Genomic DNA, 111,206 nt, shown 5'->3' with positions numbered 1-111,206 from the left:
CAGCCGATGGTCGAGTCGGCCTCGGTGGCCCTCGGACTCCGGCTGACCCGGCCGTGGCTGTGGGACCGCCTCGACAGTGCCGTACAGGACCGGACCGAGGACTGGCTGCGCGGCGCCCTGCGCCATGTGCCCGCCCCCAACAACTGGTACCTCTTTCCGTACACCGTGGCCGGGTTCCTGGAATCCGTGGGCCGCGGCGACGCCGAGACGGCCAGGGCCCGCAGCCGGGCGCTCGACCTCCTGGAGGGCTGGTACGCGGGCCAGGGCTGGTACGCCGACGGGGAAGGCCGTGCCTTCGACCACTACAACGGCTGGGCGCTGCACCTGTATCCGGTGCTCGACCGCCACCTGGACGCCTCGCCGGACCGGGCGGACGGCGCTGCCCGGCCGGCCCCGCACGGTGACCGCCTGCACGCCCACCTGGACGGCTTCTCCCTCCTCTTCGGTGCGGACGGGGCGCCGATGCACTTCGGGCGTTCCCTCACCTACCGCTTCGCCGCCGCGTCCGCCATCGGCCTCGGAGCCGTCACCGGGCACACCCCGCTCACCCCCGGCACCTCGCGCCGCCTGATCAGCGGATCGCTGCGCTACTTCCTCGACCGGGGCGCCGTCGGCGCCGACGGCCTGCTGGGCCTCGGATGGCACGGCCCGCACGGGGCGACCCTGCAGAACTATTCCGGGCCGGCCTCGCCGTACTGGGCCTCCAAGGCCTTCGTCTGCCTGCTCGCCCCGCAGACGCACCCGTTGTGGACGGCGACGGAGGAACCCGCGCCCAGCGAGGGACCCGACCAGGTGCTCGCCCTGTCCGCGCCCGGGCTGCTGATCCAGACCACCCGCGCCGACGGGATCGTACGGCTGCACAACCACGGGAGCGACCACGTCGGGCCGGACCAGCCGGAAGCGGCCCGCGACGAGGACCCGCTCTACTCCCGCCAGGCCTACTCCACCCGCAGCGGCCCCACCGCGGGCGCCAACACCCCGGACAACCACCTCGCCGTGGCCGTGGCAGGCGTCCGCAGTGTCCGGCGGCGCATCCATCCGCTGGGCACCGGACAGGGCAACGGCTGGGGCTGGGCCGCGTCCTGGCACAGGCCGGTCTTCCCGGGAGGCGCGCCCACGGTCCCCGGCCTGCGGGTGGAGAGCGTGACCTTCGTCCGTGGCCGGCACGAACTGCGCGTGCACCGGGTGCACGGAGCTCCGTACGGAGCCCGCGTGGAACAGACGGGCTGGGCCACGGGGCCCGAGGAGCCACTGCGCTCGGAGCTCCACCCGGTGCACGGCTGGGAAGCGCGGGAGGAGGCGAGGGCGCCGGCCGGTACCGCCTTCACCAGGTGGGCGAGCGTGCCCCGCCTGACGGCCGGGGCCGAGCGCACGGGCCCGTACGCGGCGCTGGTCGCCCTCACCGGCACGGGCGAGCCGGATCCGCCGCCGATCGCCGGGGCGCTCACCCGGGTGACGGCGGACGAAGGTTCCATCGAGGTGCGTTGGGCGGACGACGGATCCCTGACCCGCATCGCCTTCGAGCCCCTCCGCGTGGAGCACCTGCCACCGGCCACCGGATAGCGGCCGCGGGCCCCGTACGTCTCCTGCCGGCTGTGTCAGTGGTCCTGGATGCGCCGGAACGGCCGGTCGGCCTCCAGCTCGAACGCGATCTCCAGCAGCTTGCGCTCACCCCCGGGACGGGCGGCGAACATGACGCCGACGGGCAGTCCGTCCGGGGTCGCGCTCGCGGCGGGCACCGAGATCGACGGAGTACCGACGACGTTGTCGACCGGCGTGAAGGCCACGTACGCGAGGATCCGCTCGATCAGCTTCGCGTAGGGAACCGTCGGGCTGAGGTGGCCGATCGGCGGCGTGGTGTGGGCGAGCACCGGCGACATCACGAGGTCGAGCCCGCGGAAGGACGCCGCGTAGGCCTCCCGCGTGCGCTTCAGCCGCCGCAGGACCCCGGGAGTGCGCCGCCAGTTCCGCAGGTACTCCTCGCGCAGGCCCTGGCTGAGGCCGTCCATGCGGTGCCGGTCGAAGTCCGCGCCGAGGGTCCGGCCCGTCACGCCGAGGAGGAAGGACAGCATCCCCCAGTACGTGAGGAAGTCGTCGGTGAAACTCGGATCCATCCCCAACTCCACCGGCTCCACGGTGTGTCCGAGCTTTCCGAGCCTCTCCACGGTCTCCGTGACCGCCGCCCGGGTGGAGGCGTCGGAGTGCACACCGTTCGGCGAGTCCAGCACGAACCCGATGCGCAGCCGGCGCGCCGAGGGGCCTTCGACCAGGCCGACGGGCGGGAGACCGGGGCTCCGCCGGTACGTTTCCGCAGCGGCGAGGAAAGCGGCGGCGTCCCGCACGGAACGGGTCACGACTCCGTCGGAGATGATGTCGAGCGGCAGTTGGCGACCCAGGGCACTGGGCACGACGCGGCCACGGGACGGCTTGAGGCCGACGAGTCCACAGCAGGCCGCGGGTATGCGGATCGAGCCGCCGCCGTCATTGGCGTGCGCGATCGGCACGGCGCCGGCGGCGACCAGCGCCGCGCTGCCGCCCGACGAACCGCCCGCCGAGTAGTCCGTGTGCCAGGGGTTGCGCACCGGCTCCGCGCCGTCGTACTCGGTGGTCGGGCTGAACCCGAACTCGGGCAGCCGGGTCTTGCCCAGCACCGTGACGCCGCTGCTCAGGAGCTGCCGGGTGAACGGCGCGTGCCGCCGGGCGGCCCGCGGCCGGAAGGCGGCGCTGCCGTGGCCCGTGGGCAGCCCCCGGAAGTCGGTGTTGTCCTTGACGAAGGTCGGCACCCCGGCGAAGGCGCCGCCCGCCCCGGCGGCGTGCGCGGTGCCCTCGACGTGCACCTGGACCGCGCCGAGCCGTACGTCGACCGCCCGCACCCGCTCCACGGCGTCCCGGGCGGCCTCCGCGGGGGAGACCTCGCCCCGCCGGATCGCCGCGGCGAGACCGACGGCGTCGTGCTCTCCCAGCGCGTCGTCCCGGAACGCGTGTACGAGGGTCCGTTCGTCGAAAGTCGTCACCGCTGCCTCAGCCTCCGCCGTGTGGATGGTCGCCCGCCATCATTGCCTACCGGCAGGTAACACGCGAGGATTTCGGCGGCCGTTCGCTGCCGCCCCTCCCTCGGCAGGGCCTCCGGACGGTTTGCTCAGAAGTCGGACAGGAGACCATCTCGCCGGTCGCCGGCCGGACCGGCGTCGGACGGAGCGGCGGGAAGATGCCCGTCAGGGGCACCCGGTCGATCGAGTGCTGTTCGATGCCCGCAGGAGATGCGGAGTCGTGCATGGGTGAGTCAACCGGGTCCATTTGGGCTCCTGTACGCGGGGGCTTGCATGAATCCGTCGGCGTGCCTGGCGTTCCAGGGGCGATCGGGTGCGCTCACAGGAGGGACTGACGAAAATGTCAGTCAATGCTTGGAGCGGGCTGATCTGACGAGCACTTCGAGGAGGGCGGGTGGGGCTGATGCCGGAGGGCGAGGTGGGGCGGGCGTCGGGCGGGGTGGGGCGGGCGTCGGCACACCGGCGGGCGTGCGGCGCGGCGTCATTTATGCTTCAAGGCGGCCGCGGGGTGGTGGCTCGTCGCTGTCCGCGACACCCAGGGGGCCGGTCGGTCCGGCCCGTCGGGGAGGGATTCCTGCGTCCGGGGCTTCGGCCCGGACAGGGACCGCATGACGCTGATCATGAAGATCACGACGATCATGGGGAATCGAGCGACCGCCGACCCGCGTCTCAGTGGGGTGGGGCGCCCGGCCCGCGCGCCCGCGAACAGAAGACCCCCAGGGAGAAGTGAGGTATGTCAGTGATCTGCGTCGGAGGCATGATCGGAATCGGCAAGACGAGTGTCGCCGAGCTGCTCGCCAAGGAGCTGGGCAGCGAAGTCTTCTACGAGAGCGTGGAAGACAATCCGATCCTCCCGCTCTTCTACACGGCGAGCCCCGAGGAGATCCAGGCGAAGCGCTACCCCTTCCTCCTGCAGCTCTACTTCCTCCAGACGCGGTTCGCCGCGATCAAGGAGGCGTACAAGCAGGGCGACAACGTCCTGGACCGGTCCATCTACGAGGACTGGTACTTCGCCAAGGTCAATCACGACCTCGGCCGGATCAGCTCCCTCGAGATGCGCGTGTACGAGGGACTGCTGGGCGAGATGATGCGCGAGATCGACGGCCTCCCGTACCGCAAGGCACCCGACCTCATGGTCTACCTCAAGGCGGACTTCGAGACGGTCCTGCACCGCATCGGCCTGCGCGGTCGCGATTTCGAGCAGGACGAGAGCCTCGTCGAGTACTACCGGACGCTGTGGTCCGGCTATGACGACTGGGTGCACAAGCACTACTCGGCCAGCGAGGTGCTCGTCATCGACATGAATCACACGGACGTGGTGCACAACCCCGAGGACGCGGCCCGCGTGGTGCGCGAGGTCAAGGAAGCCCTGGCCACGAGCCGGCTCCGGGCCTGAGGGCGGGACACCGGCGCCGGTGTTCGCACCCTTCCGGGTGCGCGGGGTCCGCAGGTCCTCCGCCCCCGGAAGGCTCGCCACGGAGCTCGCGCGTTCGGAGTGCCGGGCTTACGGTCGTCGTCATGGATACGACGGGCATACTCGACGAAGCGCTCCAGCGATTGCACGGTTCGGGCCCCGAGCGGCTCGGACGGCTGACCAACCACGCGCCGATGGCCGTCGAGGCCCTTTCCGCTCGCGGGCAGGCAGGCACGGTGCACCGCTGGCTCGATCTCTACGCCCGCAAACTGGAAGAGTTCCCGTCGCGCGTCGAGCCGGTCACGGCCACCAACTGGCGTGCCGCGCTCGGTGACCCGCGCCGCGCCGCCGACTGGATCGACCACTTCGAGCGCGAGATCGCCGACCGGCCCTGGCGCGATGTGCTGGCGCAGTGGTGGCCCCGGCTCCTCCCCGGCATGTACGGCGGCTCGACGCATCCGCTGATCCGGGTGGGCCACGCCGTGCGCACGCTCCTGGCCGGCGAAGGCACCGCACCACGCCTGGCCGAACTCGCCCACGGCCTCGGCTACTGGGCCGCCCGCCACCACCCCATCGCGGACCTCGCCCCACTACCGGGCACCGGCACCGGCGGCGCGGACGCAGCCCTCGACGCGGTACCACCCCTCACCGAACGGCACGGCACCTTCCCCGACCGCCTCGGCCGCGTCGCGAGCCTGCCGGTGTGGGCGGCCGCGGCCGCGGTCGCCGACCCCGACGAGGCGCGCCTGCGCCTCGTCGAGCTGGTGCGGGCCGCGACCCACCGCTACGCCACCCACGGCCACGGCGAGGAAATCCTGCTGGTCCACGCCGCCACGGCCCCCAACGCGGTCCTGCGCACCCTCCCCGCCCTCCCGCCCGCCCTGTGGGCGCCCAGTCTGCGAGCGGCCTGGACGGCCTCCGCGGCCGTGACCGCGATGTACGCCCCCGACACCCCGGTCGTCTACACCCCGCCGGGCACCTTCACCGCGGACGAGGTCTTCGAGCGGGCCCGGGCGCACGGAGACGAACACGTCATCAAACTGACCGACACGGCACTCGACGTCGGCGACGGGGCGGCCCTCGCGGCGGCGCTGCGCTCCGTAGAGCTGAACGAACCGCTGCGTTAGCCGGCCGCCACCGCGGACGCGTCAGCGGGGACGTGCATTCATCGCGGGACGGCGCCGGCTGCGGGCTCCGGACGGATCGGGTTGCTCCAGGCCCGGCCGCCGGCCGCATCCTCGACCGTGACCCGGAAGAAGCCGCCCCGGAACATCGCCAGCGGCAGGGTGCACTCGGTCAGGGCCTCGCCCTGGACGACCTGCGCCCCGGGTGCGCCTCCGGTGATCAGGATTTTGCGGGCAGGGGAACAGCGGACGGTGACGTGTTCGCCGGTCAGGCTGACATCGACCAGCTCGGGGCCGGTGGAGGAGTAGTGGTGCCCGGCCTTGAGCGCGGCCAGAAGCAGGTCCGGGTCGAGGGACTCGGCACGGACCTGGACCCAGGCGGAACGGCCCGGAGGGTCCTGAGGCTGGAGGTGTGCGTCGTCGGCCGCGTAGGCGTTCAGGCGGTGGCCACGGTTGAGGAGGACGTCGGTCAGGTGCCAGCTGTCTCCTCTGTCCTCACGCGCGGCGAGCGCGTTGTACACCTCGACCGCGTGCGCGGCGTCCAGGCTCTCGGCGTCCGCGATGCTCAGCAGGGAAGCGGCCGGGTGGGCCATGCCCACGAACGCGCCGGCGGCGCGTGCCCTGCGGGCCAGCCGGGGCCCGGTCTCCTTGGGCCCGGGCGGTGGGAACCCCAGGGGGAGCCCGACGGCGACGATGTGCCAGGACGAGCCGGTTTCGGTGCGGGGCGCGTGCAGCTCGGCTCCGAGCAGTGTGGTGAAGTCCTCCGTGCGCAGCGGGGTGGTGTCCGTCAGCGGGAAGCCGTACTCGGGGCGGAAGTGGTCGGTGACGGCCAAGAAGTCGTATCCGGCGTCCCGGTAGTACTGCGCCGTGGCCGCCGGGGACAGGGCGCCGTCGGAGCGGTCGGAGTGGGTGTGCAGGTTCCCACGCCAGAAGCGGCCGGGTCGGTCGAAGGGCAGGCTGTGCATCCAAATCCTCCTGGGAGCTGATCCGAGCTGATCCGAGCTGATCCGAGCTGATCCGAGCTGATCCGTGCGGAACCATGCGGAACCGAGCCGATCCGAGATCGTCCTACGTCCGTCGTCCTCGTGCGCGAGCGGCGACTGCGGAGCCGAGACAGGGGCGGATCCCCCCGGGGGCCGAGCAGACGCGGCGTACGGACCGTGTGAGCGCACGTACACTCGGCCCATGAGCCGCACACGACGCGTCACGGGGGAGTGCCTGCCGCAGGCCGCCCCCGGCGTGCGTGCGGCCACCTCGGGCCGGACGGGCATCACCCTCCGGACCGCCGCCGACGGCAAGGCCCCCACGGTCGGCCGCGGCGTCCTGCACGGCCACGGCTAGCGCCTTCCCATCGCGCCCGGGCCCTACCCCTCGCGCCGCACCATCCTCAGCGACGGGCCCTGCCCCGGCAGCCCGGCCCGGCCGACGCGTCGGGCCCGGCCCCGTCGCCTCCAGGGCGACGCATCGCCCTCTCCGTCCCCACCACCGCAGGTCCGACGCTCCGTCGGCTCTGCCGCCAGGCTAGGGCCGTGCGCCGGGCCGTAGTCGCCTCCGAAGGGACCACCGTGAAGTTGAGCGGGTTGCTGACCGGCCATGAACACCACGTCATCCAGGGCGACACCGAGTCGACGGGGATCACGGCGGGCACCACCTTCGACGTCGACCGGGTGGTGCCGGGCTCCCTCTTCATCGCGGTGCCCGGCCATCGGGGTGGCGGCCCCGAATCCATCGGTGCGGCGCTCGCGCGCGGGGCGGTGGGCGTGCTCGTCGACGAGGCGGGAGCCGCCGCCGTGCCCCCCGGGCGGGAGCTGCTGCCGGCGGTGTGCCTCGTACGGGTCTGCGACACCCGCAAAGCGGCCGCCGTGGTCTCCTCCCGCTACTTCGGCGAGCCGGGCCGGCACATGGACATGGTCGCGGTCACCGGGACCAACGGGAAGACCTCCATCTCCTACATGGTCGAGTCGCTCCTCAAGATCTCCGAGGGTGCATCGGTGGGAGTGATCGGGACGGCGGGCAGCCGGATCGGCGACGAGGTGATCCCGATGCCTCCCTCGGTGCTGACCACACCGGAATCGCCCGACCTGCAGTACCTCCTGGGCCGCATGCGGGACCAGGGCACCGGCAGCGTGGTGCTGGAGGCCACCTCGATGGCCCTGCAGACGTACCGGATGGACCGGACGTTCGTCGACGTCGGCGTCTTCACCAACCTGACCCAGGACCACCTCGACGACCACGGAACGATGGCCCACTACACGGACGCCAAGATGCGGCTGTTCCAGGGACTGTGCCGGCACGCGGTGGTCAACGTGGACGATGCCGTGGGAGCGAGGATCCGCGCGCTGATGCCCGGCGCCGTGACGACGTACGGCCTCGACGCGGAGGCCGACTTCCGGGCCACGGACCTGATCGCGGACGCCTCCGGCACGCGGTTCACGCTGCACCACGCCGGCGGTGAGTACAAGGCCGTGATGCCGGTCCCGGGCCGGTTCTCCGTGTCCAACGCGCTGGCGGCCCTGGCCGCCTGCCGGGTACTGGGGCACGACCTGGAGGGACTGGTCGCCGCGCTCGCCCAGATGCCGCCCGTACCGGGCCGGTTCGAGCGCTTCGTCACCCCGGCCGGCACCTCGGTGATCGTGGACTACGCGCACTCGCCCGACTCCCTCGACAAGGTCCTCACCGCCATCAGGGGCTTTGCCCAGGGCCGCGTCATCACGGTCTTCGGCTGCGGCGGTGACCGCGACACCACCAAGCGCGCCGAGATGGGCCGCATCGCCGGCACCCACTCCGACCTGTGCGTCCTGACCTCGGACAACCCCCGCACCGAGGACCCCGAGGCGATCCTGGACCAGATCGCACCCGGCATCGAGAGCACCGGGACACCGTACGAGCGCTCCGCCGACCGGCGCCGAGCCATCGCCTTCGCGCTGTCCGCCGCCCGGCCCGAAGACATCGTCCTGATCGCGGGAAAGGGCAGCGAACCGCACCAGATCGTGGGCGAAACCCTGCTCCCCTTCAGCGACATGGCGACCGTACGCGACCTCGCCTCCAGCCTGCTGGTTCACCGGCGCGGATCCGGGACCGGCTGACCTCCGTCCGCAGGTGATCGGCGTGCCTGCGGACCGACCGGCGACCGGGGGGGGGGCGACCAGGACGCCCGAAGAGGAGCCGCTTCCTTCGCAAGCGCAAGCGCAGACGCAGTTTCGCCGAGCCGTCGACGTCGTCGTAGATGATGAGGACCCGGGACACCTGGTCGGGGTCGTGTTCCGTGATCCGTCCTCCGGCATGCCGGAGGCGGAGCCTCGCACGACCGCAGGCCTCGCCGGGGACGATCCGCGCCTCCACCACGCGCCGCCGGTCCCAGGCCCAGTACGCGAGCTCCACGAGCAAGTGGGCCACAGCCGCACCGGCCACCCACCCGACAGCGGGTTCTCCCGACAGGGCCAGGCCGGACAAGCCGAGACAGCCGGCCGACACTGCCATGCGCCGCAGCCGTGGAACAGTCCGTGTGCTCCGGTCCGACGCGTCCCAGAGCAGATCCTCGCCGACTGCCATCTCGCCATCATGGGCCCCGGTCGTCCTCCTGAGCAGCCCCGGCCGGGGTTCCCGGGCGCGCCCTCAGCGCGCGGGGCGGTCGTACTCCCGCCGTGGGCAGGCAGGTTCGGCGTCGCGCCGACAGCGCGGAGCGCATCATCGCCGGACGCCCTCGCCGCACCACGCCACAACCCGCCTATTGGTCCAGACCTATTGACCGGCCGTGCCGTTCCTCCTACGATCCGGTCCGGCACAGCCCCACCTGTCCCCACCTCACCCACCAGCCGGGCGTCACGCCCCCACGCGTCGGTCATGCCCATGACGCTCGGCGGGAATGGAGCGCACCATGTTCCGTCGGAGATCACGTACTCCGCGCCTGACGGCCGGCACCGACCCTTCCGGGAACCGGGCCGGCCGCGCCAAGCACGGACCGACCGTCCTGAACCGCTCCCTCGCAGGGGTGAGCGCCGCCGCCGTCATCGGTGCCGGCCTCGCCGTGGCAGGCACCGTCAGTGCCGGAGCCGTCGCGGCCGGGGCCGAGGCGGCCCCCAACCTGGTGGTCAACCCCGGATTCGAGAACGGGCTCTCCTCGTGGACCTGTTCCGGAGGCTCCGGTGTCGTCGTCGGCAGTCCGGTCCGGGCCGGCGCCTCCGCGCTCAAGGCCACGCCGAGCGGCCAGGACAACGCCCAGTGCGTCCAGACCGTCAGCGTGCAGCCCAACTCCCAGTACACGCTGAGCGCTTACGTCCAGGGCAGCTACGTCTACCTGGGCGCCACCGGCACCGGGATCACCGGCACACCGTCCACCTGGACGCCGACCAGCCCTTCGTACGGCCAGCTCAGCGTGGGCTTCACCACGGGGCCGAGCACCACCTCGGTGACGGTCTACCTGCACGGCTGGTACGGGCAGCCCTCGTACTACGCGGACGACGTGTCGCTCACCGGCCCCGGCGGCAGCAGCCCCACACCGACCACCGCGCCCCCGACCACGACCCCGCCGACCACCCCGCCGCCGACGACCGCGCCCCCGACCACGGCGCCCCCGACCACCGCACCCCCGACGACCGCCCCGCCCGGCGAGACCTGCCCCACGAAGCCCAAGCCGGCGGGCAAGGTCCTGCAGGGCTACTGGGAGAACTGGGACGGTGCCGCGAACGGCGTCCACCCCGGCATGGGCTGGGTCCCCATCACGGACAGCCGGATCGCCGCGCACGGCTACAACGTCATCAACGCCGCCTTCCCGGTGATCCTCTCGGACGGCACCGTCCAGTGGCAGGACGGCATGGACGCCGGCGTCAAGGTCGCGACCCCCGCCGAGATGTGCCAGGCCAAGGCGGCCGGAGCGACGATCCTGATGTCGATAGGCGGCGCCACCGCAGGCATTGACCTGAGCTCGAGCACGGTCGCCGACAAGTTCGTGGCGACCGTCGTCCCGATCCTGAAGAAGTACAACTTCGACGGGATCGACATCGACATCGAGACCGGCCTGACCGGAAGCGGCAACATCAACACGCTGTCCGCCTCCCAGGCCAACCTGGTGCGCATCATCGACGGAGTCCTGGCCCAGATGCCCGCGGGCTTCGGCCTGACGATGGCTCCCGAAACCGCGTACGTCACCGGAGGAAGCGTCACCTACGGGTCGATCTGGGGCTCCTACCTGCCGATCATCAAGAAGTACGCGGACAACGGCCGGCTGTGGTGGCTGAACATGCAGTACTACAACGGCAGCATGTACGGCTGCTCCGGTGACTCCTACCAGGCCGGCACCGTCCAGGGCTTCACCGCCCAGACCACCTGCCTGAACAACGGCCTGACCATCCAGGGCACCACCATCAAGGTGCCGTACGACAAGCAGGTGCCCGGCCTGCCGGCCCAGCCCGGCGCGGGCGGCGGCTACATGACGCCGAGCCTGGTCAGCCAGTCGTGGAACGCCTTCGGTGGTTCGCTGAAGGGTCTCATGACGTGGTCGGTCAACTGGGACGGCTCGAAGGGCTGGAGCTTCGGTGACAACGTCAAGTCCTTCCAAGGCCGTTGATCACACGGCCTGACCTTCGCAGGGGGATGCGGGAATGACCGGGCAGGGCCCCGGGGGGAGCGCTCGGCGCCCCCGGGGCCCTGCTGTTCCGCAAGGGCTCAGGAGGCGGAGCGCAGGCGGGTGGCCGCGGATTCCGCTTCCCGTACGACGCGGTCGGCGTCGACGTCGACGAGACGGCCGTCGAGTTTGAGGGGACGGCCGTCGACGAAGACCGCGCGGACGTTCTCCGGGCGGCCGTTGAAGACGATCTGGTTGATCCAGTCGAATCGCGGCGCGAAGTTGAGGGCGGCGGGGTTGATCACGATGACGTCGGCGCGTTTGCCGGGGTTCAGGGATCCCACCGTGTCCGCCATGCCGATCGCCTCGGCGCCGCCGAGCGTGGCGAGGCGCAGGACGTCGTGCACCTGGGGGAACACCGAGGGATCCAGCGAGCGGGCGCGTTGGAGCCCGATGGCCGTCTTCATGAGGGCGAAGAAGTCCGAGGAGTCGTTGGTCCCGCCGTCCTGGCCGAGCCCGGACTTGACGCCGCGTCGGCCGAGGTCGGGCAGCCGCATGATCCCCGAGGCGAGGCGCATGTTGCTGAGCGGACAGTGCGCGACCCGTACGTCGTGCGCGGCGACCGCGGCGATCTCTTCGTCGGTGAGGTGGATCGCGTGGTTCATGAGCAGCCGCGGACCCAGCGCGCCGATGTCCGTGAGGGTGCCGATCGGGTCGTCCGCGTGCTGCTCGGAACGTTCCAGGACGTGGCTGTTGAGCATGACCCCGAGATCGCGGGCGATCTCCCAGTGCAGCTGGTTGAGGCCCCTGATGGCCCGTGCCGCGTGGGTGGCGACCTGTGCCGAGGCGAGGGGGAGCGGGTCGATGAGCTCCTTCTTCGTCCGGGTGATCAGCGAGGCGTCCCGCTCGGCCTGGAACATCGCGTAGGCGAAGCGCACGCCCGTGCCGGCCAGGGCCCGCACGTACTGGACCGTCGTGTCGTACGGGAGCGCGTCCACCCAGTCCACGAGCGTGGTCACGCCGGACTGCACGGAATCGAGGGCGCCGAGCCGGACGAAGCGGTACATGTCCGCGGGCGTGATCCGGGAGAACGTCGCCCGGTTGCAGTCGGCCAGCCATCCGAAGAGGTCGCGGTCCGCGCAGCCGCCCCGCATCGAGGACTGCCACAGGTGGGTGTGCACGTCGACGAACCCCGGCATCACCAGCTGACCGGCGGTATCGATCACCTGTGTGCCGGGCGGTGTGGGCAACCGTTTCCCCACGGCCGCGATGACACCGTCCCGCATGAGGACGTCCGCGTCCGGGACCGTCCCCAGGGGGCCGTCGCCGAGAGCCGGGTCCATGGTCAGCGCGAGTGCGGCGTTCCTGAGCACGACGGTCCGGCCCGGGGGTGTTCCCCCTTGCGGCCGGCTCCTCCCCGCGCCCAGGGCGAGCGGAGCGGCCGCGGCCAGGGCGAGGCCGCCCAGGAGGCGGCGACGGCTGGGCGCCGCTGCCTGCGGCGAAGGCGCACGTACTTCCGGTAAGGAGGTTGAGACGGGTTCGGGACACTCGCTGATCGGGTTCATGGCGTGTGGCCTCCCAACGAAACGAGGGCGGGATCGGCCTTGCCCCTGCTGACGGATGGTCAGATGAGCGGGGCGGGCTACCTGAATCGTCCATCGGGACGACGTCTTTCCGATAGAGGCGCGTCAACATTCTGTAGAAGTTGCATCTGCGACCCATCCCCGAGACCTCGGCCCGCCGCCGATCGCCACCACTCCAGCCGTCGGTGACTTGTCGATTATCGATATGGTCCGCTAGTCTCTGGCATATCGAAAATCGATAGGGGGGAACGCGGTGAACACGCGATTCACGAAGATCCTGGCCACACTCACCTTTGGGCTGGCCATTCTCTGGGGGCTCACTTTCATCGGCACGGCCGTCTTGCACCTGACCGACGACGGGGCGGTCTGCGTACAAACCGGCTTCTGGGCCAACGCCACACTCGAGGGCGGCCTGCCGGTCGGCCAAGGTGTGGACGCCTCCAGCAGCGCCGCGCGGCTCTGCCAGAACAGCCCCTCCGCGGCGCAGCGCGCCGCCGACCTCGGAAGCCGACTGCCCTGGATGCTGTTCGCCTCCTTCGCTCTGCTGCTCTTCTCCCGACTGCTGGATGCCGTGGTGTCCCAAGGGCCGTTCACCAACAAGGTGGCGCGACGGCTCACCGTTCTCGGCTGGTCCGTCACCGTGGGCACACCGCTGACGGGCTTCGTCGTAGGCTGGTCGGAGTCCTGGCTCGTCGACAGCATGGTGCCCATGGGAGGCTCCGGCCTGACGGTCTCCGATCCGCAGGTGCTCATCCTCCCCGGCATCGCCGCCGTTATCTTGGGGAAGATCATGCGTGAGGGCGTGCGTATGCGAGAGGACCTCGAAGGGACCATCTGATGCCCGAAGAGGAAATCCACGCGATCCGGATCCACCTCGACCGGGTCCTCGCCGAGCGGGGCATGACGCTCACCGAACTGTCCGCGCTCGTGGGCATCACCGTCGTCAACCTGTCCGTGCTCAAGAACGGACGGGCCAAGGCCATCCGCTTCTCCACCCTGTCCAGGATCTGCGACGTCCTCCAGTGCCAGCCGGGAGACCTGATCACCCACGACCCGGCCGAGCCGGCCTAGGTCGTGGGCGGTGACGTAGTGCGTGATCAGGGACGGAGAGGCACGAGCGATTCCGGGCCCGCCCGGAATCCGTACCTCTCCGTTCCCTTCCGGAGCCTCATCCGCAGGACACAGCTCGCACTCGTGGACGCCGAGGCGGACTCCGCGCCGCATCGGACACGACCGGCTGACGGAGGCGTTGATGGTGGAGCAGCGTCTACCGTCTACCGTCTGCTGTCGGCCCGACGGTTCGGGGTCACGTCAGGTGCCGGCCGAAGAACCGGACCCCGTCCTCCACCTCGAACCACGGGGTGCCGACGTGCCCGCCCGGATTGGCGTGCAGCGTCTTCTCCTTGCTGCCGAAGGAGTCGAACAGGTCCAGGGCCCGCTGCCGGGGGTTCCCCTCGTCGTCCCACTGCAGCAGCAACAGCAGCGGAACGGTGACTTGCCGGGCCTCCTCGCGCTGGGCGCGAGGCACGAAACCCCCGGCGAAGAAACCGGCGGCCGCGATGCGCGGCTCGACCACCGCAAGCCGGATGCCGACGGCGGTCCACCCCGAGTACCCGACCGGGCCGCCGATCTCGGGCAGCGCAAGGAGGGCGTCCAGAGTGGTCCGCCACTCCGGGACCGCCCTTTCGACCAGCGAGCCCACCAGGGTCTCGAAGATCTCGTCGACCGGCAGACCGGCCTGCATCGCCCGTCGGAGTTCGTCGCGAGCCTGCTCGTCGGCGGCGGAACGGGGCCGGTCACCACACCCGGCGGCATCGATGGTGGCCACGGCGTAGCCGGACGCCGCGGAGTGCCGGGCCCGGGCCACCAGGCGCGGCTGGCTCTTGGGCAGCCCGTTGTTGTGGGCCATCAGGATCAGCGGGGCCGGTGCGGCGGATTCGGGCGTCCACAGAGTGCCCGGGATCTCGCCGAGGGTGAATTCGCGCTCGAGAACGCCGTTGTCGAGACGCTGTTCGGAAGTGAAGTGCACGGTCGTGCCTTTCGGGAGTGCTCAGAGTGGCGCTCCCGGACGACCTATCGCCCGACCGTGACCCCGGAGGAGAGCACCCATGTCGATACTGCGTTCACGGGTACCACCTCCTCGTTCTCTCGCACGGCCTCCGGGAGGCTAGCAGCGGTCGCCCCGGCCCGCCAAAGCCTTTTCGCAGTGGCGCCATGGCCGCTTCCCGAGGCCGGACGAGCCCGGCGTGACCGGGAGCAGGCCGACCTCGGTGCGCGCGCTCGTGCGGGGCTGCCCCGGCCGAAGGACCCGCCGGCGAAGGCCCACCCGGGAAGGCGGCCGGGAGACCCCCGACGCGCCGGACCCGGCGTGCGCGGACACTGAGCGGCGGCATCACCGCTTGTGCGCCCTCCCGAGAGGGGCCGGGGCAAGAGTCCGAGTGTCAGTCGGCTTTGCCGAGAGTGCCGCGTGCCGCAAGACGGAAGTCCTTGACGGCTTGGTAGAGGGCTCGCTCCCGTTCGGCGGCAAGGGCGGTGTCTTCGGCCTTGCGGGCGGTGTTTCCCGCGCGGGCGTTCTCGGCCATCCGCCGCATGACCTGTGAGAGTGCGCTGGAGGCGTTGGCCACACGCTCCGCGACCACCGCGAGCGGTGCCGGCCCTTCGAGGATGACGACTTCGCCGGCGCGGTGGACCTCGCGGGCCAGGACGACGAAGCGGCCCGTCTTCTCGTCGATGTCGGAAAGGTCGGGCCGGTCGGAACGCAGCGCGTCGAGGACGGCGTCCATGGCGATGTCGCGGTCGTGGAGAGCGCTGAGGTAACCGGCGTACGCGGCGCGGCGATTCTGGCGCCTCCACTGGGCGTGCTGAGACCGCGCCTGAGCACGGCCGTTGACGATCGCGGCCCCGAGGGTCGTGGCGGAACCGACAGCGGCGCCCAACAGTGCGGCGAGTCCTGAGTCCATGGGCCCCAGTCTGCGGCTCTTGCCGTTCACCCGGTCCGTCGGGGCCCTCCTCGCCAGGAGCAGCAGCAGCCATACGGCTCCATGAGGCGTCAGCTCGCCGACGGTCCGACCGGCGTCGAGAACTCCTCAGGGTCGAGCCGGTGTCTCGGCACCCGCGTTTCAGGCCCTGTGTGAGCGGAGCGCCGCCCGGGCAGGTACTTTTGCTCGGGTGAGTCTCCTTGATGATGTGGCAGAGCGTGACGGCTGGCAGTGCTGGGTCTGTGACGAACCGGTCGACCCCCACGAGTCGGTGAACGACCCCCGGGGGCCCAGCGTCGACAGCCGGACCGCCGACCGGAAGGCCAAGGTCGCCGAGCGGCTCGCGCACCGCGGGTGCAACACCCGCAAGGGCGCGGTCAAGGTGGTCATCGCCTGGCCGGAGCGCCTGTACGTGGTCGAGCCCGCGCCGCTGATCACCGTTGCCGAGCGGCTGGAGCGCAAGGGCGGCCGCGAGATGGTGGGCCGCTGCCCGACCCGGAAGGACGCCCAGGAGACGGCGGACTGGCTGGTGGACCGCTTCTCCCGGCTGGTTCCGGGCCTGCCGGTGACCGCCGACATCCAGGCCGGCGGCGGCCAGTTCCTCGTCATCCTGTCCACCGGCCGCCGCTGACCGGGAGCACCCGGGGCGCACCCGCGTCGAGGTGGTGGTTCGGCGAAGACGGCGGCGGCGGAGTCATTGCGGTGTCACGTCCGGCGCCCGTCTTCGGTGCGGGACCAGCCGTGGTGGGGCCGTGCTCCGCAACCGTGGGAGGGCCGTCCGACGTCCCCCGGTGCGGGGGTGGTGCGGATGGAGGAGACGGGCCGGCGGGTGTGGCGCGTCGCGGTGGCATTGCCCGCGCTCTCCGCGGTTCTCGTGTACGGCTGGGCGCATGGGGCGCTCACGGCGCCCCATGGACCGTCCATGACGGTCACGGTGTCGGTCGGCGCGCTGCTCATCGCCGCCCTCGCGGGGGCCTACTTCCTGCTCGTCGACGGCACGGGCGCCTTCTTCGGTGCCCTCGCCCTGGCTCTGGGGCTGCTGCTGACCTCGACCGCCGCTGATCAGGCGACGGCGCGCGCCGAGACGGCCACCTGCACCGTGGCCGAAGTGCGCACCAAGGTGCAGGGTTCGTTCGGGGAGGGCGGTCCCGGACCCAAGACCGTCTACCAGCACGTGCTGCGCTGCCCGGGCGGCTACCCCTCGGAACTGAAGGACGACCGCGCCGCCGCCCCCGTCGGCGGTGAGGTCAAGGTCGCCTACGACCCCGAGCGCCGGGTCTCCCCGGCTCTGGAGGGCGAGAGCGCGCTGTGGAGCGCCGTCCTGCTCGCCCTGCTCGTCCTCGCCGCCGCCACCTTGCTGGCCACGACCGGTCCCGCCCGCGAGGAGCGGCGTACCTGAACCCCGCCCGACGGGGGTTCTGAGGGTGTGGTCACGGGCCCCCTCGAGGGGAGCCGGGTGGCGGGGAAGAGGCGGAAGTGTGCGTAAGGTCGGCACGGCCGCCGGAGCGATGGCCGTGGTGGTGACCTGTGGGAGGAACACGTGGGAAATGCCGAGCCCCAGCGGCGGTCGCACTCTGGTGCCGGGGGTCCTGGCGCGGCGGGAGCGGACGGTCTGCGTGAGCGGGGGTTCGCCCGCTACGGTGCCGAGCAGCTCGGCATCGTCCCGGACGGCTCCGATGCCGGGGACTTGGCCCGGATCCGTGAGGGCTTCGCGACTCTGCCGCCCGACCCGTACGCTCCCGGAACGAACCGGTTCCGCCGCTACTCCCACGCCGTGTACCTGCCGTGGAAGGACGAACTGTCCTGGATTCCCGGAACCCCCGACCCCGTCCACGGTACGGTCACCAATTTCTCCCAGGGCGAGGACGACCCCGAGCACCCGCGAAAGCTCCGTGTGCTCCCCGACATCCCCGAGGCGCTGCGCGGCAACGCCCTGCTGATGCGCCTCCTGCGCTGGGACATCGCGCAGGTCCTGTCCCTGAAGGACCTGACGAGACGGCCGCTGTGGGCTGGGGTCCACCTGATCAGGCTCGGCGTCGACGGCCCGGGCCAGGAGGCCGTCTCTTCCCCCGACTGCCTGCACCAGGACGGCGGTTCGGCCGCCACGTTCACTTTCGCCCACCTGATCAGCCGCACCAACGTCACAGGGGGGCAGAACGTCATCGCCACGCCGGGCAGTGCGGGCCTGCGGCCCGAGGACCCGTGGGCGGACATCCACACCGGTTTCACCCTCACCGACCCCCTGGACGGCTACGCCGTCCACGACCACAGGGTCAGCCACTACGTCGGCCCGGTTCGCGCGGGTTCCGACCCGGGACCGGGGGAGCGGTCCATCCTCATCGTCGGCCTCGCCCCGTACGTTCCCCAGCTGTGACACGGGAACCGCCGTCGTCAGCCGCGGGTCCAGCGGAAGTCGACCTCCGGGTGGCGCGGGGAGGGGCTGTTGAGCAGGGGGGACGGCCGGCCCTTCAGGAACCGGTCCAAGCACAGGCGGGTGTAGGTCCGGATCAGCTCCGTCGAGCGGGCAGGATCCAGGGTCCCGAGCAGTTCGGCGTACAGGTCGGCCGGCCAGGACTCCGCCAGTCCGCCGGGAACGGCGAAGTGCGGCAGATCGGTGTAGGTGAGGTGCCCCGTGCCGCGCGCCCGCAGCTGGCGGCCCCATCCGCGCTGGTGCTCGCGCCAGCGCCTCCAGGTGTCGTGGTCTTCCAGTGCGGTGAGCAGTAGGTACGGTCGATCCAGCCCCAGATCGGCCACCGGCGAGCCGAACAGGGCGCCGTCGAGATTGACCCCGGCGGTGAAGCGGTCGTCCACCCGGAGGAGTTCGGCGGCGGCGGCTCCGCCCATGGAATGCCCGACGACGCCGATCCTGCCGGCGTCCGCGCGGGGCCCCCGCCGCCGACGGGTCAAGGCCGTGGCCACGAACCGCAGGTCACCGACGCGCGCGCCTATCTCGAGGCGTTCCTGGCGGTCCCAGTCGTCCGACTCCTCGGGAAGCACGCTGTGGACGGCCCGACCGTCGGGGAACTCCACCACCGCCGCGTCGTAGGTGTGGTCGATGCCCGCGACCAGGTACCCGTACGAGGCGAGCTCCTCGGCCAGGGCGGTGCAATTGCTGCGGCCGCCCTTGCGCCCGTGTCCCAGCAGCACCAGCGGCAGCGCGCCCGGCACGGCCGGTGCGCCGGTCCGGGCGTGCGGACGTACGGCCCCCAGGGTGCCTGCCGTGAGGGGCAGGCCCGCCTCGAGGGCGGCGGCGACCCGGCTCGTGGTGTACGGGGCCCGGCGGCAGCCGGCGGTGGTGAGCGCGGGGTACCAGAGCTGCACCATGAGTTCGCGCGCCCTGCGGTCCGGCGCGAGGGGGTCGTCACGATCGTGGTCGACCAGGTGCAGGTCGATGGTGCCCACCGGCTGCCGGGCGGTGGGAGCGGGGAGATCGATGACCTGCCCGGCGGCCCGCGCGGGCACGGAGGGCAGGGTGACCGCCCCCGCGCTCAATCCGGCGAGAACCAGGAGGGACCGGCGCGAGACCATCAAACACTCCAAGACGATTACGTGCAGCGGGATGTGACGGAGGTTCACCCTAGAAGGTCTGGACCAATCTGCCTAGATGGTCCGGCCGCTACGCGTCATCGAGGTGGGCGCGCTGAGCCGGGGTCAGATCCAGCTCAACGGCGTCCAGGGCCTCGTCGAGCTGGGCGACGTTCGAGGCGCCCACGACGGGCAGGACGGGCAGGTCGCCACCCAGCAGCCAGGCGATGACCACCTGGTTGGCGGTCGCTCCGGTCTCGGCCGTCACGTCGCGCAGCGCGGCCAACTGGGCCACCGCGCCCGGATGATCGAAGGCGCTCGGGAGCGGCTTGGCGGGGTCCGTGTACGCGCCGGCCAGCAGCGAGGTGTAGGCGAGCAGCGTGACGCCGGGTTCGCTGCGGACGTAGTCGAGAAGCTCCGGCGTCGCGTGCTCGCAGGAACCGAAGGTCGCGCCGGGCCGGGGCCGGAGGTAGGTGTACTGCTGCTGTACGCAGCCGTATCCGGCCACCCCCTGCCGGCGGGCCAGCGCACGGGCCCGGTCGATGCGCCAGGTGACCTGGTTGCTGACGCCCAGGACGTCGACGGTGCCTTCGGCGACGAGTCCGCCGAACGCCGCGACCGTCTCGGCCAGCGCCGGCCGGCGGTCCTCCATGTGCGCGTACAGGACGTCGAGCCGGTCGGTGCCGAGCCGCTTGAGGCTCCCTTCGACGCCGGCCCGGACGGCCGCCGCCGACAGGCCCTCCGCGGTGCCCGGCCACTCACCGGGGCCGGTGGGACGGGCGCCGACCTTGCTGGCCAGCACGACCTCGTCCCGGTTGCCACGTGCGGCGAGCCAGCGTCCGATCACCAGCTCGCTCTCGTCGCCGTTCGCGCCGTCGAGCCAGAAGGAGTAGCAGTTGGCGGTGTCGATGAAGGTGCCGCCACGTTCGGTGAACCGGTCCAGCAGGCCGATCGCGCGCTGCTCGTCGATGCGGGTGCCAAACGGCAGGGTGCCGAGGCATAGCGCGCTCACCGTGGGGCCGGGGGTGCCGTCCGCGCGCAGGCCAAGGGTACGAAAACGCATGGGAGTTCCTCTGCGGAAGGGGGTGCGGCCGGGCCGTCGGCGTGGGAAGCCGGGAGCCGCGGAAGGAACGGTGCCACCTGGAGCGCGGTCCAGGTCAAACCACTCGGCGCCCCGCTGTCGCCGATGGCATGATCTCCGCATGAGCGCACCCACGACCGAGTACCTGACCCCGGCCGAGACGGTTGAGCGGTCGGGCTTCAGCCTGGACACCCTGCGGTACTACGAACGCATCGGCCTGCTGGGCGCCGTCCACCGCTCGCACACCGGCCACCGCCGCTTCACCCAGCACGATCTTCAGTGGCTGGCCGTGCTGCGCAGCCTGCGTGACACCGGGATGCCGATCGCCGAGATGCGTCGGTTCGCCGCCCTCGTCCGCGACGGTGACGGGACCTTCGCCGAGCGCCTGGCCCTGCTGGAACAGCACGACGCGCAGGTGGAGGACCGTATCGTCCACCTGCGGGGACAGCAGGCCCACGTCCGCGAGAAGATCGCCTTCTACCGCCGGGCATTGAACTGAGTCGTCCTCGTCCAGGTCGTCCAGGTCTACGGCGACGGGGAAATGGGGGAGATCACCGGCGCCGCGGCCCTGAACGTCTTCACGAAGGATCTCGCTGATCAGCTCTTGCGGGCCAGCGGTTGCCCGGCGAAGGCCACCCCTGCCAGGCCATGGGCCATGAGGTTGCGAATGTTGGCGTGATCGGCGTCGTTCGGCGTCGCCAGCACGCTGCGGTAGTGCTCACCGAAAGCCAGCAGCGCCTCTTGGTCGCTCAGCCCTTCCAGCAGGGCGAGTCCCAGCGTCTTGCAGGAACCTTCGTTCTCGCCCGCGGCATTTTCCAGGTCCCCGTTGCGGAACGCCTGGGGCTGATACGCGTAGTGCGCGGCGACGAAAGCCAAGGTGTCGGCGAACTCGTGCTCACCTGACGCAAGGCTTGCCCGCAGCGAGTTCAGATCAGTCATGTTGGTTCCCCTGGGTTGAACGGACGATCCGATTGCCGTCCGTGACCGGACGACATTACCCCCGGCTGCCCAGCCGGTAAGAATCGCGCCACGCGTCCGTTGAAACTGCGACAACCGGAAGACTTTCATCCGTGTGTCCGGGTTTGGCACCATGATCAAGTCCTGAATTCGCAGGACGATGATCCTGGGGGGATCCCGATGTCCCGCATGCACCTGCTCGCCGCGCCCGTGCTGGCCGCCGGCCTGGCATTCGTCGCCGCGCCGAGCGCGAGCGCTGCCACCACCGCCACCATCAGCAAGGCCGAGTACGACCTGATCAAGATCGGCACCACCACGGCCAAGATGCACAGCATCGCCGACAGCGGCGCCTGTAAGCTCAAGAGCCGTGACGACTCCGGCGGCGTTGCCTTCCGGCACTACGAGTGCAAGGGCAACAAGCCCTACAGCAGCGCTACGTTCGACTTCGTGAACGGCAAGCTGGAGATCAAGGGCCAGGTCTACCTCGACGGCCTGGAGTCCAACGGCAAGATGACCAAGACCAAGTACGGCAAGATCAAGGTCGGCAGCACGATCAGCCAGATGCACGAGATCGCCGGCAAGGGCACCTGCGTGCGCGTCGCCCAGTCGCAGTCCCGCACCGACACCATGGCGATCTACGACTGCGAGCAGAGCAGCACCTTCGGCGTCGCGAGCTTCTTCTTCGAGAACGGCAAGGTCACCTCGCGCAACCAGGCGGGCCTTCGCTGAAGCAGTGATGTGAGATGAGATGACGTGTGGGGGCGGTGGCGCCGCGGCGCCACCACCCCCTCACGCATTCCGAGGGGGCGCTCCAGAGCCGAATCCGCGTACGGACACGGTTGGCCGGACCACTTACCGCTGTCGCCCGGGCGTGGTAGATCTTGCGCTCGGCGACGAACAGGGGGCCCGGTCATGGACTGGCAGGTGATCCGGCTGCTGGCCTGCGCGGTGTGCGGCGCATGGGCGCTGCTGGGGTACGGATGGTCGCTGGCCGGGGCCACCCGTGGACAGCGTGCGGTTCGGGTGACCGGGCGGATCGTCGAGGTGCGGGCTCCCGCACACGGGGCCCCCGGCACGGCCGGGATACCCGTGGTCATCGCCTTTCCCGACACCGCCACAGGGCAGGAGCTCACCCTGGGGTACGAGGGTGAGCGCGGAATCCAGCTGGACACGGTATGGGTGGGCCGAGAGGTCGCGGTGCTCCACCCGCCCGGCGACCCGCACCGGTTCGAGGTCACCTACACGCTCGAGGACGGCCTGAGCGGGCGTGGCTGGCCGAACTTCGCGGTCTTCCTGCTGTACGCCGCGCTGGTCACCGACACCGCGATCCGCCACGGCTACCCGTGGGCACTGCTCGGCGCCGGCGGGCCGCTGACCGTCGCCATGGTGTCCGTCCTGCGCCACGACCTTGGTCTGGCGCGCCGGGAGGCCGCTCAGCTGGCCGAAGCCGTCAGCGTTCCGGGCCGTCTGATCGCCGTCACCAAGTCCGTCCATGACGACAACGAAGGGACCTGGACCAGCTACGCCTCGGTCATCGCCTTCACGACCCGTGAGGGAACGACCGTCACTGCCCGCCTCCCCACTCCGCCGAAGGACCCGGCCGCCGCGTACGGCCGGGAACTGGCGGTCCACTACGTGCCCGGCGACCCCGAGAAGTTCACCCTGGACGTTGCCGCCTCCCGCCTCTCCTCCGTCAAAGACATCGTCTTCGTCATCCTGGGCCTGCTCCTCGGTGCGGCGACGACCGTCGCGGGCGCCGTCCTGCTGTAGCAGCCCGGTCTTCACGGTCGTACCCGTGCGGAGCCCGGCGGCGGAGCTCAGCGGCCGAAGGTGTCGATCCCCTCCACGAGCCAGCGCCCGTCGCGGTCCACCAGGTCGAGGGCGAGCATCGCGCCCGCGTACACGCCTTGGTTCTGGGCGTTCTGCTTCTCGGTCCCCGCCGTGCTCACGCTGCTCTGGTCGGCGTAGACCAGGACCCGTGCCCGGTCGCCGTCGATCCGCTCGACCGCACTGTCCGTGACAGCAGTGGTGATCACCGACTTCTGCTTCTCGGCCTGGGCGAGGACGTCACCGAAGAGCGCCCGGTGCTGGGTGACGGCCTTGCCCGTGAGCAGGGTCTTCGTCGCGCTCTCGAAGGCGGCGGGCTTCGCGTGGTCGTAGGAGAAGAGGGAGGCGACGGCCTTGGCGGTCTGCCCCTTGATCTCGCTCGTACGGGCGAGGTCGGTGAGCGCGGTGTTCTCGCGCACGGGATCGTCCCGCAGCGCGGAGGCCCGGCTGTGGGCGAATCCGGCGAAGGCGCCGAGGAGGACGGTGAGCGCGCAGAGGATCAGGAGGGGGGTGAGGTACTTCCTTCCGCCCCCGTCCGTGCCGGTCACACCAGCCTCCTGGACCGACTCCGGAGCCCCCTGCCGTCGCGCGCCGGCGGTCGCGCGCTCCGCGGGGACCGGCTGGTTGCCGACGGCCTGACGGCGGCGCTGGCGGTTGATGAGGTGGCGGGTCGTCGACATCGTGCGTGTCCTCTCGGGTGCGGGCGGCTTTCGCGGTACGGCGGCCGGTCAGCCGGTCGCCGTGCCGCCCACGGGGGCCTGGCCCAGCGCGCTGAGCTTCCAGTGGCTCCCGGTGCGGGTCAGTTCACCGAGCATGCGGCTGTCCTTGTCGCTGCTCTTGTCGTCGGCCGCCTTGACCGTGATGCGCAGGGCGACCAGCACCCTGGCCCGCCCTGCCCGGTCGTCCAGCTCGGTCACGGCGCCCGACAGCACCCGGGCCGTCGTCACGGTCTTCGCCGCCTTGACCTGATTCGTGAACTCCGCTCTTCCTTGCACGAGTTGGTCGTGCAGCTCGCCGGTCGTGGACGACTCCCACAGGTCGAGCCCCTGGTCCACCTTGGCGTGGTCCAGGGTGTTGAGGTTCTGCACGGCCTGTTCCGCCGCCGTGAGCACCTGGTCGCGCTGGACGGCGTACGCGGCGGACTCGTCATGGCTTGCCCCGTACCAGTCCTGGGCCGCCCACGCGGCGAAGCCGCCCGTGAGGAGGGTGAGCACGAGGGCGGCGGCCAGGATCGGCCGGGTGCCCGTGCGGGCACGGACCGTGCGTGTCATGGGGCGCTCTTCTCTCCCGCTCATCTTTCAGCGGGCCTTGATGTCGACGATCTGCCACCGGTCACCGTGGAACCGCGCGGTGACGGTGAGCTGGGCCGCGGCCGAGGTGGTGGCACCCTCGTCCCGCCGTGAGGTCTGGTCGAGGAGGACCAGTAGCCGAGCGGTGTTCCCGTCCAGTTCGATCACTCCGGTGCGGACGGCCTGCGTGCTGAGGGTGATCTTCTGGGTCTCCAGGTTCGCGCGGAGCTGGGCGAACAGGTCGCCGTACTGCCTGGCGGCCCGCCCCGCGAGCACCGAGCGAGCCGATCTCTCGGTGGCGTCGGCGCCGGTGGGGGTGTAGGAGAAGATCCTGGCCAGGCCGTCACCGACTTCGCCGCTCACCCGGTCGGTCGCAGCGGTGTCGGTGAGGGCACGGTTCTGGGCGGAGGCGGTGGAGCGCAGGTGATGCGCGCCCTGGAAGAAGGCACTTCCGCCCAGGAGCAGGACGGCGACGGCCGCCGCGAAGGCCGCCTTCCGCCATCGGCCGCCCGTGCGTCCGGTCGCCTCCGCCTCGGTGTCGGCCGGTTCCGATGGGGCGCGGTCGGCCGGATCCTCCCCACCGGGGCCGGCCGCCACGCCTGCTGACCCCACCGCCGTGTCTTCTGCGACCGGGCCCTCCGGGCCCTCCGGCCCTCCTGCCACGTCCGCCACCTCCGGCGCCGGCGCCGGGGCCACCGAGTGTCTGTCCGTCGTTTTCCGCAGCAGCCGTGTCACTTCGCCTCGCTCTCCCCGGTAGCGGTACCGGAACCGGCGGCGTCCGCGCTCGCCACCGGAACGGCGCTCAGGGCCTTGACCTTCCACGTGGCGTCGCCCGTACGCTCCAGGACGGCTTCGAGCCGCTTGCGGTCACTCGTCGTCTTCGAGGTGCCCTGGGGCGTGACGTCGACGAGCAGCGTCGCGATGAGCTTCGCCGTACCCGCCCGGGTGTCCAGCGCGGTGACGGCCGCTTCGGTGACGGCCGCGCGAGCCGAGGCGCCCACCGCAGGCCGGGTGGCGCCCAGTTCGGTGTGCAGCGGCCCGGTGGAAGCCTCCTGCCACGCCTTGATCCCGGCCTCCGCGTGTTCACGCGTGGACGCGTCCAGGGTGTTGAGCACCGCGATGCGATCGCGGCCCTGGGCGAGGACGGCGTCCCGCTCCCGACTGAAGGCGAGCCCGTCGTCGGTACGGGCCCGCGCGTACGTCCAGGCGCCGGTCCCGCAGAAGGCGAGCGCCACGGCCAGTCCGGCGCCGGCCAGGACGCGTGCCCGCCTCACCGGCCGCTCCCGGCGCCGAGGCCGAGCAGCCCGGCCATGTCGGTGGGCCCGCCGTTCTGGCCCGGCAGTGCGAGCGCGCCGGGCAGGGCCGGCGCGCCCGGCGAGGCGGCGGACCCGGCGCTGCCCGAGGGCAGCGAACCGGGTTGGGCCGGGGTGGGGACGGGGCCGCCCTTCGGGGCGTTCGCGGAGCCGCGGACGTTCGTCCCGGACGAGGCCGGACTGGCGCAGGAGGCACCGGTGTTGAGGGCGGGTGCGGTGCCGAGGTCGAGGCCGTTGCGGTAGCGCGTACCGCCGTAGCCGGAAGTGCAGGGCAGGGGCTTGAAGAAGGTGACGGCCATGCCGAGGTTCATCCGTCCTCCGTCGACGGTGGTGGCGCCCGCGGAGACGGCCGCGGGGAACTTCACGAGGAGCTCCTCCGTGCCGCGCTGCCGGGTGACGGCGATTTCCGAGGTGGTGAGCAGGTTGGCGAGGACCACGCCGAGGCTGGGGTCGAGGTCGCGCAGGAGGCCGCTGATCTGGGTGGCCGCGCCCGGAGTGACGGAGAGCAGCCGCCGTACGTCGCCGTCGGATCCCTTGAGGGTGATGGCGAGTTCGCGTGCCCCGGTGGCGAAGTCGCGGATGGCCCGGCCCTCCTCGGCCTGGGTGCGCAGGACGACCTCTCCGTCCGATATGAGGCGGGTGGTCGCGGGCAGGGAGCGGTCGGCGGCCTGCACGAAGGCGCTGCCGCCGTCTATCAGGGCCTGGAGATCGTCGCCGTGCCCCTCGAACGCCTTGCCCAGTTCGTCGACGACCGTGCGCAGCGAGTCGAGCGGAACGGACCGGGTGAGGTCGTTCATGCTGGACAGGAGGTCGGTGACGGGCGCGGGGACCTCGGTGTCGGCCTGCTCGATGCGGGCCCCCTCCGCGAGGTAGGGGCCCTGGTCGCCGTCGGGCCGCAGATCGATGTACTGCTCGCCCACGGCGGAGAGCCCGGCGACGACGGCCTTCGCGTCGGCGGGGACGCGGGCGGCCGACTTCTTGATGCGCAGCCGGGCCACGACCCCGTCGGCGGTGAGGTCGATGGCGCCGACGCGCCCCACGGAGACGCCCCGGTAGGTGACGTCGGAGTGGGGGAACAGGCCACCGGTGCGGGCGAGGTGGACGTTGACGGTGTAGTAGTCGGCGACGCCCACGTAGCGGCCGAGGTCGGCGTAGTGGATGCCGAGGTAGCCGAGGACGAGGACGGCGATGACGAGGAACGCGAGGTTCTTCAGCCGTACGGCGAGGGTGATCACCGGGTCTTCCCTCCGTCCTTCGTTCCGGTGGCGGTGCCCGGTGCGCTCGGGGAGGATGCCGGCCCGGCCGGGCCGACGCTCTGGACGGGCGGCAGCGGCAGCGGGGACGGAGGCCTCGTGGCCCGGCCGCCGGACGCGCCCTCGCGGGCGGTGGCGCCGGGCTCGGTCGCCGGGGTGGGCGTCGGGCTCGGCGTGGTCTGCGGGACGAGCGGCGGGATGACCTGGGTGCCGGGTTCCGCGGCGATGTAGAGGTAGGTGTTGAGGTAGTCGCCCTTGATGCCCCGCATCACCTCGTCGGTGAAGGGGTACGTCAGCAGCGCCTGGAGCGAGTCGGGCAGGTCGGCGCCGGCGTCGGCGAGTGCCTTCAGGGTCGGCGCGAGGGCCTTGAGGTCGGCGACCATGTCATCCTTGCCGGCGTTGATGGTGGAGACGGCGACACCGGACAGCGTGTCGAGGGCGCGCAGCATGGTCAGGAGCGAACCCCGTTGGTTCTCCAGGGTCTTGAGGCCGGGGGAGAGGCTGGTGATGACCGTTCCCACGTCCTTCTTCCGCTCGGCGAGGGTCGCGGAGAGCCGGTTGACCCCGTCGAGCGCCTGCGTGATGTCGTCCCGGTGCGCGTCGAGGTTGGTCACGAGGGTATTGACCCGCTCCAGCATGGAGCGGACCTCGGGCTCACGTCCGCCGAGCGCGGAGTTCAGCTCCCTGGTGATGGTCTTCAGCTGGTTGACCCCGCCGCCGTTGAGCAGCAACGACAGGGCGCCGAAGACCTCCTCGGCCTCGGTGTTGCGGCTGGTGCGGGCGAGCGGGATCGTGCTGCCGTCGGCGAGACGCGCGCCGCCCGTGTCCTTGGCGGGTGCGGTGAGTTCGATGAACTTCTCGCCGAGCAGGCTCGACTGCTGCAGGCGGGCGCTCGCGTCGGCAGGCAGCCGGATGTCGCCGTTGATCTTCATGGTGACGCGCGCCGTCCAGTCTCCGGTTCCGAGGCGGATCTCGGTGACGCGGCCGACGGCGACGTCGTTGACCTTGACCGCGGACTGCGGGACGAGGCTGAGCACGTCCGCGAGTTCGGCGGTGACCGTGTACGGGTGGGAGCCGAGATCGGCGCCGCCGGGCAGTGGCAGGTCCTCGATGCCGTCGAAGCGGGGCAGGTCTCTGGGGAGCATGGTCACGGCGAGGACCAAGGCCACGCCCAGGGCGACGGCCCCGCCGATCCCGGCCCCGGCGGCCCTTCCGGTGAAGGGTGCGCGGCGCTTCACCGGTCCCCCTTCCCGCCGGTGGCCGAGGAGCCGCCGGCCACGGGCAGCGGGAGCAGCGGTCCGCCCATGCTGATCTCGTTGAGGTTGGCCCGGCCGTCGAGGGTGCGGGTGTTCTCGTTGTACGCACCCACCACGTTGTCCGCAGCGAGCGGGGCCGCGTCGAGAGCCTCGGCGAGGGAGGCGCGCTGATCGACGAGGGCCTGGGTGAGGGGGACGAGCCGGTCGACGTTCTGTTTCAGCTCGCCCCGGTTGTCCTGGATGAAGGTCTTCACCTGGGCGAGGGCCTTGCCGAGTTCGGTGAGGGCGCCCGCGAGGTCGTCCTTGTTGTCGGCGAAGAAGGTCACCACGTCGTCGAGGCGCTCCTGGGCGGTGCGGACGTCGCCGTCCTTGTCCTTGAGCATGGTGGTGAACGTCTGGAGCTGGCTGAGGGTGGTGAACAGGTCGTCGCTGCTGCCGTCGAGGGTCTTGGCCGCCTTGCCGAACTCCTGGATGGACGTCCCGATCGCGTCGCCGTTGCCCTGGAGGTTCTCGGCGCCGGTTTCGAGCAGGCCGGACAGGGCGCCGGTCGCGTTGGCGCCGTCGGGTCCGAGGGCCTTGCCGAGCTCGGTGATCGAGGCGTACAGCTGGTCGATCTCGACGGGGGTGCGGTTGCGGGACGCCGCGAGTAGGGCACCGTCGGCGAGGGCGGGGCCCGAACCGTACGCCGGAGTCAGCTGGACGTACCGGTCCGCGACGATGCTGGGGGCGACGATGACGGCACGTGCGTCGGCCGCGACGCGTACGCCCTCGTCGACGCGGAGACGGACGCGTACCCGGGTGCCTTCGGGGTGTACGGACTCGACCTCGCCGACGCGCACTCCGAGGATCCTCAGGTCGGATCCGGCGTAGACGCCGACGGCGCGGTCGAAGTAGGCGGTGACACGGGTGCCGTCGGACTCGAGGAAGCGTACGGCGACGAGGCCGCAGGCCGCGAGCACCACGAGGGCGAGCCCGATGACGAGGGGCCTTCTGGGTGTGGTCATCATGCACCGCCCCCCTTCGCCGGCGCCTTCTGCTGCGGCGGCCGGCATCCGGTCTTGGGCTGTGACGCCTCCGGCAGGTAGTTCCGGGGGACGACTCCGCACAGGTAGCTGTCGAACCAGTGGCCGCTGCCGAGGGTGTTGCCGACGAGCCGGTAGTACGGGCCGACGAGGGCGAGGGTCTTCTCCAGCTGGCTGCTGTTCTTCTCCAGGACCTTGGTGACGCGGCTGAGGGCCTTGAGGGTGGGGCCCAACTGGCGGTCGTTGTCGTCGACGATGCCGCTGAGCTGCGTTCCCAGGTCCCGGCTGCCCGTGAGCAGTGCGTGGATGGCGTCGCGCCGGTCCTTCAGCTCGCCGAGCAGTGAGCCGCCGTCCTCCAGGAGCGTCTCGAAGCTGGACTTCTTGCCCTCCAGCGTCTTGGTGAACGTCCGGCTCCCTTGCAGGAGTTGGGACAGCTGGGCGTCACGGCTGGAGACGGACCTGGACAGTTCCGACAGGCCGGTGGCGGCGCTGCGCACGTTCGGCGGCGAGTCCTTGAAGGTGTCGGAGATCGTCTCGAAGCTCTCGGCGAGCTTCTTGGTGTCGATGGCGTCGACCGTGCCGCTCAGGTCCTGGAACGCCTGTGTCACGTCGTACGGGGACGTGGTGCGCGTCAGTGGGATGCGGCTGCCGGGGTCCTGGCGGCCGGAGCCCAGCGGGTCGAGGGCCAGGTACTTGTCGCCGAGCAGCGTCTTGATGGCGATGGCGGCGGTGGAACGGTCGCCGACCCAGGCGTCACCGACCTCGAACGTCACCTTCACCTTGGGCCCGTCGAGGGCGACCCCGGTGACCGAGCCGACCTTGACCCCGGCGATGCGCACCTCGTCGCCGGTGCCGAGGCCGGCGGCCTCGGTGAAGTCGGCGCTGTAGGCGGTGCCCCCGCCGGCGAACGGCAGGCGGTCCACGTTGTAGGCGAGGACGGCGATCAGCGCGAGCGCGACGAGTCCGACGACGGCTACGGCGACGGGGTTGCGGGCCTTGACGGGGGTCCACCTGGGCGGGCGGCTCATCCGCGGCACCTCGATTCCGTGACGACGATGCCGGTCGGCGGCGTGGAGCCGTCGGAGGTGCTCACACCGCTCACGCGGGCCTCACAGAGGTAGAGGTTGAACCACGATCCGTACGAGGACAGCCGTGCCAGGGCGGTCATCTTGGCCGGTGTCCTGGTGAGGAAGTCCTCGATCTGCGGAGCGTGGTCGCCGAGGGTGTTCGAGAGGCGGCCCAGTTCGCCGATGCTCTGCTTCAGGGGGGCGCGCCCGTCCTCGAGGAGTCCCGCGGTCACGGTGGTCAGGTCGCCCATCGCCTGGACGGCCTTGCCGAGGGGTTTGCGGTCGTCGTTGAAGCCCGTGACGAGTTTCTGGAGGGTGACGACGAGGTCGCCGAAGGCGGCCTCGCGGGTGTTGAGCGTGTCCAGGACGACGTTCAGGTTGGTGACGACCTGGCCGATCACCCGGTCCTTGGCGGCGACGGTCTGCGTGAGCGAACCGATGTGCCGGATCAGGCTGTCGACCGTGCCGCCCTCGCCTTGGAGGACCTGGACGAGCGACCCGGCGAGGTCGTTGACGTCGCCCGGTGACAGGCCCTCGAAGAGCGGCTTGAACCCGTTGAAGAGCAGCGTCATGTCGAGCGCGGGTTTCGTTCGGTCCAGCGGGATGGTGGAGCCGGGCCGCAGGACGCCGTCCACGTCCCCACTGCCCCGGTCGAGGGCCACGTAGCGCTGACCGACCATGTTCAGGTACTTCACGGAGGCGGTCACCGAGCCGGGGAGCGTGCGGTCGTCGCGGATGCTGAAGCTGACCTGGGCGGTGCGCCGGTCGACGACCCGGACGTCCGTCACCTCCCCGACCTTCACGCCGGATATCCGAACGCTGTCCCCGTCGATGAGCCCGGTGACGTCGGTGAACAGAGCTTTGTACGAGCGCGTGCCGGAGCCCACGCCGGTGTTGGCGATGCTGAGCGCGAGCACGGTGGTGGCGAGGGCGGTGACCAGGACGAAGATCAAGGACTTGACCAGCGGGCCGGTCAGGGGGCGCCGTCGGGTGTGGGCGAGGTCGTTCGTCATTTGAGGATCACCTCCGTGCCGCGGTACGCGGGTCCGGCCAGCAGGCTGCTCCAGTCGGGCAGGTCGCCGGGCTGCTTCTCGGCCGCGGGGGCGAGGAGCTCGTTCAGGAACTCGTTCTCCTGCGGGGAGTTGGCGGGCCCGAGGTTCTGCTCGGCCGCCGCCGAGGCCCGCGCGGCGGGCGCCACCGGGACACCGAGGTAGGGCACGGGGTAACAGTGCGGACCGCCGCCCGCGGTGTACGAGGGGGTGTCGCGGCCGGGTACGTACGCGCCGCGTGAGGGCACGGTGACGACGTTGACGTGCAGGCCGGGCCGGTCGGTCCCCTTGCCGAGCGCCTTGTCCATGGCGGGCACGAACTCGGCGAGGGTGCGCAAGGTGCAGGGGAAGGACGAGGAGTACTCGGCGAGCAGCTCCAGGGTCGGCCTGCCGGTGGCGCTGAGCCGGATGATGTTGTCCTTGTTCTGGCGCAGGAAGGCCGTCAGGTCCTGGGCGGTGCGGGTGGTGGCCCCGAAGGTGCCGGCCAGCTCGTTCTCCTTCTCGGCGAGCGTGCCGCTGGTGATGGTGAAGTCGGTGAGCGCGCTGACGATGTCCGGGGCCACGTCCGCGTACAGGTTGCTCACCTTCACGAGTTCCCGGAGGTCGCGGTTGAGCGTGGGCAGTTCGGGGTTGAACTTCTCCAGGTGGGAGTCCAGTTGGGCGAGCGTGGCACCGAGCTTGTCGCCGCGTCCTTCGAGGGCGCGGGAGACCGCGGACAGGGTGGCGGAGAGCTTCTGCGGCTGGACGGCGGTGAGCATCGGAAGGACGTTGTCCAGGACCTGCTGGAGTTCCACGGCGTTGCTGGAGCGGTCCTCGGGGATGACGGCCCCGGCGTCGATGGGCTTCGCAGAGGGCGTCGGCGGCGGGACGAGCGCCACGAAGCGTTCGCCGAACAGGGTCGTCGGCAGCATCTGGGCGCGCACGTCGGAGGGGACGTCGGCGAGGGTGGCCGGATTCATGGCGAGGGTGAGGCGGGCACCCGAGTCGGTGGCGTCGATGGAGCGGACCTCGCCGATGACGACACCGCGCAGTTTGACCTCGGCGCCCGGGTGCATCTCGTTGCCGACGCTGCCCGTCTCGACGGTGATCGGGGTGCTGGCGGTGAACTGTTTGTCGTAGACGGCGATCGCCAGCCAGACCAGGAGCGCGGGTACCAGCAGGAAGACGACTCCGGCGAGCCGGCGACTCAGGGTCTCACCACGTGGGCTGCTCATCTCACCCCGCCACCTTCACGGTCGTGGTCGCGCCCCACAGGGCCAGCGACAGGAAGAAGTCGGTGACGCTGATGATCACGATGGCATTGCGCACGGACCGGCCCACCGCGACGCCGACTCCGGCCGGACCGCCGGAGGCGCGGAAGCCGTAGTAGCAGTGGGCGAGGATCACCATGACGCTGAAGATCAGCACCTTGAGGACCGACAGCAGGACGTCGGTGGGGGAGAGGAACAGGTTGAAGTAGTGGTCGTACGTCCCCCGGGACTGGCCGTTGAACAGGACGGTCACGTAGCGGGAGGCGACGTAGGAGGAGAGGAGGCCGATCGCGTAGAGCGGGATGATCGCGGCGACGCCCGCGATGATGCGGGTGGTGACCAGGTACGGGATCGAGCGGATGCCCATGCCCTCGAGGGCGTCGACCTCCTCGTTGATCCGCATCGCGCCGAGCTGGGCGGTGAAGCCGGCGCCGACGGTCGCGGAGAGGGCGAGCCCGGCGACCAGGGGCGCGATCTCGCGGGTGTTGAAGTAGGCGGAGACGAACCCGGTGAACGCGGCGGTGCCGATCTGATCGAGGGCCGCGTACCCCTGGAGGCCGACTACGGTGCCGGTGAACAGGGTCATCGCGATCATCACACCGATGGTGCCGCCGATCACACCGAGGCCGCCCGAACCGAAGGCCACCTCGGCCAGCAGCCGTTGGACCTCCTTGAGGTAGCGGCGCAGCGTGCGCGGGATCCAGGCCAGCGCCTTGACGTAGAACAGGAACTGGTCACCGGACCGGTCGAGCCAGACGAACGGGGAGGCCATCGGCCTCAGCCTCCCTTCGGCGGGACGATTTGGAGGTAGATGGCCGTCAGCACCATGTTCACGAAGAACAGCAGCATGAACGTGATGACGACGGACTGGTTGACGGCGTCGCCGACCCCCTTGGGGCCGCCGCGCGGGTTGAGGCCGCGGTAGGCGGCGACGATGCCCGCGATGAACCCGAAGACCAGGGCCTTGAACTCGCTGATGTAGAGGTCGGGCAGCTGGGCGAGCGCGGAGAAGCTGGACAGGTAGGCGCCCGGGGTGCCGCCCTGGAGGATGACGTTGAAGAAGTAGCCGCCGAGGGTGCCCACGACGGACACCAGGCCGTTGAGGAGCACGGCCACGCCCATCGTCGCCAGCACCCGCGGCACGACCAGGCGCTGGACGGGGGAGACGCCCATGACCTCCATCGCGTCGAGCTCCTCGCGGATCTTGCGGGAGCCGAGGTCGGCGCAGATGGCGGAGCCGCCGGCGCCGGCGATGAGCAGGGCGACGATGAGCGGGCTCGCCTGCTGGATGACGGCGAGGACGCTGGCGCCTCCGGTGAACGACTGCGCGCCCAGCTGCTGGGTGAGCGAACCGACCTGGAGGGCGATCACCGCGCCGAACGGGATGGAGACGAGTGCGGCGGGCAGGATCGTGATGCTGGCGATGAACCAGAACTGCTCGACGAACTCCCGGAACTGGAAGGGCCGTCGGAAGACGGACCGGCTCACCTCTGCCGCCAGGGCGAAGAGCCGGCCGGTCTGCCGCAGCGCGCCCGTGATCACGAGCCGCTCCCGGTGGCCGGAAGGCGCAGGGTCGGAGTCTGAGCCCCGGGGGCGTACGTGTCCTCGATGGCGGCGCGCGCGGCGGGCGGCAGTGTGTCGAGCAGGGCGAGTACGCGCTCGCGGCGCCTGAGGACCGCCCGGCGCCGCGGCAGTCCGGGCGAGGGCTCCAGCTGCGGGACGATGACCCGGGGCGTGGTGGGTGCGGGGCCGGGCGCGGCGGCCTCGGCGGCGAGCGTGGCCTCGTCCTTCTCCTCGGACATCCCGATGGGGCCTTCGCGCCGTCCCGCGAGGAACTGCGCCACGACGGGCTCGTCGCTGGTGAGCAGCACTTCGCGCGGGCCGAAGGTGACGAGCTTGCGCCGGAAGAGCATCCCCATGTTGTCGGGGACGGTCGCGGCGATGTCGAGGTTGTGGGTGACGATGAGCATCGTCGCGTCGATCTGCGCGTTCAGGTCGATCAGCAACTGCGAGAGGTTGGCGGTGCGGACGGGGTCGAGGCCGGAATCCGGCTCGTCGCACAACACGATCTGCGGGTCGAGCACGAGCGCGCGGGCCAGCCCCGCCCGCTTGCGCATACCGCCGCTGATCTCGCCGGGGAGCTTGCCTTCGGACCCGAGGAGTCCGACGACGTCGATGCGCTCCATGACGATCCGGCGGATCTCCGACTCCTTCTTCCGCGTGTGCTCGCGCAGGGGGAAGGCGATGTTGTCGAAGAGGGACATGGACCCGAAGAGAGCGCCGTCCTGGAACATGAGCCCGAAGAGTTTGCGGGCCTCGTAAATGTCGCGCTCGGGACTGTTCACCATGTCGACTCCGGCTACCAGGACGCGTCCCCGCTCCGGCTTCAGCAGACCGATGAGCGACTTGAGGAACACCGTCTTCCCGGTGCCGGAAGGGCCGAGCATGACGCTCACTTCCCCCGCGGGCAACGTCAGGGTCACGTCCTGCCAGATGTTCTGCTTGCCGAAGGACATGGTCAGACCCTCAACAGCTATTTCGATTCCCATACCACCTCCAGCAGGCGTGTGCCGCGAGTCCGTCTCGGGCCGCACGTTAAGTCGTTCACGATCACCGGGACAATAGGTGTGACACCGATTCGGCCCGGCGGCCCGGAATTTGTCACCGCGTGAACAAAGCCGGGTGCGCCCTTTGTGTCCGGAGAGACACAACGGGGCCCCGTAGGTCCGTGAGCCGGACCCGCGGGACCCCGCCGAGAAGGGGCCGGTCCTGCCGGGAGGCGGGGCCGGACCCGCCCGTCAGGACTCCTGCCTTCGGTGGCCGCCAACCAGGGGGCGAGCGTCGCACCCGGAACGCTACGGCCGGGTAACATCCGACGGCAATATGCAGGTTCCGGGTTTTTCGCGAGATCACCCGCGTCCGCGCACCGCTTGTCACGCGGATTACATATGCATGCGCTCACTTGTCATGCGGGAGAGCGTTTCCTTCGAATATCGCGATGCGAACCCTCTGCCGGGCGGAAAGATGTGGCAGTGCGGTGTGCGATCGACCGGAATTATCGACATTGCGCACCCGCGGGCTAATGCGACGCAGGCGACCGCTCACCCGGTGAACAGTTAATGCGGGCTCTTCAAAGAATCTTGAACTACGCCATTGTTCAGCCAAGTTTCCCGCAAGTAACGTCAGCGTCGCGGCCGAGGAACACCGAGCCGCGGGCCGTCTGTGTCTCCCCTATTGCACAGGCGCGGCCCACCTCTGCCGGTCAATCCCCAAGGAGAGTCCCAGAGTCATGAAGAAGAGCATCAGAAACTTCGCCGTCGTCACCGGTGCCGCCACCGCAGCGTTCCTCCTGGCGGCCGGCCCGGCATCGGCCGTGCCGTCCACCGTGTGGACCGTCAACCCGTCCCCCTCGACCTTCACGGCGACGAACAGCGGGAACATCGTCCTCAGCGTCAACGGCATCGCCATGACGTGTACGAAGTCGGGCGCCTCCGGCTCGATGGCCAGCGCCACCGGCAACCCTGCCACCGTCGGCTCGATCAGCGCCATCAACTTCGGTGCCACCGGCTTCCCCTGCACCAGTGTCCTGGGCAACGTGACCACCGTCGCGACCACCCCGTGGACCGTGGTGGCCCAGGACTACACCGCCGCGACCGGCGTCACCAAGGGGTACATCGGCAACGTCGACGCCAAGGTCACCGTCGGTGCCTGCGTCTTCCGCGTGACGGGCAAGGCGTCCGGCACCTACACCAACTCGACGGGCAAGCTCGCGGTCTCCAGTGTCAGCGGGGAGCTCAACGTCGTCTCGTCGACCAACTGCGGCAGCGCCGTACCGGTCGGCGCCAAGCCGATCTTCACCGGCGCCTACCTGGTCAAGAAGACCGGAACCACGGTCATCCCGACCATCGTCGGCTCCAACCCGTAAGGCGTGCGGGAGTGTCGCCGACACTCCCCGGGTCCGTGCGCCCGACCGGTGGGACCGGCCGGGCGTTCGCCGACCCACGACGCCGATCAGACGCGCCGGCCGGCCAAGCCGGTCGTCGGTGTTCCCGGACGATCCCCGAGCGGAGCCAGGCATGAGAGGCCACCGTCCCGCCCTGCGGACAACGCGCGTCCGCGCACGCGGTGCGGCGATCGCCGCCTTCGTGGCGCTCGCCCCCTTGATCCCATCGGCGGCCGCCGCGGTGGGCTCGCAGGAGATCACCGCACAACTGCCCTACGACTGCGCCCTGCCCTCGGGGCCGCAACGCGTCGCGGTGCGGGTCGCGGCCACCCTCCCCGACCGGGTTGCGGCCGGCGAGGCGATCCGTCCCACCGGGGTCACCACGACGGTCGAGCTCCCGGCCGGGGCCGTCGCCGACCTGACGGCCCTCAAGGCCGCCACGGTGGTGCCCGAGACCAGACTGGCCCTCGACGTCGCCCAGCGCGGGGCGAAGGTCGAGGCACTCTGGCGCGGCACCGGCCCCGCCCGGCCCGTCGCCGTTCCCGCCGAAGGCTCACTGACGCTCAGTACCACCGGCGACGCCCCGGCCGTGACGGCGGTCGTCAACGGCGACCTCACCCTCACGGCCACGGACCTGGGCGTCGACCTGGCCCTTGGTACGGCCGACGGCGCGCCCGCCACTCCCGCGTCCCTCTCCCTCACCTGCACCCTCGCGAAGGACGCGGACGGCCACGGCCTGCTGGCCACCGTGCCGGTGGGGCAGGCCACCACCACTCCCGCCCCGACCCCGGCCCCGAGCGGCACGCCCTCCCCGTCGCACCCCGCGGGCCCGGGATCCGGGCGTCCGGCGTCCCCCGCGTCCCCGACGTTCTCCGGTTCCCCGAAGGTGCCGTCGGCGCCCCGGACCCCCACGGAACGGGCGAAGGGACGGACGGGCACGGCGCCAAAGGTCGGCGACGTCGGCTCGTCGGCGGCCAGGCCTCCGGCGCCGGCCTGCGTCAAGAAGAACCCGACCGCCAAGTCCCTCAACGCGTACATCACGGGCTACGCCAACGTCCGCAAACTGAGCGGTGCCTCCCTGATTCCGGTGTCGTGCGTGCAGATCGAGCAGGGTGACCCGCAGATCGCCTTCCCGCCGGACGGGAGCCCGCCGCACCTGCTCCAGAAGTCGGAGGCCTATCTCGACTACCAGGGCCGCAAACAGACACCACCGTTCAAGTCCACCTTCCTGACCTTCGGTTTCACCCCGACGACGGCGACCATGGTCCTGGAACAGGCCGGGCCCATGAACGTGGCCTCGGACATCCTGCTCGTCTTCCCGGACAACCTCGCGGAGACGTACATACGGGCCCCTCTCGTCCTGCGCGTACTGGACGTCGAGGTCAACGGCACACGCCTGGACGTCGGCCCGTCGTGCCGCACGCACACCCCGCTCAGCTCTCCGGAGCCCGATCCGGCCACGTACCCGGGCCCGCACCTGGTGATGCTCGGGAAGGGGCAGCTCATCAACAGCACGGACGCCACCGGTTACCTCCTGACCTCCGGCGGGCCGCTGACCGGCGAGGTGACCATCCCCGCCTTCACGGGCTGCGGGGCGGGTGGCGAAGACCTGGACCGGCTGCTGACCGCCTCCATCTCCGGCCCCGGCAACCACATCAAGCAGATCCAGGGCCAGACCTGTGCGGTGACGGTCGAGGTACCGACCGATGGCCAGTGCACCGAGGACCGTCAGCCGTACGTGGTCCCCAAACCGGAGCGCTGACCCCTGCCACCGACCGTCCGGAGGTCCTGCGCACCCCCGGAATCCTGGCACCCCCGCACCACGACCCTGAACGTCCCCCGTCATCGAAAGGCACCGACATGCCACTCGTCTCCGCACGCACCCGGCTCGTCACCGTTTCGGCGCTGACCGCCTTCGGCGCGTTCGCTTCCCTCGGCACGGCGACCGCCGCCACGCCGGCCCTCAACGGCGCGTGGGGTCCCTTCACCCGCTGCCCCGTCGACTCGTCGGCGATGCTGGGGGCGGACGGCCTGGAGAAGACACCGCAGTGCGTCGTCTCCTACTCCACCAGCGGATCCATCAAACTCGGCAACACGACGGTCGTCACCGCCAACAGCAACCTCCAGATGGGCGTCGTCCAGAACTCCGACGGCACCAGCAGTGTCGTCGCGCCGGCCTCCGGGGCGATCATCGCCGACTCCGCGACAGTGCCCGGTGGCCTCCTCGGGCTGATGTGTCCGAGCAACATCCCGGGCATCACCGCCATCTGCAAGCAGCTCACGGACGGCAAGCTCAACAAGATCACCGCAACCCTGGAGTCGGTGGGCACCCCCACGAACTTCGACCAGATAGCGGGCGTCGTCACCGACCAGACGATCGTGAACATCCCCGTCCGCATCCACCTGGAGAACCCGTTCCTCGGCAGCAACTGCTACATCGGCACCAAGGACAACCCGATCGTCCTGAAACCGAAGAACCTCACCTACCCGGAGTTCGGCGTGGAACGGTTCAACGGTGACGGCAGCCCGAACGAGGAGGGTGACATGAGCCGCCTCAACCTCCTCGGCTCCACCCAGTACGACACGACCTTCGCCGTCCCCGGCGCCAGCGGCTGCGGCCTGGGTCTGTTCGGGCTGATCGACGCGGCGGTCAACCTCAAGACCGGTCTGCCGTCGGCGGCGGGCAAGAACAGCCTGACCCTCAACAACACCCAGACCTTCCTGGGCGGGCTCTACGCCCCGGGGACGGTGGCCCCCGACGCGGGCGCGCAGCTCGCCCGGAACTGGCACTCCGCCGTCAAGTAACAGTCACCGAGCGCCGATTCCCGGCCTATCTCACCCGCCCCGGCCCTCCCTCCTGCGCGGCTCGTGCTCAAGTGGTGTACAGCACAGGCAATTTGACTTAGCGTCAGCACCGCACAAAGGTACGCACCTTACGGACGCGCCCGAGCCCTCCAGTCAGACAGGGCACTGCCACGCCACGCCCCACCGGGCGCGCAGGAGAGCAAGGGGTCGGTCATGCCCTCAATCGCACCATCGCCGGACCTCGGTGAACCGCTCGATCCGCTCCCCAGAGAGTTCGCCGCCTTGATGAGGCCCGAGGTTCCGGGCCTCATCAAAGAGATCCGCGTCGAGGTCGAGCGCGCCTATCCGGTGTATGCACGTCTCCTCAACGGCCCCAACGCGGACGCCATCCGCCAGGGCGTGGAGCAGGCCCTGGCCACGTTCGTGGACCGTGTCGCGGACCCCGGCACGAGCTCGGTCCTGCGTGACGAGCTGCTGCGCAAGTTCGGCCGGGTCGAGGCGTACGAGGGCCGTGACCTCGACACCCTCCAGGGGGCCTACCGGCTCGGCGCGCGCATCGCGCTGCGCCGGGCCAAGACACTCGGCCGCCGGTACAACCTGTCGCCCTCTCTGATCCTCGCCTTCGCGGACGCGCTCTTCGCGTACGTCGACGAGCTGGAGGCGATCGCGCGCGAGGGGTACGCGGAGGTCCAGGCCCGTGCGGCCTCCGAGGTGTCGGCGTTACGTAGGCAACTGCTCCATCTCATCCTCGTCGGGTCGCCCCTGCCGCAGGCGACCATCGCCGAGCTGTGCGAGCAGGCGTCCTGGGAACTCCCCGCCCAGTGCACGCTGGTGGCCTTGCGCGCCCCGGCGCCCGACCACATGCGGACATGTCTCGACCGGGACGTCCTCGCCGACCTCGGCATGCCCCAGCCGCACCTGCTGATCCCCGGACCGCTCACCCCCGAGCGACTGGCGATGCTCGAGGCCGCCCTGTCGGGCGCCCCGGCCGTCATAGGCCTGACCGTGCCACCACCGCAGGCGGCCGACTCCATCCGGTGGGCCAGGCGGATACTGCAGCTCATCGACGACGGGATCGTGCCCGATCAACAGGTCGTGCACTGCGAAGACCACCTGACAACCCTGTGGCTCCTGTCCGACCCCGTGCTCGTCACCCACATCGCCGCCCGCGAACTGGCCCCGCTCAGCGGCCTCACCGGCTCCAGGCGCGGGCGCCTGGTCGAGACGCTGCGCGTCCACATCTCCACGCGGGGCCCCGCCGATCAGGTCGCGGAGTTGCTCGGAGTCCACGCGCAGACGGTCCGCTACCGCCTGCGCAACCTGGACGCACACCTGGGCGACCGCATCACCGACCCGGAGCACCGCTTCACGCTGGAGGCGGCCCTGCGCTCCCTCCACCTCCAGGGCAACGACTACGCGGAATAGTCCGGACACCCCTCCTCGGTCAGGCGCCGGGCGGTGTCAGGTCGAACCGGGCGATGACGTCGGGCAGCCAGGCGGGCTGTCCGAATTCGAGCCCGTACTTGGCGGCGAGCGCCGGCAACGCGTCCTGCGGCGGCGGCCCGTCGGCGAGCATTTCGGCCAGCTCGCGGAAGAAGTGCTCGAACCCGGCCGGGCTGATGATCTCGATCATGCGGGCCGGTACGGAGCCGGCGTTCCACATCGCGTGAAGCTCCCCGCGCGGCTTGGTGATGTAGCCGCCGGGGCCCAGAACGGTTTCGCGGTCGCCGGAGCGGAACCCGATCTCGCCCCCGGTCACGATCGAGTACTCGTCCTCCCTGGTGTGCAGGTGTGGCGGGACCAGTGCCCCGACCGGGAAGGGGTGCTCGACGACGGAGACCGCACCGCCGGTGTCGGCACCCCACAACTTGAAGGCGACCCCGATCGAGCCGAGGAAGGCCTCGGACCCCTCGCCGGGGCGGACGATGGTGAGCGGTGGGGCCAGCGGCTCTGTCATGGCGATCACTCCTCGACAGAATTTGGAGATACACTGGTGTTCCATTAAAAGGCTTCACCGCGGACCCCGGGATGTCAAGAGTTGAGCGAACAGGGCCGTTCACCGAAACCGCGTGGTTACGAGATGCGCAAGCGCGCCGAAGACGTGGGCCGGACGCGGCAGCGCATCATCGAGGCCGCCGTGCATCTCCACGGCACCGCGGGCCCGGCGTGGACGACCATCGCGGCGATCGCCGAGCGCTCCGGGGTCACTCGGCTGACCGTCTACCGGCATTTCCCGGATGAGACGGCGTTGTTCGAAGCGTGCTCGGGACACTGGCTGTCGCGGCAGAAGCTGCCCCGGCCCCAAGCATGGGGCGTGATCGAGAACCCCGTAGAGCGACTGACGGCCGGGCTGGCCGACCTCTACCGCTTCTATCGCGCGGGCGAGCCGATGCTGTCGCTGGTCATCCGCGACGAGCACGCCGTCCCCAAGCCGATCCGCGAGGCCCGGGAGGAGATGACCCGGCAGTACGTCGAGGTGCTGGCCGGCGCCTGGCCGGAGGCCGACGACCCGGTCCGGCGGGCGCTGATCGGCCATGCCGTGGCGTTCACCTCGTGGCGTTCCCTGTGCCGCGACCAAGGACTCGCGGACCGCAAGGCGGTCAAGGCCATGGTCACGCTGGTCGAAGCGGCCGGCACCGGGTTCTGAGGGGGCGGCCGCCCCACGGAGACCCGATCATGACCCACGGACGGGGCTACGCCGATGGCGGGTGGGCCCGCTCCCAGTCGTTGTGGAGGGCGGTCTCCGTCACCGCGAGTTGCCGCCCATTGCCATGCGGTCGGGAACATGGCAATGGGCGGTGGTCCTGCTTGCCTGCGGAACGGTGGTCAGCAGTGTCCGACGCGGATCTGGTTCACGATCTTGGTGGCTGACACGTAGCCGGTGACCATGATCGGGCGGCCGGTGTAGGGGCTGTAGCCCGCGCCTTGGACTCGGAACCAGCGGTTCGTGCCGTTGGACCACACACTGTCCACCCAGCAGTACATCGTGACGGGCGCACCGCTCCAGATTCCCCCGATGAGCTGGGAGTACGGTGTCGGCGCGGCGTAGGCGTTGGTCAGGCTGCCGGTCTTGGGCGCGGCAGCCTCCGCAGGCGAGGTCACTGCGACGGTCACCGCGACGCAGGCCGCGGCAACCGCGATCGCACGTCCTGCGCGCTTCCTTATCTGACCTATGGACATGGTTCAACTCCTTGCGAGGGCCAACGCGGACGGGTGGTCAGTGCCGCGGTCGACTGATTCTTCCGTTGACGAGCCCGTGGGCAAGGGGAGTCGACCCGGCGCGAAGATGCGCGAGGGGTGGTGTTACCGGCGTGCACGGCCGCACCCGGCCGCACGGACGACCGGACACGACAGGACACGACCGGGCCCCGGTGGCGCTGGTGCCGGGGCGGTGCTGAGGCGCGATCCAGAATTGTCGGAGTCCGGAGTCTGAGGATGTCGAGAAGCTGCCACCGGCTCCGACCCAGGGACATCAGCGGCCACGACCCGCCGCGCGAGAACGAAGGAGAAGCCGCCATGGCGATTCAGCGGATGGACAACGTCGGCATCGTCGTCGAGGACATGGACGCCGCCGTCGCGTTCTTCGTGGAACTCGGGATGGAGCTGGAGGGCAAAGCGGAGGTCGCGGGCCTTGTCGCCGACCAGTGCGCCGGCCTCGACGGCGTCCATTGTGACATCGCGATGCTCCGCACCCCCGACGGTCACAGCCGGCTCGAACTGGCGAAGTACCGCAGCCCTGCGGCGATCACCGCCGGGCCGCGCGACCGACCGCACAACATCCTGGGCACGCACCGCGTCATGTTCGCCGTCGACGACCTCGAGGACACCGTGGCCCGCCTGCGGCCGCACGGCGCCGAACTCGTCGGTGAGATCGCCCGGTTCGAGGACAGCTACCTGCTCTGCTACCTTCGCGGCCCGGCGGGCATCATCGTCGGACTGGCCGAGCAACTGCGCTGAGCAGGAGAGACGACACGGGCAGGAGAGACGACACCGGGCAGGAGAGACGAGACCGGGCAGGCGGACGCTCACGCGCTGATCTCAGTGGCGGTTCGCACATGCCGGCTGCCGGAATCGCCAAGGGCTCGGTTGGGTTCTTTCGGGGCGCACGATGCAGAACACCGGATGCGCCGCGGTGCGAGCCGCCTCTAGATCGAGGAGGTGAGCGGGGCCGCCCGGACCCGAACCCGCCCCGTGACCACAGCAGGAACGCAGCCCAGCAGGGTCAGGTATGCCCACCACTGCCAGGCCGCGCCGTCGAAGGTGTAGGCGAAGGCGGCCGGGGCGAGCGGCAGGATGGGGACGGGTGCCAGGTGCCACAGAATCCGGCCGCCGGGCCACCGCCGGGCCAGCGCTTCGCCGATCAAGGCAGTGGGAGCGGCGAACAGTACGGCTTGGAGCATCCCCAGGACGAGGCTGAGGAGGCCGAGCCACACCAGCGCGTACAGCCAGTCGCTGGGCTCGATGGGCAGCCCCTCGGTCAGCAGGGACAGCACGATCAGGACGATGCCGATGGCCGCATACTGGACTGTCGTCGCGTACCCCGCGATACACAGGGCCCGCCTGCCCGTCATCTTCCGCATCACTGCGCATTCCCTAGTTCGATCCCGGTTCCCGGGCGGTCTTGGAATTGAACGAGTTCAATCCACTGGCACAGTACACCCCCGCCGGGGCGGGGCGGCCGCGGGGAGAGACGGGCGGCCGGACGTGACCGGACCGGCCGATGACCCCAGCGGCGCGGCCAGGGTCGCCTCGGTTTCAGTCGACGGCCGGTGATGGTGCCGGTGCCGGTGTGAACTCCACGCGCAGGGACTTCGGCCCGCGGGTGAAGACGCCCTCGGCGGCCGGGTCGTACCCCGGGGCCGGCCGGACATCGGGCATCGCGTCGAGGAGCTGGTTGGCGGCGATCTCGACCTCTGCCCTGGCCAGCAGCGCACCCACGCAGAAGTGTCGTCCGAGCGCGAACGCCAGGTGGTCCGCTGCCGCGGAGAAGGCCGTGGTCGCCGCCAGGTCGTCGCGGAAGAGGTCGAAGCGGTCCGGGTCCCGGTAGCGCCCGGGGTCGCGGTTGGCCGCGCCGATGAGACAGGTGACGGTGGCGCCGGCCGGGATGGTGCCGCCGCTCACGGTGACGTCCACGGAGGTCTGCCGCATGATCATCTGGACCGGCGGGGTGTAGCGCAGGGTCTCCGCGAAGGCACGGTCGAGGAGTCCGCGGTCGCGCCGTACTGCGGCGAGCTGGTCGGGGTTGGCCAGGAGGTTCGCGAAGAGGCCGGCGATCGCCTTGTCCGTGGTCTCGGCGCCCGCCGTGAGGAGGAGGCTGCAGAACGCCTTGATGTCCTCGTCGCTCATGCTCACGCCGTCGACTTCGGCGGTGCAGAGCGTCGACAGCAGGTCGTCTCCGAGGTGTTCCCGCCGGTTCCTGATGACCGGCAGCATGTACGCGGCGAACTCGGCCTGGGCCCGCGTGCCCTCGGCCGCCTGCTCCGGGTCTCCGGACAGGTTGGCGGTGAACGCCACGAAGGCCCGGTACCAGTTGCCGAGGGCCGCCTGGCCGGACCGGTCCAGTCCGAACATGTCGGCGATGACCGAGATCGGGAAGTGCGAGGCGAACCCGCTCACCAAGTCGACGGATCCGGAGTCGCGGAACAGGTCGATCAGTTCACGGGCGTTGCGCTCGATGACCGGAACGACCTTGTCCCGGAGCTCGTTGCCGCGGAAGGCCGGGGCCACCAGGGCGCGTCGCGTGGCGTGTTCGCGACCGCTCATCTGGATCAGCGTCTTGCCGTGCACGGGCTCGGCCTGCCACGCGTAGTTGTCCGTGGTGAAGAGCGCTTCCTTGTCCTTGAAGGCCCTCTCGACGTCCTCGTAGCGCGATATGACCCAACTCTGCGTCCCTTCGTGCCAGAAGAGCGGCGCCTTCTCCCGCATGGCCCGATAGGCCGGGTACGGGTTCTCGGCGAACTCCCGAGAAAGGAGGTCCGGGACTTCGTGCGCGGCGGTCATGGAGTTCCCCCATCGGCTCGGCCTGGCGGCTGTCCTGAGGTGCCACGGTCACCGACGGTGCGGGACCGGTCGTGCTGCCACAACGCTCTGTGCGTACGCCTTCCAGGAAACCGCACGCCGTCCACCGACACCAGCCCCCGGCGTCACCGCCCGCGCACGGCCGGCATCGGTGCGTTGTGCCCCCGGCCCGTCATCGGTGGGAGCCGCTCGCGCTTCCGGACCACCTGCAGTCCGCCCCCCCCGTAGAGGTGGAAGAGGGCGAGCGAGCCGGTAGCGATCCAACAGAGCAGGACCCGCCCGGAGGCCCCGGACCTACCCCCCCCAGGGCCGATGCCCAGGACCGGGCGCGGACTTCGGCGGCCGGCGCGGGCTGCGCGCGCTGCGCGCAGGATGGGGTCCGGGCTTACTGCTCCCAGGGCGGCTTCCCCTCGAAGGCCAGGTGGTGTACGTCGAAGAGGACCGCGGCTTCGACGCCGAGTGCGGGGCCGCCCATCCGTGCCGCCCAGGTCAGGAACGGGCGGGGCTCGAAGCTCTGTTCGCCCAGCCCGCTGGTGTATTCGGCGTGGGCCGACAGTGAGGCGATGCCGCGCTCCAGGGGTTCCCCGGTGACGTCCACGGCATGCGTGGGGCGTTCTGGGCCGGCCATGCACACCAGGCGGACGCCGCCCCAGGGCTCGAGCCCCTCGTCGGCCAGTTCCGGGAAGATCCAGCGGTTGCCCGCGTCCCTCGCGGCGTCCAGGGCCGCGAGGCCGACCGCGCGGTGATCGGCCTGGTTGGTGACACCGGCGATCATCCGTACGGTGAACGCGCCTGTCACCACCACCTCGGGCCGGTGCCGGCGGATCGCGCGCACGATGTCGCGGCGCAGGTCGGGGCCGTACTCCACCACGCCGTCGCGATGGTCGAGGAACTCCACGGTGTCCACGCCGACCTCGCGGGCTCCGGCCCGCTCCTCGGCTTCGCGCAGCGGACCGGCCTCGGTGGGGTGCAGACGGTCGATGCCTGCTTCACCACGGGTGGCGAGCAGGTACGTCACCCGTTTGCCCTGAGCGGTCCAGCGCGCGATGGCCGAGGCCGCACCGTACTCGATGTCGTCCGGATGCGCCGCCACGGCCAGGCATCGCTCCCAGTCCTCCGGAAGCGGCGGCAGCTGGCTCTGCGGGCCGAACGGGCCCGTTTCATCTCGCGTCGTCATGTACCGATAGTGGCCCTCCGTCCTCCCCGATCCGCAGAGGCGCGCGTCTTCGCCGATCCTCCCGCGCTCACGGGACGGTGGTGCGCAGCGGCGAAAGGGGGTTCCGGTCGGCCGGATCGCCTCCGTCCCGATCGGGCGCGTCCGGGGCATCGGCCAGAGCGTCGCCGGCGGCGGGAACGACACGTTGCGTGGTGGTGAGGGAGACGATCTGCTCGTCGGCGACAGCCGTGCCGCCCTTCTGGACGCCGCTGGGACTGCCTCTGGAGGCGGCCACGACCGGATCTTTCCCGTCTCCCCCGTGGAGCCGGTCATTGCCGCACGGTGAAGAGGGAAGGGACCGGCTTGTCGGGGACAGCGAAACCGGTTTCGGTGGCGCGGCTGGCGACGGAGGCGCCGACCCCCTGCATGGTCAACTACCTGACCGAGCGGTGGCACTGGTCCTACGGGGACCGCTACTGGGCCATGACCACGGGGGCCGCCACCGCTCTCTACGGTCCGTGGCGCCGCGGCTGAGCGCGCCCAGGAGTGGGCCACCTTCCTTGACGTGGACGGAGCCCGGAGTCCTAGCGCCAGATGACCGCGTGCTCCGGGACGTCCCAGTAAGAGACGCGGCCGAGGATCTGACCGGCATTGTTGATCGTCAGTGCCAGGGAGTTCCTCAGGACCCGCCCCGGCGTCTCGTCGGGCAGGAGGGTGGCGTTCCCGGTGGCGTCCCAGATGGCGGCGCGCTGGTCGGAGGTTCCGACGGCCAGGCCCGGGTCATTGAGTGCGTGGACGGTGCGCCAGGAAGTGCCGGGGGCGGGCTTCATCACGACCATTCCGCCGCTGTTGTCCCACCGCACGGTCTCGATGCGGTCGCCGATCTTGGTGGAGCCGAGGACCACGTCGCGGTTGTTCAGCTCGTAGGCACCGCTGCCGTCGGACGCTCCCGTCATGACGCGGAAGACGCAGCAGCGCAATGCCCGGGCTGCCCGGTGGCCGCCCGCGACCGGGTCGTAGGTGTCGCCGGCGACCGTTCCGCGGTTGTTGATGTCCCGCGCGCTTGCGGGGGAGGGGAACTGGCTGGCGCCCAGGTACATGACCTTGCCGTTCGCGTCCCAGCGCACCGCGGACGTGTTGCTCGTGCCGGCGAAGCGGGCGGAACCGATGATCTCCCCGTTGTCGTTGACCCGGGTCGCGAGGCTGCCGACGGAGGAGAGCGGTTGCTCCAGGAAGGTCGGCTTGCCGTCGCGGTCCCAGCGGACGGCCCAGGTGGTGCTGTAGAGGGACGCCGTGCCGATCGCCACATGCTGGTTGTTGATGTCCTCGACGATGCTCTGCAGGTAGCCCTCGGGTTCCTGGAGACGCTTCGCCGTGCCGGAGGCGTCCCATGTCACGGCGTGCTGCTTGCCGTCGGGCGTATAGGCACTCCCGCCGATGATCCCGTCGTCGTTGACGGCCCTCGGCGACAGCCAGTCACCGCCGAGACCGCGGAGCGGGGTGACCGTACCGTCGGGCGCCCACCGGACCTGGACGAACTTCTCGCCCCGGGCGTCGCGGGCCGAACCGACGACGTGGCCGGCCTCGCTCAACAACTCGGCCGCCGTCGACGCGTAGCCTTCCGGCGGCTGCAGTTCGTACATCACCCGGCCGGCTGTGGCCGTGCCCTGCGCACTCTGTGCGGGCCCCATCGGCAGCATGGCCGCCACCGTCAGAGCCACCGTTGCCACGGTACGTAACATCAACTTCCCCTCCACAAGCGAACGGGGCGTAACACGGTGCCCGCCCCGGACTCATTCTGTGCCGGCGGCATGACCCCGCAAAGGACACCACTCCGACAATCGCCGGGCCGGCACGACGACCAAGACGTCCCCGCTCTCGACCTCTACGCGGCGACCGGGGCCACGGCGGAAGGCAACCGAGTGAGCCGCCCGGCTCATGGATGCAGTGGGCCGGCGACGCCGTGCACGGTTGCCGGCGAGACGTGGAGGCCCCCCCTCGGGTCGGCGAGCCGGCCGCCCCGCTCTGCCGGGAGCCGACGGATCACCGGGACCCCGGCGCCACCCGCAGACGAGGGTCGACGCACTTTTGCCGTGGAATTTGAACCACACCGGCTCTGACTACGTGAGTTGTTCGTGAATTTCGGACCGGCGGCCGGTATGGCTGCGGCATTGTCGTACACCAGTGCCGCCGGCCGGTGGCACCGGGCATCGCGGGACGGCCGACTGGAGGAGTGCCATGGGCGAGGACAGGCGCGAGACATGGACCACGGAAGAATTCGGTTCCTCCCACGCGGGCGCGGTCGGGGTGCTCCTGGCCGACGGCACCGTCCCTGATCCGGTCTACTTCGACAGCGCCTCAGGCCCGGGAGGGCAGTCCGTCTCACAGTGGTCCGTCTACGACGGCCGCTGGCCTCACACACCGCGGGCGGCGGCGCTGCGCGCGGTGTGTTCCTGTGGCTGGGCCGGCACCGCCCGCCGTCTGGACTGGGAGGCGATAGGCGACCAGGATCTCGACGACGGCGGGGAGGACCAGGCAGATGCCTGCCTCAAAGACTGGGCCGCGCATACGGATCAGGTGGAGGCGAGGGCCGTCCCCCTGCCGGAGACGGTCACCACTTTGCTGGAGAGCCTGGAAGAGGAGATCGGCAAGCTGACCAAGACCTCCCCGGTCGCCGCCGTGCGGGCGGCCCGCCGGCTGGAGGTCACGGCGGAGCGGGTCGGATACTGGGCCGCCCGCGGCACCGCCAACGACCTCGACACCGGTCGGGCCGCGACGGCCCTCGGGCTCGACGAGGACGCTGCGCGCAAGTTGATGGCCCGCTTCGGTCGCTGGAGCCCGTACCGCTGACCATGCCGTCTCCAGAAGAGGACGTCGGCCGGCACCGTCTCCTGGCACGACGGCCGGTCCACTCGCACGAAGAAGGCGGTACCGAAAACCAACTCGGCCGGACCGCGGCCAGGGCCACGCCCTGCCGGGAGGCTCCAGAGGGCATGGTGGAGGTCGACGCGGTGACCTTCGTCTTCGTTCCCGCCGAGGCCGGGAGCCGTGCCGAGTTCGGGCTTGTCGTGCAGGCCTCGCGCTTGCGATTATCGCAATTGCGATCCCGCCGACCGGGTGGGCCGCAATCACATGGGGGAACGTATGCGCGTCTCACGCCTGCTCGCCGCTGCTGTGCTCACCGCGCTCGCCGCCGGCATCGCCGTCCAGCTGGGCGAGTCCGCCGGTCAGGCCGACTCTCCGGCGCAGCTCGGCTATATCAACATCAACACCCAGGTGCTCCCTTCGCAGCAGCCGGCCTGAGCTCTCCACCGGCCGCCCGCTCGGCCTACCTCAGGTGCTGCGCGAGGGTCGGCGCATCCGCCCGGAGGGCGGCTGCGCCCCGTCCGGACGTGACGGCCGCGGGTGTCTTCGCTGCGGTACGGCGGGGCCCGTCCGGGCTCGACGCCGAGTTCGCCGAGCCGTCCGTTGGTGAGCGCCGGTGCTCGCCCCGCCCAGTTGAGGGCGACGCCGTGCAGGGGCGCGGCCGGCGTCCCCTGGAGCGCGGAGTGGACCGGCGCTGCAGCGTTCGGAGACGCGTCAGAAGTACAGGACCTCCGCGCCGGCGGCGCAGGTGCCGACGTGGATGCTGCCGTCGCCCCCGCGGTACAACAGGCATTCCTTGAGCTCGATACGACGCACGTTCCCCGCGAAGGTGTACTCGCCGATGCCCACGACCGCCTGGTTGCCGCTGGTGTTCCAGACTTCTTGGTCACGGGTGCCGCCGTCCGAGTACACCGCGTGGATCCTGAGCGCCGCGCCCTTGCCGTCGCTCGCCGTGTCCTTGAGCTCGCCGCTCAGGTGGACCCGGCCGTCGGCCGCCTTCCCGTAGTATCCGTGCGCCCAGGCGCCGCCGATGTCACCGCCGGTGCCGGTGACTTCGAAACCGGAGCCGGCCGAGGCCGGCCCCGCGATGAGCAGCAGCGCGGCCGGTACCGCGGCAAGGGTCAGGGCGGCCTTCGTCGTGATCTTCATCGTTCCTCCGTCGTCTGGTCCACGTCGCACGGGACGGCGAAAACGTAGCCCGGGTGGGGGAGCCTTCTCGGCCCACCGCGGGTTGATCTTCGAGCCCACCACGGGGGTAGCCGGTCTACCCCCTGCGGCGTACCCGGCCCCGGCGGCGACCGCCGCCTCCGCTCCTGCCCTCGCTGCCGACGCGCCGCCGGCTCTGGGTGTGCCGGCCTCGCGCAGGGGCAGGTGCGGCGATCTGTGAGCATTCCGGTTGCCGACATGTCTCCGCGCGACTGATCCTGGGGCTCCGGCAGGCAAGGAGGAACAGGATGGGGCTCATGCTCGCCCCCGGAGACGACGACGTGACCGGCCCCGACGTCTCTTGGTCCTACACCGGCTTCAACATGTTCCGGGAGTGGCTGGCTCTGACGGAGGGGTTCACTCTGGCGGAGATGAACGGATTCGGTGGCGACCGTACGTGGAGCAGCGTCTCCACCCCGCTGGCACCGCTCCTCGACCATCCGGACGACGAAGGCTCCATCGCGCACGCTCGATGCGCGGCGATGCTGCCCAGGCTGGAAGCGATCACCGACCAGCGGCAGCACGAGGTGGGGGACCCGGTTCTCGAGCGACGCGTCGACGACGTCCGCCAACTGGTCGCAGTCATCAGGTACTGCTTGGAGAAGGAAGTCGATCTGATCTTCTGCTGACCGTCACCGCAGGCTGTCTCTCGTTGAGTTCGGCCCTCGCGCGTGTCGCTGGGTCCACGAAGCGCACGTGGAAGGGATGGCAGTGCGCTTCCCAGGTCGCGGACAGGGCCCGGAGCGTGGACAGTCCGAAGCCGAAGCGTCCGGGCGGTCTGCCGAACGCGGTGGAAGCGGTAGGCCGGACGCGGCGAAGGAGGCGCCCGCTGCCTGCTGAACGTCAGCCCCGCGTGGTAGGCGCCTCGTCGGTAGCCGCCCTCAAGACAGCCCGGCAAGTGTCTTTCCCGGCCAGCAAGTTCGTACGACGCCGCGTACAACCAGGGCGCCGGCTGAGGTGTCACACCAAGTGATTACCGATGATCGCCTGGGAGAGGTCTTGAAGAGGTTCACCACAGCGACACTCGTCGCCACCACCGCCGTTCTCGGCACCCTGCTCGCACCGGGAACCGCGTACGCCGCGGATCCCGTCGGCACCATGAACGTCTATGCGAGTCCTGCCGGTATCGAGCTCATGTCCCTCGGCGCCATGCCCGACTTCGTCGCCCACCTTCGCAAGAAGGGCAGCGAGACCCGGGTCAAGACGGTCAAGGAATTCACACACAGCAGCGATTGCGACACCTCCTGCGCGGAGGACTTCTACCGGTCCGGTCCGTTGGTTCTCGCCGACCTCGGTTACTACACCGTGGACGTCGAGTACAAGGGCACCGAGGGCGAGCCGATCCTCCACAAGGACGTGGCGGAACTCGACTACCGCGCGCTCGCCAGGTTCGAGAACGCCGCCGTGCCGAAGGCGGTCTCCCTCGACAGCCTGAGCACCGCCGTCTCCGCCGACCTGGTCGCTCGCGATCCCCGCGACGGGAAGAGCACTCCGCTCGCCGGCAAGCAGGTGACCGTCGCCTTCGAGGGCCGGTCCAAGACGGTTTCCACCGACGCCGCCGGACATCTCTCGACGCCGGTGGACTTCACGGGTACGGAGAGCTCGGCCGGGATCAGCCTCCAGCACGACTCCACCGACAACGGCAAGGGCTGGGCGGCCGTCGCCCCCACGGTCGAGCGCCAGCAGGTGAAGATAGCCCTGGACGAAGGCTCCCGCTCGGTGACGGCCCCGTACGGCGATGACGTCACCATCGGTGGAACCATCACGCGAACCGCCAAGGACGGCACGCAGAAGCCGGTCGCCACGCCGATGAGGCTGACGATCCCCAACACCACGGTGTCCGGGTTCGCGAGCGATGCCACGGGTCGGTTCACCAAGACCCAGAGGGTCCTGAAGTCCTCGGCCTGGAAGGTCGCCGCCGCCTACCAGCAGCCGTGGCTCAACACCTCCACGACCGCCGACATCACTGCCAAGGTGACGGCGGGCACCGCCTTCACGAACGTCGCCATGAGCATCGACAAGTACCGGAACGTGTACGCGGGCGGAATCCTCGTCCAGCGCGCCACCTCGGCCGCGCCGGGCCCCGCCAAGGTGGAAGTCCAGTACTCGGCCGACGGCCGCACCGGCTGGTCCACCCGTAAGACCGTCGACACCGTCATCGGCCGGTACTTCACCATGCCCGCGCTGGAGAACGCCCCGGTCGACGGCTACTGGCGGCTGCGGTACGCGGGCACGCCCGACCTCGCAGGGTCGACGTCGGCGCGCTTCCGGCTGACCAAAACCGTGACCACCGTCGCGGAGTTCAACGCCAACCCCGAGCCGGTCCGCAAGGGCCAGTACCTCACGCTCACCGGCACGCTCAAGCAGCGGGCCGCGTCCGCCACGACCTGGCGGCCGTACGCGGCCCAGACCGTGCGCTTCTACTTCAAGCCCGCCGGGACCGGAACCTCCTACGGCTACGTGGGATCGACCACCACCGCCGCCGACGGCACCTTCGGCCGGAGGTTCACGGCCACGAAGGACGGCACCTGGCAGGCCCAGTTCTACGACAACGGCACCACCCACTTCGCCAGCAGGAGCCGCGAGGACTACGTCGACGTCACCGGCTGATGACGGTGAGGGCCCGGCTGCCGCGGCAGCCGGGCCCCCACCGTGCTCGCGGGGCTGCTCCTCGTCGCTGATGTCCACGTCTCCGCCGCCCGGCAAGTGCGGAGTCGGCTTCACCGTCGGCTTGTGCGTCGGTTGTGGTCGGTTGGTTGTGGCGCGGCCGGTTCTGGGGTGGTCAGTTCTGGCGGAAGCGGTGGATGGACGGGTCGTAGGCGGGGGCGGGGAAACGGTCGCCGGTGATCGCGTCGGGGACGGGGGTGCCGGGGGTGGTGGTCAGCGGAATCCAGCCCGCCCAGGATTCGACCTGGTCGTCCTTGGGTTCGTCCCGGGCGAATCCCTCGCGGACCTTCATCGAGAACTCCGTGATCGGCATGGTCAGGCAGGCGGTGTACCGGGCTTCCTCGACGTTGGGGCGGCGGGCGGCATACGGGCCGGACAGCCGGCCGGGGATGACGCTCTCCACGACGTCGGCGAGGGCGTCGGCGCGCTCCTGCTCGTCCTCGATCGGCGTGGCGGTGCCGAAGATCATGGCGGAGCGGTAGGCGGCCGAGTGATGGGAGGAAGCCCGGCCCAGAATCACCCCGTCGATCAGCGTCGCGGTCACGCACAGCGGTGCGCCCGAGGCGGCGGTGGTGATGAAACGGCCGAACGCGGAACCGTGCAGGAGCAGTTGATCACCCACCCGCATGTGCAGGGTGGGGATGACCACCGGGCCGAGATCGGTGTTGAAGCCGACATGGACGCCGAGGGCCTCGTCGAGGATCGCGTAGACCGCGTCCCGTTCGTAGGTGACCCGCTCGGGATACCGATTCGCAGTGGTGCGCGCAGTGGCCGACATTTCCGCAAATCTACGTGTTTGACGGTGATGGTTCCGGGTGAGACGCCGCTGAATTCCCCCAAAGGACCTAAAGCCCCCAAAGGGCCCAAGGTGCCGACGTCAAGGACGCACACGCGGCGCGGGAAGAGCCCGATGCCGGCCACCGCCGACTGCTTGATTGCTTACGGGAGCGACAGCTCACGAGACGCTAATTTGGGGCACCCCAAAGCAGAGGGGAGCCCGGTGGGCAAGGTGGTCATGTACGGCTCGGTGTCGGTGGACGGCTTCGTCGCGGACGAGAATGACCAGCCCGGACCACTGTTCGACTGGTTGTCCAGCGGCGATGTCCCGTTGGACGAGAGCGGCGAGCTGAAGGTGTCTCAGACGTCCTACGACTACACCCGGCCGTACTGGGACCAGATCGGAGTCACGATCGTCGGCCGCCACGTCTTCGACCTGACGGACGGCTGGGACGGGAAGCCTCCGGGCGGGATCGACCACATGGTCGTCGTGACGCACCGGCCGGAACCCGAGGGCTGGGACCCCGAGGCACCGTTTCGCTTCGTCGACGGCGTCGAGGCAGCCGTGGCCAGGGCGCAGGAGCTTGCGGGTGAGCGCGTGGTCGAGGTCGCCGCCGGCGACGTCGGTGGCCAGGTGCTTGCCGCGGGCCTGATCGACGAGGTGCGCATGGACGTCGTACCCGTCGTGTTCGGCGCCGGCAAGCGCTTCTTCGGGTCGGTGCGCGCGCAGCACCTGTTGGAGGATCCCGACGTGGTGATTCAGGGCGACAGGGTGCTTCACCTGCGCTACCGGGTGCGCCGTTGACCGACCGCGCCCGCGCCGCGGGGGACCGGAACTGGGTGCCGCGCGGTCGGGGAGCGGCGATTTCATGCCTGCTGCAAGTAATCAGATCCCTGCTGATGGTGATGGTGATGGTCATGGCGAGGTGTGGGTCCTCTCGGGTGTGCACCCTCCGAGAGGACACGCTTCCCTCCGTCGCCTAGGTGATGAGGGGCAGGAGGATGCCGGCCAGGGCGAGGCCGAGGGTCAGCGCGCAGAAGAAGACGAACGCACCCCGGTTGAAGGCGGTGGTCACCGGTGCGCCGCCCAACCGGGCGGCGCCGTAGCCGAGGACGCCGATGACCGCGCACAGCACGAGGAGCACCGTGAGGGCGAGGAGCAGTAGCAGGAGGGCGTGCGCGCTCACGCGGCACCTCCCCGAGGGCGGCTGTGGTGGGCCGGGTCGTTGGTGTGGGGCGGCTGCCCACTGCCGGCGGGCGGCTTACGGTCGAGCATGGTTTCCCTCCCTTGTGAGGACCGGGGCCCGTTGGGGGACAGGTGCGGAAGCCTGCCCGGCGGGCCTTGTCGGTGCCTCCAGTTCTACGGCGCAGGGAAAATATTCACCAAGCCGGTCAATGCTTTGACCTGCACTTTCGTGACTTTGTCGAATGTCATCACGCGAACGGTCAGCGCGGGCGAGGATTGTCCGGAGCCACGGAGGCTCGCGCGAGCAGGAGGACATTCGATGACTTTGACTCCGAAGCGCCGGCCCGGGCGGAAGCTGGTCGAGGACCCGGCCCGGATGGCGTACGGGTCACCGGAGGCCAACGAGCTCATCGCGCGGATCCACCAGATCGTCAACGAGTCCGGAGGCGCCCTGGCCGAGGCGGCCCAGAGGCGGGGCATGCCGAGGCAGTCCCTGGACCGTCTGCTGCACAAGGCACAACCCGACTGGCACGTGGTGGAGCTGGTCGTGAGGTACTGCATCGAGGAGGCGGGCGGCCAGGACCGGCACGGCTGGCTCAAGGAGGTCAACGGGCTCTGGGAGAAAGCACGGACCACCGCGCCCGCCACGATCACGGCCACGGCGCCGCCGGCGCCCGAGGGGCCCCTGGCCGGTCCCGGGCTCCTGGTTCCGCTGCTGGGCCTCGTCCTCGAAGGCCGGTACGAGCTGGTGGCGGAGCACCTGGCCGATGCCGGCCTGGTCGACGCATCAGGTGTGGGTGACGTACTGAAGGAGCTCGGGAGCCGCAGTCCGAGCGCGGTGGCCGCCGTGATCCAGGCGGCAGCCGCACAGGGGCGCCGGGACACGGCCGATACCTGGATGCAAGCCCTGGAAGACTGTGCGGAGGACGTCGCCGCCGCGGTACGACGTCATCTGCCGCCCGACCCTCCGATCGACGTGCCGGACGATGTGGAGGAGCCCGAGCCGGCCGTACCCGCGGTGAGCATCGAGGCCCTCGACCCGACGGCCTTCGAGGGCAAGCGCCTGGCACTGCTGGTCCGCCGCGGTGACGTGGCCCAAGCCGCCACGGACATCCTCGTCCGGGCCACGCCCGATCCGGACAATGACGGGGGACGGACCAACATCTTCAGCGGGATGAGCCTCGGGCATGACGGCGTCCACCTTTCCAACGCCGCCGACGGGGTCCTGGCCCTGCGTCAGAGCGACGCGGAGGACCTGCGCACGCTGGCGGCCGTCCTCGGGGCCCTCGTCCTGCGGGGCCACTCGGACCTCGCCGCCGTCGTCCTTCGGCGGCTCGCCGACGACGACACGGCCTTGGCCACCGACGTCCTGCAGGCCGTGCCCCGCTCCCAGGCACTCGCCGTCGTCCGTGCCTCCACCGCCGTGAGCTTCATGACCATCGGATTCGGGGCCACCGAGGCGCTGCTGGCGCGGTCGCCGGCGCCGGTCGCCGCCGAGTTCCTGCTCGCTGCCGCGCGTGACAGCCAGGGTGCGAAAGAGCCGGCCGACCTGCTGATGGGGCTGCCCCACCGTACCGAGGTCCTGCACCGCATGGCGGCGGGCGACCACCAACAGACCGCCCGCGTCCTCAACGCCGTGGCCGTGGACTGGAGCCTGACCGACCACAACACCCCGGAACACCGGATCACGGTGTCGTTCCTGCACGTTGCCCGCGCCGACAGCGCCGTCGCCGCCCGGGTCCTCCTCCAATTCCTGCGCTTCAACACCGGTAGCGCAGCCGACCTGCTGTACCTGATGGAGACCGCATCCGCCCAGGGTGATTCCACACGGGTGACGGCCCGGGCCCTCGCCGGCACGCTCGACCTCGCCCCTTCGGTGGCCGCCACGCTGATCGCCCGCATGGCCGGGCGGGAGGACTTTCCCATCCGGCTCCTGGAGCAAGTCACCGTGGAGAACCCGCCCCACGGAACCCTGCTCGCCACCCACATGATGGCCCAGGACCTCGCGTACTTCCGTTCCCGGATCCCCTCCATGATCCGCCAGCGGGCCACCACCCTCGCCGCGGAACTCCTGCAGCAACTCGCAGGCCAGGAACCGGAGGCCCCCTGGACCCTGATACGGCAGGCCCTCACGGCAGGAGCCACCGAAGCGGCCCTAGCCAACGCCGACGCCTACATCGCGACCCGGTGAACACGGCTACGGAGCCGCTCTGTTTCCCGCTTGGCATGCGGGGAGGAGCGGAGACGCGGACGAGCCGGGCCCCTCGCCGGCAACCGTGCCGTCAGGCCGCTTCGCCATCGAGCCGGAGCCCTGCGGCGCGCCCTTGTTCGCCACCGACGTCCCCGGGCCGGCGACGCCGCGCCGCGGTACGAACTCCACCTCTCAGCCGACCACGTCCGCGCCGTCCACCCCTCCTGATCCGGCCGAAGCCCTACGACCCCGAAGCCCTCCGGCCCCGGAGCGATCCACCCCCCCGGAGCGATCCCACCCCCGTGGCGCCCGTACGGACTCCCGCTCGGCCGTGTGGCACGGCTTGTGCGTGGTGGTGGGGCTACCGTCGATGTCATGACTGCTGATTCCCTGCGCTCCGTGACCGTGGAGCGAACCGGTCCGGGCATGTTCACTGCGACCAACTCCCGCGGTGACACGATCACCTTCGCCACCGGATCCGGTGGAGGCTTCACTCCTGTCGAGCTCTTCCTCGCCGCGATCGGTGGCTGCTCGGCGGCCGACGTGGACGTCGCCACCACCCGGCACGCCGAACCCACTCATTTCTCCGTCGCCGTCGAGGGACACAAGGCCGAGGATGCGGGCGGAAACCACATGACCGACCTCGAGGCGGCCTTCACCGTCCGCTTTCCCGGCGGCGAGGCCGGCGACCGGGCCCGAGCCATCCTGCCGCGCGCCGTAAGAACCTCCCACGACAAACTCTGCACCGTCAGCCGCACCGTGGAAGCCGGGACCCCTGTCATCGTAGGAGTCATCGACACGGACTGACCGACCGGGCCGCCCGCGTGTGCGCGACGACGGGTACGGCAAGGGATCCAACAACGTGTGCGACGAGAGCTGGAGTGACGTCCTCGACGCGATCGACAAGTCGAACGCTTCGACACGCGCAGCCCTCAATGCCCGGGCCGCAATCGGGACAGCTGACGCGCTCCCTGCTGAGCAGTTGCGACGGACCGGGAGTGTTGGCGCAGGCCGGCAGCGGCGGGGGCCCGAAGGACCTGGCCGCATTCCCGCCGGGGCGGTGTGTCAGACCACGGCCACGGCGAGCCGGTTCACGAGCAGTTCTACCCTCGGCGCGGCGTCTTCCGGCGGCAGCCGTCCCGCCCGGGTGAGGGTGGCCAGGCCGTGCAGGGAGGCCCAGAACGTCTCGGTGAAGAGTCCCGGGTGGACGCCGGCCCCGGCGACCTCGCCCAGGCTCTCCAGGAGCGCGGCGAAGGCGTCCTTCAAGGGCTCCGGGGTGTCCTCGTGTGCGAACGCGAGACCGCCGTCGAGCTGGAAGATGGCGTCGTAGACCGCCGGGTTGCGTGCGGCGAAGTCCAGGTAGGCGTGCGCGAGGGCGGCGACCCGCTCGCGCGGGCCGTCCGCGGCGGCGGTTGCGGCCCGCACCGCCGCGGCCAGCTCGGCGGCGCCCTCGAGGGCGACGGCGCCGATGATCTCCCGTTTGCCGCGGAAGTGGCTGTAGAGGACGGGCTGGCTGTATTCGATGCGCTCGGCGAGCCGGCGGGTGGTGACCGCGTCCCAGCCCTGCTGCTCGGCGAGTTCACGGGCCGTCGCCACGATGAGGCGCTCACGCTCCGCCCGTTCGCGCTGCTTGCGTTCCTGTACCGACATGATTCGATCCTAGCATCGCTAGACATGAGAGCGGCAGTAGTACTAGCGTTGCACCATCACCTAGCAACGCTAGATCTCAGGAGGTCGCCATGTTCAGCACACTCGCGGTCGTCACCACCGTGCTCGTCGGCGTGATGGTGGGGGTGGAGTTCGCCGTCGCCTTCGTCATGAGCCGGATCCTCAACGCACTCCCCGACGACAGCCGCCAGCTCGGCCATGCCCACGGGGGCCGGATGCTCGGTGCCCTGATGCCGGTCTGGTACATCGGCTCGCTCGTCCTCGTCGTGATCTGGGCCATCGCCGGATCGGACCAGGACGGCATCGGCCTCGTCGTCACCGCCGGCGGGCTGCTGATGCTCAGCGTGGTCATGTCGATCCTGCTGCTCGTCCCGATCAACAACCTGAACAAGACCTGGACCCCCGAGAACCGGCCCGCCGACTGGAAGGAGCAGCTGCACCGCTGGGAACGCTTCCACTACGTCCGCGTCGCCGTCATCATCGGTGCCTTCACCCTGCTCGTCTCCGCCCTCGTCTGAGCTCGCGGGCCGGCCCCGTACTGGCTCATCCAACTGACGAAGAATCACAAGACGAAGACTGACAAGGGGAAGAACCATGTCGCTGAAGAAGATCAACACCGTCCTGGCCGCCGTCTTCATCTTCTTCATCCTCTGGTTCGGGACGGGGTACGTCCTGAGCCCGGAGACGACGGCGGCGGGCTTCGGCCTGCCGAACCCGCCCTCCGGCGACGGCGGCGGTTTCCTCGTGGTCAAGGGAATCCGCGACGTCGTCCTGGCCCTGGTCCTGGGCATCCTGCTGGTGACGGGCCACCGCCGGGCGCTCGGCTGGGCGCTGCTCGTGGAAGCGCTCGCCGCGTACGGTGACATGACCACCGTGCTGGCCCACGGGGGCTCCGTGGCCACCGCGCTCGGCGTCCACTGCCTGACCGCGACACTGATGGTGGGCAGCGGTCTGCTGATCATGCGCGAGACCCGCAACGCCCCCGGCGCGGGCGCGGCCGCTGCGGCAACCAACGCCGCGCAGCCGGCTCCGCAGCTCGCGCCTCGGCCCGCCTGACGCCCGGACTTCACGTCAGCGGGCGGCGATGGCGCACACGCAGGTCATGATGAGGGCCACGGCCATCCCGGCCGCCGTCAGCGGGGCGGTCAGCGCGGGGTGGCGGTGGACGGCGTACCCGATGGTGCCTGCCAGGAGCAGCGTCACCAGGATCAGGAGCAGGAGTACGGCCAGGGCGATCGAGGACACGGGGTCTTCCTTTCGTCGGGTCATGCCGAGGCCGGCATGCGGTGGGCAGGTGCGCGGGGTGGGCTGGTGCGCGGTGGTCAGGTGTGCGGTCGGGTGGGGAAGTTGGCCGGTATCGGCTCTCTGTGACCGACCTTCGCGCCTAGGCTCGGTGTCCCCTCCTGGGAGCAGGTGGTTTCCCGGTGGGGAAGATTTCCGTGGGCTTCGGGGGAGCAGGAGCAGTCATGTCTGAGGGCGATGGCCGCAGTGGGGCAGGTTCCGGCGTGGAGGGGGCCGGGGAACCGGGCTCCGTGGCGGCGGCGCGGGCGCTGGGGGAGCAGCTGCGGCTGCTGCGGGAGAACGCGGGCTTGTCCCAGCGGGCGATGGTCGCCCTGCACGGGGGGAGCATCACCTCGGTTTCGCGGTACGAGAACGGGGACCGGCTGCCGCGCAGTGCCTACGTGGAGGCGCTGCTGGAGGAGGCGGACCGGCGCGGGCGGGCCCCGCTCACCACCGCCGTACGTGAGCTGGTGACGGCCCTGTACGAGCGGGCACTGGGCCCTGTGGGCGGGCGCAACAGCGAGCGGGCCGCGCTCTACGAACAGGAGCGGGCGCTGCGGGAGGTACAGGACCGGGAGGCCGAGACCGCCCGGCTGCTGGCCGAGCTGGCGGAGCCGGCCGACCAGGGGCAGGACCCGCAGGCCGGCACGGAAGCCTCGGACGGGGTGGACGCTCGGGCGGCGCAGCTGGAGCGGCTCAGTGGCCACCTGGCCGTACAGCGGCAGCGGATCCTGGGCGAGATCGACCGCCTCGTGGCCCGGCTTCCCGGCGAAGGCTCCGCTGAAGTCGTGCCCCACCCTGGGACGGGGCCGTTCCCCGAGCCTGTTCCCGGCCCTGGTGACGAGGCTGTTCCCCTCTGGAAACACCGCCTCCCGCTGGCCGGCCTGGCCGCCGTTCTGATCGCGGTGGCCGCGATCATCTGGGGAGCGGTACTGCTCCAGCGGGGAAATCCGGCCCCGGGACAAAGCCCGGTAGCCGACGCCGGACCCGGGCGCGAGAGCGCCACACCGACCCCGACCCCGACCCCTTCACCGAGCCCCACGCCCTCACCGACGCCCACGCCGATGTCTTCCCCCACGCCGCCCGCCCCGGCCTCCACCCCTCCCTCATCCGGCCCCGCACCCGTCCCGCCGCCGAGCTCCACCCCGCCCCCGGCGAGCGAACCCCCCGCCCCGACCGTGCCCGAGGCCGTACGCGTGCGCTGGCGCGGCACGCTGACCCTGGACGACGGCAGCAAAACCGGGATCCCGACGACGGGCTGGTTCCTGGATCCCGTCCCGCCCCAGCGGGCACCGCTGGGGGACCTCGGACTGTCCTGCCAACTCGGCTGCGATCCAGGACGCTACGTCGGCAACACGATCGTCGCCTTCAAGGGTCCCGGGACACCCGACCGCCAAAAATGCGTCGACCTCCTGAACACCAACCTCGGGCAACGCACCGCCGACGTCCCCGCAGGCCGCTCCGCCTGCTTCGGAACCGAAGCCGGCCGGGTCGGATACTTCACACCCGGCACAGGAAACGGCGGCCAGGTCAAACTTCAAACGACCGTGTGGGAACTACCCGACTGAACGATCGACTCCGAGTCGTCGACCGGCGCTCCCGGGGCAGAGTCCGAGCCGTGGGCGGCCTGGCGCGGCCCACGGGCCGGCCCGTACTGGACGCAGAACGTCACCGTCGACGCGTACCGGGCCATCGGCCGGGACGACGCTGCCGGAACCCTCCGGAGCTGGGCCGGCCAGCATGTCCGTTGCCCAGTTCCCTGGAGACGTTCTGGCGCGCGAGGTGCACCCCGCCCTCCGGCAGCCACCAGCCGCCACGAGCTCTCGGACCTCGGCCCCGAGGCGTTCGGCGCCGGCGGCCCCGCCCGGCCGGCGGTCGGTCCGGCCGGCTCGGCTCGAGCGCCGGAGGCACGTGGCGATGAAGACCCGGGCCGTGAGGTTCTCCTGTGACCCGGCCGCGGCGCTACCCGGAGTTCGGTGTTCCGCCTGGTCAACCGGGGGGTGGCCGTGCCAGGCGGGTTCGAGGCTGACCGTAGAGTGTGCCAGCCATGTGACATTCACATGGCCGAAATCGCTCCGGGGGGAACGAAATGCTCAACTCCGCGCGTCCGCGCGCACGGTTCAGATCCGCGAGGACCCTGCTGGTCCCCGCTCTGCTGGCGGCGCTGCTGACGCCCGCCATCCCGGCCGCGAACGCGTTCGCCGCGCCGCCGGCGGCCGCCGCGCCCATGAGCGTGGCGCCCGCGCCCGAGTCGAAGGCTGAACCGGTGCACCGCCCGGCGATCCCGGCGAGCTCCCCGAGCCCGGCCCGTGCGAACAAGGCCGCGGAGTCGGCGCCGCCGACCCCGGCGGGTTCGGCAGACGAGCCCTGCGCGCCGCTCGCGCTCGCGCCCCTCGGCGATCCGGGCAGCGCGGTCGGCAGCGCCACCATCGAGCCCCAGGGCACTGCCTGCTTCGAGGTCGTCGTGACGAAGCCGGGCATGCACCGGCTCCTCGCCTCCGACCAGTACGCCTACGCTTCGTTGACCTCCGGGACCTCCGGTGGGAGCCAGGTCGCGTGCGGGGACCCGAACGGCTCCTGGTGCGAGCTCGCGGCCGGTACGTACACGGTCTCCGTCTACAACAGCCACTGGGAGCCCATCACCAACCGGGTCGCCCTCGTCCCGCTGATGGACGCCCCCGGATGTCCGGCCGTCGCCGGCACCCGCTACGACTCGGCCCCGACCTCGGGGCTCTCCGCGGACCGCCTCGGCATCGTCTGCCACGCGTTCACCGCCGCTCCCGGCGAGCGGATCGCCGCCGACTTCCAGCTGGCCGAGTACGGAGACTTCACGTACTGGATCACGGACGGCACCGGCAAGCGCCTCTGCGAGAGTGCGAACTGCGTCCTGCCCGCAGGGGTGGGCGGCTACCGCGTCCTCGCCGAGATCCGGTGGCTGAGCGGAGGCTTCCCCGCCGCGTACAGCCTGAAGGTCCGGCGTCTGTCGAACCCCGAGGGCTGCGTGCCCGTGGCGATGACCTCGTACGGCTCCGCGCCCGCGCAGGCCGCCCCGCAGACCGGGTGCAGGACGTTCACCCCGACCGCGACCGGCCGCTACGACGCCGACGGCGTCGACGCGGAGGGCAGGGTCTCCGGCATCGCGGTGTACGCGGTGGACGGCTCCGCCGTCTGCACGGACGGGCGGGACTGCTCGCTCGCCGCCGGCGCCTCGTACACCCTCCGCACGGACATCGCCGTGCGGATCCTGTCCCGCACCGCAACGGCGGGCTGCGAGAACGGGGTCACGCTCGCGCGCGACCACAAGGGCACGTTCGCCGTCCCCGGCGAGGTCGACTGCCTGAACCTGCCGGTAACCCAAGGCGCCCACGTCGCCGTCCTGTCCGATGGTGCCGCGTCCATCAGCGTCGTCGACGCCAAGGGAGCCGCGTTCTGTGAGAACGGACTGACGGACGGCACCTGCGTCCTGGGCGGCACCGCTCCGTACCGTGCCCTCGTCTCCAAGCTCGACCCGGCGGGGGAGAGCGACGTCTACCGTCTCGTCGTCCACCGCACGGACGCGCCGAGCGCCTGCCGCACCTTCGTCCCCGGCGACTTCACGGGGAAGCCTGCGCGGATGAGCGTGAAGAACAGTGCGGAGGTCTTCGCCGACTGCCTGTCCATTGCGGCCAACGACCACTCCGCAGAAGAAATCCTCCAGATCCAGCGTGTCTCGGGCGACTCGCACGCGACGGTCAGCGTCCTGGACGCGAAGGGCAAGCCGGTTTGCTCCGTCAGCACGGCCTACGGCTCCTTCTACACCTGCCCCCTGACGGCCAAGGTCGCACACACCGTCCTCGTCCGGGGCCGGAACGTACCCGCCGAGTTCGCCCTGACCCGCCTCGACGTCACCGCCACCGCGCGCGGCTGTGTCCCGACCGCGGCCGCGGCGGTGGGCGGCCCGTCCACCGGCGGCGTACCGGCCAAGCCCGGCACCTTCCTGTGCCACCAGGTGACCACGGCCGACGCCGCGGACACCCTGCACCTGAACGCCCGGGACGCGCAGGGCACCGCCCACCTCATCGGGTACAAGGCGAACGGCGAAGTCGTCTGCGACTACTTCGCCGCGGGCTGCGCCGTCACCGGCTCCACCCGCTACCAGGTCCTCGTCCAGGTCCCGGAGGGCAAGACCGCGGCACCCGCCTACCGGCTGGACGCACTGCGCATCGGCACGGCGGCCGGCCCCGCCCCCGAGTGCGTCAAGGTCCCGAACGTCAGCTACGGGTTCGGGCCGCTGACCGCCACCCTGAGCGAGCAGAAGACGGCGATCTGCGCCGTGCTCCCCACGGCGACCGGCGACTATTTCGACCTGAGATTCACGCCCGCCGGGACCTTCGAGCAGTCACCGACGCCCTGGCTGTACGACCGGTCAGACCTGAAGAGCAATTGCATGCGGTCGTATTCCAGCGAGGGCCAGAACTACGCTTGTTCTCTCCCGACGGCCGCCCCTCCGAAGGCCTCCAGGCCCAGCACGTTCGTGATCGGTCTGCCGGAGAAGCCCGCGCAGGCCACCACCGCCGTGCGGATCGACGCGACGTGCCGCATGATCCCCTGCGGCCTCGACGAGCGGACCATCGGCACGGTGGGCCCGTCCACGGTCGGCCGGGGCAAGGTCACCATGACCGTCACGGGCAGCGCACTGCGTGAGGACACCGTGGTCGAGTTGAGCAACGGCAGCTTCCGTGCCCGCTCGACGACCGTCTCCGTCGCCCCCGACCGGCGCCGCATGACGGTCGCCCTGGACCTCACGAAGGCCCCGCTCGGCCCGCTGTCCGTGAGCGTGTTCGCGCACGGCATGGAGTACGGCAAGGGCTCGGTCACCGCCGTCGCCCCGATCCGCTCCACCGCCGCCCCCACCGTCACCGGCACCGCGGTCGTCGGTGGCACGGTGAAGGCGACGACCGGCTCCTGGTCGCCGGCCGCCGACTCCCACACCTACCGGTGGTACGCCGACGGAAAGTCGATCTCGGGCGCCACGGGCTCCTCGTACACCCTGCCGTCGACGCTCCAGGGCAAGCAGCTCACCGTGGTGGTGACCGCCCGCAAGGCCGGGCACCCGGAGGTGAAGGTCACCAGCACCGCCGTACTCGTCAAGGGAGCCGCACCCAAGGCGACGAAGGCCCCGTCCATCACGGGCACGGCCAAGGTCGGCAGCTTGCTGACCGCGAACCGCGGTACGTGGACCCCGACACCGACCTCGTACACCTACAAGTGGTACGCGGACGGCAAGCTCATCAGCGGTGCGACCCGCTCCACGTTCACCCCGACCAGCACGCAGCGCGGCAAGCGAATCAGCGTAAAGGTGACGGCCAACCGGACCGGTCACCTGTCCGGCACCGCGACCAGCGGCGCGACGGGGGCGGTCACCGGCTGACCCGCTCTGCTCGACGCAAAAGCCCCTGGGGCGGCCATCCAGCCACCCAGGGGCTTTTACGTCGGGACATTTGCCAACGTGCACCGTCGCCCGTGGATATCGCCATGGTCGCCCACCCCGTTCGTGGACCCGGCTCCCCTAAACGGAGGGGGAAGCGCGGACAAGGAACGTCTCCGTGCCGTGGCCGTCGTTGTTCCAGTTCAGGTGGAGGGCGGCCTGGCCGACCGCACGGCCCGCGCCGGCCTGGTAGCTCACCCTGCCGGTGGTGTAGGTGCCACTGCCCTTCTCCAGCCGGTCGTGCACGTCGTACGCGCGGCTGATGAGCCGCCGGCCCTTCGCGGTGCGCGCGATCCCCACGTCGATGCTCGCGCTGTCGAAGATGTACACCTGACGTGCGAGGACGCGCGGCGCTGTCCACTTCAGCGTGGCGTACGCGGTCACGGTCGACCCGCTCCTCTGAGCGCACACCGTCGTACGGAACGTCCAGTTGTCGGGCCAGGGCGTCGACTCCTGCGGCATGTCCAGCTCTCGTGAGGTGGTGACGCACTCGGTACGCCCGTCAGCCGGGGCCGCCGGCGCCGCCACCCCCACCAGGAGACAAGCGAGTGCAAGCGGCGCGGCCGCGACGGGAAGGATCCTGGGCATCGCTCGGAACTCCGGGGGAGCGGGGGGTGTGTGGACGCCTGTCCAACGACGCGGCCCAGCCTCGGGATACTCCGCCCCTGGGCGCGGCGTCGGCATCGAACCGAGCGGGCTCTTCGAACCTGACGGGGCAGCTTGTCTCGCCGAAGGCTGACTGCGCAGGTCAGGCCCTGCGGGTGAGACCGGTTGTTGTTATCGTCCAAGACGCTTTGTGTGCACAGCCGAGGAAGGGGCCGACACGTGTCCGCTCTTGAGTTTTACGCTCATGTCGCCACGCGCTGCGACGTGCTCGGAGCGGGGGTGGGCGCGCACCCCGACAGCTGGGAAGCCGTTGTGGGTACGGGCTTCCTCGATGTACTCGGTGGAGGGCTGCTACGACGGGACTACGGGCTCGTGGAGATCAACTTCGCGCCGGACCCGCAGGGCCGGATGTCCTGCTTCGGCTTCGGCATCAAGATCCAACGTCTCCTTCACGACCAGTCTCCGAGCACGGTACCGGCGCCGCTCTCACGGGACTACGGGGAGTTCGCGCCCAGGGTCCCGTTCGGAGCGCTGCAGGACGCGGTCCGGGCTCTGGGCCACACGGTCGAGCTCGACGACGTATCGCGTGACATGCACTGCTACCGGGTGGCCGAGTCGGCTGCCCGCATTCACGTCATCGTCGATCCCGGCCCCTACGGCTCGGGTGATCCCGATCCGGACGGCCATCAGGTCGGCGACGTATGGTCCATCGAAGTGTGGTGACCGCTCCCGGGAGCACCCACTGCTCTCGCCACCGGGCTCCGCCAGGACCAGTCGCTGATCCCACGCGGCCGGTGCAGGCCCGGCAACGGGTACTGCCCGGGCGTACGTTCCCACCGACCCGGCGATCGGGCGATCGGGCGGTCGGGCGCCGTCCGGGACTGCGACAGTAAGCCCACCGCTCGCGCACGTGGGCAGTTCGGTGTCCGGAGACCCGCGAGAATCATCCCGTGAGTACACCTACGCAGTCCCAACGGATCGTCGGACGCGGCGTCAGCACCCTTATCCCACAGAGCGCTACCGATCAGGCCATGGCCGCGCTCACCGGGCTGGAGACCGTGCCCGTCCACATCGGACTCCTCCAGGCGGCCGCCCTCCTGCTCGAGGACGCCGCACGAACGGCCACCGACGAGGCGGCCAAGGCCGCCATGGCCAAGACGGCGGGAATGCTGCGCTCCGCCATGTAGCCGGCGGCAGGGGCCATCCCCGCCCGCGCGGGGCAGCAGCATCCGGCGTCGACGGCCACCCGCAGCGGCTCGGTCGGCTCCTTCTGCGAGCATGTCCCCCATGGCTCGGATACGAGGCGGTCTCGGCGTGGGAAGCCGAGCACGGGGCTGTGCTCCCGCAGCCGTACCGGACCTTCGTCGCGGAGATCGCCACCGGATCCCAGATCGGACCGCGGGAGGACGGTGGCCTGCTGCCTCTGGGCCGGCTCACTCCAGGCTGGCCCTACCATGCCGACCGGAGTCCCGCGGCACCGTTCCCGCTCCAGGAGACCTGGGCCTGGGAAGGCGATCAATGGCTGGTGTGACTGACCGTTTCTGCACCTCGCTCGCCCCACCATGGGACAGCCCGGAGACCTCACCGGATCATGGGGGGCAGGGCAGTCCTCTGCCCGCGGAACCGCCTCAGTCGACGATCTCCGCATCGATGACATCGTCATCAGCACCCCCGATGGCCGCAAGGGGAGGTGGCGGCTGCCGCAGCTGGCCGAACCTTTCGGTTACCAGGAATCTGAAGAGGTCCATGGTCCTGTCATGCCGCTCACTGGTCTCGCCGGGTTTCAGGGCGGCGAGCAGAAGCAAGGCAAACACCCGGTCGCTGTCCTCCGGCCGGCCCGCCAACTGCTGCCTGACCAGCGAGATCAGGTCAAATGGCACGTCACCCGCCGCGCCCAGCGGCAAAGGCAGGTTGAGGAGGGATTCCTCCGTCACGTCAGTCAGTGCGGCCCTCTGCCACAGCGTGTCGAACCGCAGGAGCTGGTCTTCCGGCGTCGTGCTGCGTGCTCGAGTTCCGAGTATCTCGACCAGGGCGTCGATCGTGTCCCGCCTGGGCAAGGCAGGGCCGGCTAAAGCGGCGTGCAAGGTGCTGCGGGAAATCTTCTAGGCCTGCTTACGAACCTGCCGTCCGAGCTCATCGGTGGTGCTGCCATGGCCGCGGCCGGCTATGCCTAGATGCGCTGGTGCCGGCGACGGGGATCGAGCAACGAGGACAGCAATCGGCAAAGCTGACGGGCACCGGGTTCGGCAGCCGAGGCGCCGCCGAGAGCACAGCGGGAGGTCCGGTTGGTTTGGGGCGAAGGCTGCCCAGCCCCATCAGCATCCATCGGTGGCCCCAGGGCTCCTCTGTGCCGGCGCGCGGTCGGTCGCGGCGAACCACCCGTGCGTTCCCATCGTGCGACCGGTTTCGATGTCCGGCTGGTAGTGGTTGAAGTAGAGGAGCTGGAGAAGCCTCCCGCGGCTGTTCGTCCCGGTCTTGTCGAACACCTTCTTGAGGTGGTCCCTGACGGTGTGCGGGGATATCCCGAGCCGTTTGGTGATGTCGGTGTCGGACATCCCGTAGGTGACCAGCTGGGCGATCTGCCGTTCTCGCAGGGTGAGGCCGTACACGTCCATCATGATTCCGACGATGTGCCCGGGGCTGCTGGGCTGGATCATGACGGCGACACCGCCGTCCGCGTCCATGCGTACGGCGGTGACGGACAGCCACCGGCCGCTCCGGCTGCGCATGCGCAGGGAGGCATCGCCCGTCGTGCGGGCCATGCTGTGCGCGTGAAGTACGGGCTGCGGAAGCGGCGCGGCCGACTCGGCAGGGGCGCCGGCCAACTGCTCCAGCCACGCGTGCCCCGCCGGGGTGACCCTGTCGAGCTCGCCGCCGGGGTGAAACGTCAACAGGCCCGGCGCGGCCGGGAGCTCGGAGTCCGCGGCGGCGGCGTCGTGGCGCAGGTACGCGCCGCGCAGTGCCTCGGTGATGGACGGTGCGAGCGTCGACACCGTGGCGATCTCGCCGTCGCTGAACGGCGCCCGGTCGCCGCCGCGGTGCAGAACCAGCGCACCCCACACCGTACGGCCGCTGCGCAGAAGGACACGCATCTCATCGCCCATCCCGGCCGGGCGGTAGACGTCGCGGTAGCGGGAGCTGGTGTGCGGGCGCTGCCGGGTGGCCTGCCACAGGCCCGCCGCGATCCTGCCGGATTTCACCAGACCGGGGAACTGGTTGACGTCCTCTTCGCCGTACTCGATTTCCAGCAGCCGAGGCAGGTGGGCATGAGGCACGCCCCTGTGGTGAAATCCGCCGGTGTGCAGGAGCGTGGCCGGGTCGAGCGTCAGCCCGCACACACCGTCCGCTCGGACCGCCGCGGGAATGATGTCGCTCACTCGGGCAAAGAGCGTCATCGGGTCCGGTAACTCGCGGCACAGCCTCGCGATCCTCGCCTGGGCCCGGCGCAGCTCGACGCCGTTCGGTGGGGCTGGGGTCGATGGGGTCACCCGCGTCTGTTACCGCATCACGTCGACCGGCGAAACCCCCATTTCCAGGGATCGTCTGACTCCGGGAAGCGGCGTTAGCTTCGTTGGGTCACGACAGGTTGCGACCAACTGGCTTGAAGACAGGAACAGTTGACGCACCGCCATCGGGCGTATGGACGTATGGACGTACCCCGTGCACCGAGGAGCCTTGGTGCGCGTACGCAAGGTGGCAGTCCAGATGGTCGCGGCGACAACCTGCTCGCAGCCCCGCATCCACTCATCAGGAGGGACATCACCATGTCCGCACGCATCCGATTGGCCACCGCTGCCGCTGCCCTCTTTCTCGGATCGGTCGGCGCGTTGTTGCCCACCGCGGCTCAGGCGGCCCCTGCCGGGGGGTGTTGGAACAACGGCTGCAGCGGGCTGGACCCCGCCGCGTACTGCCAGGGTGATGCCGTTACCGTCGCCTCGGCCGCGATCGGGCCGGCGGTCCTGGAACTCCGTTACAGCGACTCCTGCGAGGCCATCTGGGCACGGATTTCGCAAGCGAAGTACGAGTACCCGGGTGACAACTCACCCGGGCACGCAAAGGTGATCCGCAACAGCGACGGTGCGTCCTACACCTGCTCCGTGCCCTTGGGCGGCACGTCCTGCTACACGCGGATGCTCGGCGATCACAACGTCACGAGCTACGCGTATGGTGACTTCGACCGGTCTCCGTACCAGTGGTCGGGTCGCACGGGATCCTACTGAGGCGTGGCAGCCGCACCTCCGCCTGTGGCCGTCGGTGCGGCTGCTGTGCCCTGTGCCCGCGGCGAGGAAGCCTTCGCCGCGGGCACAGGGCACGCGCCCAAGCGAAAGCCGCACGGGGGTACCCGATGCGCACGCCCGACCACACGTGAGCCCCGCCCACCTGTCAGACGAGACGGCAGGTGAACGGGGCTCTTTGCGGTTCGGGTTCATGTTCATGTTCAGCAGGCCGCGCAGGCTACATTTCGGGCCCTGCCGGTCTCCGCGTCAACGATCACGGTCACGCCCGCACCGTGCGGGCAGACTCGCCCGACGCGCTTCTTCGCTCACCGCATCCTCCTTGTGCATTCGTCACTGCCCAGTCCGGTTGGTGAGGGGCTCTTGCGACGCGGGCGGTGGTGTGAAGAGTGCCTGGACGGTCTCGGTGGCGAGGTCTCGCAGCCAGGCGTGGGCGCGGTCGTTGTCGTAGCGCTGGTGCCACAGCAGGTGCAGGGGTACGTCGGGCAGCGGGAGTGGCGGCGGCAGTGTGGCCAGGCCGAGTTGTTCCCGGGCCGTGCGGGTGACCGCGTCGGGGAGCGTGACGACCAGGTCGGTGTCGAGGGCGAGTTGCAGTGCGAAGGCTGCGGTGGGCCCGGCGGCGACGACGCGTCGGTCGAGGCCGCGTGCGGCCAGGGCGTCGTCGATCGGGTCGCGCAGGCTTCCGCGCCGCGAAACGGTGAGGTGTTCGGCGGCCGCGTAACGCTCCAGGCTCAGCGGGCCTTCGGTGAGCGGGTGGCCAGGACGGACGGCGACGACCAGCCGGTCCCTGCCGGCGAGGCGGTGGCGGATGTCGGGGAGCGTCGGGGCGCCGGAGCTCGATTCGAGGTCGACCTCACCCCGGCGCAGCTCGGCGTCGTCCGTCCCGGGTTCGGCGGACAGGCGCAGCCGGACGCCGGGGGCCTGATGGTGGACGGCCGTGGTCAGTGCGGTGCCGCATGCGGCGGTCAGGGCGTCGTGCCAGCGCACGGTGAACACCCGGTCCAGAGCCGCCAGGTCGAGTTCCTGTTGCGCGGACAGCAGCCGGTGGGCCTGCTGCACCAGGGCGTGGACCTCGGCGCGCATGGCCAGCGCGCGGGTGGTGGGGACCATGCTGCGGCCGGTACGGACCAGGATCTCGTCACCGGTGGCCTTGCGGATGCGGCCCAGGGAGCGGCTCATCGCCGGTGGCGTGACGTGGAGGCGTGCTGCCGCGCCGGCGACGCTTCCCTCTTCCAGCAGGGCATCCAGGGCCGTGAGCAGGTTCAAATCCAGTTGCATGGCAGTAACTCTACAAGTGCAAAGCATGCACTTGTTGTTAATGATCGGGCGGCCTACCTTCGAAGTGCGGGGGCGAGACAACCGCCCCGCCCAGACCGATTTCAGGGAGCCCACCATGAGCACAGCCATGCCTTTCGCCGCCGGTACGACGCTCCTGTCCGAAGTGACCGCCGCGGTGAAGACCGCCGGCGTCACACTGCGCGACCGCTACACCTCGCACCCCCGGGGCGTGAGTCTGGACGAGGTCGTCGGCGAGATCCACGCCAACGACGACGCGGTGCTGGACGTGCTGCGGGAACCCCTGCTGCGGGCCCGGCCGGGGTCGCAGTGGGCCGAGGACGAGCTGGCCGGGGGCGCGCTCCCGCCCGGCGAGTGGTGGGTCGTCGACCCCGCCGAGGGCAACATCAACCACGTCCACGGCCTGGACGACTGGGCCGTCACCGCCACCCTCGTCCGCGACAACCAGCCGGTACTCACCGTCGTCCACCTGCCGCTGACCGGCGACACCTACACCGCGGTCGCAGGCGGCGGTGCCCACCTCGACAACCTGCCCCTGAAGGTGTCCGCCAAGACCGACCTGGGCGCCGCACTCATCGGCACCGGCCAGGCCAAGCCCGGCGAGGACGAGCGCACCTTCCGGCGGATCGGTGACTCCGTCACCGCCATGCTCGTCAACGGCCTGGTCGTACGCGTGTCCGTACCCGCCACCATGCAGCTCATCCACGTCGCCGCCGGACGCATGGACGCGTTCTGGCAGTTCTCCGACGTCCGCTCCGGCCTGGTCGCCGGCGCCTTGCTGGTCTCCGAAGCCGGAGGCACCGTCACCGACCTGACGGGCGAACCCTGGAACACCGCCAGCCGCGACTTCCTGGCCGCCGCACCGGGCATCCACGCCGCCGCCCTCAAGGTCCTTGCTCCGATCGCCTGACCGGACGTACCGGCTCTCCCCGCCCCCCGCTCCCTACTCTCCGCTCAATACCGCAAGGAGCATCACCGCATGACCAACATCGGCATCCTGGGCGCCGGCCGCGTCGGCACCAACCTCGCCGGCAAGCTCTCCGCAGCCGGACACCACGTCACCCTCGGTAGCCAGAACCCCGAGGAAACCGCCACCCGCACCATCGGGCTCGCCCCACACGTCGCCTTCGCCGACCAGCGCACCACCGCCCGTACCGCGAACATCGTGATCAACGCGACGCCCGGCGACAGCTCCCTGGACCGCCTCACCGACCTGCGCACCGAACTCGCCGGCAAGATCCTCATCGACGTCTCCAACGCCACCCGCGACGCGCCTGACGGCCTGCCCGGCGACCTGTGCTACCCCGGCAGCAGCCTCGCCGAGAAGCTCCAGGCCGCGCTCCCCGACACCCATGTGGTCAAGACCCTCAACACCATGCTGTTCATGGTCATGACCGCCCCCGAAATCCTGACCACCCCACCGACCGCCTTTCTCTCGGGTGACGACCAGAACGCGAAGAAGACCGTCACCGGCCTGCTAGGGGACCTGGGGTGGACGCCCGACCTGATCGAGGACCTCGGCGACATCACCACGGCCCGCGCCACCGAGGCCATGATCCTGGTCGTGCCCCACGTCCTGCGCCGACACGGCTTCCAGCCCTTCGCCGTCTCCCTCGCCCGCTGACCCACCAAGACCGGGTTCGGTGCTCGACCTGCCCTACCTGCCTGACCTGCTCGACCTGCGCGATCTGGTCGTCGCTCGAACCTGCGACCCGACGGAGGCAACGGCCGTGACGACGACGTCGGTCACCTGGTGATTCACCGGTGTCGTCTTGCCGGACCGTCACGGTGTGGCATGGCCGCCGCCTCGGTCGAGATCCGCGAGGAACCGTCCTTGGCCGTCCAGGAATCCGTCCGCGAAGAGCGAGCGGGGCGAGAAGAGCGCAGTGAGCGTGATCTTGAGGTCCGACTGCTCGATGGACTGCTTGAGCAGTGAATGGGTCGCGTCCGGGTAGTGCTCGGCCGTCAATGCACCGCCTGCGTCCAGTACCTCGCGGTAGACGCGCTCCGTGTCGGCGGTGTCCACGTTGATGTCATGACCCGCGAGAGCCAGCAGCACCGGTACGCCGCGCAGGGCGCGAAGGTCCTGCGTGGCGTCCGCGGTGTGGTTCTTGGAGATGAAACCCCAGCGGTCGGCGGTCATGCCGTCCGCGTCGTCGTCCATGGCCTTGACGTACTCCTCGAACGTCGCATGGCGCTCCAGCAGCCGCCGTGTCGTGTCGCTCCTGGCGATCGCCGCGTTGGTACGGGCTGCTGACGCGCCGCCGGCGCGCAGTTCGGCGAGGAGGTTGTAGCGGCCCTGCCGGAGCCAGTTGATCGCGGGCGAGACGGCGATGACGAAGCTCACGGGCGTCTTGGCGGCGACCTTCGGCAGGACCCAGCCCGCCTGGCTGACGCCCCAGAGCCCGATCCGGTCGCCGTCGATGTCCGGGCGGGCGCGCGCCCACGCGATGGCGGCGGCCGTCTCGTCGGCCCGGTCGTCCATGGACTGGCCGAGCCAGTTCCCGGGCGAGCCCGCGACGCCGGGCTTGTCCCAGGAGAGGGAGGCGTAGCCGGCCTTGGCGTTCGCTTCCCACAGGGGCTTGTACCCGTCGTCATGGGTGGCGTCGACGGGGCCGTCGCCGTGGACGTACACGACCAGGCCGTGGCGCTTGCGGCCGTCCTTGGGGGTGGCCAGTACTGCGTTGAGGGTGTGGCCGCCGTGGCGGATCGACACCCGCTGCTCGTCCATGGCGTAGGAGTGCTGCCACAGCACCACGCCGACGAGGCCGGCGGCCGCGACCAGGCTCGTGACGAGTGACCACACGGCTATGCGGAGCCCGCGCCGTCGGGGCGGCTGGGTCTTGGGATGCATGGGATCTGACCGCCTCTGTTCGGGTGAGTCCTCTAAAACTATCATCACAAGCACGATCGTCTGAGAAGTGATAGTTTTAGGATCCGGATTGCAGCGGCAGGGGAGAAGAGGGCACGGCATGGGACTGGGACGGGGACTGGACACGACGGACAGCGGCACTGGACCGGTGATGACGGTCCGGCGGGGTCTTCCGGCCGGCGCCGAGCGGCGGGCGGCGGAGATGTACTGGGACGCCTTCGGCCGCAAACTCGGCCCCGCCCTGAACCCGCCGGACAAGGCGGTGCCCTTCATCGCCGCACACCTGAACGCCGATCGCGCGGTGTGCGCGCTCCTCGACGGGCAGCTCGTCGGCCTCGCCGGCTACCAGCTCGGCGGCCGTGCCCTCACCGGGGGATCGGCCTCCGCCGTCCTGCGGGCGTACGGACACCTGCGGGGGCTGCCCAGACTCCTGCTCCTCGCCCTGTTCGAACGCCACCCGGCCCCCGGACAGCTCGTCATGGACGGCATCGCCGTGGACCCGGGCATGCGCGGGCGCGGCGTCGGGAGCCTGCTCATCGAGGAAGTGGCCGCCCTCGCTGCGGAGCAGCACTGCCGGGAGATCAGACTGGACGTGATCGACACCAATCCGCGCGCCAGGGCCCTGTACGAGCGGCGCGGCTTCACGGCCGTGCGGACCGAGGACACGCCCTACCTGCGCGGGCTGCTGGGATTCGGCGCGGTGACCACCATGCGTCGCCCCGTCGGAACGAGAGGAGCGGAGGAACTGTGAGCGCCGAAGCGGACCACACGAACCACGCGGACGACACGGACGACACGGACCACGTCGAGGTCCCCACCCGCATGCTCGTCCACGCGCTGATCCGCGAGGACGGCACCGTCGGCGCGGACGAGCTCTACACCGTCGCCAACACCCTGGGCATGAGCGACCAGCAGGTGCGGCTGTGCGTCAAACGCCTCGTGTCCGAGGGCCGGTTCACCCACGAGGGCCGTGGCCGCAAGGCGCAGCTGCACGCGACCGCGGACACCACGCGCGCCCTGGCTCCCAACGCGGACTTCCTCCGGCACGCGTTCCAGCAGGACGACGGGCTCGCTCCCTGGGACGGCGTCTGGCACCTGGCTGCCTTCGCGGTGCCCGAGTCGGCGCGCACGTCCCGGGACGCCCTGCGCGAGACGCTCGTCCACCTCGGCGGCGCTCCGCTCCAGGGCGGACTGTACGTCTGCGCCAACGGCTGGGAACCGTACGTCGAAGAAGCGGCCCACCGCCTCGGCGCCCATGGTGCGCTCACCCTTCTCACCACGACCGACCTGCGCAAGGGCGACACCCGAGACCCGGTCGAACTCGCCCGCCGCCTGTGGCCCCTGCAAGAGATCGCCGACCGCTACCACCGCCTCGGCCGCATCGCCATGCCCCGCCTCGCCCGGCTCACCGGCCCTGCCGCACTCGCCCCGTCCGCACTCCTCACCATCGCGGTCGAGCTCGCCGCCGAACTCACCCGCGCCATGGAGCCCGACCCACTGTTGCCGCCCCAGCTCCTGCCCCAGCCCTGGCCCGGCACCCGGGCCCGGGAGCTCGTCGCCCGGTGCTGGGCGGCCCTGCACGAACGGGAAGGCGGCGAAGCCCACCCGGCCCTCTTCCGCCTCTACGCCGACATCACCCGGGAAGCCGCGGACCGGGCCGCGCGCTGAATGCGGGTGGCTTGGTGCACAAGGTTGGGTTCTGCGGTCGATGTCGGCGGCGAGGTGTGGCGGCCGGGGAGGTCGTCTCGCCGGACGGCTGGCCCTGTCGGGCAAGGCTTCGAGGAGCCTCAGCACCGTGCGTGCTGCGGCTGACGGCCACGCCGAAGACTCTCGCCATGCGGGCACCGGCTCGGCCGGCGTCGATCGCAGGCGCACGGTCCGCCGGCCGTACCGACGGGTCAAGCCCGGCAGCTGTTCCGCGAAGGTCCGCCGCCCGCACGAGATGACCGGGCAGAGGAACCGGCGGACACGTCGGTGTCCGCTGAGATGCGTCAGCGGACACCGGTGCGCGTGAGTACGCCTCCGTGTGGTTCAGGATGCCGCGGCGGCCCTCTGAATGCGGGGGACGAAGACCTGAGCCAGAGAATGGGCAGTGGCGGGGTCCAGGGAGCTGCCTTCCCCTTCCAGCGTCACCTCGGCGACGACCGTGCCCAGGCACACGATGAGGAAGAGGCCGTCCAGGCCGCCGACGTTGCGGTAGTAGGCGTGGCTCTCGGTACCGGGAACCGGGGGTACCTGCGCCTTGGTGTACTTGGCCGACCAATTGGCCTCCTTGCGGCAGGCCTCCTGGGCGGCCTTCTTGTCTGCGAAAGCCGTCATGTCGAAGTGGGCTTCCTCGCCGACTGCCTCGAAGTTCGCTTCGCCGCGCGCGATCCTGGCGCAGTACCAGTCGGCATCAGCACCGCAACTCTCGCCAGCTCCGGGCGCCTCTTCGATGTTCGCGCTTGCGTTTTGCGGCCTCCACCCGGCCATCGACGCCGGGTCGGGTAGCGCCTGTTTGAACTTCTCTTCGGTCTTGAAGACGGTGTCGAAGTCCGCCTTGCCGACTGCCGAGCCGGCCGAGCCTGATCCTGTTCCGGCACTGTTGCCGGAGGCCGGTTTCGGCGTCGCCGTATCGGAGCCGGCGCCTCCACAGCCGGTGGAGAGAACCGCCAGCGTTACCAGCACTGCCGCACTCGAACCTATGCGAAACCTCAAAACTGGCACTCCCCGTTGGTCGTTGCTCATCAGGCCACCGGTGCGGTGGTCTGCCGCTACATCGGATGATCTTGACACCCGTGCCCTCGGCCATCAACCACACGTACCCCCGGCGCAGCTCTCCGGGGACTCGGAAGGTCTGGCCGCACGACGGGGTCGCCGTTCGATTCCGTGGAGAGCGGGACCGGGTCCGTTCTGGGGACGCCGGTCGATCTGGACGAGCCTGGCATCGGACAGCGAACGCAGGCTGCTCCGAACTACCGGTTGCCCCCCGGCGAATGAGCTGCCGAGCCCAGTCATGCCGGTGGGCCGGGCCTCACGACCTCAGCACATCTTCCCGACCTTCAACGCTCGCGCCTGCTCTCCGCCGTTCTCCGGGCGGATTCGCTCGGCCAGGCAGTGCCGGTGGGAGATGATGGTGTGGGCTCCTGGACCGTCGATGCTGCGCGAGTCCAGGACGAGGGCGTCTCCACCTGGGCTCAACGTGATCCGTTCACCACAGAAGTCGCAGCTCCAGGTCAGCGACTCCACGTCCGCAGGCCGGATGGTGAGCCGCACTGATACCGGCGGATGCCAGCGGCGGATCTGCTCGATCACTGCATCGATGTGTGAACCGATGGGCGGAAAGAGAGCGAGTAGTTCGTCATGGCTGCTCGTGATCCGGGAGAACTGCTGGATCATGTCGATGGAGGCCGACAGACCGGCGTTCTCGTAACCAGCGATCTCAACGAGCACACCCCACGGGTGATGGCTGAGGACCCTGGCCCGCACCCTTTGACCAGGCATGAGCGCCATGCTCTCTGCCTCGAACCTTTCCATCAACTGCTTTCCCATCCGTAGCCCAGCGAGCCGCGCCTGGCGGAGCTCAGGCGCGCGCGTCGTCGTCGGCGGCGCCGATCACCGCGCTCAAGGCCCGCAAGGCCCGCAAGGCGTCATCGTAGGGGTGACGGTCGAAGTGGAAGCGACCGACTGCCGCACAGTCGCGGCTAGTACGGTGCGGTTGCTCGAAGGCGTCCCAGGTCACGAGGCCGGTTGTCACGGTGATGCGTGCGTTCGTGGACCGTCCGATGAAGCGGTCCTGCATCGGCCCGAACCGGAAGAACCCCCGGATGAGACCGCCGAAGGCATCGCCCGCGGGCTGCATCCCGGCCTCGGTCTCGAACCCGTCGATCAGCTCGGTGAGAAGTGCCCCGTCGCCCGCTCGCATCTCCATGGAACGGCGGGCGGCGAGGACGTTCGGTTGGTCAGTCCCGGCCGGACGCCGGTTGGTCAACTCGGCCACCCCTGTGAGGTGTGGGGATGTAGCCCTTCACGCCGCCGGGCAGTTGGGCGACGCACGCTGGTGAGCAGGCGCTGACCAGTAGAGGAAGCACGTCGGTGGCTACGCGCAGCGAGATCCACACCTGATGAAGTCCGCCCGGTGCGATCGGAAGGTCGCAGACGCTGCAGCCGTGAATGGCAGTGGCGCCCCAACGCAGGGGATCCAGGTTCTCCAGGTCGAGGTTCGCAACGGAGTCTCGGGGCGACTGAAGCCTTGGGAAGGGTGCTCGCAGCTTCTCGTTGCCAAACAGCGCGCGCGTGCTCACCGTGCTACGGGTCAGCTTCTGGCATCGGGTGATCTCGTAGGGGAGCCAGTGCAGCCGGTACGAGGTGTACGGAGTGAATTCTTCCAGGCTCGTCATGGCTCCGATCTCGGGCGGGATCCGGACCAGGTTGCTGCCGTAGAGCACGAGGTGCCTGACCGACGTCAGCGTGCCGATGCTTGGTGGCAGGGTGATGACCTGCCGCCGCTCTTCCGGGCTGAGCTCGATCAGGGGACGGAACTCTTCGCGCCCGTCGGCGGCTGCCTCGTCCACCAGCTCCAGCAGGTGCTGCCAACCCGGCGAAGAGGTGTCTTGCCGTTGGGTGTGAAATCCGACGCGGGCGCGCGGATGCGGCCTGGACTGGTCGAAGCACCAGCACACTTCCTGGCGAAGCCCCCGCTGCTCCGGGGCAGGGCCTGATGGGTCACCCCAGCGGTTCACCTTGTGCGCCTCGCCTTTTCCCGGTTCGTCATGGCACCAAGATACGGAGGCTGCCGTGCGCCCTTCCCAACGTTTGGCAGTCCTGGCTTCTCGTCGCAGAGGAAAGTGCGCGCCTCGGCCAGCAGTTCCGGATCACCGTCCGGGCCGGGTGCCGCCGCGCTCCGCCCGCGGCGGCCGAATACCTCCTCGGCGAAGATGCCGAGCAGGGTCAGCGAGAAGTACGCGTACGCCAAGGCCTCGTCGATGAGCTCCCGCGAACAGGGCCCACATCTGCCAGTACGCCCCCCCGCAGCGTATTGCCGGTACCCCGAACGGCCACCACCCGGCCTCGGCCTGACGCAGCGGCTCCGCCTCGAACGTCCGGTGCGCGTCCTCGCAGGGACGCGGCGCACGGTCCATGTTCGAGGGCCGGCGCATGGCCCGCCGCACCGCATCCGCCGTTACCTCGGGTCGCCGGTTGAGTCGACGCCCGACCCTCGGATCCGCCCGTGGCGGCCGGGCTTGCGGGCGGCGATGGCTAGGTGGTGGGGAGGAGGTCGGCGACGAGGGCGGCGAACTCCTCGGGGTCGAGGATGCGGATGCCGAGTTCTTCCGCCTTGGTGCGCTTGGAGCCGGCCTTCTCGCCCGCTACCAGGAGCGTGGTGCGCTTGGACACGGACGAAGACGCCTTTCCGCCGGCCCGCTCGATCAGTTCGTTCATCTCGTTCCGGGACAGCACCGCCAGGGGGCCGGTCATGGAGCCGGTCACCACGACGGCCTGGCCCGCCAGCGGGCCGCCCGCCGAGTCCTCGCCGCCGTCCGTGCCTTCGTTCGCGCCGGTTGCGGGCTGCTGCGGCTCGGTGACCTGCGTGCCGACCTGCTGAGCCTGGAGCTTGTCGAGGAGCGGGGCGAGTTCGACGAGTTCGGCCGCGATGACGCGGGCCTTCTCGGTGCCGATGCCGTCGACCCCGGCCAGCACGTCCGCGTCGGCAGCCCGGATCGCGGCCATCGACCCGAAGTGCGCGGCGATCCGGCGGGACATCGTACGCCCGGTGCCGCGGACACCGAGGGCACAGAACACGCGGCTCAATGCGGCCCCGCGGGCGGTCTCGATCGCGGCCAGGAGGTTGGCGGCGCTGGTCTCGCCCATCCGCTCCAGACCGAGGAGCTGCTCGCGGGTCAGCGTGAACAGATCGGCGACGTCCTTGACCAGACCGGCCTCCACCAGCTGGATCGCGCGCGTGCCGCCGAGACCCTCGATGTCGAGCTGGTCGCGGCCGGCCGCGTAGATCACCGAGGCCACGGCCTGACAGCTGCGGCCGCGCACGCACCGCCACCGCTGCTCGGAGGTGTCGATCGCGTCGCCACAGCGGGGGCACACCTCGGGGAAGACGATCGGGCTCTCTGCGCCGGTGCGCTGGTCGGCCAGCGGTGCCTCGACCCGGGGGATCACGTCGCCGGCGCGGTAGACGAACACCTGGTCACCGATCATGAGGCCGCGACGGGTGATGTCGGACGGATTGTGAAGCGTGGCGTAGGTGACCGTCACCCCGTCGATGACCACGGGCTCCAGGACGGCGCGCGGGGCGATGATCCCGGTCCGGCCGACGTTCCACTCCACCGCCAGCAGGCGCGTCACCTTGTGTTCGGCCGCCAGTTTCCGGGCCACCGCCCACCTCGGGGCGCGCGAGCCGTTGCCCGCTTGACGCTGGTCCTCGGCCGTGTCGGCCTTGACGACGACGCCGTCGATCCCGAACGGCAGGTCTGCGCGCAGGCCGGCGATCACGTCGATGCGTTCCTGGACCTGCTCCACGGTTTCGCATCGCATCGGGGCGGCGGCCGTGCCGGCGGCCGTGTTCGCGCCGAGCGCGGCCAGGTTCTCCAGCAGGGCGAGGTGGCCGAGGTCGTCCAGGCCGACCGCGCTGTAGGCGAAGAAGGTCAACTCGATCCGGTAGGGGCGGTCTTTGGCCCGCAGGGTGCCGGCCGCTCCGCTGCGCGGGTGCGCGAAGGGCGTGGCCTCGTGGGCGAGCCGGATCCGGTTGGCCTCCTCGAACTGCGCGGTCGTCAGCAGCACCTCGCCGCGCAGCTCGACGTCGATCGGCCGGGTGAGGAGCGGCGGCAGACCGAGGACGGCTTCGGCGGCGTGGGTGATGTCCTCGCCGGCCAGGCCGTCGCCGCGGGTGAGGACCTGAACGAGCTTGCCACCCCGGTACCGGGCGGCGATCGCGAGGCCGTCGAGCTTCGGCTCCACACACCATCCGGCCACAGGGTGCCCGAGACGCCGTTCCAGACCTGCGGCCCATTCGGTGAGCTCGTCGGCGTCGAAGACGTTGTCGAGGGAGAGCATCGGCACCGAGTGCGGCACGTCACCCTGCACCGCCCCGCCCGCCACCTTCCCGGTCGGCGACTGGGCGAGCACCTCGTCCGGGTGGGCCTCCTCGTAGGCCGCGATGGCGCGCAGCAGCCCGTCGTACTCGTCGTCACCGAGCGGGGTGGTCCCGTCTCCGTAGTACGCGGCCGAAGCCGTCACGGCGGCGGCCACGGCCTCCGTGTAGGCGGAAGGGGAAAGCAGGGCGTTGTTTTCGGTCATGTAGGCGATCATCCTGCCCGGCACTGACAATGCCGCCGAAGCTCGCCTTGCCACGGCAGACAGCCGACAGCCGGCAGCAGACAGCACGCAACCACCCCGCTCTGCGGCACAGCGGGGAAGGAGCAGGTCGGTGAGCTAATCTGCCCGCATGAGCGGACAGTTCACCGGATGGCCTGAGCAGGCCATGGACGTGTTGTGCCAGCTCCAGGGCGAACCGACCCACGCGACCCGCGAGCGCTGTCGCGCTGACCGCGAACAACTGGTCCGGCAGCCGATGATCGACCTGCTCAACGAGGTCGCGGACGCCGACTCCCGATACGAGGACTTCTCCGTCTGGCACTACCGCACCGACTCCTGGTGGTGGCAGAACCAGAGCGCGGTGATCCGGCTCGACCGCAAGATCGAGATCGGTCTCCGGTTCGCCCTGGACGGCCTGCGGATCCAAGGGGCCTGGTGGTACCCCGATCCCGGCCAGGTGGACAGGTTCCGCAAGGCCGTGGCCTCCGAAGGGAGCGGCCGAGAACTGTCCGCCATCGTGGAGGACGTGCGGAAGAAGGGTTACGACGTCTCCGGGGACGTGATGAAACGTCCTCCGCGCGGCTACCCGACGGACCACTCCCGTACGGACCTGCTGCGCCACCGTTCCCTGATCGCCGCCCGCCCCCTCGGCTGCGAGGAGTGGCTGCACACCTCCGAGGCGGTCGACCGGGTCCTCTCGGCCGCCGCCGACCTGGACCCCATGCTGATGTGGCTGGTCCGCCACCTGAAGCACACCTCCTGACATCACGAAGGCGCCGCGCCGGACGGGAGGAAGGTCATCCAAGGAGCAGCGGGGCGGCTACGCCGCGGCGATGCGAGGCGAGACGGCATGGGGAAAGGGTCCCTGGCGATCGGCAGGGCCCTTGGTGCTGTCGGTGGCCGGTCAGGGGCCCGAAGGTCAGGTGGTGGGGAGCGCGGCCGGGAAGCCGGCGGGGACGCGCACGATGTCGGCGTCCTGGTAGCCGCCCGCGTTCCACTCCGCGCCGGTGAGGCCGTGCTTGCGGCCACCGCTTCCCGCTCTCCGAAGTCGCCTCCGTGCGAACGGCGTTGGAGTCGCGCGGGGGCTATGGGCAAGGTCGGTGGGTCCCGTAGCGTCGGCGGTGCACAGGCCGATCAGCGTGACTGCGGGGGCAGACCATGAGGCGGACCGGGCACGCGATCGCAGCAGCACCAGCTGGACCGTCTTCCAACGCTGGGAGGAAGCATGAAGGCAGAGATGATCGCCGTGCTCGTGGCCGTCGTGGGTGTGGCCGGCACGCTCCTGGCCCCGATCACGACCGCCTGGGTCAGCGCGCGGACCCGGCTGCAGGAGTTCACCCTGCAGCAGCGGGCCGCCGAGATCACGCGCCAGGACGAGGAACGCAGGACGGAGATCGAGCGCCGGCGGACCACCTACATCGCCCTGAACTCCAGCACGCGGCTTTGGCGCATACGACTCCTCTTCCTGCTCGCTCCGGCTTGCTGACGCGTAACGCCGGAACCCCTATGACAGCCTCCTCATGACAGCCTCCTCATGACGGCCTCCTCATTCAGCACTGCCAAAGGAAAACCGCGTGAGTGCAGGGCTCGCAGGCGAAGGCGTACGCGCTGCCGCCGCCGCCGAAGTTCATCGACGTGCTGTGAGCGGGGCCTTCCTCAAGCTGAACGATCAAGGGCAGCCGGCGATCGCATGAGGGGCATGACGGAGTCTCGTCCCCCTGGAGCCACGCGGGCACTCCGCCGAGCTGCCCGAGTACGTCGGCCTTCGGCCGGCCCGACGTCTCGGCCCAAGCGTCGCGGGCTCGGCCGTAGTCCGCTTCCTTCCCCGGTTCCAGGGTGATCGAGCGGACCGTGCTGAGGGTCACCACGCCCTCGTCGACGTCCTCGCCGAGCGGGGGCGGTGGCAGCGGTCGAAGCCCCGCGGGCGGAAAGAGGAGTGCCCGGTTCCCACCGGAGCCCGGATCCCAGTCGTCACACATGCCGGGGTCGTTCTGGCAGGCGAACAGGGCGAGGATCCCGCGACCGGCGCCCATCTCCTGCGTCTCCTCCGCCTCCGTCCCCTCCCGAGCGATGCCGCCGACGCCGTCCAGGACCACCTGGGCCAGGAACTGCATCGGACCGGCACATGAAGAACAACAAGGCCACTCGGTCCCGGGAGGGGCCAGCGGTATGCCACCGGTCCGGGTGACCGGGGCATCCGGTGAGACCGGGCCTGCGTCGATCATCAGTGTCGTCATGAGACAGGACCCTAGGCGACCCCTACGACATCCCCACCTTCAGACGCCCGATGCCAATCGCCGCCGTCCAGACCAGGTCGGGTCACTGCCGGTAGCGGACCGGGGCCGGTCGTGATGAGGCGTGTGCGCGTGCGCGGGTCGTTGGGGTAGCGCGGAAAACGGCTCGACTGCGGTGCGCTCCACGCGCGAGGATCCGGGGCCACGCTCAGACCGCCGGAGGCCCCGTGGGATCGAGAGACGCCGACATCGACTTCACCTTCACGTGTCCGACCACCGTGCGCGCGGTCTTGGACGCCGTCACCGGGATGGGCTGGTCGGCGGAGGTCCCGGTCGGAAGCGTCACCTACATGATCAACGACGTGGATGACATGTACGAGTGGTACGGCAGTTCCCCCGGCGACATCGGCGAGGTGCTGGCACGGCTGGACGCGCCCGGGAACCTGCCGTACACCGTGGCCGTGAACCTCTACCACCCGGAGGCGGGGACCGGCGGGATGCTCATGTTCATGCCCGGCCGCACGGAAGCCTCGTTCTCGCCCACCATCGACCGCCGGCGCATCCCGGCGGCGCCGGAGTCCACCGACCTCGCCTGGTACCTGCACGCCCTCGTCCCCGCCCTCGTCACGGCAGGACTCGAAGGATACGAGGCCAAAGAGATACGGCACTGAGGAGCCGACGCAAACGCATCAGGCCGGCTGCGGCACAGGCGGCTCTCCCTCAGCCAAGGGACCGCCTCGCGGTGCCCAGCTCAACGATCGCCCGATGGCCCCTCACCGTCGTCCGTCCACGCCCACCTGCTCGGCGACGGACCCAGGGGCGGGCCGGAGTTGCCGTGGCAGGGGAAGGTCCGCCCCACGGGAGGTGGCTCGGAGAGGTCCTAAAAGATGTCCATGCGCCTGTGCCGCGCGAGATCCTCGACGATCTCACGGAGCCACGCACCACGGACCTCCGGCAATCGGACCAGGGTGTGCAGGAACGTTTTCCTGTCGGCGCGGAAGAGGTATCCAGGGCGCGGCGGAAGCGGTTCGTCGCGCAGGACGTCCTCCGGTACGCGGCCCGCCATGGGGACAGGGAGGTGAGGCGTGGGGAAGGCCAGCCAGAGCCACACCCCGAACTCCAACGGGACCGGGTATGCCGATGTGGCCGGACCAGCGGGCGTCCAGATCTGACCCGTCTGCGGATGGACCGGCACGAGGAGGATGCCGGCACCCGGGTCGGGGGCAGGCAGCCCGGGCCCGGCAAGGACGGCGTGCCGCTCCGGCAGCCCCGCGGGAAGCAGGGCGTCGAGGGCTCGTTGGAACACTTCCTCGGTCAGGCCTTTCGGGACCGTCACGGGATGTCCCTCGGAAGCCGCCAGGAGGTGGGCGAGCGCCCGGCCGGCAGCCGCCTCCCATCGCGGGCTCCATGACCAGTAGTGGCTCGACCCGCTCCATGGTCCTGCCCACGTGGCGATCGGCTCGAGCGGGGCCGTGCCTTCCGTTTGCTCCGTGAGTTCCTTCCAGGAGAGCGGTTCGGTGGTGGCGGTGCCCTCGACTGGCAGGCGATGCACGGCGTTGGGGGCCAGCCACACCGCCTGCCAGAGCGAACAGTCGTCGATCCTTGTCGCCACGAGCAGGCCACATGCCTCACAGGCCATGTTCGGGCCGTCGGCCCCGTCGATACCGCAGCAGGCACCCCCGCGCTGCTCGGGGATCAGCCGGGTTCCGCGGACGTCTCTCGGCGCGATGACGATCGCGCCCGGCGCCCCGCCGGACAGGGCGTGGACGCGGGCGTAGACACCGCGTGCGGCCGCTTCGTCCGGATCGACCTCTTCCCACTTGCGCCACGGTGGCCCCCAGGGCTCCGGCTCGACGGCGTAGCTCCCGGACTGCATGAGCACCGGGAGCTGAGCCCCGTTTCCGTACGTCTGATGGGCGTGAGCCGGAAGATGGACCCGGGACAGCGGGGCGGTCAACTCGGCACCGCACCCCGCGCACACGAAAACGAACAACGAACCTCCACCGTGGAACAGCGGCATCGTCGCATCTCGACTACTGGGCGGCCAAGGTGTTTTCGTCTGCTGCCGAGCGAGGCGCGGTGTCCCCGCCCTCGTGAAGGGAGGCCATCTCGCCGAGCGCCGGTACGGGTACGGGTACGGGCCGCAGAGAATCACCGGACCAGCGGACGGGTCCGTCCGTGAGCCACGAGCCGTCCCCGAGAGGCACCAGGTCGTAGGCGTGGGCCGCTTCCACGGGCATCACGCCGCTGATCGCGCCCGTGCGCACGTCGATCAGGTGGTGGCGGAACCACTCCTCCCCGTCCTCGGTCTCACCGCCGAGGGTGACCACAGCCGAGTCCCGGGTCAGGTAGCCGCCGCTCCATTCCACGAAGGTGTCCTCCGGGTCGTACCCGAAGGCCTCGACAGGGAGAGCGAAGAGGACGTCGCCGCTCGGGTGGTTGTGGAATGCGACGTCCGCCTGCCCGTGGTCGACGGTCATGAACTGCTCCCCGCCCGGCGCCAGGCCGATCAGGCAGCGGTCCGACCACGGGTACGGAACGAAGTCGACCTCACCGCAGGCCCCGGCCGTGCCGCGAAGCACGACCGAGCCGTCTTGGCCCTCACCGATGTCGAGGTAGATGCTGCCGTCCACGGGGTGCACGTGGTGGCCGGCGCCGTGCCCGACCGTCTCCAGCTCCAGGCGGGCGAGGACCGTCCCGCCATCGGCGTCGTACACGACCCACTGGTCTCCGCCCCCGCGTCCTGCCATCGCGTCAGGCCGGTAGGCCCACACCGTCCGGCCGTCCAAGGACAGCGCGCAGCCGGGCCGGTGGCCATGGCGTACGTCGGAGTGCGGCTCGAAGTCCGACGCCCACACCAGGTCACCGGTGCGCGTGAGGCAGACGACCCCGTTCGGCGTCGTGTACACGACTCGCTCCAGATCGGGCCGGACCACCGACTCCACGACCTCGTCGCCGGCCCGCGGCCGGAACACAGCCGCGGGCTCCAGCCTCCCGAACCTGTCGGAGTCCATCACGTAGGCAAGGATCTGCCCGTCACGGTGACGGGTTACGACCTTGAGAGGACGAGCAGGAATCATCTGCCGAGGCTAACGCCCGGCCCGGAGTCCTGACCGGAGGGGCCATCCTGCTGCGCTGTCCACGTTCGGCCCCCGCTCATGACGAAGACATCCCACGGGACGGGGTGGTGGATCGTGCGGGCCGCCTCCCTCAAGGAGGAGCCGGCGAGCCTTCCGGCAACGGACAAACCCGGAGCCCCACTGACATCCGCTCTGCGCATGAGTGGTCACCGCCGTATCGCTCCGGACCTCCCGCGGCCCTCGGCCCTCGGGCATCGGGTGACCTTCAGGCATCGGGTGACGGCAGCGGCCGGCCCTGGCCGTGCCGGACATGCCCCACCCATGAATCGGGGGCCTGAGCGGACCAGGCGACATCGATCTCAACACCGTGAAGTGTGCGGGTGAGATCGGCCAGCTGCCTGAATATCATGGCCTGAGCGTCCTCAACGGTCGCATCGGAGCGCACGGGCACTCTGCCGCATCCGCCGAGGCCGCCCGCTTCGTCGGCGATGAACGTGTAGCGCCACACGCCCTCTCCAACGGTCAGCAGGACGATCTCCTTCGGTATGCCCACGGTAGGGCTCTTCCTCTTCGTCTTGGGTCGTCTCACCACGGGGCCATCCAACCCGACGGCGGTGCGCGGCCAGGGACCTGGCCCCCGACGACAGCGCGCTGTTCGTGGCAGACGCCACGGGATGACCGCCTCCGTCGGAACGTACGTCGTCGACCTGGTCCAAGCACCCGTGAAAGGGTGAACGAATGCCGACGACCCGCAAGCCCCCGTACCACCTCCCCACCGCCCTCACACCGTGGTCGGACACCACCCAGGCTCACAGCGATCTCCTTGCGGCGAAGGCCCTTGTCTATGACCCCTGCGGGTTCACCTGCTCACAGCCGGTCCCTGAGGGCGAGAGTGCCGAGTACGCCGCCCACGAATTCACCCTGGACGGCCTCGCCATCCGATTCCGTGCCGCCAAGACGACCCCCACGAAGGTCGGCCAGTTCGTCACCGTCTGGAAGAGGTCCCCGGCCGGCCCCATCCAGCCCTACGCCGCCACGGATCCCGTCGACCTCTTCGTCATCAGCAGTCGCGACGATCACCACTTCGGCCAGTTCGTCTTTCCCATGGACGCGCTCCGCCGACACGGCGTCGTGTCGGAGAACGGCTCCGGCGGGAAAAGGGCCTTCCGCGTCTACCCACCTTGGGTGACCACCACCAACCGCCAGGCCGACCATGCACAGGCGTGGCAACTGGACTACTTCCTGTACTTGCGCCAGGACGAGCCCATCGAGTCCGCCCGGGCCAAGGAGCTCTACCACCCCTAGGACGCACAGCCGCGGCCCCGAGGCCGGGCCCCGGCCACTCACGATCGCCAGGTCGGCGAGGGGCAAGCCGTCGGCGGGGGCTGACTTCATCGGTGCGGCGATGGACCTCGGAGCTGTCTCCGGCCGCGTTCAGGATTTCTCCGCAGGCTCCCCGGTCATTCGCCAGGACACGCTCACGTCACCCGTCCACGTCTCGCGCCATGCTGTGCACTCGCAAGGCGTGACGCTCTGTCGTGAGTCACAAGAAGTGGAACCAGAGCCGTATCTCGCCTACGCAGACGCTCAGGTGTTCTCCATGTGCCGGCTGTTGTGCCAGGCCTTTCTGAGGGCTTCGAGTTCGCTGCGGGGGAAATGCTCGCCCCACTTGCCGCGATATCCGCTCACTCCGTACTTCTGCGCGACCCCGTCGAAGCAGCGGACGACAGCACGGACCGCACTGTCAATGTTTTGCAGGCTCGACCAGATTTCGATTCCGGCGTTGTCGTGCTTGCTGCCGTCGGCAAGTTCCAGCACACGAATCCACAGGTCGGTGCCCTCGCGGTAAAGGATCCAGCGGAACGCGGTGGGTTCCGCCTCGAACTGCACGCGCACCTCCGCTTCACCGGTGACGAGGCGGGCCATCGCCGTCAGCAGGTCCTCGGGTGCCGTGGAGATGGATGAGGCGGTGACCTCGGCCTCCGCCTGATGGTCGGTGATGGTGCAGTCGGCCCATCCGCGCCCGTTGAGGGTCCAGACGAGCTGCATGTCAGCCGTGATGACCTGCCTCCTGGCCGAGGAAGTGCCGGACATCGGTTGCGAGAGCGGACATCTGCTCGCCGGCTTCCAGCCAGGTGGTGACGGATGCCTCCCAACTGCCGACGGACATTTGCCACGGACGCAGTGTCCAGGTCAGCCCGACATGGCCGCCCGAGCGGAAGACTGCTCTGACCGTGAGATCTCGGTCGATGGTCTGCCAGACCCGCTCTCCGTCCCAGCCCCGGAAGTCCTCGGTGAGCTTCTCCAGAAATGGAGCCAGGTCGCCGCCCCAGTTCCAGGTCGGCAGGCCGTCCAGGCGAGCGTTCAGACCGGCCGCGCAGACCTCGATGGCGTAGTGCGCGAGGTCTTCGTCCTCGTCGAAGAGGTCGCAGAACTTCACAGACACGGAATGGTCGTCCTGGCAGCGGACGGTCAATTCGGCTGGTTCGTCGGGGGCGGCGTATCGGGAGCTCATCCCGGTAACACTAGGTTACGGGCGTGCCTGTCGCCAACGTGATTGCAGGTCAGGCAGGCAGGCAGGCAGCAAGCGGGCCGGCCCTATTCGGCCGGGAGGCGCGGGTTCTAGCGGATAAACGAGCGCACGACCTCCGCCTCACACCCTCGCGAAGGGCGGCTAGCGTCCTGTCGTTGGCAGTTTCGAGTAGGCCGCGACATCGGGGTGAGATTCCCATCAGGCTCGCCATCGCTCTTGGATGCGATTCACATCCGAAGATGAATCTTGGGAAGGGAAAGGGTGGCGACGTCTGCACTCTCGCAAGCAACGACAGCATCTACCGGCGCTGGCACTAAAGTGCTCGCCCAACGGAGATTCCCCTCTCCTTGGGTGAGTGGGCTTCGTGCCTTCCGATCATGCCCGTATGCGCTCCGCGCGGGTCGGGGACAGCTCGCCCGGCACTGCCGGTCCGCGGGCCTTGGCCTCGTAGTGGCGCCCGGCCGAATCGACCGCGTCGCCTCCCAGACCCGCGGCGTGGTGTCCAGGACGTACAGGGTTTCCGTTGAGCTCGGCGGGGGGACACAGCTTGCCGACCGGCGGATCAAGCTTGCCGTGCACGCCGTGCACGCCGCGTGGTGAGGGCGATGCCGAGAGCGGTGAAGGCGAGGGTCAGCAGCGTCACCGCGGCGAGGGCGATCAGCGTCTGCCGGTCCGGGTGCGCCACGGACTGGCCGCGCCGCGCCTGCCAGGTGAGCACGGCGAACAACCCCGTGTACCAGCACGCGACGGCGCCGACGATCAGGGTCCTGACCCCGTCGTCGAGCCGTTGGCGCAAGAGGGTCCCGTACACGTGCATCACTGCGATGACCAGCAGCAGGACGTGGATGGCGTGCATGCTGACCATGTGGGGTACGCGGAGGTCTCCGCCGGTCAGGCTCCAGCCGGTGAGCGGCATCCCCCGCCCGTCGGGATCGCCGATCCCGTGAGCGCCGCTCAGCACGACCGGGTTTCCGGCCGCGTCCTGGACCGCACGGGGCCCACTGGAGCGGGTGCTGAGCCAGACGGCCACGGCCATGCCGGCGGCAGCGAGCGTGAGCCCCGCGCCCAGGGCGACGGTGAGTGCCCGGTCGGTGCCGGACTGGAGCAGCACCAGTGCCGCGATGATCAGGGTCGCCACGAGGAGCGGCATGACGCCGATCGAGAAGGCCGCGGCGACACTCCGGGCGACGGCGTCGGTGTTCTCGTTGAAGTGGCTGTACGTGCCGTGGGCGGCGGCGTATACGACGGCGCAGACGTCGATCATCCCGGCGACCGCGATGACGCTGCCGGTCCACCAGCCCAGCCGTCTCCCCTTGTCGAGCCTGCTCAGGAGCCAGGCGAGCGTGACGCCATAGATGCCGAAGGCCAGGCCGAACTTCATCGGTTTGAACCAGACTGAGTCACCGAGGAGTTGACGGTCGTCGATCAGCGCGGCGACGGCGCAGAGCAGCGAAATGGCATACATCAGCGCGGAGTTCAGCATGAGTGGGCGATGCCATTGCGACACTGCCGATGAGCGGTTCACGGGTCCTCCAGGAGCGGGTGCGGTTCGTGCTCGCCACGCTAGGAAGAGAGCCGTCTCGGCCGCGTCCCCTGCCGGGGGCACCCGGTGGACCCCTGTGGGGGTGGCCGTCCGGGGCGGCGTACCCCACAGGGACGATGCGCACCCCGCGGTCCCCGGCTAACGTGCGGGCAACAGGGCAAACGGGCGAACGGGGACAGCCGGCTTCCGGAGCCCGCCCCGCGGCTGGAAGGACCTGGCAGCGATGCGCCGACCCGCGAACCACCTGAGCACGTGGTGGCCGCCCCGTCCGTGGCGGCTGCCGACGGGCGGGCCACTGCTCGCCCACCCCGTCGCCGCGGACGCCGCACTCGCCGCGGTCTTCCTCGCCGTCATGCTCGTCGAGCGATTGGCGCCGGCCGCAGGGCCTGGCCCGGGCACGACGCGCGCCGTCGTGTTCGCCGCGGCGGTCGCCGGACCGCTGGCCTTCCGCAGGACCGCGCCGCTGGCCTCGTACCTGGTGGGTACCGCGGCCCTGTCCGTCGAAGCGCTGTGGGGTCTGGAGAACCCGCTCTCCCCGTACGCGAACCTGATCGGCCTGTACTCCCTCGGCCTGCACGCGAGTCGCACGCGGGCCTGGACCGGTCCGTTCGCCGCGTTCCTCGGCATGATCGCCTACTTCACCGGACAGCAGGAACGCGACGTCTGGTCCGTGGTGCCTGCCGGGGTGCTCTTCCTGTGGCTCCTCGTCTGGGCCATCGGCTTCGGCGCCGCGCGGCGCCTGGAGGAGCGCGACGCGACTCAGCTCCGGTTTCGCGAGGAGGTGATCGCGGGGGAGCGCGCCCGGATGGCGCGTGAGCTGCACGACCTCGTCGGCCACACCGTCAATGTGATGCTGATTCAGGCGGGCGCCACCCGGCGCCTGCTCGACCGTGACCCGGAGCGCGCCCGCGAGGTGCTCGGGCAACTGGAAGAGTCCGGCCGCGATGCGCTGGAGGAACTCGACCGGGTCCTGGGCCTGTTGCGCCGCACCGAGCCGACCGGATACCGGCCGAGGCTCGGCGACCTGACCCGTCTCACGGAACGGATGGCGCAGGCCGGGGTCAGCGTGGCGGCACAGGTGGATCCGGGCCGGGACGAACTCCCCAGCAGCATCGACATGTCGGCGTACCGGATCGTGCAGGAGGCGCTCACCAACACGGTCAAGCACGCCCGGGCCGGGTCCGCCGACGTGACCGTCCGCCGGGTGGGGGACCGGCTCGACATCGAGGTCAGCGACGACGGCCAGGGCGCGGGCAACGGCTACGAGCCCGGACGAGGTCTGCTCGGCATCGCCGAACGCGTGTCGGTCCTGGGCGGCAGGCTCGAGCACGGGCAGGGCGAGCAGGGCGGGTTCCGCCTGCACGTCTCGCTCCCGGTTCGATGACCTGGCAGGCCGAAGGAGCGGCCGACCACGAGCGCCGGATCAGAATCGTGGTGGCCGACGACGACGCCCTGCTCCAGGCCGGCCTCGAGCTGATCCTCGGGACCGAGGACGGCCTGGAGGTGGCCGGGCGGGCAGCGGACGGCGTCCAGGCCGTCCGCCTGTGCCACGAGCTCGTCCCCGACGTCGTCCTGATGGACGTACGGATGCCCGGTATCGACGGGGTCGAGGCAACCCGGCGGATCGTGGCCGCCGGTCTGCCGACCCGGGTGCTGGTTCTGACGACGTTCCACCACGATGAATACGTGTGGAGTGCGATCCGGGCAGGCGCGAGCGGCTTCCTCCTCAAACGCGCCTCCCCCGAACGCCTCATCGACGCCGTACGGACCGTCGCGGCCGGCCAGGCCGTGCTGGATCCGGCCGTCACCCGCGACATCCTGACCAGGCTCGCAGCCCAGCCCGCACCCAGGTGTTCAGGGGACCTGCGGGCACCGCCCGACGCCCGCCTGGAGCGACTCACCGCCCGTGAGCGCGAAGTGCTGCGGCAGGTCGCCCACGGCCTGTCCAACACCGAGATCGCAGAGCTGCTTTCCCTCGCGGAATCCACCGTCAAGACCCACGTGAAGCGGATCCTGGCCAAGCTCGACGCCCGCGACCGAGCCCAAGCGGTGGCGATTTCGTACCAGAGCGGCCTGATGCCGACCTGAGGACTCACACCGCACACTCCGCTCCGACCGCCCGAACCAGGTACCGGCGCTCAGCGCCTGACGATCCGGTCGAGAACGGCGGCGATACCGGACTTGACCGCGTCGCGGTGGTGCAGCGGCTCCGCGGGGAGTTCGCCCGCGGGCCGCACGCCCCGGTCGGCGAGGACGTAGAGCAGGCGCAGGGTACGCAGGCAGTTGCTGAGGTGGGCGGGCACCGGGGTGCTGATCCGGTCGGCCCCGAAGCGGTCGGCGACCGGATCCAGCCAACCGACGGAGTCGCGTTCGCTCAGGTCGGTGCGGGTGAGGACCCGGGCGATGGCCCGGGCCAAGCGGTCGTCCTCCATCTGCTCGTACACGTGGTCGGTGGGCGCCGTCAGCCGCGCGGCGGCAAGGTCCAGCATCCGCACCGGCGCCACCTCGGGGTGCCGGCCGAAGCCGGCCAGCAGATCCGCGCCGTGCGCCACCGCGTGAAGCCAGCCGAGCCTCTCGTCGTGGCCGCGCAGATCCACCTCAGCCGGGTACCAGTCCTCGAATGCCTCGACCCAGTCGGCCTTGAAGTCTCCCGCCGCCACCAGCATCTCGAGCACGAGCGGAGCGAAGCTACGGGCCTGGATGCGCCGGTCGGTGAACCGGGCGGCCATCTCGTCCCCCAACTCCAGCCGCCTGGACCTCCCGATCACCCCCCGGGCGATCCAGACCGCCAGGACGGTGTAGGGCGCACCGTCCCGGACCAGCGGATCGGGATCTGCCAGGGCACGGGACAGCTCGCACACGAGATCGTCCATGGACCCGCCGCCAGGTACGGCACAATCGGCGGCCTCGACGCTCTTCCAGTCCATCATGACGGGCACCATAGGTCCCTCCCATGGCTGCACGCCTGCGAATTACGCGCCGGGATTCACTTCGCCCCATCAACTACTCGGCCAAGGGCCGAAGTTCCGGCTGGTGGTGGCGGACCGGCCGCTCCGGAGGGCTCTCGGTGGACCTCAACCGTGAGACGGCCCGACAGCGCGTCGACCACGCGCACGCCCGGGCCGTTGATGCCGCCGGACACCCAGCCGTCGGCTGGTTCGGGGCGAAGGCGGTCCTGCCCGGGGCCGCGGCTGTGCTGTCAGTGGGCAGGGCTATTCTTCCGGGCACCGCACCCCGACTGTGAGGACCACCAGAAGTGACCGGCCTGTCCGCGTTTCCCCTGCCTTTCCATACCTCCCGTTCCCAGGCGTTCGCGGAGCCCCGGACGCTGCGGGAGCTGCAGATGATGCAGTGCAGCTCGCACCTGCGCTCCAAGCCCGCGTGGTTCGACAAGATGAACGACGCCGACATCGCCACCAGGTGGACACGGGAAGCGGTTGCGCAGGGCCTGACCGAAGCGCAGGTGCGCTACGTTCTCGCCGAGTTGGGGTACTACGCCGCGTTGCGGGATGCGCGCACGGGCATCGAGGTGTCCGCGGTCGACGGCGTCTGGCAGTCGGACGACCTCGTCGACGAGCAGCTCAGGTCCCGGTTGGGTGAGGCGGTCCGGGTCCTGGAAGAGGTGCCCGAAGCAGGGCTGGACTGGCATCCCGGATCCGACGGCCAGGTGCTGGATCTCGTGCACCCCTCACTGTTCTGCCTGGTGAGGGAGGTGAGCGGAGGGCCCGAGCGGGCCTGGCGGAACCCGACGAATCACTACTCGAAGTACGAGTTCTCGGAGAGGTTCCAGTGGCTGCCCACGGACGTCGACGTCAGTGACGACGGCGCCGTCGCCTTCCGCTCCTACGTCAACAACGTCCACCCCGAGGCGCATCGCGCGCTGGCGTCCGTACTGCCGGACGTGTTCGCGCGCCTGCGCCCACTGTTCGAGAACGTGCTCACCGATCTGCGGCACCCGCGGCCCCTGCGGATCGAGGCCGATCCTTACGGCTGGTACGACTCGGAACCGGAGCATCCGCGCCAGTCGTCCTACAGCGACAATGCGACCTACATGGATGCCCGTGATGCCTGGGAAGTGGCCTATGAGGCCTGGCGGGAGGACCGCAGCCCGATCGTCCCCGACGCTCCGGCCTTCAGCCCGCCCGCGCTGCCCGACGCCTCCGCGCGGGTCGACCTGCGCGGCCGCCGGCTCCAGGTCATCGTCAAACTCGCCACCGTTCACCTCACCCCGGACCAGCCCGAGTACCCCGGCGGTTCCTGGCACGTCGAGGGCATGCTGAACGAGCGGATCGTGTCCACCGGCATCTACTACTGGGACAGCGAGAACATCACCGAGAGCCGGCTGGGATTCCGGTCCGCACTCCACGACCCCGAGTATGAACAGAACGACGACGCCGGGGTGTGCGAGGTCTATGGCCTTCAGAACGAAGACGCGCTGAACCAGGCGCTGGGATCGGTACCGACCCCGGCGGGCCGCTGCCTGGCCTTCCCCAACGTCCTGCAGCACCGCGTGGACGCGTTCCGCCTCGCGGACCCCACCCGCCCGGGGCATCGCAAGATCCTCGCGTTCTTCCTGGTCGACCCGGCGGAGCGGATCGTTTCGACCTCCGACGTGCCGCCGCAGCAGCCCTGGTCCGACACCTCCACCATGACGCTGGAGCAGGCCAAGGCGTACCGCGAGGAACTCATGAAGGAAAGGAAGTTCTTCGTCGACGAACACAACGAGCAGCTCTACGAACGGGAGTTCTCCCTCTGCGAGCACTGAACCGCGGGTTGATGGGCGCCATGCATCCTTCACGGGGGGATCAGTGCTGGATGTCCGCCAGGACTTCGCGGGCGGCCCTGGCCCCGGAGGCCAGGGCGCCCTGGAGCGACCCGGTTGCCCGGTGGTCACCGCAGACGTATCGGCCGGGGGCGAACCTGCTTGTCCGGCTCAGCGGCATCGGAGGCGGCATCGCGGGCAGCGCGTCGTGGACGGTGTAACGGTGTACCAGCTGCCAGGAGTCGGTGTCGGCGCCGTACGCCTCGGCGAGTGCGGCCCGGACCACTGCTTCCTCGGTCGGGTCGGGCGCGCCGAGGACCGAGGTGGAGATCAGTGCCCGGCCGTCAGGGGCGTAGCGGGGGTGTACCTCGGTCAGCACGCAGGTGTTGAGGAACCGGCGTGCGGTGTCGATGAGGAGTGTGGGCTCCCGCAGTGGGGAACGATCGGCCGCGTGGTAGAGGGTCGTGACCGTGCGGCCCCCGGGCACCTTCAGCGTGGGCAGCAGCCGGACCGCCGCCGCTGGGTGGGTGGCGACCACGACCGTGGGCGCGTGGTGTTCGGTACCGTCCGCCAGGACCACCCCTTCGGCGGTGAGGCGGGCGACCTGGGTGCCGGTGCTCAGGACGGAGTGGGGCAGGGCTGCGGCGAGTTGGGCGGGGACGGCGCCGATTCCGTCGGCGGGCAGACACAGGGTGCCGCGGACCATGCTGCGCCAGACGAAGTGGAAGAACCGTGAAGAGGTTTCCAGACCGTCTTCCAGGAACACGCCGGAGAGGAAGGGCCTGAAGAACGTCTCGATCAGCTCGGTGGAGAGTCCGGCGTCCGTCAGAGCGGTGAGGGTCGTTCGGTCGGCTCGCGCGCGCAGACGCCCGGCCGGCAGGACCGCGTCCTGTGCGGTCAGGAGTCCGAGCGCGGCGAGGTCGCGGGCCGAGGCCAGTCGACCGGGCAGCAGATCGCGGCTTTCGCGAGGCCGACGGGTGGGATCCGTGAACCTCAGGAGCCGCCCCCCTCCGCTGTGTACGAGTGCCCCCGGGGTGAACGGCCGCAGGCGCAGGGGACGCAGCGTGAGGCGACGCTTCACTTGCGGATACGCGGTGTTGAAAACCTGGAAGCCGCGGTCGGTGACGAAGCCGGAGACACGGTCGGTGCGGATGCGCCCGCCGACGGCGTCCGAGCCCTCCAGCAGGCTGACCCGGAGGCCTGCGGCGACCAGGTCCGCGGCGCAGGCAAGCCCGGCCGCGCCCGCACCGACCACGATCACATCCCGGCCGCTGTTCTGTTCCGACCTCATGTACGGCCACCTTCGCTTCCGATGCCGGGACTCGCCAGCCCACGCTATGCCGCCGGGGGACACCGCTGGGCCGGGGCACGCCGGGGCGGGAATGGAGCCGCGTACGTCGGCCCGGTTTCAGTAGGTGTGTCCTGTGTGTGCGAGTGCCTGTTTCAGCAGCACGCCGTGGCCGCCGGGCATCTCGTCGTGCACGGCCAGGTCGGCGGCCTCCTGGGGACTGAACCAGACCAGGTTCAGTGCGTCCTGGCGGGGCCGGCAGTCGCCGGCCACGGGGACGACGTAGGCCAGCGACACCGCGTGCTGGCGGGGGTCGTGATAGGCGGTGATTCCGGCGGTGGGGAAGTACTCGGCGACGGTGAAGGGCTGGAGGGAAGCGGGGACGCGGGGCAGGGCCACCGGGCCGAGATCCTTTTCCAAATGGCGCAACAGCGCGTCACGGACCCGCTCGTGGTGCAGGACGCGTCCGGACACGAGGGTCCGGCTGACCGTGCCGTCCGGACCCATGCGCAACAGCAGTCCGATGCCGGTGACTTCGCCGCTCTCGTCTACCCGCACCGGAACCGCTGTCACGTACAGGATCGGCATCTGGGCCCTGGCCACTTCAAGCTCATCCGTGGTCAGCCAGCCGGGCGTGGTTTCGGTCATGTCAGACATTGCTTGATCGTACTTTCCAGGTGGCGTAGCCGCAGTATCCACAGGCCGGTTTCACGCGCGCAGGTCCTCAGGGCCTGCCTGGCAAGGGGGTGCCTTCACGCATCGGCGTGGCGGACCCTACGGCTTGTGGGATACCCAGAGCAGTTCCGCCGGCCAGCGGTGTGCCCAGTCGGGTGGGTCGGTTTCGTTGTAGCCGTTGGGTGTTCCGGGTTCGGGCCGAGGCTCGATGAGGTCGTCGATGATCAGACCCGCGCCGCGCAGGACCTTGACCCAGTCGCCGTAGGTGAGCTGATAGCTGGTCGCGCCGTCGCCTTCGGCGATGGTGTTCAGCCCGAAGTAGTCCCGCTGCAGCGTCGTGGTCACGCGGCTGGCAGCTTCGTCGTAGCAAGCTTCGAACCATGGGCTGGCGACGTTGAACACCAGGCGTCCGCCTCGGCGCAAGACGCGTGCGGCCTGCGGGACGGCCAGGTGCGGGGGCGCCCAGCTGATGCCACCGAAGTCGCAGAACACCAGGTCGAAGCTGCCGGTGGCGAAGGGGAGCTGTTCGGCGGCGCCTTGCACCAACGGGTAGCGGGCTGTTCCCATCGCGTCCGCTGCTGAGGCGAGTTGGGCTTCGGACAGGTCGAGTCCGACCACGGTGGCGCCCTCGGCGGAGAGCGCCCTGGACCACTGGCCGGCGCCGCAGCCGAGTTCGAGGACGCGTTTGCCGGTGACGTCGCCCAGGGCGTGCAGGTGCGCATCGGGGATGGAGTACATGCCCCACAGCCGGGGTGCGGCGCCGATCTGCGGGTCGTGCTCGTGCTGGTAGGCGCTGCTGATCTGGTTCCAGAGCCGCCGGTTGGCGGGGATGCTGTTCACGTCCCGACTCCAGCACTGCCTGCCGCGGGCGGTCAACATGATGAGGGCACCGGCCGGCCCTCGCCTCGGTCCGATCTTGGCTCGGCCCGTGATCCGCCGGATGAGCCCTCGGCGTTGGGGCCATCGCCCGCACCCCGGCCGCCCCCGGCGCCCAGGCGCGCTGACGGCGCCGAGATCGGTGGGCCTCCAGGCGCCGGGCGGCAGGCTTCAAGTACGTTCGTCGGGCGCTCACTTGCCAGCCGTAGTATCTTGAGTTTTGCAGGCCGCGAAAGCTCTGCACAGAAGCCCGGTGAGGTTCCCCGGAGGCGGCGCCCTGTGACGCCCTCGCGCATTTTCGAAGCCCCGTCCCCTTGTCAGCCTCCGGGCATACTCGGTGCGGCGGCAGGTTCACATCATTGGCTCATTCGCTGCGAGATTGGGGAGAAGAGTCATGACTGCAGCGAAGAATGCACTCCAGGATAAGGTCGATCAATTCCTTGGTCTGGTCGGCGCCGGCGGTGACGAAGATCCGGATTCGGGTGACGGGTTTTTGAGATCCGGCACGAGTGAGACCAGTGAACCGAGCGAGACGAGTGAAACGAGCGAGAGCAGCGAAACCCACCCCGCCGGTAGGGCGAGCAGTCTCAGCCCGGGCGAGCGGGCCAGGTACACCTCCGCCATCCCGCCCGCGCCCCGCACTTTTGGCTGGAGCTGCCCCGGCGCGGCCGCATGGACCACCTGACCGTCCGGGTCGAGGCAAGGCCGGACGCGACGCCGGATGGACGCGCCGCCGCCGCGGGCATCCTCGCCAAGGCGGTCAAGGACGGCTTTGGGGTATCGGTCACCGTGGACGTCGTCGACCCGGAAACACTCAAACGCTCGGTCGGCAAAATGCGCCGCCTCATCGACTCCCGCGGGCAGTGACCACCGGTCTTGCCACCCTGACCGGGTGAGCCCGTGCGGACGAGCCGAAGCGATGAAGGCTGCTCGACGACTGTTCCGGGTATGCGGTGAGACCCCGTCGAGGGGGGGATTCGACGGGGTCTCACTCAGACAGTAGCTCCTGGCCCCACCGGATCGGGGCGAGTGGACGCCTCTGCGTGTCGGCCGGCCGGACCGCGCATGGGATCCGGGCGGGGAATGCCGGCACTGCCCGTGCTGCCCGTGCTGTCCGTGATGCCCGTGCTGTCCGGTCAGGCGTGAGCGAACGGGGCCGGGAGCGTGGCGAGTTCGCCCAGGACCCGGGCCGCCGGCGCGGGGGAGACCAGCCACTGTAGGTGGCTGCCCGCCAGTGTGCGGACGTCGTACGGGTTGTCGGGCGTCAGCTCGTTGCCCTCCCGGATCAGCCGGTCCTGAAGGGCAAGCGGCAGGCTCGTGTCGTCGGCCAGGCGGATGTAGGTCTTGGGGATGCGACCCCAGGTCGCGGCCTGCGCCCGGTCGGAGTGGCCGCCGACGTCGAGGTTCTCGTCGGGCTGGAAGGTGTTCAGGAAGGTGTGGAACTGCTCGTCGGTGCCGTCGGCGAGGAAGGCCGCCTTGAACGCCGCGAGCGCGTCCGGGTTCGCGGTGCGGAAGTTGACGCGGAGCAGGCCGAGGTCGGCGGGGTTTCCCGCCAGCGCCGAAGCGAAGGCGGCGGGGTCGACCGTGGCCATCTCCGGCTCGGCGTAGTAGTCGCTGACGTCGAGGCGGACGGGGCACCAGGCCGAGACGTAGACGATGCGCTCGATCAGGTCCGGGCGTGCGTTGGCCGCGGCCGTCACCGTGATGCCGCCCCGGCTGTGGGCGACGAGGATCACGGGGCCGTTGCGCTTGGCCCGTTCGAGGATCCCGATGAGGTGGGCGACGTTGTCGGCGAGCGTGACGCCTTTGATCGAGCCGGGCGCGGTGGCGAGCCCCTCGGGGTCCTGTGGCGACTGGTAGGCGCGGGTGAAGGTCGCCTGGAACCCGTGGCCGGGCAGGTCGACGGCGACCGAACGGTGCCCGAGGAGGCCGAGTTCAGCCTGGAGGGGTGCGAAGGAGAAGGAGTTCGCGAAGGCTCCGTGGACGAGCACGAACGTCGGTTGCATCTGTGTGCTCACTTTCCGGCCGCCACACTTCGGCGTCGGCCATCGGGTCGGCCCTGGGCGTCAGGGCCCGATGAATGGATTGAAGACGGCCCTCTGGCATCAAACCGATGTTCGACGCAGGACCAGGCAGAGGAATCCGAAGCTGTCCCGGTACCCGTGCAGCCAATCCGAACGCGCGGCGTTGGCCGTCTCGAGTACCTGCGCGGCAGCTGGATCGCCGGCGTGATCCAGGGCCCACGCGGCCAGCGAGCCCCAGCAAGCCCACTCGTACGCGTCCAGCTCGCTGCGGGTGCTGACATGGCCGTGGACGGGGGTCCATCCGTCGGCGACGACGCTGTCCACCGTGGTCGCCAGGTCGGCGAGGTCACCGAACATCTCGGCGGCCTCCGGTGAAGGGGCGCGGTCCCAGAACGACTCGCCCAGCAGAACGCGGCCGCCGGGAGCCAGGTGCTTGCGGGCCGCTGCGAGGGTGGGGAGGAGACCGCCGAAGGCATGCGTGGCGCCGACGCTGATCACCAGGTCGAACGGCTGAGGAGAGCCGAAGTCCGCGGCCTCCTGCTGGTGGAGGACCAGCCGGTCTCCGACTCCGAGTTCCCTCGCCGCCTGGCGGGCCCGCGTCAGGGAGACCTCGGAGACGTCGACGCCCTCGGCGCGCAGGTGTGGGCGCTTCGCCAGCGCGCGCAGGAGCCACTCCGCCGTGCCGCATCCGAGATCGAGCACGCGCTCGTCGCCCCGCGGGAGGCCGCGTTCGAGTAGGCCGCTGACCGACTCGTCGGCGAGCGGAGACTTGATCGGGTGGTCGGCGTGGGCGATCGCGGAGATCTGTTCACGGCTCATCGGCACTGTGTGCTCCGTGTCGAGGAGCAGCTTGGCGGCCACCGCCGTGCCGTCGGTGCGGATCGTGGCGGCGACGGCCTTCGCCCGTGCTCCGGTCTCCGTGGTCAGGGCCGTCCCGAGTGCGGCGGACAGGGATTCGAAGGTCGGGGTCGGGCCGTCGTGTGCCGCGCCGATGCCCAGCTCGGCCACACGGGCCGCCCAGTGCGGCTGGTCGACGAACTGGGGAACCACCACCTGGGGTGCACCGGCCCGGGCGGCCGTGGTCGTGGTGCCCGCGCCGCCGTGGTGGACGACGGCCGCGACCCGGTGGAACAGGGACTGGTGGTTGACGTCGCCGACGGCGAAGCAGTCGTCCGAGTCATCCACCAGGCCCAGGTCGGCCCAGCCGCGGGAGACGAGCACGCGGCGGCCCTGCGCGCGGGCCGCTTCGACTGCTGTCCGGGCGATGTCGGAAGCCGTTCCCATGGGCATGCTGCCGAAGCCGACGTACACCGGTGCGGTGCCGGCGTCCAGGAACGCCTCCAGATCGGCGGGCAAGGGGCGTTCGTCGGGCAGGATCCAGGCGCCGGTCTGTATGACGTCGAGGTTCGTCAGTTGCTGCCAGGGGCCCAGGACCGGGTCCACCGCCAGCCACGGCCGTTCGGTGAACACGTGGTCGCGGACGTTGTCCACCGGCGCGAGGCCGATCGCCGCGCGGTGGGCGTTGAGGGGCTGGAGGTAGAGGGCGTTCACCTTGTGGACGTCCAGGTCCCACAGTGCCTGGTTGTCGGTCATGCCGGGCGGAGCCGGCGGGCCGGGCCGCGGCGACGGCCGATAGTGCTCGGAGGGCATCTCGAACGGGTGGAAGCCGGCGTACACGTAGCGGATGCCCAGCTTCTCGGCCACCGACCGGGCTCCGGCCGGCATCAGACCGCTTGCCACCAGCACGTCACAGCCCTCGGCTGCCTTGCCGACCGTGTCGAAGTGCGCGGCGACCAGCTCGGCGGCGAAGGCGGCCGGGTCCGACGGCGGCGCGTCCGTCCGCAGCGCGCGCACGTCCCGCCCGAAGGGCACCAGCTCGGCGCCGACACCGGCCAGCAGTTCCGCGAACTCCTCGTCCGGCGGCGCGCACACGCGGACCTCCGCGCCGCGGTTCCGGAGCTCAGCCGCCAGTCCTGCCAGCGGTGCGATGTCGCCGCGGGATCCGTACGCCATCAACAGCACGCGCATGTCGTCATTCTCATTTCTGTGGGTGCCGGTCTCGGCCGGCAATCGTGCGGCAGGACCCGATCGGATCTTGCCCCGGGCCCCTTGGGCCGGTTCGTGTCGGGCGGTGGTGGCGGGGCGTCGGCCCGGGCCGCGGGGGAGTATCGGGACCTGCGGCCGGTCTCGGCATCCTCAGCCGACGGCGTCGACGAGCAGCTTTGCCGCCAGCATCGCCCCGTCGGTGCGGACCGTGCGGGCCACGGCCTCGGCCCGGTTGACGGTGTCCGGGTCCAGGGCCGTCCTGAGCGCGGCCGACAGGGACTCGGTGGTCGGAACCGGGCCGTCGTGTGCTGCACCGATGCCCAGGCCGGCCACCCGGGCGGCCCAGTACGGCTGGTCCGCAAGCTGGGGCACCACCACCTGCGGAGCGCCGGCCCGAGCGGCCGTCGTTGTCGTCCCCGCGCCGCCGTGGTGCACCACGGCAGCCACTCGTGCGAACAGTTGCTGGTGGTTGACCTCGCCGACGGCGAAGCAGTCGTCCCGGTCGTCAACGAGGCCCAGTTCCGCCCAGCCGCGCCCGACGAGGACCCGGCGGCCCTGTGCGCGGACCGCCTCGATGGCCACCCGCGCAGCCTGCTCGCCTCCGCGCACGGCCATGCTGCCGAATCCCACGTACACGGGCGGCGCGCCGGCCTCGAGGAAGGTCACCAGCTCCGCCGGGAGCGGCCGCTCGTCGGGCAGCACCCACGCACCGGTCTGCACGACGTCGAGGTCCGGCGTCGCCGGCCACGGATCCAGCACCGGGTCCGTCGCCAGCCACGGCCGGTCGCCGAAGGCGTAGTCGCGGACGTTGTCCACCGGAGGCAGGCCGATCGACGCCCGACAGGTGTTCAGCGCCTCACCGAACAGCGCGTCGATGCTCTGGGCGTCCAGCTTCCACAGCGCCCGGTTGTCGGTCACCTCCGGTGGGAACGGCCGCCCCGGGTACGCGAGCGGCGGGCGCTGAGGCGAGGGCAGCGTCAGCTGCTGGAAGACCACGGAGACATGGTGGATGCCCAACTTCTCGGCCACCGACCGAGCCCCGGCGATGGCCGGCATCGCGCCCGTCGCGACCAGTAGGTCGCAATCCTCTGCGACCGAGGGGATCACCTCGAATTGACTGGTCATCAATTCGGCTGCGCGCTGCGGCAGATTGGCCTTCGACGGCGGCGGCGCCGCGGTCGTCAGCGCGCGAGCCGACTGGCCGACGCCCACCACGGACACGCCTATCGCGGCGAGCCGCTCCGCGAAGTCCTCGTCCGGTGGCGCGCACACCCGCACCTCCGCGCCGAGTTCCCGCAACCGCACCGCGAGCCCCACCAGCGGTTCGACGTCCCCACGCGACCCATATGTCGACAGAACTACACGCACTTCTTGAATCTCCTGTTTCGTCGTCTGGCGAATCGTGTTGCCTTCACCCTGGACTCGAGACGGTGAAGGCGGCGGGAATGATCAACAGTGTCCCGAATCAAAAGGGTGAGTGCCAGGATCAGACCGGCCGCCCGCTGGTCGCGCTGCTCGGGCGGGAGGACGTCCGTACCTCCGCGGAGCGGCGGCGACCGGATCGGGGCTGAGATGGAGGCGGCCACGGATCAGGTCGCGGGCACGTCGAGCTGGAGCTCGCAGGTGTGCCGGTAGGAGCGGAACCCCAGGCGGTGGTTGACGGCCAGCATGTGGACGTTGTCGTCGGCGTTGTCCGTCTCGATCTCGACGGCGCCGGGGTACTCGGCGCGAAGCCGGTCCACCATGGCGGCCTTGACCCACAATCCCAGCCCGTGGCCGCGGTGCTCCGGCACGACCGCCGTGTCGTACTGCTGGACCCGCGGCGACGCCCCGTGGGGGATCAGGATCTCGGTGTAGCCGGCCATGGCGCCGCTGTCGTGCACGGCGGCGGTGGTCAGCAGCGTGTCACCGCGGTCGGCGACCACCGCGGCCATGGCGCGAACGCGGTCCGCGTCCCACGCCACGCTCCCGTAGTCCAGGTCACCGACGGGCATGTCGTTCATCGTGTTCTTGGCGGCGGCGAATGCGGTGGCGAGGTCGTCGGGAACCGTTCCGGTCCAGCTGGTCAGCCGGTACCCGGGGTGCTTGGCATCGGCGATCCGGAGCAGGTCGTCCCGATCCATCTCGTCGAGGCGCAGCACGAGGTGACTCAAGGCCAGTGCCCGGCGGAAGCCCCGTCGTCCGCTGAAGGCTTCGCCCGGACCGTCGGCCGCGGCGGTGGCGATCAGGCTGCGCCGATTCTCGGCGCGGCAGGCCGAAACGACCGCTGCCAGCAGCAGGGAGCCGGTTCCCCGGCGGCGGTGTGCGGGGTCGACGTGGAGTTCCAGCTCGGCCAGGTGCTCCTGGCCCGGGGAAGTGAACACCCGCAGTCCGGCGACTCCGACGGGGACCCCGTCCGCATCGGTGGCCAGCCACAGAAGCCGACGGCTTCCCAGGGCGGGCAGGGTGATCTGGGCGTGGATCTGTCCGGGGTCGGGCGTCGGTACTCCGGGCAGGTCGTGGGCCGTCGAGGCCGCGACGACCTGATGCCACGCGAGGGCTTCGGCGGCCGAGACGTGCTGGAGCGGGCTGACTTGTACTGGTGTGGGCAAGGTGATGGCCTTCGTGATCGAGGGATTCGTAGGTCGGATACGTGGAGCACTTCGTGTACTCGGGGTACTTCTGGTACCTCGGGCGTTCGTCCAGTCGGTGTGGCGCAGGAGCGGCCAGTCGACGTCGACACGGGAAGCCGTGGCGAGGTAGTTGGTGAACACGTTGAGAGCGACATGGGCGATGACCTCGACGATCTGCCCGTCGGACAGGCCGGCGCGCCGGGCCGCGGCCAGTTGTCGGTCGGCAACGGTTCCGCGGTCACGGACCGTCGATGCGGCGAGCTCCAGCACAGCGGCGGCCCAGGGGTCGTCGGACCTGCCCCGGCGTGCGCTGGTGGCCTCGGCCGCCGTCAGTCCGGCCGTCCTGGTCCCGCGGAACGCATGCACGGACAGGCAGTAGTCGGACCCGTTCTCCTGCGCCACCAGCAACGCGATGCTCTCGCGCACGTCCGCCGGCAGCGTTCCCTCCGCGCTCAGGGTGGAGACGACGCCCAAGTACCCCTTCAATACGGCCGGGTTGTTGGCCATCACCCTGACCAGGTTGGGGATGACCCCCAGGGCCCGGTGCGTGGCGGTGAACAGAGCTGCGGTTTCACCGGTCGCGATCTCCGGTTCAACGGTGTGGAGTGACATGCCGGTAACCATGCAGGTCGATCTTGATACATTCGCGATGCCTCTTCGATGCACGCACTGGTGACCCCGGGAGTAACGGAATGCGGTTCACGATCCTCGGCCCGGTGGAGGCCGTGGCTCCCGGTTCGGACGCACCCGGTCTGGCACCCCGCCATCGCGCGGTACTCGCCTACTTGTTGCTGCATGCCGGGGTGGCGGTCAGTACGGATCGCCTGATCGATGCGATGTGGGGGCCGCTGCCGCCGGATTCCGCCCGAGCGCAGATCCAGACCACGATCGCCGCGATCCGACGGATGCTGCGCGCTTCGGAAGCCGACGGGATGCTGGCCACACGACCGGCCGGGTACGTGATCACCCCTGAGCCGCGGCAACTCGATCTGGACGAGTTCACCAGCCTGACGGCCAGGGCGGCCGCCGCCTCCGGCGACCCGGGAGACGCCGCGGAACAGATGCGTGCCGCGCTGGCGCTGTGGCGGGGAGAACCGCTGGCCGACATCAGCGCCCATTACGTCCAGAGCGCCAGAGTACGTCTGAACGGGCAACTGCTGACCGCTGTCGAGCGGCTGGCCGAGCTGGAACTGGCCCGGGGGCGGCACGACGACCTCATCGACGAACTGTCCGTCCACGCGGCCGCCAACCCCTTGCGGGAACGGCTCTGCTGCCAGCTGATGCTCGCCCTGCACCGCGCCGGACGCCAGACCGACGCGTTGGACGTGGCAAGAACCTTCCGGGCGACCCTGGCCGATCAGCAGGGACTGGACCCCGGACACGCGTTCACCAAGCTCGAACAGGACATCCTGCGGGACGCCCCCGATCTGCGGCCACCGGTCACCGCATCGGCAAAGCCGCAGGGGAACAACTTCCTCCCCTACGACGTCCCGGACTTCACCGGACGCGAGGGCGAGCTGGACGGCCTGATTCGCCTGTGGTCGGGCAACAAAGGCGGCATCGTGACGATTTCGGCGATCGACGGGATGGCCGGGGTCGGCAAGACGACGCTCGCGGTCCACGCGGGGCACCGCCTCGCAGGCCACTTCCCGGACGGGCAGCTCTTCATCGACCTGCAGGCGCACACCGCCGGTCAGGCGCCGCTCGACGCGGGTGCCGCGCTCGAGATACTCCTTGGACAACTCGGCGTGCCCACGCAGCAGATACCCGCATCGGTCGCCGACCGCGCCGCGCTGTGGCGGTCCGAACTCTCCGGCCGCCGTGTGCTGGCCGTGCTGGACAACGCCCTCGGCGCTGATCAGGTACGCCAGTTGCTGCCCGGATCCTCCCGTGCCCTCATCCTGATCACCAGCCGCCGACGGCTGACCGACCTGGACGGGGCACACGCCCTGTCCCTGGACGTGCTGCCCGCCGCGGACGCCTTGGAACTGTTCACGGCGATCGTCGGCCAACGGGCGGCCGCCGAGCCCCTGGCCGTCCTCGACGTCCTCCAGCTGTGCGGATTCCTGCCGCTGGCCGTCCGCATCGCTGCCGCCCGCCTGCACCACCGCCCGCGCTGGACCGTCGCCCACCTGGCCGCCCGGCTCCGTGACCAGCGCCGCAGGCTCTCCGAGCTGTCCACCTCGGAGCGAGGAGTGGCAGCGGCGTTCACCCTGTCCTACGAGCAGCTGACCGGGGATCAGCAGAGGATGTTCCGGCTCCTGGGGCTCCAGCCGGGCCGTGACATCAGCCCCGAGGCGGCGTCCGCGCTGGCCGACCTCCCGCTGGAGGAGGCAGAGATGCTCCTGGAAGACCTCCTGGACGCCCACGTCCTGAGCCAGCACCAGCTCGGCCGCTACACGTTCCACGATCTGCTGCGCGAACACGCCCTCGCCACCGCGGCCGCCCAGGAACCCCCGGACAGGCAGCGGGAGGCCCTCGGGCGGCTGTTCCACCACTACCTCCACACGGCGTGCGCGGCCGTCGACCACCTCTACCCCGAGGGCAAGAACCACAGGCCGCGCATCCCCGCGCGGGACGCCCCGGCCCCGCCCCCGCGGGACGAGGCCGAGGCGATCACCTGGCTGGACGGCGAACGCCCGAACCTCATGGCAACGGCCCAGTACGCGGCCGAGCACGACTTGCTCCCGCATGCCGGCCAACTGGCCGCCACCCTGCACCGCTACCTGCTGGGCCACGCCCATCAGGCCGATGCGCTGACCCTCTGCGACCTGGCGCTGCGAGCCGCCCGCCTGAGCGGCGACACGGCGGCCGAAGCCCGCACGCTCATAGATCTCGGCCAGGTGCACTTCTGGTGGCACGGCGCATACGAGCAAGCGGCCGAACACTACCGACAGGCCCTGGACCTCGCCCGCGCAAACGGCGACCAGCGCGTTGCTGCCGCCGCACTGCAAGCCCTGAGCGCCGTCTTCAGGCGGCGGCGGGAGTACGACCAAGCCCACGACCACTGCGCGCAGTCGCTCGAGCTCTTCCGGGAGCTCGGCGACCGCGGTGGTGAAGCCAGATGCCTGACCGACCTCGGCATCGTCCACGGACGCCGAGGACGGTACGAGGAGGCCCACGAACACCACCGGAACTCGCTGCTCGCGTACCGCGAGACGGGGTCCCGCATCGGCGAGACCGTCGTGCTGAACAACATCGGGCTGCTGTACCAACGGCAAGGCCGCTACGACGAGGCCCGGCACCATCACAGCCAGGCCCTGGACCTGAGCCGCAGGTTCGACTTCCCCGGAGACGAGGCCGAGTCGCTCAACGCCCTTGCGGAGGCCGCCCGGTCCACGGGCGACCTCGCCCAGGCCGCGGCCGAACACCACAACGCGCTGACCATCGCTCGCGAGTGCAGCTACCGCCCCGAGCAGGCCCGCGCCCACGACGGCCTGGCCCACGTCCACCGCGACCTCGGCCGCATCGACCTCGCCCACGACCACGCCCGACAGGCTCTTGACCTGTACACCGTCCTCGCGGTCCCCGAGGCCGACGAGATCCGCACCTTCCTCACCGGGCTGCCGCCGACCCCGAGCGAGCCCGAACCGTCGGCGTCCTCCGGCGACCAGTCGTCCTGAACGCCATCCCCCAGCACCTCGAACGTGCGTTGACGGAGGACTTCATTCGGGTCCATCCCGGAAGGGGCCGGCGCGGCGATACGTGAGCGCGGCGCCGGTCCTGGGCGGGGCCGAAGTCAGGGCTGGCGGATCGCGGAGACCTCGAACTCCAGCACCACCTTGTCGCCGATGAGGACGCCTCCGCCTTCCAGCGCGGCGTTCCAGGTGATGCCGTAGTCCTTGCGGCTGATCGGGGCCGAGCCTTCGAACCCGACGCGCAGGTTGCCGTAGGGGTCCGTGGCGCTGCCCTGGAACTCGAAGTCGATGCTGAGTGGCCGGGTGACGTCCTTGATGGTGAGGTCGCCGGTCAGCCGGAAGTTGCTGCTGTCGAGCTGCTGCACCCCGGTGGAGGCGAAGGTGATGTCGGGAAAGTTCGGCGCGTCGAGGAAGTCGTTGGTGCGCAGGTGGCCGTCGCGCTGCTCGTTGCGGGTGTCGATGCTGGCGGCCTTGATGGTGACGGACACGGTGGACTTGGTGGGGTCCTCGCCGTCGAAGTATCCGGTGCCTTCGAACTCGTTGAACGCGCCGCGGACCTTGGTGACCATGGCGTGACGGGCCACGAACCCGATCTGGGTGTGGGCCGGGTCGAGGGCGTAGTTCCCGGTCAGTGAGGTGAGGGGGGTGGTGGTCATGGACCTGCTCCGCGGTGGCTCGGGGACGGGAAGGGAAGGGAAGGCGCTGGTCCACGCTATCCAGGCCCGACGTGACGGGCGTTCGAGCGCGCCCGTACATCACCCGATCGGCCAGAGCGAGCCCGAGAAGATCGCCCGGGCTGGGCCGTACGCGGGCGTGGGCGGCCTCATCCGTGGCTCGGCAGCCAGGTGCGGAGGGCTGCCGCCAGTTCATCGCGACCGGTGAAGACGTGCCCTTTCATGCCGAGGGACCGCGCGGCGCGCACGTTCTCGGCGCGGTCGTCGACGAACAGGAAGTCGGTGGGGTCGGCGTGGAGGGCGGCGGTGCAGTGGCGGAACGCCGCCGGGTCCGGCTTGGCCGCGCGGATCTTCCCGGAGAAGGCGACGTGGTCGAGGTGGTGCAGCCAGGGCTGGGCGGTGAGGAAGGCGTCCGCGTGATCGGCGGGGATGTTGGACAACAGGGCAACCTCGGCGCTGTCCCGCAGGGACTGCACGTAGGCGACCATGCGGTCGTCGACGCGTGACCAGCTGTCGATGTCGGCGAGCCGCAGCTCTTCGATGCGGTCGGGGTGGGCCGGGAGCGACAGTTGGCGCCCATCAGGGTGCCGCACAGGACGAAGTAGACGTAGGTCGCCACGCGGGCGGATCGAAGGGAATGTTCCATGACAACCACCATAACGAACATTATCAATGTTCGTAACAGCTGCCATCGAACGATGTAGATGTTCGGTCCGTGGTGGTGTTCAATCGCGTTATGAGCAACGCAGACCGACACGGGCTGATCGCGAAGACCGTCCGTGCCTCCGGCGGTGCCACGGTCCAAGAGCTCGCGGAGCTGACCGGGGCCTCGGAGATGACCATCCGGCGCGACCTCGACACCCTGGCTGCCCAGGGCGTCCTCGAACGCGTCCGCGGTGGGGCGCGCACCCTGCTCCTCAGGGGTGCGGAACCGCCCTTCGCGCTGCGCGCGCACGAGGCTGTCGACGCCAAGCGCCGGATCGCGGCCGAGATCTCCGCGCTCATCGCCGACGGCGAGAGCGTCGTGCTGGACAGCGGCACCACCTGCCTGGAAGTCGCCCGCCTCCTGCGGC

108 protein-coding genes and 3 pseudogenes (2 of these 111 only partly in view) are annotated in these 111,206 nt (G+C 70.4%); 50 read left to right on the top strand and 61 right to left on the bottom strand.

Annotated features, from left to right (window positions below; all coding sequences use genetic code 11):
- Nucleotides 1-1,563: the 3' portion of a DUF2264 domain-containing protein gene (locus ACFYM0_RS04060; protein ID WP_388496262.1), read on the top strand. Its footprint begins 360 nt before the window's first position; only the last 1,563 of its 1,923 coding nucleotides appear in the window; its start codon lies off the left edge, out of view; its stop codon occupies nt 1,561-1,563.
- Nucleotides 1,564-1,598: 35 nt separating this feature from the next.
- Here ACFYM0_RS04060 and ACFYM0_RS04055 read toward each other — a convergent pair whose 3' ends face one another.
- Nucleotides 1,599-3,014 carry an amidase gene (locus ACFYM0_RS04055; RefSeq protein WP_388496260.1) on the bottom strand — a complete coding sequence of 472 codons (1,416 nt, stop codon included), beginning with the start codon at nt 3,012-3,014 and terminating at the stop codon, nt 1,599-1,601.
- A 769-nt stretch (nt 3,015-3,783) separates the two neighbouring features.
- On the opposite strand from ACFYM0_RS04055, the gene ACFYM0_RS04050 reads away from it, so the two are divergent.
- Together ACFYM0_RS04050 and ACFYM0_RS04045 are read left to right on the top strand one after the other, a co-directional pair.
- Nucleotides 3,784-4,446: a deoxynucleoside kinase gene (locus ACFYM0_RS04050; RefSeq protein ID WP_388496258.1), complete on the top strand. Its 663-nt coding sequence runs from the start codon at nt 3,784-3,786 to the stop codon at nt 4,444-4,446.
- A gap of 122 nt (nt 4,447-4,568) precedes the next feature.
- Nucleotides 4,569-5,591 (top strand): questin oxidase family protein, encoded by a 1,023-nt coding sequence (locus tag ACFYM0_RS04045; protein WP_388496256.1) that lies wholly within the window; start codon nt 4,569-4,571, stop codon nt 5,589-5,591.
- Between the two features lie 38 nt (nt 5,592-5,629).
- Here the strand turns inward: ACFYM0_RS04045 and ACFYM0_RS04040 are convergent, their stop codons facing one another.
- Nucleotides 5,630-6,553 carry a PHP domain-containing protein gene (locus tag ACFYM0_RS04040; protein WP_388496254.1) on the bottom strand — a complete coding sequence of 308 codons (924 nt, stop codon included), beginning with the start codon at nt 6,551-6,553 and terminating at the stop codon, nt 5,630-5,632.
- A 220-nt stretch (nt 6,554-6,773) separates the two neighbouring features.
- On the opposite strand from ACFYM0_RS04040, the gene ACFYM0_RS04035 reads away from it, so the two are divergent.
- The 3 genes from ACFYM0_RS04035 (at nt 6,774) to ACFYM0_RS04025 (ending at nt 11,154) form a co-directional block, all read left to right on the top strand.
- Nucleotides 6,774-6,929 carry a hypothetical protein gene (locus ACFYM0_RS04035; protein WP_388496252.1) on the top strand — a complete coding sequence of 52 codons (156 nt, stop codon included), beginning with the start codon at nt 6,774-6,776 and terminating at the stop codon, nt 6,927-6,929.
- Between the two features lie 224 nt (nt 6,930-7,153).
- Nucleotides 7,154-8,674 (top strand): UDP-N-acetylmuramoyl-L-alanyl-D-glutamate--2,6-diaminopimelate ligase, encoded by a 1,521-nt coding sequence (locus ACFYM0_RS04030; RefSeq protein ID WP_388496737.1) that lies wholly within the window; start codon nt 7,154-7,156, stop codon nt 8,672-8,674.
- Between the two features lie 791 nt (nt 8,675-9,465).
- Nucleotides 9,466-11,154: a carbohydrate binding domain-containing protein gene (locus ACFYM0_RS04025; protein ID WP_388496251.1), complete on the top strand. Its 1,689-nt coding sequence runs from the start codon at nt 9,466-9,468 to the stop codon at nt 11,152-11,154.
- Between the two features lie 98 nt (nt 11,155-11,252).
- On the opposite strand, the gene ACFYM0_RS04020 is transcribed toward ACFYM0_RS04025, so the two are convergent.
- The gene (locus tag ACFYM0_RS04020) at nt 11,253-12,524 is read right to left on the bottom strand and encodes an amidohydrolase family protein (RefSeq protein ID WP_388496249.1); all 1,272 of its coding nucleotides are present in this window, start codon (nt 12,522-12,524) and stop codon (nt 11,253-11,255) included.
- A 463-nt stretch (nt 12,525-12,987) separates the two neighbouring features.
- Between ACFYM0_RS04020 and ACFYM0_RS04015 the strand changes: the two genes are divergently transcribed.
- Both ACFYM0_RS04015 and ACFYM0_RS04010 read left to right on the top strand, forming a co-directional pair.
- Entirely contained in the window at nt 12,988-13,572 is a 585-nt protein-coding gene (locus ACFYM0_RS04015; RefSeq protein ID WP_388496247.1) for a DUF2975 domain-containing protein, read from the top strand.
- Complete coding sequence (locus ACFYM0_RS04010; RefSeq protein ID WP_388496245.1) at nt 13,572-13,805, top strand: helix-turn-helix domain-containing protein; 234 nt, start codon at nt 13,572-13,574, stop codon at nt 13,803-13,805. The genes ACFYM0_RS04015 and ACFYM0_RS04010 overlap by 1 nt, the downstream gene beginning before the upstream one ends.
- A gap of 235 nt (nt 13,806-14,040) precedes the next feature.
- On the opposite strand, the gene ACFYM0_RS04005 is transcribed toward ACFYM0_RS04010, so the two are convergent.
- Nucleotides 14,041-14,763: an alpha/beta hydrolase gene (locus tag ACFYM0_RS04005; protein ID WP_388496243.1), complete on the bottom strand. Its 723-nt coding sequence runs from the start codon at nt 14,761-14,763 to the stop codon at nt 14,041-14,043.
- Between the two features lie 412 nt (nt 14,764-15,175).
- Entirely contained in the window at nt 15,176-15,694 is a 519-nt protein-coding gene (locus tag ACFYM0_RS04000) for a proline dehydrogenase (protein WP_388496241.1), read from the bottom strand.
- Nucleotides 15,695-15,902: 208 nt separating this feature from the next.
- Here ACFYM0_RS04000 and ACFYM0_RS03995 point away from each other — a divergent pair, with 208 nt between their 5' ends.
- The 3 genes from ACFYM0_RS03995 (at nt 15,903) to ACFYM0_RS03985 (ending at nt 18,086) form a co-directional block, all read left to right on the top strand.
- Nucleotides 15,903-16,343 carry a hypothetical protein gene (locus tag ACFYM0_RS03995; RefSeq protein ID WP_388496239.1) on the top strand — a complete coding sequence of 147 codons (441 nt, stop codon included), beginning with the start codon at nt 15,903-15,905 and terminating at the stop codon, nt 16,341-16,343.
- Nucleotides 16,344-16,634: 291 nt separating this feature from the next.
- Nucleotides 16,635-17,111 (top strand): DUF3592 domain-containing protein, encoded by a 477-nt coding sequence (locus ACFYM0_RS03990; protein WP_388496237.1) that lies wholly within the window; start codon nt 16,635-16,637, stop codon nt 17,109-17,111.
- A gap of 141 nt (nt 17,112-17,252) precedes the next feature.
- The gene (locus tag ACFYM0_RS03985) at nt 17,253-18,086 is read left to right on the top strand and encodes a 2OG-Fe dioxygenase family protein (protein ID WP_388496236.1); all 834 of its coding nucleotides are present in this window, start codon (nt 17,253-17,255) and stop codon (nt 18,084-18,086) included.
- Nucleotides 18,087-18,103: 17 nt separating this feature from the next.
- Here the strand turns inward: ACFYM0_RS03985 and ACFYM0_RS03980 are convergent, their stop codons facing one another.
- Together ACFYM0_RS03980 and ACFYM0_RS03975 are read right to left on the bottom strand one after the other, a co-directional pair.
- The gene (locus ACFYM0_RS03980; protein ID WP_388496234.1) at nt 18,104-19,240 is read right to left on the bottom strand and encodes an alpha/beta hydrolase family protein; all 1,137 of its coding nucleotides are present in this window, start codon (nt 19,238-19,240) and stop codon (nt 18,104-18,106) included.
- Between the two features lie 88 nt (nt 19,241-19,328).
- The gene (locus ACFYM0_RS03975; protein ID WP_388496232.1) at nt 19,329-20,300 is read right to left on the bottom strand and encodes an aldo/keto reductase; all 972 of its coding nucleotides are present in this window, start codon (nt 20,298-20,300) and stop codon (nt 19,329-19,331) included.
- A gap of 139 nt (nt 20,301-20,439) precedes the next feature.
- Between ACFYM0_RS03975 and ACFYM0_RS03970 the strand changes: the two genes are divergently transcribed.
- Nucleotides 20,440-20,817, top strand: a complete 378-nt coding sequence (locus ACFYM0_RS03970) for a MerR family transcriptional regulator (RefSeq protein WP_388496230.1) — start codon at nt 20,440-20,442, stop codon at nt 20,815-20,817.
- 98 nt (nt 20,818-20,915) lie between these two features.
- Here the strand turns inward: ACFYM0_RS03970 and ACFYM0_RS03965 are convergent, their stop codons facing one another.
- Nucleotides 20,916-21,257 (bottom strand): HopJ type III effector protein, encoded by a 342-nt coding sequence (locus tag ACFYM0_RS03965; protein WP_388496229.1) that lies wholly within the window; start codon nt 21,255-21,257, stop codon nt 20,916-20,918.
- A gap of 198 nt (nt 21,258-21,455) precedes the next feature.
- Between ACFYM0_RS03965 and ACFYM0_RS03960 the strand changes: the two genes are divergently transcribed.
- Together ACFYM0_RS03960 and ACFYM0_RS03955 are read left to right on the top strand one after the other, a co-directional pair.
- Nucleotides 21,456-22,004, top strand: coding sequence for a hypothetical protein (locus tag ACFYM0_RS03960; RefSeq protein ID WP_388496227.1), 549 nt, complete (start codon nt 21,456-21,458; stop codon nt 22,002-22,004).
- 183 nt (nt 22,005-22,187) lie between these two features.
- Nucleotides 22,188-23,045 (top strand): DUF3592 domain-containing protein, encoded by an 858-nt coding sequence (locus ACFYM0_RS03955; protein WP_388496226.1) that lies wholly within the window; start codon nt 22,188-22,190, stop codon nt 23,043-23,045.
- A 47-nt stretch (nt 23,046-23,092) separates the two neighbouring features.
- Here the strand turns inward: ACFYM0_RS03955 and ACFYM0_RS03950 are convergent, their stop codons facing one another.
- From ACFYM0_RS03950 to ACFYM0_RS03890, 13 genes are read right to left on the bottom strand one after another with little or no spacing between them, the layout of a single operon-like run.
- On the bottom strand, nt 23,093-23,782 hold the full coding sequence (locus ACFYM0_RS03950; protein WP_388496224.1) for a hypothetical protein: 690 nt from the start codon (nt 23,780-23,782) through the stop codon (nt 23,093-23,095).
- A gap of 48 nt (nt 23,783-23,830) precedes the next feature.
- A complete protein-coding gene (locus ACFYM0_RS03945) occupies nt 23,831-24,373 on the bottom strand; it encodes a hypothetical protein (RefSeq protein WP_388496222.1) in 543 nt (180 codons plus the stop codon).
- Nucleotides 24,374-24,400: 27 nt separating this feature from the next.
- On the bottom strand, nt 24,401-25,087 hold the full coding sequence (locus tag ACFYM0_RS03940) for a hypothetical protein (protein ID WP_388496220.1): 687 nt from the start codon (nt 25,085-25,087) through the stop codon (nt 24,401-24,403).
- A 35-nt stretch (nt 25,088-25,122) separates the two neighbouring features.
- Nucleotides 25,123-25,665 carry a hypothetical protein gene (locus tag ACFYM0_RS03935; protein WP_388496218.1) on the bottom strand — a complete coding sequence of 181 codons (543 nt, stop codon included), beginning with the start codon at nt 25,663-25,665 and terminating at the stop codon, nt 25,123-25,125.
- Complete coding sequence (locus ACFYM0_RS03930) at nt 25,662-26,939, bottom strand: MlaD family protein (protein WP_388496216.1); 1,278 nt, start codon at nt 26,937-26,939, stop codon at nt 25,662-25,664. Before ACFYM0_RS03930 ends, ACFYM0_RS03935 begins: the two co-directional genes overlap by 4 nt.
- Nucleotides 26,936-28,195, bottom strand: coding sequence for an MCE family protein (locus ACFYM0_RS03925; protein WP_388496215.1), 1,260 nt, complete (start codon nt 28,193-28,195; stop codon nt 26,936-26,938). Before ACFYM0_RS03925 ends, ACFYM0_RS03930 begins: the two co-directional genes overlap by 4 nt.
- Nucleotides 28,192-29,220, bottom strand: a complete 1,029-nt coding sequence (locus ACFYM0_RS03920; RefSeq protein WP_388496213.1) for an MCE family protein — start codon at nt 29,218-29,220, stop codon at nt 28,192-28,194. Before ACFYM0_RS03920 ends, ACFYM0_RS03925 begins: the two co-directional genes overlap by 4 nt.
- Nucleotides 29,217-30,263 carry an MCE family protein gene (locus tag ACFYM0_RS03915; RefSeq protein ID WP_388496211.1) on the bottom strand — a complete coding sequence of 349 codons (1,047 nt, stop codon included), beginning with the start codon at nt 30,261-30,263 and terminating at the stop codon, nt 29,217-29,219. Before ACFYM0_RS03915 ends, ACFYM0_RS03920 begins: the two co-directional genes overlap by 4 nt.
- Nucleotides 30,260-31,315 carry an MCE family protein gene (locus ACFYM0_RS03910; protein WP_388496210.1) on the bottom strand — a complete coding sequence of 352 codons (1,056 nt, stop codon included), beginning with the start codon at nt 31,313-31,315 and terminating at the stop codon, nt 30,260-30,262. Before ACFYM0_RS03910 ends, ACFYM0_RS03915 begins: the two co-directional genes overlap by 4 nt.
- Entirely contained in the window at nt 31,312-32,565 is a 1,254-nt protein-coding gene (locus ACFYM0_RS03905; protein ID WP_388496209.1) for an MCE family protein, read from the bottom strand. The genes ACFYM0_RS03910 and ACFYM0_RS03905 overlap by 4 nt, the downstream gene beginning before the upstream one ends.
- A 1-nt stretch (nt 32,566) precedes the next feature.
- The gene (locus tag ACFYM0_RS03900) at nt 32,567-33,373 is read right to left on the bottom strand and encodes an MlaE family ABC transporter permease (protein WP_388496208.1); all 807 of its coding nucleotides are present in this window, start codon (nt 33,371-33,373) and stop codon (nt 32,567-32,569) included.
- Nucleotides 33,374-33,378: 5 nt separating this feature from the next.
- On the bottom strand, nt 33,379-34,143 hold the full coding sequence (locus ACFYM0_RS03895) for an MlaE family ABC transporter permease (protein WP_388496206.1): 765 nt from the start codon (nt 34,141-34,143) through the stop codon (nt 33,379-33,381).
- Nucleotides 34,140-35,150, bottom strand: coding sequence for an ABC transporter ATP-binding protein (locus tag ACFYM0_RS03890; protein ID WP_388496205.1), 1,011 nt, complete (start codon nt 35,148-35,150; stop codon nt 34,140-34,142). The genes ACFYM0_RS03895 and ACFYM0_RS03890 overlap by 4 nt, the downstream gene beginning before the upstream one ends.
- Before the next feature lie 740 nt (nt 35,151-35,890).
- Here ACFYM0_RS03890 and ACFYM0_RS03885 point away from each other — a divergent pair.
- The 4 genes from ACFYM0_RS03885 to ACFYM0_RS03870 all read left to right on the top strand — a co-directional run bounded on the left by ACFYM0_RS03885 (nt 35,891) and on the right by ACFYM0_RS03870 (nt 40,774).
- Nucleotides 35,891-36,526, top strand: a complete 636-nt coding sequence (locus tag ACFYM0_RS03885) for a hypothetical protein (protein ID WP_388496204.1) — start codon at nt 35,891-35,893, stop codon at nt 36,524-36,526.
- A 151-nt stretch (nt 36,527-36,677) separates the two neighbouring features.
- The gene (locus tag ACFYM0_RS03880) at nt 36,678-38,306 is read left to right on the top strand and encodes a DUF6801 domain-containing protein (protein ID WP_388496202.1); all 1,629 of its coding nucleotides are present in this window, start codon (nt 36,678-36,680) and stop codon (nt 38,304-38,306) included.
- Between the two features lie 98 nt (nt 38,307-38,404).
- Nucleotides 38,405-39,349, top strand: a complete 945-nt coding sequence (locus ACFYM0_RS03875; protein WP_388496201.1) for a hypothetical protein — start codon at nt 38,405-38,407, stop codon at nt 39,347-39,349.
- Nucleotides 39,350-39,562: 213 nt separating this feature from the next.
- Nucleotides 39,563-40,774, top strand: coding sequence for a helix-turn-helix domain-containing protein (locus tag ACFYM0_RS03870; protein WP_388496199.1), 1,212 nt, complete (start codon nt 39,563-39,565; stop codon nt 40,772-40,774).
- Nucleotides 40,775-40,793: 19 nt separating this feature from the next.
- Here the strand turns inward: ACFYM0_RS03870 and ACFYM0_RS03865 are convergent, their stop codons facing one another.
- Entirely contained in the window at nt 40,794-41,306 is a 513-nt protein-coding gene (locus ACFYM0_RS03865) for a cupin domain-containing protein (protein ID WP_388496198.1), read from the bottom strand.
- An 81-nt stretch (nt 41,307-41,387) separates the two neighbouring features.
- On the opposite strand from ACFYM0_RS03865, the gene ACFYM0_RS03860 reads away from it, so the two are divergent.
- A complete protein-coding gene (locus ACFYM0_RS03860; RefSeq protein ID WP_388496196.1) occupies nt 41,388-41,996 on the top strand; it encodes a TetR/AcrR family transcriptional regulator in 609 nt (202 codons plus the stop codon).
- 179 nt (nt 41,997-42,175) lie between these two features.
- Here ACFYM0_RS03860 and ACFYM0_RS03855 read toward each other — a convergent pair whose 3' ends face one another.
- The gene (locus ACFYM0_RS03855) at nt 42,176-42,529 is read right to left on the bottom strand and encodes a hypothetical protein (protein WP_388496194.1); all 354 of its coding nucleotides are present in this window, start codon (nt 42,527-42,529) and stop codon (nt 42,176-42,178) included.
- A 336-nt stretch (nt 42,530-42,865) separates the two neighbouring features.
- On the opposite strand from ACFYM0_RS03855, the gene ACFYM0_RS03850 reads away from it, so the two are divergent.
- Complete coding sequence (locus ACFYM0_RS03850) at nt 42,866-43,306, top strand: VOC family protein (RefSeq protein WP_388496192.1); 441 nt, start codon at nt 42,866-42,868, stop codon at nt 43,304-43,306.
- Nucleotides 43,307-43,494: 188 nt separating this feature from the next.
- Here ACFYM0_RS03850 and ACFYM0_RS03845 read toward each other — a convergent pair whose 3' ends face one another.
- The 3 genes from ACFYM0_RS03845 to ACFYM0_RS03835 all read right to left on the bottom strand — a co-directional run bounded on the left by ACFYM0_RS03845 (nt 43,495) and on the right by ACFYM0_RS03835 (nt 46,544).
- On the bottom strand, nt 43,495-43,929 hold the full coding sequence (locus ACFYM0_RS03845; protein WP_388496190.1) for a hypothetical protein: 435 nt from the start codon (nt 43,927-43,929) through the stop codon (nt 43,495-43,497).
- Between the two features lie 175 nt (nt 43,930-44,104).
- A complete protein-coding gene (locus tag ACFYM0_RS03840) occupies nt 44,105-45,349 on the bottom strand; it encodes a cytochrome P450 (RefSeq protein ID WP_388496188.1) in 1,245 nt (414 codons plus the stop codon).
- Nucleotides 45,350-45,752: 403 nt separating this feature from the next.
- On the bottom strand, nt 45,753-46,544 hold the full coding sequence (locus ACFYM0_RS03835; protein ID WP_388496186.1) for a PIG-L deacetylase family protein: 792 nt from the start codon (nt 46,542-46,544) through the stop codon (nt 45,753-45,755).
- A gap of 184 nt (nt 46,545-46,728) precedes the next feature.
- On the opposite strand from ACFYM0_RS03835, the gene ACFYM0_RS03830 reads away from it, so the two are divergent.
- The gene (locus ACFYM0_RS03830; RefSeq protein WP_388496185.1) at nt 46,729-46,869 is read left to right on the top strand and encodes a hypothetical protein; all 141 of its coding nucleotides are present in this window, start codon (nt 46,729-46,731) and stop codon (nt 46,867-46,869) included.
- Nucleotides 46,870-46,946: 77 nt separating this feature from the next.
- A pseudogene (locus ACFYM0_RS03825) lies at nt 46,947-47,057 on the top strand (dipeptidase); the annotation flags it as partial.
- A gap of 50 nt (nt 47,058-47,107) precedes the next feature.
- Here the strand turns inward: ACFYM0_RS03825 and ACFYM0_RS03820 are convergent.
- On the bottom strand, nt 47,108-48,244 hold the full coding sequence (locus ACFYM0_RS03820; RefSeq protein ID WP_388496183.1) for a hypothetical protein: 1,137 nt from the start codon (nt 48,242-48,244) through the stop codon (nt 47,108-47,110).
- 517 nt (nt 48,245-48,761) lie between these two features.
- Here ACFYM0_RS03820 and ACFYM0_RS03815 point away from each other — a divergent pair.
- Together ACFYM0_RS03815 and ACFYM0_RS03810 are read left to right on the top strand one after the other, a co-directional pair.
- A complete protein-coding gene (locus ACFYM0_RS03815; RefSeq protein ID WP_388496182.1) occupies nt 48,762-49,373 on the top strand; it encodes a hypothetical protein in 612 nt (203 codons plus the stop codon).
- Nucleotides 49,374-49,667: 294 nt separating this feature from the next.
- Nucleotides 49,668-49,826 (top strand): hypothetical protein, encoded by a 159-nt coding sequence (locus ACFYM0_RS03810; RefSeq protein ID WP_388496180.1) that lies wholly within the window; start codon nt 49,668-49,670, stop codon nt 49,824-49,826.
- 276 nt (nt 49,827-50,102) lie between these two features.
- Here the strand turns inward: ACFYM0_RS03810 and ACFYM0_RS03805 are convergent, their stop codons facing one another.
- Entirely contained in the window at nt 50,103-50,537 is a 435-nt protein-coding gene (locus ACFYM0_RS03805) for a hypothetical protein (RefSeq protein WP_388496178.1), read from the bottom strand.
- Between the two features lie 305 nt (nt 50,538-50,842).
- Here ACFYM0_RS03805 and ACFYM0_RS03800 point away from each other — a divergent pair, with 305 nt between their 5' ends.
- Nucleotides 50,843-51,223 carry a hypothetical protein gene (locus tag ACFYM0_RS03800; RefSeq protein ID WP_388496176.1) on the top strand — a complete coding sequence of 127 codons (381 nt, stop codon included), beginning with the start codon at nt 50,843-50,845 and terminating at the stop codon, nt 51,221-51,223.
- 370 nt (nt 51,224-51,593) lie between these two features.
- The gene (locus tag ACFYM0_RS03795; RefSeq protein WP_388496174.1) at nt 51,594-53,204 is read left to right on the top strand and encodes a hypothetical protein; all 1,611 of its coding nucleotides are present in this window, start codon (nt 51,594-51,596) and stop codon (nt 53,202-53,204) included.
- Nucleotides 53,205-53,376: 172 nt separating this feature from the next.
- On the opposite strand, the gene ACFYM0_RS03790 is transcribed toward ACFYM0_RS03795, so the two are convergent.
- Complete coding sequence (locus ACFYM0_RS03790; protein WP_388496172.1) at nt 53,377-54,039, bottom strand: pyridoxamine 5'-phosphate oxidase family protein; 663 nt, start codon at nt 54,037-54,039, stop codon at nt 53,377-53,379.
- A 222-nt stretch (nt 54,040-54,261) separates the two neighbouring features.
- Here ACFYM0_RS03790 and ACFYM0_RS03785 point away from each other — a divergent pair, with 222 nt between their 5' ends.
- Complete coding sequence (locus ACFYM0_RS03785) at nt 54,262-54,843, top strand: dihydrofolate reductase family protein (protein ID WP_388496170.1); 582 nt, start codon at nt 54,262-54,264, stop codon at nt 54,841-54,843.
- 175 nt (nt 54,844-55,018) lie between these two features.
- Here the strand turns inward: ACFYM0_RS03785 and ACFYM0_RS03780 are convergent, their stop codons facing one another.
- Nucleotides 55,019-55,225: a hypothetical protein gene (locus tag ACFYM0_RS03780; RefSeq protein ID WP_388496168.1), complete on the bottom strand. Its 207-nt coding sequence runs from the start codon at nt 55,223-55,225 to the stop codon at nt 55,019-55,021.
- 318 nt (nt 55,226-55,543) lie between these two features.
- Between ACFYM0_RS03780 and ACFYM0_RS03775 the strand changes: the two genes are divergently transcribed.
- Both ACFYM0_RS03775 and ACFYM0_RS03770 read left to right on the top strand, forming a co-directional pair.
- Nucleotides 55,544-57,415 (top strand): hypothetical protein, encoded by a 1,872-nt coding sequence (locus ACFYM0_RS03775; protein ID WP_388496167.1) that lies wholly within the window; start codon nt 55,544-55,546, stop codon nt 57,413-57,415.
- A gap of 375 nt (nt 57,416-57,790) precedes the next feature.
- Complete coding sequence (locus tag ACFYM0_RS03770; RefSeq protein ID WP_388496165.1) at nt 57,791-58,222, top strand: OsmC family protein; 432 nt, start codon at nt 57,791-57,793, stop codon at nt 58,220-58,222.
- A gap of 258 nt (nt 58,223-58,480) precedes the next feature.
- Here the strand turns inward: ACFYM0_RS03770 and ACFYM0_RS03765 are convergent, their stop codons facing one another.
- The gene (locus tag ACFYM0_RS03765; protein WP_388496163.1) at nt 58,481-59,065 is read right to left on the bottom strand and encodes a TetR/AcrR family transcriptional regulator; all 585 of its coding nucleotides are present in this window, start codon (nt 59,063-59,065) and stop codon (nt 58,481-58,483) included.
- A gap of 89 nt (nt 59,066-59,154) precedes the next feature.
- On the opposite strand from ACFYM0_RS03765, the gene ACFYM0_RS03760 reads away from it, so the two are divergent.
- Together ACFYM0_RS03760 and ACFYM0_RS03755 are read left to right on the top strand one after the other, a co-directional pair.
- On the top strand, nt 59,155-59,601 hold the full coding sequence (locus ACFYM0_RS03760) for a DUF1772 domain-containing protein (RefSeq protein ID WP_388496161.1): 447 nt from the start codon (nt 59,155-59,157) through the stop codon (nt 59,599-59,601).
- Nucleotides 59,602-59,677: 76 nt separating this feature from the next.
- Entirely contained in the window at nt 59,678-60,139 is a 462-nt protein-coding gene (locus ACFYM0_RS03755; protein WP_388496160.1) for a DUF4267 domain-containing protein, read from the top strand.
- A gap of 15 nt (nt 60,140-60,154) precedes the next feature.
- On the opposite strand, the gene ACFYM0_RS03750 is transcribed toward ACFYM0_RS03755, so the two are convergent.
- Nucleotides 60,155-60,328, bottom strand: a complete 174-nt coding sequence (locus ACFYM0_RS03750) for a hypothetical protein (RefSeq protein ID WP_388496158.1) — start codon at nt 60,326-60,328, stop codon at nt 60,155-60,157.
- A 221-nt stretch (nt 60,329-60,549) separates the two neighbouring features.
- Between ACFYM0_RS03750 and ACFYM0_RS03745 the strand changes: the two genes are divergently transcribed.
- A complete protein-coding gene (locus ACFYM0_RS03745; RefSeq protein ID WP_388496157.1) occupies nt 60,550-61,932 on the top strand; it encodes a helix-turn-helix domain-containing protein in 1,383 nt (460 codons plus the stop codon).
- A gap of 521 nt (nt 61,933-62,453) precedes the next feature.
- A complete protein-coding gene (locus ACFYM0_RS03740; protein ID WP_388496155.1) occupies nt 62,454-65,774 on the top strand; it encodes a hypothetical protein in 3,321 nt (1,106 codons plus the stop codon).
- Nucleotides 65,775-65,912: 138 nt separating this feature from the next.
- Here the strand turns inward: ACFYM0_RS03740 and ACFYM0_RS03735 are convergent, their stop codons facing one another.
- Nucleotides 65,913-66,215, bottom strand: coding sequence for a hypothetical protein (locus ACFYM0_RS03735; protein WP_388496153.1), 303 nt, complete (start codon nt 66,213-66,215; stop codon nt 65,913-65,915).
- A gap of 441 nt (nt 66,216-66,656) precedes the next feature.
- Between ACFYM0_RS03735 and ACFYM0_RS03730 the strand changes: the two genes are divergently transcribed.
- Entirely contained in the window at nt 66,657-67,160 is a 504-nt protein-coding gene (locus ACFYM0_RS03730; RefSeq protein ID WP_388496151.1) for a hypothetical protein, read from the top strand.
- Between the two features lie 308 nt (nt 67,161-67,468).
- Entirely contained in the window at nt 67,469-67,624 is a 156-nt protein-coding gene (locus ACFYM0_RS03725; RefSeq protein ID WP_388496149.1) for a hypothetical protein, read from the top strand.
- Between the two features lie 441 nt (nt 67,625-68,065).
- Here ACFYM0_RS03725 and ACFYM0_RS03720 read toward each other — a convergent pair whose 3' ends face one another.
- A complete protein-coding gene (locus ACFYM0_RS03720; protein WP_388496148.1) occupies nt 68,066-68,371 on the bottom strand; it encodes a hypothetical protein in 306 nt (101 codons plus the stop codon).
- 381 nt (nt 68,372-68,752) lie between these two features.
- The gene (locus tag ACFYM0_RS03715) at nt 68,753-69,814 is read right to left on the bottom strand and encodes a helix-turn-helix transcriptional regulator (protein ID WP_388496147.1); all 1,062 of its coding nucleotides are present in this window, start codon (nt 69,812-69,814) and stop codon (nt 68,753-68,755) included.
- Nucleotides 69,815-70,201: 387 nt separating this feature from the next.
- Between ACFYM0_RS03715 and ACFYM0_RS03710 the strand changes: the two genes are divergently transcribed.
- Entirely contained in the window at nt 70,202-70,657 is a 456-nt protein-coding gene (locus tag ACFYM0_RS03710) for a DUF2690 domain-containing protein (RefSeq protein WP_388496145.1), read from the top strand.
- 348 nt (nt 70,658-71,005) lie between these two features.
- Here the strand turns inward: ACFYM0_RS03710 and ACFYM0_RS03705 are convergent, their stop codons facing one another.
- Nucleotides 71,006-71,950, bottom strand: coding sequence for a LysR family transcriptional regulator (locus ACFYM0_RS03705; protein ID WP_388496144.1), 945 nt, complete (start codon nt 71,948-71,950; stop codon nt 71,006-71,008).
- A 115-nt stretch (nt 71,951-72,065) separates the two neighbouring features.
- Here ACFYM0_RS03705 and ACFYM0_RS03700 point away from each other — a divergent pair, with 115 nt between their 5' ends.
- Together ACFYM0_RS03700 and ACFYM0_RS03695 are read left to right on the top strand one after the other, a co-directional pair.
- Complete coding sequence (locus ACFYM0_RS03700) at nt 72,066-72,878, top strand: inositol monophosphatase family protein (protein ID WP_388496142.1); 813 nt, start codon at nt 72,066-72,068, stop codon at nt 72,876-72,878.
- A gap of 69 nt (nt 72,879-72,947) precedes the next feature.
- On the top strand, nt 72,948-73,592 hold the full coding sequence (locus ACFYM0_RS03695; protein ID WP_388496141.1) for an NADPH-dependent F420 reductase: 645 nt from the start codon (nt 72,948-72,950) through the stop codon (nt 73,590-73,592).
- 159 nt (nt 73,593-73,751) lie between these two features.
- Here the strand turns inward: ACFYM0_RS03695 and ACFYM0_RS03690 are convergent, their stop codons facing one another.
- Nucleotides 73,752-74,822 (bottom strand): alpha/beta hydrolase family protein, encoded by a 1,071-nt coding sequence (locus ACFYM0_RS03690; protein ID WP_388496139.1) that lies wholly within the window; start codon nt 74,820-74,822, stop codon nt 73,752-73,754.
- Nucleotides 74,823-74,940: 118 nt separating this feature from the next.
- Here ACFYM0_RS03690 and ACFYM0_RS03685 point away from each other — a divergent pair, with 118 nt between their 5' ends.
- Both ACFYM0_RS03685 and ACFYM0_RS03680 read left to right on the top strand, forming a co-directional pair.
- Entirely contained in the window at nt 74,941-75,591 is a 651-nt protein-coding gene (locus tag ACFYM0_RS03685; RefSeq protein ID WP_388496137.1) for a GNAT family N-acetyltransferase, read from the top strand.
- A gap of 71 nt (nt 75,592-75,662) precedes the next feature.
- Entirely contained in the window at nt 75,663-76,508 is an 846-nt protein-coding gene (locus ACFYM0_RS03680; protein ID WP_388496736.1) for a PaaX family transcriptional regulator C-terminal domain-containing protein, read from the top strand.
- 363 nt (nt 76,509-76,871) lie between these two features.
- Here ACFYM0_RS03680 and ACFYM0_RS03675 read toward each other — a convergent pair whose 3' ends face one another.
- The 6 genes from ACFYM0_RS03675 to ligA form a co-directional block, all read right to left on the bottom strand.
- On the bottom strand, nt 76,872-77,507 hold the full coding sequence (locus ACFYM0_RS03675; protein WP_388496136.1) for a hypothetical protein: 636 nt from the start codon (nt 77,505-77,507) through the stop codon (nt 76,872-76,874).
- Between the two features lie 354 nt (nt 77,508-77,861).
- On the bottom strand, nt 77,862-78,371 hold the full coding sequence (locus ACFYM0_RS03670; RefSeq protein WP_388496135.1) for a hypothetical protein: 510 nt from the start codon (nt 78,369-78,371) through the stop codon (nt 77,862-77,864).
- Nucleotides 78,372-78,402: 31 nt separating this feature from the next.
- Complete coding sequence (locus ACFYM0_RS03665; protein WP_388496133.1) at nt 78,403-78,819, bottom strand: hypothetical protein; 417 nt, start codon at nt 78,817-78,819, stop codon at nt 78,403-78,405.
- On the bottom strand, nt 78,782-79,393 hold the full coding sequence (locus tag ACFYM0_RS03660) for a leucine-rich repeat domain-containing protein (RefSeq protein ID WP_388496131.1): 612 nt from the start codon (nt 79,391-79,393) through the stop codon (nt 78,782-78,784). The genes ACFYM0_RS03665 and ACFYM0_RS03660 overlap by 38 nt, the downstream gene beginning before the upstream one ends.
- 164 nt (nt 79,394-79,557) lie before the next feature.
- A complete protein-coding gene (locus ACFYM0_RS03655; protein WP_388496129.1) occupies nt 79,558-79,794 on the bottom strand; it encodes a hypothetical protein in 237 nt (78 codons plus the stop codon).
- Between the two features lie 284 nt (nt 79,795-80,078).
- Nucleotides 80,079-82,130 carry an NAD-dependent DNA ligase LigA gene (gene ligA / locus ACFYM0_RS03650; RefSeq protein WP_388496127.1) on the bottom strand — a complete coding sequence of 684 codons (2,052 nt, stop codon included), beginning with the start codon at nt 82,128-82,130 and terminating at the stop codon, nt 80,079-80,081.
- A 148-nt stretch (nt 82,131-82,278) separates the two neighbouring features.
- Here ligA and ACFYM0_RS03645 point away from each other — a divergent pair, with 148 nt between their 5' ends.
- Together ACFYM0_RS03645 and ACFYM0_RS03640 are read left to right on the top strand one after the other, a co-directional pair.
- Nucleotides 82,279-82,911 carry a DUF2461 family protein gene (locus ACFYM0_RS03645; RefSeq protein WP_388496126.1) on the top strand — a complete coding sequence of 211 codons (633 nt, stop codon included), beginning with the start codon at nt 82,279-82,281 and terminating at the stop codon, nt 82,909-82,911.
- A gap of 462 nt (nt 82,912-83,373) precedes the next feature.
- Complete coding sequence (locus ACFYM0_RS03640) at nt 83,374-83,634, top strand: hypothetical protein (protein WP_388496124.1); 261 nt, start codon at nt 83,374-83,376, stop codon at nt 83,632-83,634.
- A 64-nt stretch (nt 83,635-83,698) separates the two neighbouring features.
- On the opposite strand, the gene ACFYM0_RS03635 is transcribed toward ACFYM0_RS03640, so the two are convergent.
- Nucleotides 83,699-84,385 (bottom strand): hypothetical protein, encoded by a 687-nt coding sequence (locus ACFYM0_RS03635; RefSeq protein ID WP_388496123.1) that lies wholly within the window; start codon nt 84,383-84,385, stop codon nt 83,699-83,701.
- 224 nt (nt 84,386-84,609) lie between these two features.
- Here ACFYM0_RS03635 and ACFYM0_RS03630 point away from each other — a divergent pair, with 224 nt between their 5' ends.
- Entirely contained in the window at nt 84,610-85,053 is a 444-nt protein-coding gene (locus tag ACFYM0_RS03630; RefSeq protein ID WP_388496121.1) for a hypothetical protein, read from the top strand.
- A gap of 209 nt (nt 85,054-85,262) precedes the next feature.
- Here ACFYM0_RS03630 and ACFYM0_RS03625 read toward each other — a convergent pair whose 3' ends face one another.
- The 3 genes from ACFYM0_RS03625 to ACFYM0_RS03615 form a co-directional block, all read right to left on the bottom strand.
- A complete protein-coding gene (locus tag ACFYM0_RS03625) occupies nt 85,263-86,375 on the bottom strand; it encodes a hypothetical protein (RefSeq protein ID WP_388496119.1) in 1,113 nt (370 codons plus the stop codon).
- Nucleotides 86,376-86,415: 40 nt separating this feature from the next.
- Nucleotides 86,416-87,462: a hypothetical protein gene (locus tag ACFYM0_RS03620; protein ID WP_388496117.1), complete on the bottom strand. Its 1,047-nt coding sequence runs from the start codon at nt 87,460-87,462 to the stop codon at nt 86,416-86,418.
- Nucleotides 87,463-87,727: 265 nt separating this feature from the next.
- Nucleotides 87,728-88,015, bottom strand: a complete 288-nt coding sequence (locus ACFYM0_RS03615) for a hypothetical protein (protein WP_388496115.1) — start codon at nt 88,013-88,015, stop codon at nt 87,728-87,730.
- A 185-nt stretch (nt 88,016-88,200) separates the two neighbouring features.
- Here ACFYM0_RS03615 and ACFYM0_RS03610 point away from each other — a divergent pair, with 185 nt between their 5' ends.
- Nucleotides 88,201-88,767, top strand: a complete 567-nt coding sequence (locus ACFYM0_RS03610) for a MepB family protein (protein WP_388496113.1) — start codon at nt 88,201-88,203, stop codon at nt 88,765-88,767.
- 282 nt (nt 88,768-89,049) lie between these two features.
- On the opposite strand, the gene ACFYM0_RS03605 is transcribed toward ACFYM0_RS03610, so the two are convergent.
- The 3 genes from ACFYM0_RS03605 to ACFYM0_RS03595 form a co-directional block, all read right to left on the bottom strand.
- Nucleotides 89,050-89,511: a hypothetical protein gene (locus tag ACFYM0_RS03605; protein WP_388496111.1), complete on the bottom strand. Its 462-nt coding sequence runs from the start codon at nt 89,509-89,511 to the stop codon at nt 89,050-89,052.
- 1 nt (nt 89,512) lies between these two features.
- Nucleotides 89,513-89,977, bottom strand: a complete 465-nt coding sequence (locus ACFYM0_RS03600; protein ID WP_388496109.1) for a DUF6228 family protein — start codon at nt 89,975-89,977, stop codon at nt 89,513-89,515.
- Nucleotides 89,978-90,557: 580 nt separating this feature from the next.
- Complete coding sequence (locus ACFYM0_RS03595; protein WP_388496107.1) at nt 90,558-91,478, bottom strand: hypothetical protein; 921 nt, start codon at nt 91,476-91,478, stop codon at nt 90,558-90,560.
- Nucleotides 91,479-91,761: 283 nt separating this feature from the next.
- Here ACFYM0_RS03595 and ACFYM0_RS03590 point away from each other — a divergent pair, with 283 nt between their 5' ends.
- The gene (locus tag ACFYM0_RS03590; RefSeq protein ID WP_388496105.1) at nt 91,762-92,922 is read left to right on the top strand and encodes a sensor histidine kinase; all 1,161 of its coding nucleotides are present in this window, start codon (nt 91,762-91,764) and stop codon (nt 92,920-92,922) included.
- Complete coding sequence (locus ACFYM0_RS03585) at nt 92,919-93,626, top strand: response regulator (protein WP_388496103.1); 708 nt, start codon at nt 92,919-92,921, stop codon at nt 93,624-93,626. Before ACFYM0_RS03590 ends, ACFYM0_RS03585 begins: the two co-directional genes overlap by 4 nt.
- A 50-nt stretch (nt 93,627-93,676) precedes the next feature.
- On the opposite strand, the gene ACFYM0_RS03580 is transcribed toward ACFYM0_RS03585, so the two are convergent.
- Complete coding sequence (locus tag ACFYM0_RS03580) at nt 93,677-94,468, bottom strand: DUF2785 domain-containing protein (protein ID WP_388496102.1); 792 nt, start codon at nt 94,466-94,468, stop codon at nt 93,677-93,679.
- 326 nt (nt 94,469-94,794) lie between these two features.
- Between ACFYM0_RS03580 and ACFYM0_RS03575 the strand changes: the two genes are divergently transcribed.
- On the top strand, nt 94,795-96,303 hold the full coding sequence (locus ACFYM0_RS03575) for a DUF4246 domain-containing protein (RefSeq protein WP_388496100.1): 1,509 nt from the start codon (nt 94,795-94,797) through the stop codon (nt 96,301-96,303).
- Nucleotides 96,304-96,343: 40 nt separating this feature from the next.
- On the opposite strand, the gene ACFYM0_RS03570 is transcribed toward ACFYM0_RS03575, so the two are convergent.
- From ACFYM0_RS03570 to ACFYM0_RS03560, 3 genes are all read right to left on the bottom strand, one after another.
- Nucleotides 96,344-97,591: an NAD(P)/FAD-dependent oxidoreductase gene (locus ACFYM0_RS03570; RefSeq protein ID WP_388496099.1), complete on the bottom strand. Its 1,248-nt coding sequence runs from the start codon at nt 97,589-97,591 to the stop codon at nt 96,344-96,346.
- Nucleotides 97,592-97,708: 117 nt separating this feature from the next.
- The gene (locus ACFYM0_RS03565) at nt 97,709-98,236 is read right to left on the bottom strand and encodes an NUDIX hydrolase family protein (protein ID WP_388496734.1); all 528 of its coding nucleotides are present in this window, start codon (nt 98,234-98,236) and stop codon (nt 97,709-97,711) included.
- A gap of 126 nt (nt 98,237-98,362) precedes the next feature.
- Nucleotides 98,363-99,103, bottom strand: coding sequence for a class I SAM-dependent methyltransferase (locus ACFYM0_RS03560; protein ID WP_388496097.1), 741 nt, complete (start codon nt 99,101-99,103; stop codon nt 98,363-98,365).
- Between the two features lie 654 nt (nt 99,104-99,757).
- Between ACFYM0_RS03560 and ACFYM0_RS03555 the strand changes: the two are divergent.
- A pseudogene (locus ACFYM0_RS03555) lies at nt 99,758-100,006 on the top strand (phenylacetate--CoA ligase); the annotation flags it as partial.
- A gap of 269 nt (nt 100,007-100,275) precedes the next feature.
- Here the strand turns inward: ACFYM0_RS03555 and ACFYM0_RS03550 are convergent.
- The 5 genes and pseudogenes from ACFYM0_RS03550 to ACFYM0_RS03530 all read right to left on the bottom strand — a co-directional run bounded on the left by ACFYM0_RS03550 (nt 100,276) and on the right by ACFYM0_RS03530 (nt 106,433).
- Nucleotides 100,276-101,145 carry an alpha/beta fold hydrolase gene (locus tag ACFYM0_RS03550; protein WP_388496095.1) on the bottom strand — a complete coding sequence of 290 codons (870 nt, stop codon included), beginning with the start codon at nt 101,143-101,145 and terminating at the stop codon, nt 100,276-100,278.
- 99 nt (nt 101,146-101,244) lie between these two features.
- Nucleotides 101,245-101,982, bottom strand: a complete 738-nt coding sequence (locus ACFYM0_RS03545) for an SAM-dependent methyltransferase (protein WP_388496732.1) — start codon at nt 101,980-101,982, stop codon at nt 101,245-101,247.
- An 18-nt stretch (nt 101,983-102,000) separates the two neighbouring features.
- A pseudogene (locus tag ACFYM0_RS03540) lies at nt 102,001-103,191 on the bottom strand (glycosyltransferase); the annotation flags it as partial.
- A 168-nt stretch (nt 103,192-103,359) separates the two neighbouring features.
- The gene (locus ACFYM0_RS03535; protein WP_388496093.1) at nt 103,360-104,577 is read right to left on the bottom strand and encodes a glycosyltransferase; all 1,218 of its coding nucleotides are present in this window, start codon (nt 104,575-104,577) and stop codon (nt 103,360-103,362) included.
- A 221-nt stretch (nt 104,578-104,798) separates the two neighbouring features.
- Nucleotides 104,799-106,433, bottom strand: a complete 1,635-nt coding sequence (locus ACFYM0_RS03530; RefSeq protein WP_388496092.1) for a GNAT family N-acetyltransferase — start codon at nt 106,431-106,433, stop codon at nt 104,799-104,801.
- 80 nt (nt 106,434-106,513) lie between these two features.
- Between ACFYM0_RS03530 and ACFYM0_RS03525 the strand changes: the two genes are divergently transcribed.
- A complete protein-coding gene (locus ACFYM0_RS03525) occupies nt 106,514-109,444 on the top strand; it encodes a BTAD domain-containing putative transcriptional regulator (protein WP_388496090.1) in 2,931 nt (976 codons plus the stop codon).
- A 116-nt stretch (nt 109,445-109,560) separates the two neighbouring features.
- Here the strand turns inward: ACFYM0_RS03525 and ACFYM0_RS03520 are convergent, their stop codons facing one another.
- Both ACFYM0_RS03520 and ACFYM0_RS03515 read right to left on the bottom strand, forming a co-directional pair.
- On the bottom strand, nt 109,561-110,115 hold the full coding sequence (locus tag ACFYM0_RS03520; protein WP_388496088.1) for a YceI family protein: 555 nt from the start codon (nt 110,113-110,115) through the stop codon (nt 109,561-109,563).
- Between the two features lie 167 nt (nt 110,116-110,282).
- Nucleotides 110,283-110,726: an HAD-IA family hydrolase gene (locus ACFYM0_RS03515; RefSeq protein WP_388496086.1), complete on the bottom strand. Its 444-nt coding sequence runs from the start codon at nt 110,724-110,726 to the stop codon at nt 110,283-110,285.
- 143 nt (nt 110,727-110,869) lie between these two features.
- Here ACFYM0_RS03515 and ACFYM0_RS03510 point away from each other — a divergent pair, with 143 nt between their 5' ends.
- Nucleotides 110,870-111,206, top strand: the beginning of a protein-coding gene (locus ACFYM0_RS03510) for a DeoR/GlpR family DNA-binding transcription regulator (protein ID WP_388496084.1). 425 nt of this gene lie beyond the right edge of the window; 337 of the gene's 762 nt are visible here — the first part of the coding sequence; the start codon lies at nt 110,870-110,872; its stop codon lies off the right edge, out of view.

This window comes from Streptomyces sp. NPDC006487 (assembly GCF_042870555.1).
Taxonomy (GTDB): domain Bacteria; phylum Actinomycetota; class Actinomycetes; order Streptomycetales; family Streptomycetaceae; genus Streptomyces.
The sequence above is the reverse complement of the archived record's forward strand: the minus strand, read 5'-3'. Positions and strand labels throughout refer to the sequence as shown.

Excerpts from the sequence above, each read along its gene's own strand:
- ACFYM0_RS03805 (WP_388496178.1), bottom strand. The coding sequence starts at position 50,537 with ATGAAGATCACGACGAAGGCCGCCCTGACCCTTGCCGCGGTACCGGCC.
- ACFYM0_RS03920 (WP_388496213.1), bottom strand. The coding sequence starts at position 29,220 with ATGATGACCACACCCAGAAGGCCCCTCGTCATCGGGCTCGCCCTCGTG.
- ACFYM0_RS03900 (WP_388496208.1), bottom strand. The coding sequence starts at position 33,373 with ATGGCCTCCCCGTTCGTCTGGCTCGACCGGTCCGGTGACCAGTTCCTG.
- ACFYM0_RS03965 (WP_388496229.1), bottom strand. The coding sequence starts at position 21,257 with ATGACTGATCTGAACTCGCTGCGGGCAAGCCTTGCGTCAGGTGAGCAC.
- ACFYM0_RS03910 (WP_388496210.1), bottom strand. The coding sequence starts at position 31,315 with ATGACGAACGACCTCGCCCACACCCGACGGCGCCCCCTGACCGGCCCG.
- ACFYM0_RS03800 (WP_388496176.1), top strand. The coding sequence starts at position 50,843 with ATGGGGCTCATGCTCGCCCCCGGAGACGACGACGTGACCGGCCCCGAC.
- ACFYM0_RS03790 (WP_388496172.1), bottom strand. The coding sequence starts at position 54,039 with ATGTCGGCCACTGCGCGCACCACTGCGAATCGGTATCCCGAGCGGGTC.
- ACFYM0_RS03770 (WP_388496165.1), top strand. The coding sequence starts at position 57,791 with ATGACTGCTGATTCCCTGCGCTCCGTGACCGTGGAGCGAACCGGTCCG.
- ACFYM0_RS03695 (WP_388496141.1), top strand. The coding sequence starts at position 72,948 with ATGACCAACATCGGCATCCTGGGCGCCGGCCGCGTCGGCACCAACCTC.
- ACFYM0_RS03550 (WP_388496095.1), bottom strand. The coding sequence starts at position 101,145 with ATGCAACCGACGTTCGTGCTCGTCCACGGAGCCTTCGCGAACTCCTTC.
- ACFYM0_RS03620 (WP_388496117.1), bottom strand. The coding sequence starts at position 87,462 with ATGATTCCTGCTCGTCCTCTCAAGGTCGTAACCCGTCACCGTGACGGG.
- ACFYM0_RS03955 (WP_388496226.1), top strand. The coding sequence starts at position 22,188 with ATGGACTGGCAGGTGATCCGGCTGCTGGCCTGCGCGGTGTGCGGCGCA.
- ACFYM0_RS03585 (WP_388496103.1), top strand. The coding sequence starts at position 92,919 with ATGACCTGGCAGGCCGAAGGAGCGGCCGACCACGAGCGCCGGATCAGA.
- ACFYM0_RS03635 (WP_388496123.1), bottom strand. The coding sequence starts at position 84,385 with ATGACGACACTGATGATCGACGCAGGCCCGGTCTCACCGGATGCCCCG.
- ACFYM0_RS03950 (WP_388496224.1), bottom strand. The coding sequence starts at position 23,782 with ATGTCGACGACCCGCCACCTCATCAACCGCCAGCGCCGCCGTCAGGCC.
- ACFYM0_RS03870 (WP_388496199.1), top strand. The coding sequence starts at position 39,563 with ATGCCCTCAATCGCACCATCGCCGGACCTCGGTGAACCGCTCGATCCG.
- ACFYM0_RS04000 (WP_388496241.1), bottom strand. The coding sequence starts at position 15,694 with ATGGACTCAGGACTCGCCGCACTGTTGGGCGCCGCTGTCGGTTCCGCC.
- ACFYM0_RS04010 (WP_388496245.1), top strand. The coding sequence starts at position 13,572 with ATGCCCGAAGAGGAAATCCACGCGATCCGGATCCACCTCGACCGGGTC.
- ACFYM0_RS03775 (WP_388496167.1), top strand. The coding sequence starts at position 55,544 with ATGACTTTGACTCCGAAGCGCCGGCCCGGGCGGAAGCTGGTCGAGGAC.
- ACFYM0_RS03915 (WP_388496211.1), bottom strand. The coding sequence starts at position 30,263 with ATGAGCCGCCCGCCCAGGTGGACCCCCGTCAAGGCCCGCAACCCCGTC.
- ACFYM0_RS03760 (WP_388496161.1), top strand. The coding sequence starts at position 59,155 with ATGTTCAGCACACTCGCGGTCGTCACCACCGTGCTCGTCGGCGTGATG.
- ACFYM0_RS04025 (WP_388496251.1), top strand. The coding sequence starts at position 9,466 with ATGTTCCGTCGGAGATCACGTACTCCGCGCCTGACGGCCGGCACCGAC.
- ACFYM0_RS03855 (WP_388496194.1), bottom strand. The coding sequence starts at position 42,529 with ATGTCCATAGGTCAGATAAGGAAGCGCGCAGGACGTGCGATCGCGGTT.
- ACFYM0_RS03700 (WP_388496142.1), top strand. The coding sequence starts at position 72,066 with ATGAGCACAGCCATGCCTTTCGCCGCCGGTACGACGCTCCTGTCCGAA.
- ACFYM0_RS03740 (WP_388496155.1), top strand. The coding sequence starts at position 62,454 with ATGCTCAACTCCGCGCGTCCGCGCGCACGGTTCAGATCCGCGAGGACC.
- ACFYM0_RS04050 (WP_388496258.1), top strand. The coding sequence starts at position 3,784 with ATGTCAGTGATCTGCGTCGGAGGCATGATCGGAATCGGCAAGACGAGT.
- ACFYM0_RS03850 (WP_388496192.1), top strand. The coding sequence starts at position 42,866 with ATGGCGATTCAGCGGATGGACAACGTCGGCATCGTCGTCGAGGACATG.
- ACFYM0_RS03905 (WP_388496209.1), bottom strand. The coding sequence starts at position 32,565 with ATGAGCAGCCCACGTGGTGAGACCCTGAGTCGCCGGCTCGCCGGAGTC.
- ACFYM0_RS04045 (WP_388496256.1), top strand. The coding sequence starts at position 4,569 with ATGGATACGACGGGCATACTCGACGAAGCGCTCCAGCGATTGCACGGT.
- ACFYM0_RS03980 (WP_388496234.1), bottom strand. The coding sequence starts at position 19,240 with ATGGTCTCGCGCCGGTCCCTCCTGGTTCTCGCCGGATTGAGCGCGGGG.
- ACFYM0_RS03975 (WP_388496232.1), bottom strand. The coding sequence starts at position 20,300 with ATGCGTTTTCGTACCCTTGGCCTGCGCGCGGACGGCACCCCCGGCCCC.
- ACFYM0_RS03835 (WP_388496186.1), bottom strand. The coding sequence starts at position 46,544 with ATGACGACGCGAGATGAAACGGGCCCGTTCGGCCCGCAGAGCCAGCTG.
- ACFYM0_RS03815 (WP_388496182.1), top strand. The coding sequence starts at position 48,762 with ATGGGCGAGGACAGGCGCGAGACATGGACCACGGAAGAATTCGGTTCC.
- ACFYM0_RS03685 (WP_388496137.1), top strand. The coding sequence starts at position 74,941 with ATGGGACTGGGACGGGGACTGGACACGACGGACAGCGGCACTGGACCG.
- ACFYM0_RS03875 (WP_388496201.1), top strand. The coding sequence starts at position 38,405 with ATGCCACTCGTCTCCGCACGCACCCGGCTCGTCACCGTTTCGGCGCTG.
- ligA (WP_388496127.1), bottom strand. The coding sequence starts at position 82,130 with ATGACCGAAAACAACGCCCTGCTTTCCCCTTCCGCCTACACGGAGGCC.
- ACFYM0_RS03610 (WP_388496113.1), top strand. The coding sequence starts at position 88,201 with ATGCCGACGACCCGCAAGCCCCCGTACCACCTCCCCACCGCCCTCACA.
- ACFYM0_RS03520 (WP_388496088.1), bottom strand. The coding sequence starts at position 110,115 with ATGACCACCACCCCCCTCACCTCACTGACCGGGAACTACGCCCTCGAC.
- ACFYM0_RS03595 (WP_388496107.1), bottom strand. The coding sequence starts at position 91,478 with ATGCTGAACTCCGCGCTGATGTATGCCATTTCGCTGCTCTGCGCCGTC.
- ACFYM0_RS03605 (WP_388496111.1), bottom strand. The coding sequence starts at position 89,511 with ATGCAGCTCGTCTGGACCCTCAACGGGCGCGGATGGGCCGACTGCACC.
- ACFYM0_RS03970 (WP_388496230.1), top strand. The coding sequence starts at position 20,440 with ATGAGCGCACCCACGACCGAGTACCTGACCCCGGCCGAGACGGTTGAG.
- ACFYM0_RS03705 (WP_388496144.1), bottom strand. The coding sequence starts at position 71,950 with ATGCAACTGGATTTGAACCTGCTCACGGCCCTGGATGCCCTGCTGGAA.
- ACFYM0_RS03590 (WP_388496105.1), top strand. The coding sequence starts at position 91,762 with ATGCGCCGACCCGCGAACCACCTGAGCACGTGGTGGCCGCCCCGTCCG.
- ACFYM0_RS03755 (WP_388496160.1), top strand. The coding sequence starts at position 59,678 with ATGTCGCTGAAGAAGATCAACACCGTCCTGGCCGCCGTCTTCATCTTC.
- ACFYM0_RS04035 (WP_388496252.1), top strand. The coding sequence starts at position 6,774 with ATGAGCCGCACACGACGCGTCACGGGGGAGTGCCTGCCGCAGGCCGCC.
- ACFYM0_RS03690 (WP_388496139.1), bottom strand. The coding sequence starts at position 74,822 with ATGCATCCCAAGACCCAGCCGCCCCGACGGCGCGGGCTCCGCATAGCC.
- ACFYM0_RS03745 (WP_388496157.1), top strand. The coding sequence starts at position 60,550 with ATGTCTGAGGGCGATGGCCGCAGTGGGGCAGGTTCCGGCGTGGAGGGG.
- ACFYM0_RS03885 (WP_388496204.1), top strand. The coding sequence starts at position 35,891 with ATGAAGAAGAGCATCAGAAACTTCGCCGTCGTCACCGGTGCCGCCACC.
- ACFYM0_RS03990 (WP_388496237.1), top strand. The coding sequence starts at position 16,635 with ATGACGGTCACGGTGTCGGTCGGCGCGCTGCTCATCGCCGCCCTCGCG.
- ACFYM0_RS03600 (WP_388496109.1), bottom strand. The coding sequence starts at position 89,977 with ATGAGCTCCCGATACGCCGCCCCCGACGAACCAGCCGAATTGACCGTC.
- ACFYM0_RS03525 (WP_388496090.1), top strand. The coding sequence starts at position 106,514 with ATGCGGTTCACGATCCTCGGCCCGGTGGAGGCCGTGGCTCCCGGTTCG.
- ACFYM0_RS04040 (WP_388496254.1), bottom strand. The coding sequence starts at position 6,553 with ATGCACAGCCTGCCCTTCGACCGACCCGGCCGCTTCTGGCGTGGGAAC.
- ACFYM0_RS03845 (WP_388496190.1), bottom strand. The coding sequence starts at position 43,929 with ATGCGGAAGATGACGGGCAGGCGGGCCCTGTGTATCGCGGGGTACGCG.
- ACFYM0_RS03580 (WP_388496102.1), bottom strand. The coding sequence starts at position 94,468 with ATGATGGACTGGAAGAGCGTCGAGGCCGCCGATTGTGCCGTACCTGGC.
- ACFYM0_RS03545 (WP_388496732.1), bottom strand. The coding sequence starts at position 101,982 with ATGAGCCGTGAACAGATCTCCGCGATCGCCCACGCCGACCACCCGATC.
- ACFYM0_RS03725 (WP_388496149.1), top strand. The coding sequence starts at position 67,469 with ATGGCCGCGCTCACCGGGCTGGAGACCGTGCCCGTCCACATCGGACTC.
- ACFYM0_RS03810 (WP_388496180.1), top strand. The coding sequence starts at position 49,668 with ATGCGCGTCTCACGCCTGCTCGCCGCTGCTGTGCTCACCGCGCTCGCC.
- ACFYM0_RS03880 (WP_388496202.1), top strand. The coding sequence starts at position 36,678 with ATGAGAGGCCACCGTCCCGCCCTGCGGACAACGCGCGTCCGCGCACGC.
- ACFYM0_RS03645 (WP_388496126.1), top strand. The coding sequence starts at position 82,279 with ATGAGCGGACAGTTCACCGGATGGCCTGAGCAGGCCATGGACGTGTTG.
- ACFYM0_RS03945 (WP_388496222.1), bottom strand. The coding sequence starts at position 24,373 with ATGACACGCACGGTCCGTGCCCGCACGGGCACCCGGCCGATCCTGGCC.
- ACFYM0_RS03960 (WP_388496227.1), top strand. The coding sequence starts at position 21,456 with ATGTCCCGCATGCACCTGCTCGCCGCGCCCGTGCTGGCCGCCGGCCTG.
- ACFYM0_RS03865 (WP_388496198.1), bottom strand. The coding sequence starts at position 41,306 with ATGACAGAGCCGCTGGCCCCACCGCTCACCATCGTCCGCCCCGGCGAG.
- ACFYM0_RS03680 (WP_388496736.1), top strand. The coding sequence starts at position 75,663 with ATGCTCGTCCACGCGCTGATCCGCGAGGACGGCACCGTCGGCGCGGAC.
- ACFYM0_RS03765 (WP_388496163.1), bottom strand. The coding sequence starts at position 59,065 with ATGTCGGTACAGGAACGCAAGCAGCGCGAACGGGCGGAGCGTGAGCGC.
- ACFYM0_RS03565 (WP_388496734.1), bottom strand. The coding sequence starts at position 98,236 with ATGACCGAAACCACGCCCGGCTGGCTGACCACGGATGAGCTTGAAGTG.
- ACFYM0_RS03570 (WP_388496099.1), bottom strand. The coding sequence starts at position 97,591 with ATGAGGTCGGAACAGAACAGCGGCCGGGATGTGATCGTGGTCGGTGCG.
- ACFYM0_RS03670 (WP_388496135.1), bottom strand. The coding sequence starts at position 78,371 with ATGGGAAAGCAGTTGATGGAAAGGTTCGAGGCAGAGAGCATGGCGCTC.
- ACFYM0_RS03640 (WP_388496124.1), top strand. The coding sequence starts at position 83,374 with ATGAAGGCAGAGATGATCGCCGTGCTCGTGGCCGTCGTGGGTGTGGCC.
- ACFYM0_RS03840 (WP_388496188.1), bottom strand. The coding sequence starts at position 45,349 with ATGACCGCCGCGCACGAAGTCCCGGACCTCCTTTCTCGGGAGTTCGCC.
- ACFYM0_RS03890 (WP_388496205.1), bottom strand. The coding sequence starts at position 35,150 with ATGGGAATCGAAATAGCTGTTGAGGGTCTGACCATGTCCTTCGGCAAG.
- ACFYM0_RS03710 (WP_388496145.1), top strand. The coding sequence starts at position 70,202 with ATGTCCGCACGCATCCGATTGGCCACCGCTGCCGCTGCCCTCTTTCTC.
- ACFYM0_RS03530 (WP_388496092.1), bottom strand. The coding sequence starts at position 106,433 with ATGTCACTCCACACCGTTGAACCGGAGATCGCGACCGGTGAAACCGCA.